The organism is Pseudarthrobacter sp. AG30, from assembly GCF_003116525.1.
GTDB lineage: Bacteria > Actinomycetota > Actinomycetes > Actinomycetales > Micrococcaceae > Arthrobacter.
Genome location: NZ_QEHL01000003.1, coordinates 113,582 through 227,315 on the forward strand (window position 1 = coordinate 113,582; position 113,734 = coordinate 227,315).

111 protein-coding genes and 1 riboswitch (1 of these 112 only partly in view) are annotated in these 113,734 nt (G+C 66.4%); of the genes, 67 read left to right on the plus strand and 44 right to left on the minus strand.

The genetic code is table 11. The annotated features are described in order from the left end of the window. Window positions 1-175: 175 nt before the first annotated feature. Window positions 176-1,021, minus strand: coding sequence for a DUF3995 domain-containing protein (locus DC347_RS22160; protein WP_368665738.1), 846 nt, complete (start codon window positions 1,019-1,021; stop codon window positions 176-178). A gap of 39 nt (window positions 1,022-1,060) precedes the next feature. Here DC347_RS22160 and DC347_RS03740 point away from each other — a divergent pair, with 39 nt between their 5' ends. Next, entirely contained in the window at window positions 1,061-1,396 is a 336-nt protein-coding gene (locus DC347_RS03740; RefSeq protein ID WP_133247071.1) for a hypothetical protein, read from the plus strand. 84 nt (window positions 1,397-1,480) lie between these two features. Here DC347_RS03740 and DC347_RS21615 read toward each other — a convergent pair whose 3' ends face one another. Then, complete coding sequence (locus tag DC347_RS21615; protein ID WP_018761527.1) at window positions 1,481-1,642, minus strand: hypothetical protein; 162 nt, start codon at window positions 1,640-1,642, stop codon at window positions 1,481-1,483. Next, entirely contained in the window at window positions 1,642-2,283 is a 642-nt protein-coding gene (locus tag DC347_RS03745; RefSeq protein WP_018761526.1) for a hypothetical protein, read from the minus strand. The genes DC347_RS21615 and DC347_RS03745 overlap by 1 nt, the downstream gene beginning before the upstream one ends. Before the next feature lie 859 nt (window positions 2,284-3,142). Between DC347_RS03745 and DC347_RS03750 the strand changes: the two genes are divergently transcribed. The 4 genes from DC347_RS03750 to DC347_RS03765 all read left to right on the plus strand — a co-directional run bounded on the left by DC347_RS03750 (window position 3,143) and on the right by DC347_RS03765 (window position 6,394). Further along, window positions 3,143-4,075 (plus strand): ABC transporter ATP-binding protein, encoded by a 933-nt coding sequence (locus DC347_RS03750; protein ID WP_165837975.1) that lies wholly within the window; start codon window positions 3,143-3,145, stop codon window positions 4,073-4,075. Beyond that, on the plus strand, window positions 4,023-5,315 hold the full coding sequence (locus DC347_RS03755) for an ABC transporter permease (RefSeq protein WP_231369859.1): 1,293 nt from the start codon (window positions 4,023-4,025) through the stop codon (window positions 5,313-5,315). Before DC347_RS03750 ends, DC347_RS03755 begins: the two co-directional genes overlap by 53 nt. A 28-nt stretch (window positions 5,316-5,343) precedes the next feature. Continuing rightward, a complete protein-coding gene (locus DC347_RS03760; RefSeq protein WP_018761522.1) occupies window positions 5,344-5,766 on the plus strand; it encodes a hypothetical protein in 423 nt (140 codons plus the stop codon). A gap of 196 nt (window positions 5,767-5,962) precedes the next feature. Next, window positions 5,963-6,394, plus strand: coding sequence for a hypothetical protein (locus tag DC347_RS03765; protein WP_133247072.1), 432 nt, complete (start codon window positions 5,963-5,965; stop codon window positions 6,392-6,394). A gap of 23 nt (window positions 6,395-6,417) precedes the next feature. Here the strand turns inward: DC347_RS03765 and DC347_RS03770 are convergent, their stop codons facing one another. The 6 genes from DC347_RS03770 to DC347_RS03795 form a co-directional block, all read right to left on the minus strand. Next, window positions 6,418-6,975, minus strand: coding sequence for a hypothetical protein (locus DC347_RS03770; RefSeq protein ID WP_109044491.1), 558 nt, complete (start codon window positions 6,973-6,975; stop codon window positions 6,418-6,420). Window positions 6,976-7,267: 292 nt separating this feature from the next. Beyond that, a complete protein-coding gene (locus DC347_RS03775) occupies window positions 7,268-8,452 on the minus strand; it encodes a hypothetical protein (RefSeq protein WP_109044492.1) in 1,185 nt (394 codons plus the stop codon). After that, window positions 8,446-9,735 (minus strand): glucarate dehydratase family protein, encoded by a 1,290-nt coding sequence (locus DC347_RS03780; protein WP_109044493.1) that lies wholly within the window; start codon window positions 9,733-9,735, stop codon window positions 8,446-8,448. Before DC347_RS03780 ends, DC347_RS03775 begins: the two co-directional genes overlap by 7 nt. A gap of 46 nt (window positions 9,736-9,781) precedes the next feature. Further along, entirely contained in the window at window positions 9,782-10,693 is a 912-nt protein-coding gene (locus tag DC347_RS03785) for a carbohydrate ABC transporter permease (RefSeq protein WP_018761517.1), read from the minus strand. Then, window positions 10,690-11,640 carry a carbohydrate ABC transporter permease gene (locus DC347_RS03790; protein WP_018761516.1) on the minus strand — a complete coding sequence of 317 codons (951 nt, stop codon included), beginning with the start codon at window positions 11,638-11,640 and terminating at the stop codon, window positions 10,690-10,692. The genes DC347_RS03785 and DC347_RS03790 overlap by 4 nt, the downstream gene beginning before the upstream one ends. Next, entirely contained in the window at window positions 11,637-12,962 is a 1,326-nt protein-coding gene (locus DC347_RS03795; RefSeq protein WP_109044494.1) for an ABC transporter substrate-binding protein, read from the minus strand. Before DC347_RS03795 ends, DC347_RS03790 begins: the two co-directional genes overlap by 4 nt. A 101-nt stretch (window positions 12,963-13,063) precedes the next feature. Between DC347_RS03795 and DC347_RS03800 the strand changes: the two genes are divergently transcribed. Further along, complete coding sequence (locus DC347_RS03800; RefSeq protein WP_240617685.1) at window positions 13,064-13,897, plus strand: NAD(P)-dependent oxidoreductase; 834 nt, start codon at window positions 13,064-13,066, stop codon at window positions 13,895-13,897. Between the two features lie 40 nt (window positions 13,898-13,937). Continuing rightward, a complete protein-coding gene (locus DC347_RS03805; protein WP_109044495.1) occupies window positions 13,938-14,750 on the plus strand; it encodes an IclR family transcriptional regulator in 813 nt (270 codons plus the stop codon). Window positions 14,751-14,804: 54 nt separating this feature from the next. On the opposite strand, the gene DC347_RS03810 is transcribed toward DC347_RS03805, so the two are convergent. Genes DC347_RS03810 through DC347_RS03825 form a run of 4 tightly spaced genes read right to left on the minus strand, consistent with a single transcriptional unit; the run spans window position 14,805 to window position 17,223 of the window. Beyond that, entirely contained in the window at window positions 14,805-15,752 is a 948-nt protein-coding gene (locus DC347_RS03810) for an alpha/beta fold hydrolase (protein ID WP_206073877.1), read from the minus strand. Between the two features lie 24 nt (window positions 15,753-15,776). Then, window positions 15,777-16,643 (minus strand): restriction endonuclease, encoded by an 867-nt coding sequence (locus DC347_RS03815; RefSeq protein WP_240617686.1) that lies wholly within the window; start codon window positions 16,641-16,643, stop codon window positions 15,777-15,779. A 50-nt stretch (window positions 16,644-16,693) separates the two neighbouring features. Then, window positions 16,694-16,888, minus strand: coding sequence for a hypothetical protein (locus DC347_RS03820; protein WP_109044496.1), 195 nt, complete (start codon window positions 16,886-16,888; stop codon window positions 16,694-16,696). After that, window positions 16,885-17,223, minus strand: a complete 339-nt coding sequence (locus DC347_RS03825) for a hypothetical protein (protein WP_240617687.1) — start codon at window positions 17,221-17,223, stop codon at window positions 16,885-16,887. The genes DC347_RS03820 and DC347_RS03825 overlap by 4 nt, the downstream gene beginning before the upstream one ends. 28 nt (window positions 17,224-17,251) lie before the next feature. On the opposite strand from DC347_RS03825, the gene DC347_RS03830 reads away from it, so the two are divergent. Beyond that, on the plus strand, window positions 17,252-18,709 hold the full coding sequence (locus DC347_RS03830) for a DUF5129 domain-containing protein (protein ID WP_109044497.1): 1,458 nt from the start codon (window positions 17,252-17,254) through the stop codon (window positions 18,707-18,709). 23 nt (window positions 18,710-18,732) lie between these two features. On the opposite strand, the gene DC347_RS03835 is transcribed toward DC347_RS03830, so the two are convergent. Beyond that, window positions 18,733-19,011 (minus strand): YegP family protein, encoded by a 279-nt coding sequence (locus DC347_RS03835; protein WP_255414768.1) that lies wholly within the window; start codon window positions 19,009-19,011, stop codon window positions 18,733-18,735. A gap of 291 nt (window positions 19,012-19,302) precedes the next feature. Here DC347_RS03835 and DC347_RS03840 point away from each other — a divergent pair, with 291 nt between their 5' ends. Beyond that, a complete protein-coding gene (locus tag DC347_RS03840; RefSeq protein WP_109044499.1) occupies window positions 19,303-19,662 on the plus strand; it encodes a hypothetical protein in 360 nt (119 codons plus the stop codon). Window positions 19,663-19,700: 38 nt separating this feature from the next. On the opposite strand, the gene DC347_RS03845 is transcribed toward DC347_RS03840, so the two are convergent. Next, window positions 19,701-20,171, minus strand: coding sequence for a GyrI-like domain-containing protein (locus DC347_RS03845; protein WP_109044500.1), 471 nt, complete (start codon window positions 20,169-20,171; stop codon window positions 19,701-19,703). Between the two features lie 170 nt (window positions 20,172-20,341). On the opposite strand from DC347_RS03845, the gene DC347_RS03850 reads away from it, so the two are divergent. The 4 genes from DC347_RS03850 (at window position 20,342) to ppsA (ending at window position 27,898) form a co-directional block, all read left to right on the plus strand. Continuing rightward, on the plus strand, window positions 20,342-22,327 hold the full coding sequence (locus DC347_RS03850) for a heavy metal translocating P-type ATPase (protein WP_109044501.1): 1,986 nt from the start codon (window positions 20,342-20,344) through the stop codon (window positions 22,325-22,327). Window positions 22,328-22,372: 45 nt separating this feature from the next. Continuing rightward, window positions 22,373-22,834, plus strand: coding sequence for a universal stress protein (locus DC347_RS03855; protein WP_018761504.1), 462 nt, complete (start codon window positions 22,373-22,375; stop codon window positions 22,832-22,834). Continuing rightward, window positions 22,831-25,404: a cation-transporting P-type ATPase gene (locus DC347_RS03860; protein ID WP_109044502.1), complete on the plus strand. Its 2,574-nt coding sequence runs from the start codon at window positions 22,831-22,833 to the stop codon at window positions 25,402-25,404. Before DC347_RS03855 ends, DC347_RS03860 begins: the two co-directional genes overlap by 4 nt. A 76-nt stretch (window positions 25,405-25,480) precedes the next feature. Further along, a complete protein-coding gene (gene ppsA, locus DC347_RS03865; RefSeq protein WP_109044503.1) occupies window positions 25,481-27,898 on the plus strand; it encodes a phosphoenolpyruvate synthase in 2,418 nt (805 codons plus the stop codon). A gap of 69 nt (window positions 27,899-27,967) precedes the next feature. Here the strand turns inward: ppsA and DC347_RS03870 are convergent, their stop codons facing one another. The 4 genes from DC347_RS03870 to DC347_RS03885 form a co-directional block, all read right to left on the minus strand. Beyond that, the gene (locus tag DC347_RS03870) at window positions 27,968-28,390 is read right to left on the minus strand and encodes an Hsp20/alpha crystallin family protein (protein WP_018761501.1); all 423 of its coding nucleotides are present in this window, start codon (window positions 28,388-28,390) and stop codon (window positions 27,968-27,970) included. 104 nt (window positions 28,391-28,494) lie between these two features. Continuing rightward, on the minus strand, window positions 28,495-30,927 hold the full coding sequence (locus tag DC347_RS03875) for an HAD-IC family P-type ATPase (protein ID WP_109044688.1): 2,433 nt from the start codon (window positions 30,925-30,927) through the stop codon (window positions 28,495-28,497). A 25-nt stretch (window positions 30,928-30,952) separates the two neighbouring features. Then, window positions 30,953-31,819 (minus strand): universal stress protein, encoded by an 867-nt coding sequence (locus tag DC347_RS03880; protein WP_109044689.1) that lies wholly within the window; start codon window positions 31,817-31,819, stop codon window positions 30,953-30,955. 74 nt (window positions 31,820-31,893) lie between these two features. After that, complete coding sequence (locus DC347_RS03885) at window positions 31,894-32,349, minus strand: pyridoxamine 5'-phosphate oxidase family protein (protein WP_109044504.1); 456 nt, start codon at window positions 32,347-32,349, stop codon at window positions 31,894-31,896. 241 nt (window positions 32,350-32,590) lie between these two features. On the opposite strand from DC347_RS03885, the gene DC347_RS03890 reads away from it, so the two are divergent. Beyond that, window positions 32,591-34,243 (plus strand): GAF domain-containing protein, encoded by a 1,653-nt coding sequence (locus DC347_RS03890; protein WP_109044505.1) that lies wholly within the window; start codon window positions 32,591-32,593, stop codon window positions 34,241-34,243. Between the two features lie 45 nt (window positions 34,244-34,288). Here DC347_RS03890 and DC347_RS03895 read toward each other — a convergent pair whose 3' ends face one another. Next, window positions 34,289-34,963, minus strand: a complete 675-nt coding sequence (locus DC347_RS03895) for a response regulator transcription factor (RefSeq protein WP_109044690.1) — start codon at window positions 34,961-34,963, stop codon at window positions 34,289-34,291. Window positions 34,964-35,210: 247 nt separating this feature from the next. Between DC347_RS03895 and DC347_RS03900 the strand changes: the two genes are divergently transcribed. After that, window positions 35,211-35,711, plus strand: a complete 501-nt coding sequence (locus DC347_RS03900; protein ID WP_018761495.1) for a universal stress protein — start codon at window positions 35,211-35,213, stop codon at window positions 35,709-35,711. Between the two features lie 108 nt (window positions 35,712-35,819). Here the strand turns inward: DC347_RS03900 and DC347_RS03905 are convergent, their stop codons facing one another. The 8 genes from DC347_RS03905 to DC347_RS03940 form a co-directional block, all read right to left on the minus strand. Continuing rightward, window positions 35,820-36,140, minus strand: a complete 321-nt coding sequence (locus DC347_RS03905; protein WP_018761494.1) for a DUF3040 domain-containing protein — start codon at window positions 36,138-36,140, stop codon at window positions 35,820-35,822. 37 nt (window positions 36,141-36,177) lie between these two features. Continuing rightward, window positions 36,178-36,435 (minus strand): SHOCT domain-containing protein, encoded by a 258-nt coding sequence (locus tag DC347_RS03910; RefSeq protein WP_206073878.1) that lies wholly within the window; start codon window positions 36,433-36,435, stop codon window positions 36,178-36,180. A gap of 165 nt (window positions 36,436-36,600) precedes the next feature. Further along, window positions 36,601-39,372 carry an HAD-IC family P-type ATPase gene (locus DC347_RS03915; RefSeq protein ID WP_109044507.1) on the minus strand — a complete coding sequence of 924 codons (2,772 nt, stop codon included), beginning with the start codon at window positions 39,370-39,372 and terminating at the stop codon, window positions 36,601-36,603. Between the two features lie 20 nt (window positions 39,373-39,392). Then, window positions 39,393-40,388: a polysaccharide deacetylase family protein gene (locus tag DC347_RS03920; RefSeq protein ID WP_109044508.1), complete on the minus strand. Its 996-nt coding sequence runs from the start codon at window positions 40,386-40,388 to the stop codon at window positions 39,393-39,395. A gap of 52 nt (window positions 40,389-40,440) precedes the next feature. Continuing rightward, window positions 40,441-40,908 (minus strand): universal stress protein, encoded by a 468-nt coding sequence (locus tag DC347_RS03925; RefSeq protein WP_018761490.1) that lies wholly within the window; start codon window positions 40,906-40,908, stop codon window positions 40,441-40,443. A gap of 75 nt (window positions 40,909-40,983) precedes the next feature. Further along, window positions 40,984-42,582 (minus strand): DUF4389 domain-containing protein, encoded by a 1,599-nt coding sequence (locus DC347_RS03930; RefSeq protein WP_109044509.1) that lies wholly within the window; start codon window positions 42,580-42,582, stop codon window positions 40,984-40,986. A 62-nt stretch (window positions 42,583-42,644) separates the two neighbouring features. Then, window positions 42,645-43,511, minus strand: coding sequence for a universal stress protein (locus tag DC347_RS03935; protein WP_018761488.1), 867 nt, complete (start codon window positions 43,509-43,511; stop codon window positions 42,645-42,647). A gap of 111 nt (window positions 43,512-43,622) precedes the next feature. Beyond that, window positions 43,623-44,774, minus strand: coding sequence for an AI-2E family transporter (locus DC347_RS03940; RefSeq protein ID WP_240617688.1), 1,152 nt, complete (start codon window positions 44,772-44,774; stop codon window positions 43,623-43,625). Window positions 44,775-44,961: 187 nt separating this feature from the next. On the opposite strand from DC347_RS03940, the gene DC347_RS03945 reads away from it, so the two are divergent. Together DC347_RS03945 and DC347_RS03950 are read left to right on the plus strand one after the other, a co-directional pair. Next, window positions 44,962-45,486 carry a DinB family protein gene (locus DC347_RS03945; protein ID WP_018761486.1) on the plus strand — a complete coding sequence of 175 codons (525 nt, stop codon included), beginning with the start codon at window positions 44,962-44,964 and terminating at the stop codon, window positions 45,484-45,486. A gap of 50 nt (window positions 45,487-45,536) precedes the next feature. After that, on the plus strand, window positions 45,537-47,003 hold the full coding sequence (locus tag DC347_RS03950) for a YdiU family protein (RefSeq protein ID WP_109044510.1): 1,467 nt from the start codon (window positions 45,537-45,539) through the stop codon (window positions 47,001-47,003). Between the two features lie 78 nt (window positions 47,004-47,081). Here the strand turns inward: DC347_RS03950 and DC347_RS03955 are convergent, their stop codons facing one another. Beyond that, entirely contained in the window at window positions 47,082-47,918 is an 837-nt protein-coding gene (locus tag DC347_RS03955) for a LysM peptidoglycan-binding domain-containing protein (RefSeq protein ID WP_109044511.1), read from the minus strand. Between the two features lie 3 nt (window positions 47,919-47,921). Next, window positions 47,922-48,094: riboswitch (cyclic di-AMP (ydaO/yuaA leader) on the minus strand. Between the two features lie 253 nt (window positions 48,095-48,347). Here DC347_RS03955 and DC347_RS03960 point away from each other — a divergent pair. The 4 genes from DC347_RS03960 to DC347_RS03975 are packed head-to-tail and all read left to right on the plus strand — an operon-like array spanning window position 48,348 to window position 51,037. After that, window positions 48,348-49,661, plus strand: a complete 1,314-nt coding sequence (locus tag DC347_RS03960; protein ID WP_109044512.1) for a transglycosylase — start codon at window positions 48,348-48,350, stop codon at window positions 49,659-49,661. A gap of 21 nt (window positions 49,662-49,682) precedes the next feature. Further along, window positions 49,683-50,042 (plus strand): TraR/DksA C4-type zinc finger protein, encoded by a 360-nt coding sequence (locus DC347_RS03965; RefSeq protein ID WP_018761482.1) that lies wholly within the window; start codon window positions 49,683-49,685, stop codon window positions 50,040-50,042. Further along, window positions 50,039-50,566, plus strand: coding sequence for a DNA alkylation repair protein (locus DC347_RS03970; RefSeq protein WP_109044513.1), 528 nt, complete (start codon window positions 50,039-50,041; stop codon window positions 50,564-50,566). The genes DC347_RS03965 and DC347_RS03970 overlap by 4 nt, the downstream gene beginning before the upstream one ends. 24 nt (window positions 50,567-50,590) lie before the next feature. Continuing rightward, the gene (locus DC347_RS03975) at window positions 50,591-51,037 is read left to right on the plus strand and encodes a DUF1810 domain-containing protein (protein ID WP_109044514.1); all 447 of its coding nucleotides are present in this window, start codon (window positions 50,591-50,593) and stop codon (window positions 51,035-51,037) included. 33 nt (window positions 51,038-51,070) lie between these two features. On the opposite strand, the gene DC347_RS03980 is transcribed toward DC347_RS03975, so the two are convergent. Both DC347_RS03980 and DC347_RS03985 read right to left on the minus strand, forming a co-directional pair. Further along, window positions 51,071-51,964 (minus strand): glucose 1-dehydrogenase, encoded by an 894-nt coding sequence (locus tag DC347_RS03980; RefSeq protein WP_018761479.1) that lies wholly within the window; start codon window positions 51,962-51,964, stop codon window positions 51,071-51,073. A 143-nt stretch (window positions 51,965-52,107) separates the two neighbouring features. After that, window positions 52,108-52,611 (minus strand): metallophosphoesterase, encoded by a 504-nt coding sequence (locus DC347_RS03985; protein WP_109044515.1) that lies wholly within the window; start codon window positions 52,609-52,611, stop codon window positions 52,108-52,110. A gap of 74 nt (window positions 52,612-52,685) precedes the next feature. On the opposite strand from DC347_RS03985, the gene DC347_RS03990 reads away from it, so the two are divergent. Both DC347_RS03990 and DC347_RS03995 read left to right on the plus strand, forming a co-directional pair. After that, window positions 52,686-52,877, plus strand: coding sequence for a DUF1918 domain-containing protein (locus DC347_RS03990; RefSeq protein ID WP_018761476.1), 192 nt, complete (start codon window positions 52,686-52,688; stop codon window positions 52,875-52,877). 32 nt (window positions 52,878-52,909) lie between these two features. Then, the gene (locus DC347_RS03995) at window positions 52,910-53,425 is read left to right on the plus strand and encodes an NUDIX domain-containing protein (RefSeq protein ID WP_109044516.1); all 516 of its coding nucleotides are present in this window, start codon (window positions 52,910-52,912) and stop codon (window positions 53,423-53,425) included. A 21-nt stretch (window positions 53,426-53,446) separates the two neighbouring features. Here the strand turns inward: DC347_RS03995 and DC347_RS04000 are convergent, their stop codons facing one another. Beyond that, a complete protein-coding gene (locus DC347_RS04000) occupies window positions 53,447-54,124 on the minus strand; it encodes an endonuclease/exonuclease/phosphatase family protein (RefSeq protein WP_018761474.1) in 678 nt (225 codons plus the stop codon). Between the two features lie 157 nt (window positions 54,125-54,281). Here DC347_RS04000 and DC347_RS04005 point away from each other — a divergent pair, with 157 nt between their 5' ends. The 4 genes from DC347_RS04005 to DC347_RS04020 all read left to right on the plus strand — a co-directional run bounded on the left by DC347_RS04005 (window position 54,282) and on the right by DC347_RS04020 (window position 58,279). Next, window positions 54,282-55,085: a thioesterase family protein gene (locus DC347_RS04005; RefSeq protein ID WP_109044517.1), complete on the plus strand. Its 804-nt coding sequence runs from the start codon at window positions 54,282-54,284 to the stop codon at window positions 55,083-55,085. A 106-nt stretch (window positions 55,086-55,191) separates the two neighbouring features. Further along, window positions 55,192-55,734 (plus strand): PadR family transcriptional regulator, encoded by a 543-nt coding sequence (locus DC347_RS04010; protein ID WP_018761472.1) that lies wholly within the window; start codon window positions 55,192-55,194, stop codon window positions 55,732-55,734. A gap of 47 nt (window positions 55,735-55,781) precedes the next feature. Continuing rightward, complete coding sequence (locus DC347_RS04015) at window positions 55,782-57,452, plus strand: AarF/ABC1/UbiB kinase family protein (protein ID WP_109044693.1); 1,671 nt, start codon at window positions 55,782-55,784, stop codon at window positions 57,450-57,452. Between the two features lie 77 nt (window positions 57,453-57,529). Continuing rightward, window positions 57,530-58,279, plus strand: a complete 750-nt coding sequence (locus DC347_RS04020; RefSeq protein ID WP_109044518.1) for a lipoate--protein ligase — start codon at window positions 57,530-57,532, stop codon at window positions 58,277-58,279. Window positions 58,280-58,323: 44 nt separating this feature from the next. Here the strand turns inward: DC347_RS04020 and DC347_RS04025 are convergent, their stop codons facing one another. Beyond that, a complete protein-coding gene (locus DC347_RS04025; RefSeq protein WP_018761469.1) occupies window positions 58,324-58,581 on the minus strand; it encodes a mycoredoxin in 258 nt (85 codons plus the stop codon). A 131-nt stretch (window positions 58,582-58,712) separates the two neighbouring features. Between DC347_RS04025 and DC347_RS04030 the strand changes: the two genes are divergently transcribed. Then, the gene (locus DC347_RS04030) at window positions 58,713-59,474 is read left to right on the plus strand and encodes an SOS response-associated peptidase (protein ID WP_109044519.1); all 762 of its coding nucleotides are present in this window, start codon (window positions 58,713-58,715) and stop codon (window positions 59,472-59,474) included. Between the two features lie 27 nt (window positions 59,475-59,501). Here DC347_RS04030 and DC347_RS04035 read toward each other — a convergent pair whose 3' ends face one another. After that, the gene (locus tag DC347_RS04035) at window positions 59,502-59,924 is read right to left on the minus strand and encodes a VOC family protein (protein WP_109044520.1); all 423 of its coding nucleotides are present in this window, start codon (window positions 59,922-59,924) and stop codon (window positions 59,502-59,504) included. 16 nt (window positions 59,925-59,940) lie between these two features. Between DC347_RS04035 and DC347_RS04040 the strand changes: the two genes are divergently transcribed. Beyond that, the gene (locus DC347_RS04040; RefSeq protein WP_109044521.1) at window positions 59,941-60,264 is read left to right on the plus strand and encodes a chorismate mutase; all 324 of its coding nucleotides are present in this window, start codon (window positions 59,941-59,943) and stop codon (window positions 60,262-60,264) included. Window positions 60,265-60,272: 8 nt separating this feature from the next. On the opposite strand, the gene DC347_RS04045 is transcribed toward DC347_RS04040, so the two are convergent. After that, on the minus strand, window positions 60,273-60,662 hold the full coding sequence (locus DC347_RS04045) for a hypothetical protein (protein WP_109044522.1): 390 nt from the start codon (window positions 60,660-60,662) through the stop codon (window positions 60,273-60,275). Window positions 60,663-60,794: 132 nt separating this feature from the next. On the opposite strand from DC347_RS04045, the gene DC347_RS04050 reads away from it, so the two are divergent. The 6 genes from DC347_RS04050 (at window position 60,795) to pdxS (ending at window position 69,025) form a co-directional block, all read left to right on the plus strand. Next, window positions 60,795-61,118 carry a DUF6504 family protein gene (locus DC347_RS04050; protein ID WP_109044523.1) on the plus strand — a complete coding sequence of 108 codons (324 nt, stop codon included), beginning with the start codon at window positions 60,795-60,797 and terminating at the stop codon, window positions 61,116-61,118. Continuing rightward, the gene (locus DC347_RS04055) at window positions 61,115-64,606 is read left to right on the plus strand and encodes a DNA polymerase III subunit alpha (RefSeq protein ID WP_109044524.1); all 3,492 of its coding nucleotides are present in this window, start codon (window positions 61,115-61,117) and stop codon (window positions 64,604-64,606) included. The genes DC347_RS04050 and DC347_RS04055 overlap by 4 nt, the downstream gene beginning before the upstream one ends. A 126-nt stretch (window positions 64,607-64,732) precedes the next feature. Next, window positions 64,733-66,742, plus strand: a complete 2,010-nt coding sequence (gene thrS / locus DC347_RS04060; RefSeq protein WP_109044525.1) for a threonine--tRNA ligase — start codon at window positions 64,733-64,735, stop codon at window positions 66,740-66,742. Between the two features lie 18 nt (window positions 66,743-66,760). Further along, a complete protein-coding gene (locus DC347_RS04065; RefSeq protein WP_109044526.1) occupies window positions 66,761-67,348 on the plus strand; it encodes an HIT domain-containing protein in 588 nt (195 codons plus the stop codon). Beyond that, complete coding sequence (gene pgsA / locus DC347_RS04070; protein WP_018761461.1) at window positions 67,338-67,961, plus strand: phosphatidylinositol phosphate synthase; 624 nt, start codon at window positions 67,338-67,340, stop codon at window positions 67,959-67,961. Before DC347_RS04065 ends, pgsA begins: the two co-directional genes overlap by 11 nt. A 137-nt stretch (window positions 67,962-68,098) precedes the next feature. Next, a complete protein-coding gene (gene pdxS, locus DC347_RS04075; protein ID WP_026264497.1) occupies window positions 68,099-69,025 on the plus strand; it encodes a pyridoxal 5'-phosphate synthase lyase subunit PdxS in 927 nt (308 codons plus the stop codon). 262 nt (window positions 69,026-69,287) lie between these two features. On the opposite strand, the gene DC347_RS04080 is transcribed toward pdxS, so the two are convergent. Further along, the gene (locus DC347_RS04080; RefSeq protein WP_109044527.1) at window positions 69,288-71,300 is read right to left on the minus strand and encodes a M3 family metallopeptidase; all 2,013 of its coding nucleotides are present in this window, start codon (window positions 71,298-71,300) and stop codon (window positions 69,288-69,290) included. A gap of 163 nt (window positions 71,301-71,463) precedes the next feature. Between DC347_RS04080 and DC347_RS04085 the strand changes: the two genes are divergently transcribed. After that, window positions 71,464-72,825, plus strand: a complete 1,362-nt coding sequence (locus tag DC347_RS04085) for a hypothetical protein (RefSeq protein ID WP_109044528.1) — start codon at window positions 71,464-71,466, stop codon at window positions 72,823-72,825. Window positions 72,826-72,853: 28 nt separating this feature from the next. Here DC347_RS04085 and DC347_RS04090 read toward each other — a convergent pair whose 3' ends face one another. Together DC347_RS04090 and DC347_RS04095 are read right to left on the minus strand one after the other, a co-directional pair. Beyond that, window positions 72,854-73,609 (minus strand): type 1 glutamine amidotransferase, encoded by a 756-nt coding sequence (locus DC347_RS04090; RefSeq protein WP_109044529.1) that lies wholly within the window; start codon window positions 73,607-73,609, stop codon window positions 72,854-72,856. Beyond that, on the minus strand, window positions 73,606-74,898 hold the full coding sequence (locus DC347_RS04095) for a Mur ligase family protein (RefSeq protein ID WP_206073879.1): 1,293 nt from the start codon (window positions 74,896-74,898) through the stop codon (window positions 73,606-73,608). The genes DC347_RS04090 and DC347_RS04095 overlap by 4 nt, the downstream gene beginning before the upstream one ends. 90 nt (window positions 74,899-74,988) lie before the next feature. Here DC347_RS04095 and pdxT point away from each other — a divergent pair, with 90 nt between their 5' ends. From pdxT to DC347_RS04140, 9 genes are all read left to right on the plus strand, one after another. Beyond that, on the plus strand, window positions 74,989-75,699 hold the full coding sequence (pdxT, locus tag DC347_RS04100) for a pyridoxal 5'-phosphate synthase glutaminase subunit PdxT (protein ID WP_109044531.1): 711 nt from the start codon (window positions 74,989-74,991) through the stop codon (window positions 75,697-75,699). 3 nt (window positions 75,700-75,702) lie between these two features. Continuing rightward, on the plus strand, window positions 75,703-76,458 hold the full coding sequence (locus DC347_RS04105) for a YebC/PmpR family DNA-binding transcriptional regulator (RefSeq protein WP_018761454.1): 756 nt from the start codon (window positions 75,703-75,705) through the stop codon (window positions 76,456-76,458). Window positions 76,459-76,493: 35 nt separating this feature from the next. Then, window positions 76,494-77,072, plus strand: a complete 579-nt coding sequence (ruvC, locus tag DC347_RS04110) for a crossover junction endodeoxyribonuclease RuvC (protein WP_018761453.1) — start codon at window positions 76,494-76,496, stop codon at window positions 77,070-77,072. An 89-nt stretch (window positions 77,073-77,161) separates the two neighbouring features. Further along, on the plus strand, window positions 77,162-77,806 hold the full coding sequence (gene ruvA, locus DC347_RS04115; protein ID WP_109044532.1) for a Holliday junction branch migration protein RuvA: 645 nt from the start codon (window positions 77,162-77,164) through the stop codon (window positions 77,804-77,806). Further along, entirely contained in the window at window positions 77,799-78,884 is a 1,086-nt protein-coding gene (ruvB, locus tag DC347_RS04120; protein ID WP_018761451.1) for a Holliday junction branch migration DNA helicase RuvB, read from the plus strand. Before ruvA ends, ruvB begins: the two co-directional genes overlap by 8 nt. 209 nt (window positions 78,885-79,093) lie before the next feature. Continuing rightward, complete coding sequence (gene yajC / locus DC347_RS04125) at window positions 79,094-79,489, plus strand: preprotein translocase subunit YajC (protein WP_109044533.1); 396 nt, start codon at window positions 79,094-79,096, stop codon at window positions 79,487-79,489. 100 nt (window positions 79,490-79,589) lie between these two features. Beyond that, a complete protein-coding gene (secD, locus tag DC347_RS04130; protein WP_109044534.1) occupies window positions 79,590-81,347 on the plus strand; it encodes a protein translocase subunit SecD in 1,758 nt (585 codons plus the stop codon). After that, on the plus strand, window positions 81,347-82,363 hold the full coding sequence (gene secF / locus DC347_RS04135) for a protein translocase subunit SecF (RefSeq protein WP_109044535.1): 1,017 nt from the start codon (window positions 81,347-81,349) through the stop codon (window positions 82,361-82,363). Before secD ends, secF begins: the two co-directional genes overlap by 1 nt. Before the next feature lie 147 nt (window positions 82,364-82,510). Then, window positions 82,511-84,901, plus strand: coding sequence for a bifunctional (p)ppGpp synthetase/guanosine-3',5'-bis(diphosphate) 3'-pyrophosphohydrolase (locus DC347_RS04140; protein WP_109044694.1), 2,391 nt, complete (start codon window positions 82,511-82,513; stop codon window positions 84,899-84,901). Here DC347_RS04140 and DC347_RS04145 read toward each other — a convergent pair. The 3 genes from DC347_RS04145 to DC347_RS04155 form a co-directional block, all read right to left on the minus strand. Further along, a complete protein-coding gene (locus tag DC347_RS04145; RefSeq protein WP_231369858.1) occupies window positions 84,782-85,555 on the minus strand; it encodes a type IV toxin-antitoxin system AbiEi family antitoxin in 774 nt (257 codons plus the stop codon). The two genes, DC347_RS04140 and DC347_RS04145, sit on opposite strands and share 120 nt — an antisense overlap. A 93-nt stretch (window positions 85,556-85,648) precedes the next feature. Beyond that, the gene (locus DC347_RS04150; protein ID WP_109044536.1) at window positions 85,649-87,166 is read right to left on the minus strand and encodes a DUF349 domain-containing protein; all 1,518 of its coding nucleotides are present in this window, start codon (window positions 87,164-87,166) and stop codon (window positions 85,649-85,651) included. Between the two features lie 67 nt (window positions 87,167-87,233). Continuing rightward, window positions 87,234-88,052, minus strand: coding sequence for a peptidylprolyl isomerase (locus DC347_RS04155; protein WP_018761445.1), 819 nt, complete (start codon window positions 88,050-88,052; stop codon window positions 87,234-87,236). 226 nt (window positions 88,053-88,278) lie between these two features. Here DC347_RS04155 and hisS point away from each other — a divergent pair, with 226 nt between their 5' ends. Beyond that, on the plus strand, window positions 88,279-89,649 hold the full coding sequence (gene hisS, locus DC347_RS04160; RefSeq protein WP_109044537.1) for a histidine--tRNA ligase: 1,371 nt from the start codon (window positions 88,279-88,281) through the stop codon (window positions 89,647-89,649). On the opposite strand, the gene DC347_RS04165 is transcribed toward hisS, so the two are convergent. Then, complete coding sequence (locus DC347_RS04165) at window positions 89,646-90,911, minus strand: APC family permease (RefSeq protein WP_109044538.1); 1,266 nt, start codon at window positions 90,909-90,911, stop codon at window positions 89,646-89,648. The genes hisS and DC347_RS04165 overlap by 4 nt on opposite strands. Before the next feature lie 97 nt (window positions 90,912-91,008). On the opposite strand from DC347_RS04165, the gene aspS reads away from it, so the two are divergent. Both aspS and DC347_RS04175 read left to right on the plus strand, forming a co-directional pair. After that, complete coding sequence (aspS, locus tag DC347_RS04170; protein ID WP_109044539.1) at window positions 91,009-92,790, plus strand: aspartate--tRNA ligase; 1,782 nt, start codon at window positions 91,009-91,011, stop codon at window positions 92,788-92,790. Between the two features lie 83 nt (window positions 92,791-92,873). Further along, window positions 92,874-93,695, plus strand: coding sequence for a GNAT family N-acetyltransferase (locus DC347_RS04175; protein WP_109044540.1), 822 nt, complete (start codon window positions 92,874-92,876; stop codon window positions 93,693-93,695). A gap of 17 nt (window positions 93,696-93,712) precedes the next feature. On the opposite strand, the gene DC347_RS04180 is transcribed toward DC347_RS04175, so the two are convergent. Next, on the minus strand, window positions 93,713-94,381 hold the full coding sequence (locus tag DC347_RS04180) for an acVLRF1 family peptidyl-tRNA hydrolase (RefSeq protein WP_018761440.1): 669 nt from the start codon (window positions 94,379-94,381) through the stop codon (window positions 93,713-93,715). A gap of 64 nt (window positions 94,382-94,445) precedes the next feature. Between DC347_RS04180 and DC347_RS04185 the strand changes: the two genes are divergently transcribed. The 14 genes from DC347_RS04185 (at window position 94,446) to nusB (ending at window position 108,030) form a co-directional block, all read left to right on the plus strand. Continuing rightward, window positions 94,446-95,909 (plus strand): replication-associated recombination protein A, encoded by a 1,464-nt coding sequence (locus DC347_RS04185; protein WP_109044541.1) that lies wholly within the window; start codon window positions 94,446-94,448, stop codon window positions 95,907-95,909. A 171-nt stretch (window positions 95,910-96,080) separates the two neighbouring features. Further along, window positions 96,081-96,707 carry a 30S ribosomal protein S4 gene (gene rpsD / locus DC347_RS04190; protein ID WP_009357431.1) on the plus strand — a complete coding sequence of 209 codons (627 nt, stop codon included), beginning with the start codon at window positions 96,081-96,083 and terminating at the stop codon, window positions 96,705-96,707. A 145-nt stretch (window positions 96,708-96,852) separates the two neighbouring features. Continuing rightward, window positions 96,853-97,227 carry a DUF948 domain-containing protein gene (locus tag DC347_RS04195; RefSeq protein ID WP_018761438.1) on the plus strand — a complete coding sequence of 125 codons (375 nt, stop codon included), beginning with the start codon at window positions 96,853-96,855 and terminating at the stop codon, window positions 97,225-97,227. Between the two features lie 35 nt (window positions 97,228-97,262). Further along, complete coding sequence (locus DC347_RS04200) at window positions 97,263-97,475, plus strand: hypothetical protein (protein WP_018761437.1); 213 nt, start codon at window positions 97,263-97,265, stop codon at window positions 97,473-97,475. A 122-nt stretch (window positions 97,476-97,597) separates the two neighbouring features. Further along, window positions 97,598-100,276, plus strand: a complete 2,679-nt coding sequence (gene alaS / locus DC347_RS04205; RefSeq protein ID WP_109044542.1) for an alanine--tRNA ligase — start codon at window positions 97,598-97,600, stop codon at window positions 100,274-100,276. Between the two features lie 7 nt (window positions 100,277-100,283). After that, the gene (ruvX, locus tag DC347_RS04210) at window positions 100,284-100,883 is read left to right on the plus strand and encodes a Holliday junction resolvase RuvX (protein ID WP_018761435.1); all 600 of its coding nucleotides are present in this window, start codon (window positions 100,284-100,286) and stop codon (window positions 100,881-100,883) included. Next, window positions 100,880-102,628 (plus strand): endolytic transglycosylase MltG, encoded by a 1,749-nt coding sequence (gene mltG / locus DC347_RS04215; RefSeq protein ID WP_109044543.1) that lies wholly within the window; start codon window positions 100,880-100,882, stop codon window positions 102,626-102,628. Before ruvX ends, mltG begins: the two co-directional genes overlap by 4 nt. Further along, entirely contained in the window at window positions 102,625-103,485 is an 861-nt protein-coding gene (locus tag DC347_RS04220) for a shikimate dehydrogenase (RefSeq protein ID WP_109044544.1), read from the plus strand. The genes mltG and DC347_RS04220 overlap by 4 nt, the downstream gene beginning before the upstream one ends. Before the next feature lie 23 nt (window positions 103,486-103,508). Continuing rightward, window positions 103,509-104,708, plus strand: a complete 1,200-nt coding sequence (aroC, locus tag DC347_RS04225) for a chorismate synthase (RefSeq protein WP_109044695.1) — start codon at window positions 103,509-103,511, stop codon at window positions 104,706-104,708. Further along, the gene (locus DC347_RS04230) at window positions 104,708-105,277 is read left to right on the plus strand and encodes a shikimate kinase (RefSeq protein ID WP_109044545.1); all 570 of its coding nucleotides are present in this window, start codon (window positions 104,708-104,710) and stop codon (window positions 105,275-105,277) included. Before aroC ends, DC347_RS04230 begins: the two co-directional genes overlap by 1 nt. After that, window positions 105,274-106,365 carry a 3-dehydroquinate synthase gene (gene aroB, locus DC347_RS04235; protein ID WP_018761430.1) on the plus strand — a complete coding sequence of 364 codons (1,092 nt, stop codon included), beginning with the start codon at window positions 105,274-105,276 and terminating at the stop codon, window positions 106,363-106,365. The genes DC347_RS04230 and aroB overlap by 4 nt, the downstream gene beginning before the upstream one ends. Beyond that, window positions 106,365-106,883 (plus strand): tetratricopeptide repeat protein, encoded by a 519-nt coding sequence (locus DC347_RS04240; protein ID WP_109044546.1) that lies wholly within the window; start codon window positions 106,365-106,367, stop codon window positions 106,881-106,883. The genes aroB and DC347_RS04240 overlap by 1 nt, the downstream gene beginning before the upstream one ends. Window positions 106,884-107,056: 173 nt before the next feature. Beyond that, window positions 107,057-107,620, plus strand: a complete 564-nt coding sequence (efp, locus tag DC347_RS04245; RefSeq protein WP_018761428.1) for an elongation factor P — start codon at window positions 107,057-107,059, stop codon at window positions 107,618-107,620. After that, entirely contained in the window at window positions 107,620-108,030 is a 411-nt protein-coding gene (gene nusB, locus DC347_RS04250) for a transcription antitermination factor NusB (protein ID WP_018761427.1), read from the plus strand. Before efp ends, nusB begins: the two co-directional genes overlap by 1 nt. 75 nt (window positions 108,031-108,105) lie before the next feature. Here the strand turns inward: nusB and DC347_RS04255 are convergent, their stop codons facing one another. Then, window positions 108,106-109,380, minus strand: a complete 1,275-nt coding sequence (locus DC347_RS04255) for a PrsW family intramembrane metalloprotease (RefSeq protein WP_018761426.1) — start codon at window positions 109,378-109,380, stop codon at window positions 108,106-108,108. 177 nt (window positions 109,381-109,557) lie between these two features. On the opposite strand from DC347_RS04255, the gene pyrR reads away from it, so the two are divergent. The 5 genes in view from pyrR to carA are tightly spaced (at most 19 nt apart) and all read left to right on the plus strand, a layout consistent with a single transcriptional unit that may run on beyond the window. Beyond that, window positions 109,558-110,145, plus strand: coding sequence for a bifunctional pyr operon transcriptional regulator/uracil phosphoribosyltransferase PyrR (pyrR, locus tag DC347_RS04260; protein WP_018761425.1), 588 nt, complete (start codon window positions 109,558-109,560; stop codon window positions 110,143-110,145). Further along, window positions 110,142-111,167 (plus strand): aspartate carbamoyltransferase catalytic subunit, encoded by a 1,026-nt coding sequence (locus DC347_RS04265; RefSeq protein ID WP_109044547.1) that lies wholly within the window; start codon window positions 110,142-110,144, stop codon window positions 111,165-111,167. The genes pyrR and DC347_RS04265 overlap by 4 nt, the downstream gene beginning before the upstream one ends. Further along, window positions 111,167-112,507 carry a dihydroorotase gene (locus tag DC347_RS04270; RefSeq protein ID WP_109044548.1) on the plus strand — a complete coding sequence of 447 codons (1,341 nt, stop codon included), beginning with the start codon at window positions 111,167-111,169 and terminating at the stop codon, window positions 112,505-112,507. Before DC347_RS04265 ends, DC347_RS04270 begins: the two co-directional genes overlap by 1 nt. Next, window positions 112,507-113,025, plus strand: coding sequence for a hypothetical protein (locus DC347_RS04275; protein WP_109044549.1), 519 nt, complete (start codon window positions 112,507-112,509; stop codon window positions 113,023-113,025). The genes DC347_RS04270 and DC347_RS04275 overlap by 1 nt, the downstream gene beginning before the upstream one ends. 19 nt (window positions 113,026-113,044) lie before the next feature. After that, on the plus strand, window positions 113,045-113,734 hold the 5' portion of the coding sequence (gene carA / locus DC347_RS04280; protein WP_240617690.1) for a glutamine-hydrolyzing carbamoyl-phosphate synthase small subunit. The gene runs 525 nt beyond the window's last position; 690 of the gene's 1,215 nt are visible here — the first part of the coding sequence; its start codon is at window positions 113,045-113,047; its stop codon lies beyond the right edge, outside the window.

Genomic DNA, 113,734 nt, shown 5'->3' on the forward strand with positions numbered 1-113,734 from the left:
GGCGGAAGTGGTGCCGTCCGCCCGTGTGGTCGGGGGCCAGCTGATGGGCGGAGCTCTTCGTCCGGATAATGGTCTGCCTATCGCGTTTCGAGTGGGTCGGAATTGGACATGGGGAGCCCGGAGGGAGGCGTGTGCTGCAGCCGGCACACCAGCTTCCGGCCCACCTTGATTGGACTTACGCAATCACTGGTGAGCTCCTTCGCGAGGTCCAGAGCGAGATAACCAGGGCTGTACCCCAAAGCAAGAACAGGGGATCCCACAACCATGCGTGTCCAATCATCGCGTTGAGGTCATAGCCACCTGAAGGATGGATCAACCCTCCTAGGACGGCACTGCTGACGACGGTGTTCACGCCCCCGTAGCTGACCAGGAGCAGGCCTCCGGCCCAGCTCACCGCACGCCAGAATCTTCGCCAGGGCATACGGTCATAGGCGACGACGACGGGGATCGTCGCTGCCAGCAACTTTCCTATCCCAACGAGGCCAAGCACTAGCCCTGCCTCAATCGGGGCCTCCACGGACAGCTGGACCGCCCATTGGCCCACCGTGGCTACAAGCCATCGCCCACCCAGAGCCCAGTACAAGCTGAATCCGGCATGGACGATACCGGCTATGCATGCCAACCAAGCCAACGATCGGCTGAAGGACATGTTTCTCTCAAGCGTCACCTGGATCACTGTAGCTAATTGCTGAAGATCGGCGTCGGCTTGGAGGGCGCCGAGACGAACTGCGGCGCGCCGACAGCGGAGTCTCGAAGCTGGGCACCGACCAACGTGGTGGACGATTCTGGCATGCCCATGCGTGCCGCTGGGGGAAAAATGGGGCGCCAAGCCCGGACCATTCTTCGTCGCTCTCGTCCTGCGGGCGCGGCGGGGTGGCTCCGGGACGTGCAGGTCCTGGAAAAAGCCACGGTCGTCCTTGGTCCACGGGCGGCGACCAACCAGCGGAACGACGGCGTGAGCCGCCCTGGATCCCCTCATCCGTCCGGGACGGATGGGTAGCATTTCAGCCTCTATGCTCATGGCAGGACGACGACTCGCTTTGCGAACTTGGGGGATCTGATGAAACCTAAACTTGGGATGCCGTGGCCGTTGATGTTATCTGGCGGGTTACTCTTTCTCTCCGTCGCGGCCATGGTCCTGCTTGGCCAAATGGGGCGGCCCTACTTTGTTTATGCGGGGGGTGTGGCGGCGGGCGCCGCTGTACTGTTGGGAACCTGCCTTCTTGCCGACGTCCGCGGATCGGCGCAATGGCTGGGGCAGGTCGCTCAGAACAATGCCTCGCTGTATGCAAAGGGGTCGGCTCCCGACAGCGGTGTCTACCGGATAGTGGGCGCAGGGATTGCTGTGCTGGGGGTTGCCATCGGCGTGGTCCTCCTGCTGAATCTGCCGTGGTGACTCGATCGGGACCGCCAACCTGCGACGAAGACTAGGACAAGCGCATGCAGGGTGGGCTGGTGTTCCTCTATTAGCCTGTGGCGCCTACATTTCATGTCCGCCGCCGCCCACCGTTTGACGGGCTTTCTGTCGCCGTTCGTCGGCTTGGAGGATGCCGTCACGGACGGCAGCGCGGATGATGCCGTAGAGGATGTAGAAGAACACTGCCACGAAGACGACGGACAGGACCAAGCTGTCGAGTGCCATTACTCTCCGTCACCTTCCGGCCAGTACTGCCGGGCGCCGGCCGCGGCATCGCGGAGTTGGGTTCCGTCAAGGTCAATGGAGGTTTCGGGCATGCCCATGTCGGTCCATTGGGTGACCAGGCGCATGGCTCCCGCCGGCGGCAAGGGCCACAGCCAGAGGGTTCCGCTGGCCGCCATCTCGTCGTCCCCGCCGCTGCCGCCTTGGCCTTGAAAGAGAACCACCGGCGGCTCCGGCTGGGGTGCGTCGGGTGCAGGGTGGGGTCTGTTCAGCATCGCCCCGGTGGAGGCTTTGGAGCCGTCAGCAAACTCCACTCCGCAGAGAAGGGCCGCGAGAGGCATGTTGGCCTTGGCCCACCGGGCGTGCGGCTGGCTGAAGAAGGAAGCGTTGAGCTCAGCCCATTCTTCGTCGTTCTCGTCATGCCGACGCAACTTCCACGACAGATCAAAAAGGCAACCCGTGGAATACACCTTGACGGCTTCAACAGCCATGACGAACGTTGGCGACATATGAAGGAAACGGCCAACCCCCACCACCGCGGGCAGCTCATGCCGCGGGGCGCCCGCCCATACGGGCGGTACGTAACGGATGGTACGGCCCCGGGGTGGTAATTCGGGTACGGGCAGGTCCTGGAAGAAGGTCAAGGCGGTTCCTTGGGGTGCTGGCGTCGACTGACCAGCGGAACAGCAGTGCGAGCCCGCCGTGGATCCCCCAATCCGTCCTTACGCGGCCCAGTCTACCGGCCGGTCTTGCCGGATCCACCGCGAGGACCTCGCGTCTTGACTGTCGGCTGGCGGCGCTTCGGTACGAAGGGACCGCTACGTCCGTGCTGCAGCCATATCAGATGTTCGCGACTCCAGGTCCGGGGCGCGTGATGTCTTCGCGCAACTCCGGACCGTGAGAACACGAAAAGGGTGCGCCCCGTTCGCTGAGCGCACCCTTTCGATCCTCCACAACCCGGATCCCCATCCGTTACCCCTATCATAAGCATGCTGATAGTTAGCTGGTCAAGACATGGCAAACTTGTAGCGTTGGCAAAGACTGCCCGAGAACGTAGCTGACTTGGTCACGGCCCACGGCCCACGGCCCACGGCGCAGAGATCACGGCCGATGATGTAGAGGCCGTTCAGCGCGTGCCGGGGCAGGACTCCGAGCGCGCCGAATTATGGGACGATGCCGACGAACCGGAATGGCGCGAATCGCTTGACGATTTGGTGGAGCGGCTCCGCGCAGCCCTGCGCTATCGTCGGCTGCAGGCCGGGAAGCGGGCGTGGCGAGGAGTCCGCCGCCGGAAGGATGCGGATAAGGGGTGCGCCCGTTCACCGAGCGCACCCCCTTTATCCCCTCACAGCCGTCTCCCGTCGGCTGCATCTATCATAAGCATGCTTAGCTTTGTTCGCGCAATACCCATTGTCTCTGAATGGCGACATCGACAAAAGAGCTTGGCCCTTGACGTGAAACGCGGGGGAGGAGGCCGGGTTCGCCAAACGATACGCTGGGATCATGACAATGGGGGAAACGGCGCAGGAGCCGCTGGTACACATTCAAGACTTCAGGATGGACTTCGGGGACACCACGGTCATCCGGGACCTGTCCTTTGATGTCCACGCCGGAGAGACCTTCGGGTTCCTTGGCAGCAACGGTTCCGGGAAGACCACCACCCTGCGGGCGCTCCTGGGTATTTACCGGCCCACGGCAGGGACGTTGCACATCGGCGGGAAGGTCTTCGAGCCCAAGGACGGGGCCAGCCTCGGATACCTGCCCGAGGAGCGCGGCCTGTACAAAAAGGAACACGTCCTGGACGTGATGGTGTACTTCGGCCGGCTCAAAGGATTGTCAAAGGCCTCGGCCCGGTCCTGGTCCGAGGCCTACCTGGAACGGGTCGGACTGGCGGGCAAAGCCAAGACCCGGCTCGACAAACTCTCCAGCGGCCAGCAGCAGAAAGTCCAGCTCGGGGTTACCATCATGAACAACCCGGGACTGCTGATCCTGGACGAGCCCACCAAGGGCTTCGATCCGGTCAACCGGCGGCTGCTGATGGACATCATCGAAGAGCACAAGCGGGCCGGGGCGACCGTCATCATGGTCACCCACCAAATGGAGGAAGTCGAGCGGCTCTGCGACCGCGTCATCCTGCTCAAGGACGGCGTCTCCCGCGCCTACGGAACAGTGGAAGAGGTACAGGAAGAATTCGGCGGCACCGTCTACCGGGTCACCCACGACGGTCCGCTGCCTGCGTCGGCCCTGTTCGACGTCGTATCGGAGGAGAACGGCCGGGCTGAACTCTCGCCGCGGCCCGGGGCAACGGAGGAATCCGTTCTCCGCGCGCTCGTGGACGCCGGCGCCGGGATCCGGTCCTTTACCCCGGCAAGGATTTCCCTGGATGAAATCTTCATCCAGGTTTACGGCGAACAGCATGAACTGGCGGAAGGCTGAGATGGCAATGGGACAGCACAACCTCGGCACCGTCATCTCCTTCGAGTTCTTCAGGACCATCAAGAAGCGCGGATTCGTGATCGCCACCCTGGCGCTCCCGGTCATCCTCGTGCTCATCTTCGCGCTGGTGTACGCGTCCAACGCCAGCACCAAGGACACCGCGGCCGCGCAGAAGAGCGCAAGGTTCGCGTTCACCTACACCGACGCGTCCGGAATCATCGTGCCCGCTGCTGCCAAACTGGCCGGCGGGACGGTAGCCGGCGACCCGGCGGCTGCCATCGCAGCTGTGAAAGACGGCACCTCGGAGGCATACTTCGCCTACCCGGCCGACCCTGCGAAGGAATCGGTGAAGGTTTACGGGGCTGACAAAGGCATGTTCGAGAATGATAAATACCAAGCAGTGGCCAAAGAGCTTCTGGCGGTCTCAGCCCAGAACCAGGTGGGCTCACCCGAGCTGACCGCTGCCCTGACCGGAGCCGTTAAGTTTGACTCGCAAACGTTCAAGGACGGCAGCGTCGCACCAGGCGTCGGCGGAATCATCCCGCCTTTGTTGTTCCTGGTCGTCTTCTACATTTCGATGATCCTTCTTTCGAACCAGATGCTGAACTCCACCCTGGAGGAGAAAGAAAACCGTGTCACCGAGATGATCCTGACCACGCTGAACCCAACCACACTCATTACCGGCAAGATCATCTCGCTGTTCGCCGTCGGGCTGGTCCAGATCCTGGTGTTCCTGGCGCCAGTGGGACTGGCTTACCTGTTCTTCCGGGACCGCCTGGCCTTGCCGGAGGTTGACTTGTCCTCCTTGGTCTTCGAACCCGGCCCCATGATCACTGGTGCGCTGCTCACGCTGGGCGGGTTCACGGTCTTCACCGGGGTCCTCGTAGCCATCGGGGCGATCATGCCAACCGCCAAGGAAGCCGGAACCGTCTTCGGTCCCCTCGTGGCGATGATGTTCATCCCCTTCTACACATTCAGCCTGATCATCTCCAATCCGGGTGCACTGATCGTCCAGATCTTCACCTACTTCCCGCTGACCGCTCCCGTCACCGCCTTGCTTCGCAACGGGTTCGGAACCCTCAACCCTGTTGAAGCGACCATCGTCGTCGTCGAACTCTTCGTCGTCGGGACCCTGATCCTTCGACTGGCCGTCCATCTGTTCAGGTACGGATCCATTGAATACGGCCGCAAACTCTCCATTGCCGGAACGTTCCGTCGCAACGAGCTGGCCGCCAAATGACCCTGGTCCTGGCTCGGGGAAAGGTGTCATGACACCCGGTGCCGCCGGCGACGTCCTGATCAGGAGCGGCGTGATCCTGACAGGCCGGGCGCTCTTCAAGGGCTGGGCCATCACCACGACATTGTGGCTCGTCGGCCTGTATATCGTGCTGGCCGCCACCTCGCAGGGGTTCCTGCTCGACCTTGCCCTGATGGTCCTGATGTACGGGTATGGCATCGCGCTGGTGACGGGAGTCCCGCTGGCATGGATCCTTGGCCGCCTGCTCCGACCCATCCGCAACCAGTGGATCCATGTTGCCGCGTTCTTCATCGTGCCGACACTGGGCTTCTGGGCCCTGGGATCCGTGCTCGGCTTCGGTTGGTCCGTCGGTGCCCTCGGCCTGTGGGCAACCGTTGGTTTCGCCGCTGCCCTGGGTCGACTGGCCGTCTGGCGGGATGTGGCCGTCAGATGACCGCCGGCCGGCCCGCCGCCCGGGAAGTGAGGCATTGAGGAGCCGCTCAAGCTGGGGTGTCATCCTTTTCATCGGTGCAGCCCTGTCGGTAACGGGTTTCTGCATACTTGACGATGCATATTGGGCCGCCAGGCGCGAGCACCAACTGTTGTTTGTCGGCGCCCCCTTGAACTCCCTGGCCGCTTGGCTTCTCGTCGTGGCGGTTCCCATCGGCGCCGCAGGCCTGCTGCTCCTTCTTCCGGTGCTGATCGGCCGTATTCGCAGGAGAGCGGTGCGACGGCTCGCCGGATGGACCACCGTAGGAGGGGTCGCAGCGGCTGCGACCTGTTTTGGGGTGGTTGCCGTTTTCGCCCTCCTAGAGGCCACGGGGATCGGGGATACGGTCAGGCTGGAAGCCGTGGACGGACGGTCGGTGCTCGTTACCCAGGACGGATTCGACGGAGACGTGGTGGACATTTATACGGAGAACGGCAGCTTCTACTACAAATGGGCCCGCAGCGCCCCCGAGTTGTCCGGGTGGCCGCGGGTAAAGGACCGGGAGTGCAGGCTCGACGCGGGTGAGGCGGTGCTGCGGCTGGTGTGCGGGGAGAAAACGGTGGAAATCGACGTCGAAGAACCGGCCAGGTGAAACCGGGGGGCCAGGCGCTGCCTCTAAGACACACGCCAGCCGGTTACCCGCACTCCAGCCACCGCCCCCGTCCAGGGTGTGGCGCCGGGTGCAGGCAGGGAAAGGTGCGCCGAAACATAGCCCTGTTGCAGTGTGATGACCTGTGACGTGGATCCCGGGCAGTCAACGGTGATTTCGACAGGCCAGAGTGTGACTTTGGGATTCTCCTGGCGGATGTAGATCGTAGCGTTTGGGGCGCCGATGCAGGCAGCCGTGACGGTGTATTCTCCAGCCGTGATGACCTGTTCAGTGGTGCCAAAACCGCTGGCGGGCCCGTCCAAGGGCCCTTCTTGAAACAGCAGGGCGTCCCCCGGGACAGCCTTGAGGAGTCCGTCCAAATCCCGATAGTTCCCCACCTCGCGCTCAAGGACCTGGGGGTCGGGGCTTGCGACGGATTGCGCCGTCACGGCTGTGGCCGTGCCCTCAGTTTCGGTGCCGGGGCCGTGCGCCGGATCCGGGTAGTCGTAGGAACACCCGGCCGTTCCGGCCGCCGGCACCAGAAAGCAGAGGCTCATAGCCAGCCGGCGCCGGAAGCCTGTCATTCGCACGCTTCCATGGTGGGCGCGGCCACCGGTGAACGCAACCAACACCGGCGGACAAGGTGGGGCTGGACCGGCGGCGTTTGGGGGGCGGCACCCATGGTCTCGTGGATGCTCCGGCCGCCGGTCCTGTCCCTGGTGCCAAGATCCTGCCCTCGCCGGCAGGATCTTGTTTTCAACGGTAGGACTGGAACCCCAACGGCCGCCCATGATCCCCGCAAATTTGGCTCAAGATTCGGACCGGGGCGCCGGCGACCAGGGCGGCAGCGCGCCGGTGCCCGCCCGGACCAAGCCCTCAGCGCAGCCCGGCGAGTGCCGCAGAAATTGCCGAAAGCCGCCTGGTCGAGGCAAGTCCCAGATGATACACGTGCAGTTCGTCGGCGCCGGCCGCATGAAGTGCGCCCCACTCGCCGGCCAGCCCGCCGCCGTCGGGCGCCTTTGGCGGCAGCGCCAGGACGTACGCGCCGGTGCGCACACCGTTGGCTGACATGGCTTGGACCGTCAGCGCACCGTCGTCCGGGTTGCCCCAGCAAGGCACGACGGCGGTCACGTCACCACGCTGCCTCCACAGCCGGCTCCTGCGCAGCGCCTCCACCGGCAGGAACGGTCCCGTGTTCCAGGGATCCGGGGACGCGTGCAAGGAGATTTGGGGATTGGAGCCGGAGGCTGCAACGGCCGTCAGGCACTGATCGAGAAGCGCTGCGGCGGCGTCCCACCTGACCTCCAGCAGCGGAAGGAAGTCCTGCGCCCCGGCCGCTGTGGCTGCGGTGAGCCCGGGATCCTCTGATTCCATAACTGCTGCACGCACCCGGTCCTGCTCCACGTCAGCCGGCAGGCCGCGAGCCTCATAGGAAGCCTTGCATGCCTCGCAGAAACACAGCGACAGCAGAGCCTGCACCCATGGTGAGTACTCCGCGCCCTCCGTCTTTTCATGCCTGTTCTGGTGGCTGAATCCCAGCGGCCCCACAGCTTCCAGGATGAGGCCGTCGGGCTGCCCGTGGGCCAGGACCTGGGCCACGATGCCGGCGGCGTAACCGCGGACCTCCGGGTGCGAGGGGCACAGGGCATAGCTGTAGACCTCGCCGAAGGCGTTGCGCACGCACATGCCGGGGTTGTTGCCCCCGGCTGCGCTTGAGTGGGTCAGGACCGTCCATGCGTCCACCGGGATGTTGGCGGCACGGAGTACCGAAGCGGCCTCACCGAACGCGTTGTCCGTGCCCGTCCATTCGCTCGCACTGCCCGGGACGATGGGGTTGGCTGCGAACGCATCCGCGGCGGGAACATAGAGTGCCGCGGATTGGGCGTCCACCACGCGGCGGCCGGGGTGCCTTGGCGTGCCGGCCCGCACCGAATGGTAAGCCGCCGCAAGCGCCACGCGATCCACGCCGCTGGCCTTGATCCAGTGAACGGCTCCGGGGTCACCCAGCACGTCCCAGGGATAGAGGTAGCCGGTGGCCCGCGGCGCCTGCGTGCCTACCACCGGGGGAGGTCCGCCGTGAAGTCGGGAACGAAGCGCTGCATGTAGCCGGTGTCATCGCGGGCCGTCATCCGGGCGTCCAGGTACTGCTGGTGCAGTTCGGCCAGTTTGTCCCGATCCAGTTCCACGCCCAAACCCGTGCCTGTGGGAACCCGGACGCTGCCGTCCTCGAAGCGCAGGGCGCCGGGCTTGACCACATCGTTGTGCCCGTTCCAGGGATAGTGGGTGTCACAGGCGTACGTCAGGGCCGGGGTGGCCGCGGCCACGTGCACCATGGCGGCGAGGCTGATGCCCAGGTGGGAGTTGGAGTGCATGGACAATCCTATTCCGAACGTCTCACAGATGGCTCCGAGCTCCCGGGTGTGGCGCAGGCCGCCCCAGTAGTGGTGGTCGCCGAGGATGACCTGGACTGAGTCCAGTTCGACGCTCCGCTTGATGTGCTCGAACGCAACGACGCACATGTTGGTGGCCAGGGGCATGGTGGCTACGGCGGCCACCTGCCCCATTCCCTCAAGGCCCGGCGTCGGATCCTCCAGGTACTCCAGCAAACCCTCGGTTTCCCGGGCAACCCACTGGGACGTTTCCACTGTCCATGCGGTGTTGGGGTCGAGCCGCAGCGGCATGTCCGGAAACGCTTCGCGAAGGGCCCTGATGGCTTCGATTTCCTCCGCCGGCGGGAAGACTCCGCCCTTGAGTTTGATGGACTTGAACCCGTAATCGGCAATCATCTTTTGTGCCTGCCTGACGATGCCCGCGGGGTCCAGCGCCTCACCCCACTCGTCGCCGATGGCAGGTTTGCCGTCCATGGCCGGATGCTCCTTCCACTTGTAGAAGAGGTAGGCGCTGAAGGGAACTTCGTTGCGGACGGTGCCGCCCAGCAGTTCACTGACAGTCCGGCCCGTGGCGTGTCCCTGGATGTCCAGCGCGGCAACCTCGAAGGCGGAGAAGACGGCTGCCCGTTCGAACGCGGACAGGGCGGGGTCGAGGGCCTGGTTGATCAGCTGTTCCATCCGGGTGGTCTCGAAGACATTCACGCCTTTGATGGCGTTGGCCCCTACAGCAAGGTTGTCCAGCCGGCTGCGGCCGCCGGCGCATTCGCCCAGCCCCAGCAGGCCGTTGGCTGTCCGGACCTCAATGACCACCCGGTGGACCAAGGGTTCGTGCACTCCGACGGCGTTCAGCAGCGGAGGGTCTGAGAACGCAATGGGTGTGATGGTGATATCCGTGATGATGAGGTCCGCCGCTACGGGTGTGGACGCTGCGTGGATGGTGGTGCTGGTTTTCATAAGGTTTCTTTCGTGGAATGGGCGGCGGGGGAGTGAAGGGTATGCCCTACCCCTTGGTGGCGCCCGAAGTGATGCCGCGGATCATGGAGCGTTGCAGGAAGAGGTACACCAGGAGGCTGGGAATCATGGCCATCAGGGCGCCGGCCAGCAGTACGCCGGGGCCCACCGTGGTGTCATTGCGCAGCACCGAGAGCGCGACGGTCAGGGTGTAGTCGCTGGGGTCATTGGCGGCGATGAGGGGCAGCAGGTACTGGTCCCAGACCATCATGAAGCCGAAGATTCCGATGACGCCGAGGGCGGGTTTGCAGAGCGGCAGGATGATGGTGAACAGCATCCGGAATTCGCCCACTCCGTCCAGCCGGGCGGCTTCCTCGATCTCGCCCGGGATCTCCTTCATGAATTCACTCATGATGAAGATGGAGAAACCCCAGATGCCCACCGGGAGGATGACGGCCAGGACGGAACCGCGCAGGCTGATCCCCAGCAGCGGCAAATCTCCAAGGACCAAGGACAGCGGGATGCCGATGATCTCTTCCGGCAGCATCATGGTCATCAGGACCAGGAGCAGCACCAGCGCCTGTCCCCGGAACTTCCTCCGGCTCAGGCTGTAGGCGGCGAACACCGATACGGTCATCTGCAGCAGGAGTCCGCCGCCGGCCACCACCAGGGAGTTCAGCAGGTAACCCCACAGCCCTTGTTGCGTGGCCGCCTCAAAATTCCGCAGCGTGAAGCTCTTGGGCAGCAGCGATATGTCCGTGGGGCTGGAATTCCGGTCAAAGGCACCGGAAATGATGGCCACGAAGGGCAGCGCAAAGATGCAGAAGACCAGCACGCAGAGCAGGACGCGGAGGACCATGTTCGGCCCCAGCCGGGGAGACCAGCCCAATGCGGTGTCGAATCGCGCGCCGGCGGAAGGCTTGGCTGGGCGCGCCTTGGGGCGGGAAACGGTATGGGTCATCGTACGGCCTTCCTTTTGCCAACAAGCTGTGTCCCCACCGTGAGCAGCAGGGTGACCACCAGCAGTAGGACGGCGGCCGCAGACGCGACCCCGATGTCATTGCGTTGGAATCCGAGAGAGTACATGCGCGTCATCCAGACTTCGGTGGACCCGGCGGGACCGCCGCCGGTGAGTACGTAGACCTCGGTGAAACTTCGAAGGCTCCGGATGGCGGCCAGGGTCAGGACAATCACCAGCGATGGGCGCAGGGCCGGCAAAGTGATATAGCGCAGACGCTGCCAGACGCTGGCTCCGTCCACCCCCGCCGATTCGTAGAGGGAACGGTCCACGCCGGTGAGGCCGGCGAGAATGATCACCATGTTGTAGGGTGCGCCGCTCCAGATGCCGACGACGGCGATGGACCACAGTGCCGTGTCCGTACCGTTGAGGAACTGCAGCGGACCGAGTCCCAGCCAGCCCAGGATATTGTTCAGCGGTCCGTCAGCGGTGGGAAAGTACAGGATCCGCCAGATCTCGCCTACGACGGCCAGGGCCGTCACAACAGGCAGGAAGATGGTGGTGCGCAGGATCCACAGCGACCGGGCCTGGCCTTCAAGGAGGAGGGCCAACGCGAACCCGACCACGAGGGCGCCCAGCGTCTGGGTTACGCCGAGTACCACCGTGTGGCCCAGGGCTTCCATGAACCGGGCGTCCGTCAGGACGCTGATGTAGTTGTCCATGCCGACAAACACGTCCCCCAGGAACGGCTGGACCTTGAAGAAGCTCAGCCGGATGCCCTCGACCATGGGGATGAACTTGAAATAGAGGCCCAGCACGGCCGCCGGCACCAGGAAGAGCCAGATGGCCAGGAGTTGCTTGCCGTTGCTGCGCTTCCTGCGCACCGGCACCTGCCCCGTGTCCGGAGCTCCGGTCAGCGACCGTGCTGGTTTGGTTGGGGCTGTGGTCATGACTTCGCGTTCTGGCTTGTCAGTTCGTTGTTGATGGCGGTGTCAAGGTCCTTGAGGCCGGACGACACGTTGTCTGCAGCGCAGTCGGAGGCGATCTTGTTCAGTGCTTCCGCGGCGGCCTGCTTGATCGGGACGAAGTTGATGGCGGACGGGAAGGCCTTCGAAGAGTTCTTCAACGCATCCTGGACCACGGCCCAGCGCGGATCGTTGTAGACGGCGGCGGCATCGACGCCCGAATTCACGGGAACCCGGACGATCGGCTGCTTGCCGGCGGTCATGCCCGCCTTCTGCCCCTCTGCCGAGACGAGGTAGTCGATGACCTGCTTGGTCTGGTCCTTCTTGCCATTGGTGGCAGTGACGTAGATGTTCTCGCCTTCTGCCAGGACGGTGTTGTCCTTGCTGCCCTTCGGGGTCTCGATGACCTCGTACTTGTCCTTGCCGAGCGAGGCATCGAACGAGGAGAAGTTGTAGGGGCCGGTCAGGATGATGCCTGTTTTGCCGGTCTGGAAGAATGGGGTCGCGGCGCTCGTGGCCGCGGTGAGGGCGCCCGGCTGGGTGTTGCCCGGGGTGCAGAACTGCTGCTTGATCCACGTGACGCCCGCTTGGGCGCCGGAGGCGGAGGCCGAGTACTTGCCGTTGCCGTCGTCCTTGAGGTAGGCCCCGCCGTCCTGCCAGAGGTAGGAGGAGGCCCACCAGCCGAAGTAGCCGCGCTCTGTGGAGCCGGGAACAGTCATGCCATAGGTGTCGGCCTGGCCGTTGCCGTCGGGGTCCTGCGTGGCGAAAGCGGTTGCGAGCTTTGCCAGGTCCTCCTGCGTCTTGGGGATGGGCAGGCCCAGCTTTTCACGCCAGTCTTCGCGGATCATCGTCACCATGGTCTGGCGGGAAAACGGTACGCCGTAGGTGGAGCCGTCCAGGCCTTGTGTTTCCTTCCACAGGGAGTCCGGGATCGTGTCATTTCCTGCGACGGAGGACTTGTCAATCTTCTGCAGGTAGCCCTGGGATGTGTAGTTGCCCAACGCAGCTGAGTCGTTGATGACGATGTCGGGCAGTTTCTTGGACGCCGCCCTGGTCTGAAGCTGCTGGTCCAGGTCCGGGACACCCTGGAAGTTGACCTGCACACCCGTCTTGGCGGTGAACTCCTTGAACAGTGCGGAGTAAGTGGTGGCGGCATCGGTTCCGGCTCGCGCCCACACCTCGATGGGTTGTCCATCATCCTTCGCCGCCGGTGCCGAGGATCCGCTGCCGCAACCGGTCAGCAAGGCAGCCGAAGCTATGGACAGCGCCAGCGCCGCCCGGGAGCGGGACTTGAATTTCGAATCCACTCTGATTCTCCTTTTTACATATATAAATGACTGTTACTATGTGAAACGTACTTCATGAGAGTGTGATCATGGTCACAGGCTGTCAACCACTGGAGGAAATCTTGGCCGCACGATCGAAGCCCGTCACTGTTGCCGTCACCGGAGGGGCGGGAATGATGGCCACGCTGCTGCGGCCTTATCTGGCAGAGGCCGGATATGCCGTCCGCCTGCTGGACCTGGCAGAGGCTGCCGACCCCCGTGCGCACGAGTCGGTATACGTGGGATCGGTAACGGACCCCGACTTCATGAACGCCGCCCTGGCCGGAGTCACCGGGGTTGTGCATTGGGGCGGCCTGCACCGCGAGATGACGTGGGAGGAAATTGTGTCCACCAACATCACGGGCACCCAGGTGACGCTTGAAGCGGCCCGTCGCAACGGCGTCGACCGTGTCCTCCTGGCCAGCTCCACGCACGCCGTGGGATTCCATCCCACGCACGCGGCGGCAGAGGATGCTGTCCTGGCGCCGCGCCCGGACACCTACTACGGCGTCAGCAAAGCCGCCGTGGAGGCGCTGGGCAGCCTGTACGCCGACAAGTTCGGCATGAAGGTGGTCAGTGCGCGCATCGGCACCGGCGGTGCGCGGCCGGACAACCTGCGGACCCTTGGTTCGTGGCTCTCCCCGGCGGATTCCTTCCGCCTGGTGGAGGCGGCACTCAGCGATGCGGGCGCGCCCGGCCACCATGTGGTGTGGGCGGTATCCGCCAACAGCCGGGGATGGGCGAACCTGGAAGCCGGCCGTGCCATCGGATTTGAGCCGCGGGACAATGCGGAAGAATTCGCCGGCGACGTTGACACCACGACTCCCGATGAATGGGCTGCACTCCTTGGCGGCGCCTGGGCGGGCAGTGACCATAAGGTGGGAATAGACAACTACCCGCACCTGGCCGTCAAATGAGTTGCGGCGAGCCGGGGCTGTGGCGACAGGGGGAGCACTGATGGCATCACTCGAGGTCCAGGAGAGTCCGCGCGGGGAGGCGCCGGGCGGCGACGTGAAACTGGTAAAGTCCGCCGAGCGCACCATCGCGATCCTCGAGCTGGTCGCTGCGGCCCCGCAGCCGCTGACAACCGCCGAGATCTTCAAACTGACCGGCTATCCGCGCTCCAGCCTGCACTGGCTGCTGCTGACTTTGCTTGAGCTGAACTGGATCGAGCAGACGCCGGAGGGCGCCTACCGGATCGGGACGCATGCACTCCTGTGCGGCACCGCGTACCTTGACCGTGATCCTGTGATGGAACATGTCTCCGGCATCCTGGAAAAAGTCCGCAACGCGACCACTTTCACCACCCACTACGCCCGCCTGGACCGTTCCGACGTCATCTACCTGGCCACCCGGCAGGCAGTGGACCGCCGCCGGCTTTCCTCCCGGGTGGGCCGCAAGCTGCCGGCCCAGGTGACTGCGCTGGGAAAGGCCATCCTGTCCGAATACACCGACGAGGAAGTAAGGCAACGGCTTGGTCCGGGACCCTACGCCCCGCTGACCCCCAACACGGTGCCTGACTTCGGGGCGCTGCAGGCAGAGCTGGCCGAATTCCGGAAAACCGGGCACGCCGTGGAGTGGGAACAGAACACGGTTGGGCTGTGCTGCGTCAGTGTGGTGGTCCCGTACCGCATCCCCGGCACGGACGCCATGAGCTGCTCCATGCCGATTGAGCTGGCCACCGATGACGTCATCGAAAAGACCGTGGAGACCCTGCACTCAGCGGCCGGCGAACTGGCCCGCACTTTGCGCGCCGCAGGCATCCGCTAGGCCTTCCCTCAGGGCCTGGCTGCCGATCCACCGGCCCCTGGCGGCAGCAGGGCGCTACGCCTCCCCGGCCCCGGCGTACAGGGCCAGCAAATCCCGGCTGAACTCGTGGGGCGAGGTTTCGCAGGGGCTGTGGCCACCCCGGTACACCCCGATCCGCGCCTTGATGGCCTGGGCAAACTGCCGGTGCAGGCTCAGCGGCCACAGGTCGTGGTCACCGACCGCTACGAATTTGGGCAGGGATGCCCCGGCCAGCTCCTGCCGGACATCCGGAACATGCTGCATGAGGGTGTAGATGTCCCGGATTGAGGCCCGCCGGGTGAAACGGAATCGATAGTTCACGAACCGCTGCCTGCCCCGCGGGACCCTCGCCACCCGGCCGCTGCGGATGCCCCAGATGAGCAGGGCGGCCCCTGCCCGGCCGTTCACCCACGTGCTGAACCGGCCGATCCTGCCCACTCCCTTGAAGCCATGTCCCGGTTCGGGCGGGCAGGCCAGCAGCGTCAAGGACCGGAAAAGCCCGGGCCGCTCCACATAGGCGAGCTGGGCGATGATGGCGGCGAACGAGTACCCAACCACATGGACCGGCGTTGCCGTCGTCTCCAGGACGGCCACAAAGTCATCCACGAACAGCCGGTAGTCGTAATGGTTGCGTGGCGGAACCAGATTCTCCGGGCCGGCCCCGGCTGACTGGTGTTGGCCTGCAAGGTCGTAAGCGAGAACAAAGTAACCCGCCGCGGCGAGGTCCGGCATCATCAGGGAAAAATCCTCTTTCGACCCCGTGGCGCCGGGGACCAGCACGACGCAGGGATCATCCGGATCGCCCAACGCGACAGCCGCAAGCTTGCCGCTCGGCACGTCGATGGTGAAGTCCACCGAGCCTGGCGGCGGGACTGCCCAGTCGACGTCGCCGAGCCCCGCATCCAGCTGTGCGGCCGCGTCCACCCGGGCACGACCGAGGTCCCCCGGGTCTTCCCCGTTTCCGCTCCGGCCAGGCTTTGCCATGGTCCCAACATAGTCCGGTAAGCCCTACGCCGGGCCGCCTCCGAGAATCCGGCGTGCATCGGCCTGCGCTTGGAGTTGGGCCGTGCTGACCACGTCACCCGCCACGTTGCCGCCGGTGGAGGCCATGGTGCGCAGTTCCGCAACCGTCCGGGGCGGGTTCTCGCTGTGCGCGACCACGTGGCAGTTCCGGCACAGCGGGACGAGATCGGCTACGGGGTCAAGCTGATAGCTGTTCCCCAGCATCTCTGCCGGAACCAGGTGGTGAACGGCAACCATGGCGGCACCGGCCACTCCGTAGGTGGCTTCAAAGGAAAAGCCGCAGGCCGCGCAGGACGTGCCATGGAACGCCAAACACAACCTGCGCGCATCCGGGTCCCGCTCGTAACGGTTCAGTTGGACGTGGCGGACGGCAGACGGGGGAAAGGTTCCACCGGGGATTTCATCAGGATCCGTCATCGCAGGACCTTGGCCACGCCACAGCCTGTGAAGAGCCGGCTCGGACTCCGGCGGGACTTCCACCAAGGACTGCGCGGACTCACCGGCGGGGAAGCCACCCGGAAACGCGGACTCAATGATTTCAAGGCCGGTCTGTTCACCCACGGGCAGCAGCGAGTCGAAGACCACCGTGATGAACCAGCCAGTGTCTGAGGCATGGTCGGCTGCGGGGACCTGGTAAGGCTCGGACTCCACCAGCCCGTGGCCGATCAGGCCATTGCCCTGCCCGCCGCCGCGCAGCAGCAGCCAGGCGTCCGTTCCCGGGACTGCTTCCGGCCGGGAATCGAGTTTCCACCGGTCCACGAACCTGCCGGATTCCATGACCTGTTCGACGGCGGCACGGTAGTCCCGGCGATGCAGGTCATCGGCGTCCACGGCCAGTATTACTGCAGCCACCGTTCACCTTGCCTTGGCGCGCGGGGCCGGCCCCCACCGTGCAGCGGGATTTAGATCGGTTCCTTGGCCAGCGCCTTGGTCTTGGCGGGTGTTTCGCGTCCCAGCCTTTCATCAAGCGTGACCCGGAGCCTGGCCGCAGCGACCTGGACCCGGCGCTCGGCGGGGCGTGCCTTCTTTGTGGCCGAGGGGGCAGCGGCTTTCCGTGCGGGGTGGACATAACGGTGCTCAGGCGACGTTGCGCTCATGGTCCAACCTCCTCGGCATTTTCTTCGTCTTTCGTTTCATTCTCGCCCAAGATGGCGCGGCCGTCCACGCCGGCCGCCTCCTCCCATGGGCCCGTGTCCGTCTCAGTGTCCTCTCCGTTCTCTTCCCCGGAGACGCTCTTCCAGGCAATATCGAACAGCTCGAGCTCCTCGGTGCGCGCGAGCCCGCTCCGTGCCAGCACCTCCAGGGTGGCCAGCCCCAGCGCTTTGGTTCCTTCGCCCGGGTCCAGGGCCCTGTCCAAGGCCCACTGGGTCCGCCGCCACCACTCGGCCCGGCGGGACTTTTGGCCCTTTGTCCGGCTTGGTCCTGGTTCCATCCTGATTCCACGCAGTAAGGAGAGGGACATGGGTACTCTGGCCAGCCGGATTGGTGTGATCGTGCTTGCGCTGGGTGTCCTCCTGGTGGCGGTGCCGGCGGCGAGCGCCGCGGGTGCGCCCGTGGCCATCGTTGTGGAGGACACCGCAGGGGTGCTGGACCAGAACACGCTGGTCCCCGCCGTCGAAAGTATCCAGTTCTACGAACCCACCCGTATCGCAGTCTTCACCTACAACGGAACCGCCGCGGACAACCTTAACGAAAAGGTCCTCGCGTTTGCCCGGTCCCGGCATCCGGAATGGATCAGTGCGGATGGGCAGAAATGGGCGGACGGGTTGTTCATTTTCGCGCTCGATCCTGTGGGCCGCCACGTGGGGACATACATGGGTGAGGACCGGAAAGTGTCCTTGGAGCAGCGTGGCGACATCCAGGACGCGTCGAAGGAACTCTTCCGTGACGCCCAGTGGACCGACGGCACCGTGGCCGGCATCCGCCGGGCCGCCGAGCTCATCAACCAGCCATGGTACCGCTCTGCCGGGTTCCTCATCACAGTGTGGGTAACGGGCGGGCTGGCGGCGCTGGGCGCAGCCGCATGGCTTACAGTCCGCGGCGTGACACGGGCCAGGTGCCGCAGGCAGATTGATCGGGGGGACCGCAGCTATTCCAACGTCAGCATGGACCTGGAGGTCACGGAGCTGAACGCGGGCACCATCCCCGAATCGTCGCGCTATGGCAGCCAGGTCCTGGAGAAGCACCGCACTTTCCTGAGCCGGTACGCAGCCACCACGGACTTGTCCAACCAGGTGCATGCGCTCCCGCGGCGAGCGCTGAGCCGGCGGAAAAGCCTCAATCTTGCCCGCGAATTCGCCGACAACGCAGCCCGGCTGGATGCCCTGGATGACGTCATCGCGGACAGCAACGCCCTGCTGAACCGCGCCGCCACCTGGCCCACGGCCTGGGACCGGCAGCTTGCACCGTTCCGCGAGGACTTAGCCGGGCTGGAGCAGCTCCTGAGCAAGAGGCACGGGCAGGGCGAGTCCGCCAGCGCGGCGGCCCTGCGGTCCTTCAGAGACGAAAGCCTGCGGGAGATCGAGCGCTGGACGGCTGACCTGGCCGACGGAACAATCACGCCGGAGCAGGCACTGGACCGGCTCTACGATGCCCGTTCCCGGCTGTCGGAGCTGTTGGAGCAGCACGCCGAAACGGTCATCCAGGGGTTCGCCAGGAATGAGGACGAGGCGCGCTTGATGCGGGAGAAAATGGACGCCGCCCATGAAGGGCCCACCCACCACGGGCAGCGCAGGTACGAACCCAGCATCCTTGGCACGTGCTATCCCACATACCAGTTCTTCTCCGTTGCCACCTTCAACTCCGGGTTCACCACCGGCATCGGCAGTGTCAACTCGGCCAGGGGCGGCGGCAGCACCACCGGGTACGGCAGCACCGGCGGGAGCTTTTCCGGGTCGGGCAGTTCGTCAAGCTTCTAGTTCCGGTGGCGGTATTCGGGGGCCTACGCGACGCCGAGCGCACCCAACCGGCCGATTCCGCGCCGGATGCTGTACCGGGTGGGTGCTGCGGGAGCGAGGACGAGTCCCGCTGGTGGCACCACGTCACGGATCAGTCCGGTCCCGGCACATTCCCGGACTTCTTCTATGGCCGCGGCCGCCGACCGCTTGTCCGTGAACGGGCCGGAGACAGCCAGAACGTGGCCGTCCGGCATCACAAGCCGGAACCGGATCCTGGCGGATGTACAACCACAGCGGTGTTCCGGCCCAGACCACCATCCCAGAGGGCACGGCCCGCGTTTAGGGCCCAAAGTCCCGGTTGGCCGGTTCCGGCTGCCGGGCAGGGCCCACGGCAGGGCGCCGAATACCAAGGCCACCAGCGGCAGGCTCCCGTCAAAGAGCAACACGCCCAGGCCTCTTCATGCCTGGGCTCCGCCATATGGGGCGCCGGCGTAGACAGCACCATTCGGCCCGGCTGTCAGGCGGTTCCGTTGGTTCACCCAAAGAGGTACCAAGTGCCCTGTTCTGTGGCGCCGGTCCTTGCAAGACTGCAGGCCTGAGTGGAGGGAAAACCGATGGCCGGCGTGAATGAGGACGACGTGGACGAGAAGCCCGCCAATACCGAACAGCTCCGGGTGGAGCTGGAGGACGCTGCATCCCGCAAGTGGTGGGCCCGTATCCTCTACACACTCGGCTCACAGTACGGGAGCACACAGTTCCGGTTCGTAGGAAAAGCCGACGACGGCCGTCGGCTCTACGTCAGCGACACGTTTCCCGGGCCGCCGCTGAACCAGACTCCTCCTGAGGAACAGTGGGCCCCGGGCCTGCAGGCCAGCCTCCGCCAACTGCGCCGGGACATAGCCCGTGACGGGTGGCAAATATCTGCCCGCGGCACACAGCCTTGGGATCTGACCTTCAGCCGTGCCAGGAGTTGACCGACGGCGTCTGCCCTGCCTTAGGCAACGGGCCTGCCTTAGGCAACGGGCCAAACCACCTTGGTCTGCCACGTGGCCGGATCCGGCTGCTTTTCCAGATCGCTCAAGTAGTATTCCCACACCACCCCGCCCGGGGTGGCGCCGTCTTCCTCCATGCGCTGCCGGATGGCATCGTAGGTGGTGCCCAACGTGTCATACGGGCCGCTGTGGATGGCCTCATACGCATCGGTGTCGGGAAGCGTCCCGCTGGCCACCTCGTCTGTTCCGTGAAAGCGTCCCGCGACGGGGAAACCCGCTTCGACGTCCACTGATTCGCCAGGCATACCGTGGTACAGCGCGAACGGCGGGCCTGCAGGGCTGGCGCCCTGCATCTGGACAGCCGCCATGACGGCACCGAAGGCCCTGCCAAAAAAGCCTGTCAGTGCGTCCATCGGGACGCGTTCGCGGACCACTGCCACAGCCTGCTCCGCAACGTGGGTCTTCCGCGGTTCCTGCCCATTTCCGTTCATGCCACCAGCATTGCCGCGAGGCCGGTTACATGACAGGGCCAAAGGTCACACCGCCACAGGGAGCGACGAGCTCGGTGCCGGGTCCAAATGCCCTACCCCAGGCAGTGCCGGACCGGTACGTTCGGCTCTATGCGTGAACACCATCGGTACACAGCTTTGAAGTGTCCTGAATGAGGAAGCCGGCCGCCCCGCCCACGGCGTCGGGCGGGCGCCTCGATGGAGTTGACCCCGAAGGGCCCGCAAAGTCCCCCGCGGAGAAGGCGTGGCGTTTCACCAAGCAGTATCCCGTCGTCGCGCTGACGTGCCTGGTGCTGGCGGCCACGCTGGTGCTGATGCAATCCGGCCTGGAACTGCAGGTCCGGATCCTGGCCTCTGCCTATGCCGCTGTGATCGTGGTACTGCGTTCCGCCGGGATGGTCCGCGCCCTGCGGGAAGGGCGCTGGGGGATCGACCTCCTGGCGCTCATGGCGATCGGCAGCACCGTGGCAGTGGGCGAATACCTGGCCGCCCTGGTGGTCATCCTCATGTTGACCGGCGGGGAAGCGCTCGAAAACTTCGCCCAGGGACGTGCCGCCCGGGAGCTGCGGTCCCTGCTGGACCGGGCACCCCGCTTCGCGCACCGCGAGCGAGCCGGGACCGTGCTCGAAGATATCCCGATCGGCGAGGTGGTGCCGGGGGACGTGCTGATGGTACGCCCCTCCGAGCTGGTGCCGGTGGACGGCACGCTGCTGTCTGAAACGGCCAGCCTTGACGAATCTTCGCTGACGGGCGAGAGCCTTCCCGTGGAACACGCAAGGGGGCAGGTGCTGCTCAGCGGATCGGTGAACGGTGTGGCAGCAATCCGCATGCGGGCATCGGCCACCGCGGCCGACTCCCAGTACAGCCGCATCATCGCCCTGGTGGAGGAAGCATCAACCAGCCGGGCCCCGGTGGTGAGGCTCGCTGACCGGTACGCCGTCCCCTTCACCCTCCTGGCACTGGCCATGGCCGCCACGGCCTGGATCCTGTCAGGTGAAGCGCTCCGCTTTGCACAGGTCCTGGTGGTGGCTACGCCCTGCCCGCTCCTGATCGCGGCGCCGGTGGCTTTCCTGGCCGGCACCAGCCAGGCCGCGCACAAGGGCATCATCATCAAGAACACCCGGACCCTCGAGCAACTTGCGAAGGCGCAGACAGCGGTTTTCGACAAGACCGGAACCCTCACCTCCGGGCGTCCCGTCCTTGACGAGGTCCGGGTGGCCCCGGGCAAGGGCGGGTCCCTGGGCAGCCACCGGATCCTGCAGCTGGCTGCCTCGGCTGAACAATACTCCTCGCACGTCCTGGCAGGCTCGGTGATCGAGGCGGCACAGTTGGCCAACCTGGAGCTCCTGCCGGTACAGCAGGCGGCCGAAACTGCCACGCACGGGGTGGAAGCTGTCTGCGGCGGCCGGCGCGTGGTGGTGGGCAAAGCAGCTTTGGTCAGCAATGTCTCGACCGGGTTCCGTGAAACACCGGTCCACAGCGGCCAGCTGGCCATCCACGTGGCCGTGGACGGCGAGTACGCCGGTGCGCTGGTCATGAAGGATCCGTTACGCCGCAACGCCGTGGATACCCTGGCACAGTTGAACTCCCTGGGAGTGCGGAACACCATGCTGCTGACCGGGGACGCCCAAGCCACCGCGGCGCACATTGCCGAGGAAGCGGGAATCGGCCGCGTGCAGGCGGAATGTCTGCCGGAGGACAAAGTCAACACCGTGGCCGCCATCCGGGAACGCCCGGTCATCATGGTGGGCGACGGCGTCAACGACGCGCCCGTCCTGGCCGCCGCCGAGGTAGGAATAGCCATGGGCGCCAAAGGCGCAACGGCCGCCAGCGAATCGGCCGACGTGGTAATCATGCTCGATGACCTGTCCAAGGTGGCCCAGGCCGTCGCCATCGGCAAACGGACGGTAGCCGTGGCCCTGGTGAGCATCTGGACCGGGATAGGGCTCAGCCTGGTCCTGATGGCCATCGCCATGACTGGGTACATTCCCGCCGTCGCCGGTGCCCTCCTGCAGGAGCTGGTGGACCTGGCCACCATCCTGAACGGCCTGCGCGCTCTCCACGGTGCCGACCCGACGCGGATGGCAGGCTCCAGGCGCCCTTCGCCTGCTGCCGGCGTTGTCCGCCCGTCAGCATGACTTTCGGCCCTTCCGCCCAAATGCACCAGCGGCCAACGTGGTGGTATGAACGCAGAAACAGTGGCCAAGCCCGTCATCGTTGGCGTGGACGGTTCCGAATATTCCTCCGCCGCCCTGCGGTATGCCGGCAAGCTGGCCGCCCGCCTGGGGACCCGCCTTGAGGTCATCACATGCGTCGGGATGCCCGACTACCTGGTGACCTCACGCCTCGAGGGGGCAGACCGGCAGTTCACCGCGAGGCTGGAGGACGCCGCCGAACGGCTCGTGGAGGACGCCCTGGGCCGGGCCTTCCCGGGCGAGCGGCCGGCGAACGTCGATGTGGACGTCAAATTCGGGCCACCGGCGAAGGTGCTGGTGGACGAAAGCCGCCGGGCGCAGATGCTGGTGGTGGGCAGGCATGGAGAGGGCGGCCTCCTTAAGCAGTCCATGGGGTCCGTCACCAAGGCGTGCGCAGCGCACTCCGCCTGCCCGGTGCTCCTGGTGGGCCAGGAGGCGGACGCTGTGTGAGGACCGCGGAGGGCCTGACATCTGCAAGGGCCGCGCAACTCCTGGAACAGGCCGGCCCCAACCAGCTGCCCACTGAAAAACCCGTCCCGCAATGGCGGAAGCTCTGGGCCGAGATGACGCACTTCTTCGCCCTCATGCTCTGGTGTGCCGCCGGGTTGGCCTTCATTGCCGACATGCCCCAGCTGGCGGTGGCGATCGTCGTCGTCGTGATCGTCAACGGCGTGTTTGCCCACATCCAGCAAGAACGCGCCCAGCACGCCGCAGCCAAGCTGCGCGCCCTGCTGCCGGCCGACGTCATGGTCCGCCGGGACGGGAAGGTGCAGACCGTCCACGCCAGCGCACTGGTGGTGGGCGACGTGGTCCTGCTCGCTGCCGGAGACCGGCTCCCCGCCGACATGGCCCTCATGCTGGCCTCGGCATGCGCGGTGGATGAATCGATGCTGACCGGCGAAAGCGAATCGGTCTCCAAAGCGGCGGGAGACCGGGTCTGGGGCGGCACCTTCATGGTCAACGGTTACGGGGAAGCGACCGTCACGGCGACCGGCGCCAACACCAGGCTGGCCGGAATCGCCGACCTCACCAGCAAAGCGGTTTCGCCCCCCACACCACTGTCCCTGGAACTGCGCCGGATCGTCCGGGTCACCGCGGCGATGGCGCTGGGAATCGCGGCCGTCTTCTTCATGGCCTCATTGCTGGTGGGTTTCCAATGGCGCGATTCGTTCCTCTTCGCCATTGGCGTTGCCGTGGCGCTGGTACCGGAGGGGCTCCTTCCCACCGTGACTCTCTCCCTTGCCATGGGCGCACAGCGGATGGCTGCACGCAACGGACTGGTGCGCAACCTCGAAGCAGTCGAAACGCTCGGGTCCACAACATTCATCTGCACCGACAAAACCGGCACCCTGACCCAGAACCGGATGAACGCCGTCGAAGTCTTCACCGCGGACGGATCCGTCCACGTGACCGGCGACGGGTATGGCCCCGACGCCGACGTGCAGGGACACGGAATGGACAAGGCGGCCGCCGCCGCACTCGCAGCACGGGCGGCGTCGCAGGGCCGGGCCGAGCTGCACGGCGGGCAGTGGCGCGCGCAAGGAGATCCGATGGAAGCAGCCCTGGACGTCCTGGCCCGCAGGCTGACTGGAACCGGACCCGGGGCAGCCCCTGCGCGGCGGTTGCCTTTTGACCCGGTGCGGCGCCGGGAATCTGCCCTTGTGGGAGCGGACCTGTTCTGCAAGGGCGCCCCCGAAACTGTGCTCCCGGTGTGCGGCTCGGTGCCGCCGCACGTCAAGGAACATGTTGAAGTGATGGCATCACGTGGCTTGCGCGTCATCGCCGTCGCGCGGCGGAGACTCGGGGGAGTGCCGGCAACATGGCAGACCGGCACGCCGGCCGACCTCGAAACCGGGCTGGAATTCCTCGGCCTGATTGGCCTCCAGGATCCGCCTCGCCCCGATGTGGGCGACGTGATTGGGATTGCGCGCCGGGCCGGCCTGAAGATCGCCATGATTACCGGTGACCACCCGGGGACCGCGGCAGCGATTGCCCGCCAAATCGGCCTGACGGGATCACCCGAATGTGTCCTTGAAGGTTCGGACCTTCCCGCGGACGACCAGGTTCTGGGGGCCCTTTTGGACCGGGACGGGGTAGTAGTCAGCAGGGTATCGCCCGAGCAGAAGCTCCGCGTCGCCAGGGCCCTGCAGGCCCGTGGGCATGTGGTGGCCATGACCGGCGACGGCGTCAACGACGGCCCTGCCCTCCGCGAAGCCGATATCGGCGTGGCCATGGGGCTCAGCGGGACCGACGTGGCGCGGGAGGCGTCGGACCTGGTGCTCCTTGACGACCACTTCGGCACCATCGTCGCAGCCATCGAGCAGGGCCGTGCCACCTACGCCAACATCCACCGCTTCCTCACCTACCACCTCACTGACAATGTGGCGGAACTGACCCCCTTCGTCATTTGGGCACTTTCCGGCGGGCAGTTTCCGCTGGCGTTGGGGGTGCTCCAGATCCTTGCCCTGGACATTGGCACCGACCTGCTGCCGGCCCTGGCGCTCGGGGCGGAGGCGCCGGGCAAACGTGTCCTGTCCCGTCCGCCCGAACGCCGGCACCTCATGGACAGGCGGCTGATCATCAGGGTTTTCTGCATCCTGGGGCCGGTGGAGGCCATGACGGAAATGGCGGTGTTCGCCGCTGTCCTCGCCGCGGGCGGCTGGACCCGGGGGCAACCACCGGCTCCCGGCCTCCTGGCGGCCGCATCCGGCGCCGCCTTCATGGCGGTGGTCCTGGGGCAGCTCGCCAACGCCTTCGCGTGCCGGAGCGCCACCGTGCCGCCGTGGAAGCTGGGATGGGGGACCAACAGGCTGCTGGTGTGGGCCGTGCTGGCTGAAGTGGCCATCCTGGCAGCATGCCTCTACGTGCCCTATCTTGCGGCAGTGCTGGGCCAGGCCCCGCCTACCCCCATGGGCATGGCCCTCGCCCTCCTCGCCGCCCCCGCCGTCCTGGCAGCCGACTGGATCCACAAAGCTGTCCGGAACCGCCTGCGGCCGGCCCAGGGGTCCGCCGTGGCGTAAGTACTGGTGCCGCCAGGGGGCGGCACCGGGACCAAAGACTCTGCCTGCCCTGCCCGGCGGCCGCCAGAATCGAGCCATGAGTGCCCCCGCAGAAGCCGTCCTGGCCAACGTCAATGTCACCTGGATCGAAGACACCGGGCTCGCGGACATACCTTCGGTTGGCGGCAAGAACGCATCCCTGGGTGAGCTGAGCCGGTCCCTCCAATCCACGGGAGTGCGGGTTCCCGAAGCATTCGCCACGACTGCCGCCGCCTACCGGACCTTCCTGGCAGCCAACGGCCTGGAACCGGGGATCCGGCAGCACATGGATGACCACCGCGCCGGCCGGGCAACGCTGCGCCAGGCGGGCGCAGCCATCCGGGAACTGTTCCTGCAAGCGAGTTTTCCCGACGCCATCGCCACAGACATCCAGGAACACTACCGTGACCTGTGCCGCCGGACGGGGCAGGCCCAGGTGCCCGTGGCCGTGCGCAGCAGCGCCACGGCAGAGGACCTGCCCGATGCCAGCTTCGCCGGGCAGCAGGAGACCTTCCTGAACGTGGCGGGCGAGCGCGGCGTCCTTGATGCCTGCAGGCGCTGCTACGCATCGTTGTTCACCGACCGCGCCATCAGCTACCGGGAGATGAAGGGCTATGACCACCTGGACGTCGCCCTTTCCGTGGGGGTCCAAAGAATGGTCCGGTCCGACGTCGGCGCTTCCGGGGTGATGTTCTCGATTGACACCGAATCAGGCTTTCCCGACGTTGTGGTGATCAGCGCCGCCTGGGGGCTGGGGGAGACCGTGGTCCAGGGCACCATCAACCCGGACAAATACCAGGTGTTCAAGCCGCTGCTGGCCGACCCGCGGTTCAGTCCCGTCATCGAACGGGCCGTGGGCGCCAAGGAGCGCAAGATGGTGTACAGCCAGGGCGGTGATGCACGGACCCGGACCGTTGACACCAGTGAACGCGAGCGGCGCTCGCTGGTGCTGAGCGACCCGGAAATTGTCCTCCTGGCCCGGTGGGCCGCCGCCGTCGAACAGCATTACGGGCGGCCGATGGACATGGAGTGGGCAAAGGACGGCCTGACCGGTGACCTTTTCATGGTGCAGGCGCGGCCGGAAACTGTCCAGGCGCGCAGAAGCGCCTCCACCTTCCGGACCTACCACCTCCTGCACCCCGGCCCGGTCCTGGCAACCGGGGCGGCGATTGGCGATGCCATCGCCAAGGGCGCGGCGTGCGTGATCCGCGATGCGAAGGACATCGAGTCTTTCGTTCACGGTTCCGTGCTGGTCACCCGGATGACCGACCCCGACTGGGTGCCGGTCATGAAGCGCGCCGCCGGCATCGTCACCGATCACGGCGGGACCACGAGCCATGCCGCGATCGTCAGCCGTGAGCTTGGCGTGCCGGCCGTCGTCGGAACGCGCAACGCAACGGAGATACTGTCCGACGGCGCCCCGGTCACCTTGTCCTGCGCGGAAGGGGAGGAGGGGCGCGTCTATGAAGGACTGTTGGAGTACTCAGTGGAGGATGTGGACATGGCGGGTCTTCCCGCCACCCGAACGGATGTGATGGTCAACATCGCCAGCCCGGCCGCGGCGTTCAAATGGTGGCGGCTGCCTGCAGCCGGGGTGGGACTGGCCCGGATGGAGTTCATCATCAACAGCCTGATCCGCGTCCACCCCATGGCCTTGGTCCATCCGGAAAAAGTGACTGATCCGCAGGAAGCAGACCTCATCAGGCGGCTCACCAGCGGCTACGACGACCCGCAGGAGTACTTCGTGGACATGCTGGCGACGGGAATCGCCAAGATCGCCGCTCCCTTCCATCCGAAACCGGTGATCGTCCGGCTCAGCGACTTCAAGAGCAACGAATACAGCCACCTGGTGGGCGGCAGGTTCTTCGAACGTCCCGAGGAGAACCCCATGATTGGCTTCCGCGGCGCCTCCCGCTACTACAGCAACCACTACCGGGAAGGGTTCGCCCTGGAGTGCAGGGCCCTCAAACGGGTCCGGGAGCAGGCAGGATTCCGCAATGTCATCGTCATGGTCCCCTTCTGCCGCACAGTCGGCGAAGCGGACCAGGTCATCGAGGCGATGGCGGAGCACGGCCTGGTCCGTGGCGCTGACGGCCTGCAGCTCTACATGATGTGCGAGATCCCATCCAACGTGGTCCTGGCCGAGGAATTCGCCAAGCGCTTTGACGGCTTCTCCATCGGGTCCAACGACCTTACCCAGCTGGTCCTGGGAGTGGACCGCGACTCCGAGGAGCTTGCCGGCCTCTTCGATGAACGCGACCCCGCCGTGACGGCGCTCATTGCCGAGGCCATCCGCAAAGCCCACGCGGCCGGCATCAAGATCGGAATCTGCGGGCAGGGGCCCAGCAACCATCCGGACCTTGCCGAATTCCTGGTCGGCCAGGGCATCGACTCCGTTTCGTTGAACCCGGACACCTACGTCAAAACAGTTCCGGTCATCGCCGCAGCTGAAGCTGCGGCCGGCAAGGCGTCCTAAGCCAGCTGGACATAGAAAGTGCCTGGTCCCCGTGGGGGCCAGGCACCGGCGTCGTCCGCCCGGCGCTGCTCAGCCCCTGGTGATGGGGATCTTCGACGCGCTGGCTTCGACCGCCTGGTCAGGCATCGGGGCACGGACCTCCAGGACGCCGTCCTTGTAGGCGGCGGTGACGTCCGCCTGTTGGACGCCACCGGGAAGCGGAATACGCCGGACGAAGGACCCGTACCGGAACTCGGAGCGGTAACTGCCTTTGTCCTTGTGTTCCTTCTTTTCCTCCCGCTGCGCCTTGATGGACAGCACGCCGTCGGAAACGGTGACGTCAACATCCTTTTCGGGGTCGATGCCGGGCAGCTCAGCCCGTACTACGAGGGTATTGCCGTCCACCATCTCCTCCACCCGGATGGCGGAAGTTCCCACGTCACCTTCAAAAAGCCGTTCGATGACGTCCAAGGGTGAGCGCCGTGAATCGAACCATTTCATCAGGTCAGTCATTACTGCCTCCTGCTCAAGTGGAAGCCGGACCATCGGATCGCCCGGCATTTCCACCATCCCCTCTTGGCAGGACAGCAGCCAGAGTCCAAGGTCCCAGCATCGGTTCACCCGGCACGGGCGCGCCTGTGCCGGGTAAACCGGCCCACCCCTTCGATGGCCGCGCAGCCTGCCAGGCCAACCCCGACCGCGAGGGCCAGCAGGCCCGGGGGAGGCCAATCCACCCGGAAGAAATGCCGGGTCAGGGGCACACTGAACAGGAGGACCAGGCCCGCGTACATACCGGCCAGGATCAGGACCTTGGTGCCGTTGAGCGGCCGGGACGCCATCACCAGGATCCACGCAGCCAACAGACCCAAGGTTACGGTGGCTGCGGACTGCGCGTTCTCCCGGGTGTGCCCGCCGAAGCCTGTGGCGAGTGCACTGACGGCCAAAACGCACACGGCGGTGCAGAGTCCCGCCGGCACGGCAAAGGCCAGGGAACGGCGGAGGAACCCGGGGGCATAGCGCTCGCCTCCCGGCTGCAGGGCCAGGAAGAAGGCCGGCAGGCCGATGGTCAAGCCGTCGAGTGCGGACAACTGCCGTGGCAGGAACGGGAAGGCCAGCAGCAGGATGCCGCACACCACGGAGATGACCGTGGCGTAAACGGTCTTGCTGAGGAATACCAAGGAAACCCGCTCGATATTGCTGATCGCCCGGCGCCCCTCATCCACCACCGCGGGCAGCCTTTCGAAGCGGCCGTCAAGGAGAACCAGCCGGGCCACCGCCTTGGTGGCCGGCGAGGCCGAGTCCATGGCGATGCCCAGGTCCGCCTCTTTCAGTGCCAGGACGTCGTTTACGCCGTCGCCGGTCATGGCCACCGTGTGCCCGCGCCGCTTCAGGGCCCTGACCAGATCCCGCTTTTGGGACGGCGTGACGCTGCCAAAGAGGCTCTGCGAGTCCACTATGTCCTCCAGTTGGGCCGGATCCCCGGGAAGGAGGCGTGCGTCGTACGCGGCCCCGTTGCCGAAGCCAACTCCCCGTGCCAGGGCCGCCACCGTCCGGGGGTCGTCACCGGAGATGATCTTCACGGTGACGCCTTGCCGTCGGAAGTAGTCCAGTGTCGCGGCGGCGTCCGCCCGGATTCTTTCGTGGAAAGTTATCAGCAGCACCGGCTCCAGTGTCGTGGGGAGACCCGTCTCGCCCGCATCCGGCGGCAGGATGCCCGGAAGGTAGGCCAAGGCCAGCGTCCGAAGGCCGGTGGAGGCCAGGGCGGCGGCCTCCCTGTGTGCCGCCGCGCAACCAGGGGAGCCTCCGAGGACGGCGTCCGGCGCCCCGAGGATCCACGTGCCGGCCGCGCCGGATTCCGGCCCCACAGTGACAGAACTCCATTTCCGGGCGGACGAGAAGGGGATGGCGGACAGTTCCGCCAGCGGCGGGGCCGCGGGAAAAGCCGCACCAATGGCCGCTGCAGTGCTGCCGCCTTCCGATTGGGCCCCGAACCACTCCAGCACCGGCTGCCAGCGTGCTGCCCGGAAGGCCCCCTGAGCGTGGACGGCGTCGAACACCATGGAGCCTGAGGACAGCGTGCCCGTCTTGTCGAGGCACAGGACATCCACCCTCGCCAGCACTTCCACGGCCGCCAGCTCCTGGATCAGGACCTTTTGGCGTGCCAGCCGGAGGCCTCCAACGGCGAATGCCACGCTGGTCATCAGCAGCAGGCCGAGGGGGATCATCGCCATGATCCCGGCCACAGCCCCCACCACGGCGGGGATCCACCGCCCCGAGCCGAAGGCACCCGTCCACCCGCCCCGGTCCTGCATCTGCGCGTTTACCAGCAGCAACGCAGTGGGCAGCAGCAACCATGTGATGACGACGAAGACCTTCCCCAGGCCCCTGCGGATCTCCGACGTGACCAGCGAGAACCGGCGTGCCTCCGCCGCGAGGCGGTACGCGAACGTATCCGGCCCCACCCTGAGCACGGTGGCCCGGCCGCTGCCCGCCAGGATCAGCGACCCGGAGAGCAGCACGGCGCCGCCCATCTTGGGAACCGGCTCGGATTCGCCGGTCAACAAGGATTCGTCCACCTCCAGTGAGGCTCCGCCCAGCAGCAGGAGGTCAGCCGTGACCTGGTCGCCGCCGGCCAGGACAACGGTGTCGTCGGGGACCAGCCCCGCCGACGGGATCCGTTCCCGTGCGCCGTTTCTTATCACCGTGTTCGTCGCCGCCTGCGTGATGGCCAACCGGTCGAGCGAACGCTTGGCCCGGTACTCCTGGACTATCCCGATCAACGAGTTGCTGATGGCCGACAACCCAAAGAGGGCGTCACGCCACTGGCCCAGGACGAACAGCAGGATGAAACAGCCGCCCACAACGGCGTTGAAAAGCGTCAACACGTTCGCCTGGATGATCGCCCGGACCGTTCGGCTGGTGGCCGTGGGCACGCTGTTGATCCGGCCGGCAGCGGTCCGCTCCTGGACTTCACCGGTGGTCAGCCCCTCACGGGCACGGCGGGCCTCCACATCGGGGGCGGAGGCCCCGGCTTTCCCGGCGGCCGGCATGGCATGCTCCACCAAGCGGGCGCGCTCAATCGCCGTGCTGCGGTACGTGCATCCGCGTGATGATGGTGGGGCATGGCGGCTGTGCCAGCACCGCGTGCACCGTGGAGCCCAGCAACAGCCGCTCGAAGCCGCCCTTGCCGCGGCTGCCCAGCACCAGCAGGCGCGCCCCGGAGGCGGCCCGGACCAGGGCAGCCGCGGGCTCCACGACGGTTTCCATCACCGTGTGCACGGTGAGGTCAGGGTAGTCCTGCCGCAGGCCTGCCTCCGTTTCGGCCAGGACAATCTGCTCCTCCTCGAGCACATGGGTGGCAAAACTGCTTGAGGGCAGTCCCGCCGCGATCCAACGGTTGGGCCCGGTGAACGCGTAGAGGACCGTCAGCTCCTCGCCCAGCATGTCGGCCTCGGCGGCAGCGTAGGCCACCGCCTGCGTTGACTCCTCGGAACCGTCCACCCCCACGAACACGCCGCGGCCGGCCTCTTGCCCCCCGCCGATGACCGCAACCGGACATTCGGCCGTTGCAGCAGCCTGGAGGGCACGGTCTGTCAGTGCGCCACGTGAGTGGCCGCTGGTACCCAGGACAAGCATTGCGGCCTCTTTCGAGTATGCGCCCAGCGCCGAGCCCACCCCTCCTTCGAGGAGTTTCAGCGAAAGGCTCAGCCCCGGGTAGGCGGCACTGACCTTCTCGCCGGCCTCCTTGAGCAGGCCCAGGCCTGATTCACGCAACACCTCAAAGTAGGGCAGTACTTCGGAGGCCATCCACCGGTCATCGACCACGGTGACGACGGCGAGGGGAGCCTTGAGCCTGTCGGCCCGTGCGGCGGCCCACATCAGGGCGGCGTCGGACGCCGGTGTGTTGGTGATGCCGACGGCGATTGGCTTGGCAGGTGCCATGGGGGCCATCCTTTGGAGTGTTGTGGCGTTGGATGGGGCGAGGTCGAAAGTCGGGTTCCTGGCCGCTGCGAGCTTCAGTCCGCTGCCGGCTCCCGGGGCGGCCACCAGTGCGTAGGTGCCGCGATGACGAACCTCCGGCCGCTGATGTCGTGGGGCGTAACCCGGATCAGGGTGTTCTTCTGGCCCGGTTGCCACGGTGAGAGTCCGGCATCCATGGCGTCCTGGGTCTCCTCGGCATCGGAAACCACTGTGGCGTGCCCCTTGAGGATGACACTCCACGCGATGGTTCCGTACTGGTTCATGCCGTCCGCCTCAACAGCCACGGCCTTGCCGTCGAAGGAGGAGAGTTTTGTTGCCCCACCCGTCCGCATCAGCAGGGTTCCGTTGGTGGTGACAAAGTTCATGGGAAAGTTCTCGACCGAGTCGCCGTCCGTGAACGCGATCCTGCAAACGGATGTGGAATGAAGGAGTTTCCAACAATCGTGGACACCGAGTTCCTTGATTTCCGGATCTTCCCCTGCTGTGTTCATGGCCGTAGCCTAGGTCCGCGATCATTCGGCCGGTAGGGGAAAAGGTCCCGCCGGTACAGGGGGCTGGCGGCGGTGAGCCGGACTCAGCGTCACCGGCAGGGACTGCCTGCCGTTGACGCGGCCCCTAGACTACTCCCAGAGGATGTCTTCGAACACTTGATTCGCGCTACGGGCCTGCTGCCTTGCGGGCTTTTGCCGCCGGAGGTGGGACGTGAGCACTGAGCAGCCGTGGCGCTCCCCAATGCGGGACCAGATGGAAGACCTGCTGCGGGATTTCACAGCCAGGGGCGATGAGCTGCTGGATACCCGCGAGCGGATCAACGGCCTCTTGGCGGCCGTCATAGCCGTCGCGGAAGACCTGAGCCTTGAAGCGGTCCTGGACCGGCTGGTGCGGTCTGCCTGCGCCCTGGTGGGTGCCGGCTACGGGGCGCTTGGTGTCATTGGCGAGGACCGTCGGCTCAGCCACTTCATCACGGTGGGAATTGATGAGGCGGGCATCCGTTCCATCGGAGACCTGCCCACCGGGCACGGTGTCCTCGGGCTCCTGATCCGCGAACCCAAGCCGCTGCGCCTTCATGACCTCGGCCAGCACCCCATAGCGTCGGGTTTTCCACCCAACCATCCGCCGATGAGGACATTCCTTGGTGTGCCGGTCCGCGTCCGGGACGAGGTATTCGGAAACCTGTACCTGACCGAAAAGCAGGGCGGCGTTGATTTCACGCAGGAAGACGAAGACCTCGCAGTGGCCTTGGCGGCCGCAGCCGGGGTCGCGATCCAGAACGCCCGCCTCTTTGAAGACAGCAGCCGCCGCCAGAAATGGCTGGAGGCCGGCATGGAACTGAGCAGCCGACTGATCATGGAGCCCCATGCAGGGGATGCGGAAAGCCTGGATATCGTGGCCGGGACCGCCCTCAAGGCAGCCGACGCCTCGGTGGCCTTCATCGGAGTTCCGGCCGGCGACGGCGTGATCCGGTGCCGGTCGTGCCTTGGCGTGCAAAGCATCAAGGCAGGGCAGGAACTGGTGGTTTCCAGTGCAGTAACCGGAGTCTTCGCAACCGGCGAATCTTTCGTGGCTCCGGAGCCACGCCAGCTCTTTGAGCACGCGATTGTCGAAACGCTGGGGCCTGTCCTTGTCTGCCAACTGGGGCACGGCAACAGCGGCAACGGGGTGCTTGTCCTGGCCCGTGCCCACGGAGCTGCCGCTTTTACCCAGGCTGACGCCGAATCCAGTTCGATCTTTGGGAGCAGGATCGGCTTGGCCCTGGACCTGGCACGCGTGAGTGCCCTGCGCGAGCAGGACCTGCTCCTGACGGATCGGGAACGGATTGCCCGCGACCTGCACGACCTTGTCATCCAGCGGTTGTTTGCTGCCGGCCTGAGCATCCAAAGCCTGCGACGCTTCACTACAGACCCCGTGGCCCATGACCGAATTGCTGCGGTCACCAAGGAACTTGATGACACCATCCGCAAGCTGCGGGACACCATTTACTCGCTTCGCACGGCAGATGTGGAACGGGAACCCCTCACCGGCCGGATCCTCCGGGTTGTCCGGGAAAGCTCGCGCAGCTACGGGCTGATTCCCAAGGTGTCGCTCGACGGTCCGGTGGATTCGGTCAGGGAAGATTTGGCTGCCCAACTGCTGCCCGTGCTCTCCGAAGCGCTCAGTAACGCGTTGCGGCACTCCGGTGCCGAGGAGATCCAGGTCAGCCTCACCGTTTCCGGCGATGACGTCCAGCTGTGCATTAAGGACAACGGCCATGGATTCAGCGGACCCGCCACGGAAAGCGGGCTTGCCAACATGCGCTACCGCGCCGGGCTTCTTGGCGGCCGCTGCGACATCGACAGCATCCCCGGCGAGGGCACGTCAGTGAAATGGGTTGCCCGCCTGTCCTGAGTGCGCGTCGGCCGGCGGCGCGGCACCTCTGTTGGGGGTACCCGGTCAGGCGCCGTCCGCACTGTTCCGGGTGACGTAGACGGCGGCCTGCGTCCGCCGTTCAAAACCGAGCTTGGCCAGGATGGACGAGACGTAGTTCTTGACCGTCTTTTCCGCCAGGAACAGTTCATCGCCAATCTGCCTGTTGGTCAGGCCTTGGCCGATCAGGGCGAGCACTTTCTTTTCCTGGGTGCTCAGCCCGTCCAGGCGGGGGTCCGTGGGGGCTGTGGAAAGGCCCGCGATGATCCGTTGCTCAACGCCCGGTTCAAACAGGGACTCGCCCGCCGCCGCCCTCCGGATGCCGGCCAAGAGGTCATCGCTCCTGATCTGCTTCAGGATGTACCCGGATGCGCCGGCGAGGACGGCGCCGCGAAGGGCCTGCTCGTCGTCGTAACTTGTGAGGATCAGGCAACGCAGGCGTGGATCAAGGGACCTGACATCACGGCACACCTCAATTCCGGTCCCGTCGGGAAGGCGCCCGTCAAGGACGGCAATGTCGGGGTGCAGGGCCGGGATACGGCGGGTGGCCTCGGCCGCCGAGCCGCTTTCGCCAACCACCACGAAACCCTCGCCCTCAAGGAGGTCCTTCAGGCCCTGCCGGACTAGTTCATGATCGTCAAGGATGAACACCCGGACCGGCCCGGAGGACCCGGTGGCTTCACTGCCGGCAGTTCCATGCATGTGCACCCACGCTCCCAAACGCTTGCAGGACCAAACCGCACCTGTGCGGGCAGCTCCCCGGAGCGGCCACACCCCATTCTTACCCGCAACCGGCCCCGCCGGAAGGGACCAAAGTCCGCCGCGCCGGTGCTGCCGCTGCGGGGTGCACCGTCCGGACCGTGGAGCTGCTGTATGCCGCATGACTTTTGGCCCTGGTCCGGCGACCGGCTCCGGTCCACGCTTGGTCCGAAGGGCAACGGGAGGAAATGTGGCAACAGCAGGGAACCAAGGGCCGTCCGCGGCACCTGAACGGCGCCCCAGGATCATCGTCGCAGTTGATGGTTCCGACGCGTCCGTCGCGGCGCTGCGCGTGGCGCGGGCGGTGGCTGAACCCCTGGGGGCTCCGGTTGAAGCATGGGCGTGCTGGGATGTCCCGGCCGGTTACGGGATTTACCTGGCCGTAGGCATTGAGGGTTTCAAGTATGCCGCCGAGCAGGTGCTGGGCCAGGCGATCCGGGACGCATTCGGACAGGCGCCGCCCTTTGTGCACCCCCGGGTGGTCCGCGGGAAGCCCGGCCCCGTTCTCCTGGACGCGAGCCGCACCGCATCGCTCCTGATCGTGGGACGGCGGGGCCACGGCAGCTTTGTCCTTGGCTCGGTCAGTTCAACCCTTGTCAGCCATGCCCACTGCCCGGTACTCGTGGTCCACGCCGCGGAAACCGGTGCCGCGGAAGAAGTTGCGCTGACCGACGCGACGGCACAGCCCTGAAGCGCTCCTGAAGCCCTGCACCGCCGACCCGCTTGAACGTCGACCCGCCTGGTCCGATGCCGCCCGGGACGCTTGGCCCCGCACAGCCGGGACGCCGGCGTCGTCCTGCTATTCGCTGGTGGTGCCTTCCATCCGGGTGGCGTGCGGGGCTGCCTTCCGCGGCGACCAATGCAGATCTTTGATGGCCCAGTACCCGGCACCGTTCATCACCGTGAAGCCGGCAATACCAACGACAGGGGCGTGGGCCACCAGGCCAAGCAGGAGGATGCAGACCCCGGCCGCGAAGAGCACCACTGCGCGCCGGAAGCTTGTCCGGCGGGACAAGGCGAAGGCGTCGTGGTTCAGCAGTACGGCGAGCCTGGGGTCGTCTTGCTCCAGGCCGTGCCCGATCAGTTCGAGTTCCCTTTTCTCGAATTCGGAAAGAGGCATCGTGGGCTCTCCGTGTCCGTTTCCTGCGGACCTTGGCTCAGGTGCCCGGGTGGCCGCGCAGGACGGCCAGCCTGTTCTGGTACTCCGCAACGTCGATCTCCCCGCGGGCGAAACGCTCCGCCAGCAGGTCTTCCGCCATCCGCGGAGACGGAGGCTGTGGATTGTGCGGGGAGGGGGCCCGCAATGATCGGGCCAGCAGCACAATGCCGGTGATGATCGCTCCCCAGACCACCAGCATGCTGATGCTCATCAGGGCATAGCCCCACAGGCCCATGCCGTCGTTCCAGCCGTACACTTCCCCGACCTCCGATTCACAGAAGGCCGCCGCCAACCGGCTGCCTTCCCTTCCAGTATTGGATTGCGGGGTGGGCGCAGGCAGAGCCATTAGTCCCGTTCCGGCCGGCACCGGAGCCCTGCGCCGGCAGATCCGCCGCCGCTCGTGAGCCAGCGGGAAAACGATCTAGAAACCCTGCCGGCGCAGGCGCTTGTCGACGGCGACCGCCAAGGATGCGAGCATGGCCAGGCCGAGGATCCGCAGCCAGGCATCCAGTCCGATGGGGGCGGTATGGAAGAGTTCGTTCATGAGGGGAACGTAGGTGAGGGCCACCTGTCCGGCGGACTGGAGGCCCACCCCGAGGAGGAGCCAGCGGTTGCCGAATGGCCTGATCCGCCAGGCCGGCCGGGTAAGGGACCGGCAGCTGAAGAGGTAGGAGACCTCAACGGCCACGAAGAGATTCACGGCGGACGTCCGGGCCTGGGCAACGGATGCGCCGACGGTGAGCTCGTGGCCAAAGAGCCACCAGGTGCCCGCGACCAGGAGCGCTGAGACGAGCATGACGCGCACGGTGAGGGCCCAGGTCAGGAGCGGACGGTCCGGTGCCCTCGGCGGCCGGGTCATCAGTCCGGGCTCTTTCGGTTCGAAGGCGAGCATCAGCCCAAGGGCAACGGCCGTGGTCATGTTTATCCAGAGGATCTGGGTAGGGAGGATGGGGAGCGTCCCGCCCGCCAGGATGGCCGCCAGGATCACCAGCCCCTCTGCCATGTTGGTTGGCAGGGTCCAGACCATGAACTTGACCAGGTTGTCGAAAACGTTCCGTCCTTCTTCAACGGCAGCCTCAATGGTGGCAAAGTCGTCATCCGTCAGGACAATGTCCGAGGCTTCCTTGGCCACCTCGGTTCCGGTGCGCCCCATGGATATGCCAACATTGGCCTGCCGGAGGGCGGGCGCATCGTTGACGCCGTCCCCGGTCATGGCCGCCACATGGCCCCGGGACTGGAGGGCCTGAATAAGGCGGAGCTTCTGTTCCGGGGAAACCCGGGCGAACACCGTGGCGCGTTCCACCGCATCCGGCAGCCGGTCGGCTGGAATGGTGTCCAGCTCCGCGCCGGTGAGCGCTGCTCCGGGTTCTGGACCGTTGGTCAGCCCTACCGCCGCGGCGACAGTCAGGGCGGTCCGGACGTGGTCGCCGGTGATCATCTTGACGGCCACCCCGGCGCGTCGGCACGCCAGGACTGACGATGCCGCCGCTTCACGCGGCGGATCGTGCATTGCCTGGAGCCCGGTCAGGGTCATGCGTCCTTCCAACTTCGTGCCGTCAAGGGCTCCGGTAGCCGCGGGGAGGCGCATCATGGCCGTTGCCAGCACACGCAGTCCACCGTCGGCGAGCGCATGTGCAGCATTGACCACGGCCTGCCTGCGGAGCGGCCTGGCGCCGCCTTGTGCGTCCATCTCGCCACCGCAGAGTTCAAGGACACGTTCCACGGCACCTTTGACAAACACGAACCCGGTACCGTCCGGATGGGCGGAGCGATGCATCGTGGCCATGAACTGACGCTCAGGAGTAAAGGCCAGTTCGGCGTGCCGCGGCCAGCCGGCGAGGAACTCCGCAAGCGAGATGCCTCCCTTCCCGGCGGCCACCAGCATCGCGGCCTCGGTGGGATCTCCGCGCACCTGCCAGGTTGCTCCCTCGCGGCGGACACCGGCGTCATTGCAGGCTGCCCCGGCCAGGAGGCACCACCGCAGTGCCTCGTCCCGGATCCCGTCGCGCCCCAGGGACACCGGCGGCTGCGCTGTGCCGCCGGTGTGGATGGTGCTTGGGGGAATGATGTGTCCCTCCGGGCTGTAGCCGGTGCCTGTCACGCCATACCTGCCGGCAGGGGTCCAGAGGACTCGGACGGTCATCTGGTTTTCGGTGAAGGTTCCTGTTTTGTCCGAACAGATCACGGTGACACTGCCGATCGTCTCCACAACCGGAAGCCGGCGGACCACGGCACGGCGCCTCGCCATCCGGCGAACGCCGATGGCAAGGGTCACCGTGACAGCGGCTGGCAGGCCTTCGGGGATGGCCCCAACGGCAAGGGCGACCGCTGCGGTGAACATTTCTTCGGGCGGTTCACCGCGCGCCACGCCGGCAAGGAAAGCCACGCCCGCCAGTGCAAGGATGGCCGCGGTAAGCGTTGTGCTGAACCGTGCCAGCTTGCGCGTAAGGGGCGTGGCCTCGGGCCGGATGTCGCCGATGAGCCGGTGGATTTCGCCGAGTTCGGTTTCGCCGCCGATAGCGACGACGATCCCTGCCCCGGTTCCGGCAGTCACCAACGTGCCGCTGTACAGCATGTTCCGCCGGTCTGCCACGGGTGTGGACCGGGGGAGCACCACCTGGTCCTTGGCAACCGGTTCGGATTCGCCGCTCAGGGCGGATTCATCCACCCGCATCGCTGAAAGGCGGACCAGGCGCAGGTCGGCGGGGACCCTGTCACCCGCTTCCAGCAGCACCAGGTCTCCGGGCACCAGGTCTTCGGAGGGAACGCTCAACCTTTCGCCGCGCCGCACGACTGCCGCATTGGTGCGAACCATGGAGTGGAGGGCATCGAGGGCCGCGTCGGCCCGAACCTCCTGGATGAAACCGATGAGCGTATTGACCAGAACCACGGCGAGGATCACCCCGGCGTCCAGGAACCCGCGAAGGAACGCGGTCACCGCGGCGGACGCCAGCAGGACGTAAACCAGCGGGTTGTTGAACTGGCGCCCGAGTTTGCCGGCAATACCCCCGCGCCGTGGCCGGGGAAGCATGTTCGCGCCGAACTGCGCCCGCCGGCGGACCACCTCGGCCGGGTCCAGGCCTATGGCGGTGTCCGTGCCAAACAGCAGCACCACTTCGTGGACGGGCAGTCCATGGTGGGCCGGGCCCGGGGTGCCTGCCGGGGTGGTCCCTGCCGGCGTCTTGTTGCCCATGATGGTGGTGCGGCCGGAGGCTAGCGCGCCAGCAGGGCATCGAGAGTGACAAAACCGTAGCCAGCGGCCCTGATGCGGTCGATGACCCGGGGGAGGGCGTCCGCGTCGAGCGTGGTGCCGTCGTCGGGATTTGAACCGATGTGCATCAGGACGATCTCCCCGGGCTGCAGCCCGGCCTGGACACGGTCGGCCACCGACTGGACGCTGGCGCCGCCACTGGTTCCTTTCCACCCCAAAGTGTCCACCGTCCATCGAACAGCCACATATCCCAGGGCGTTGACGGCCGCGATGGTCCGCGCATCACGGTCCCCGTAGGGGAACCGGAACAGGGGCCTGGGGTCGGCGCCCGCGGCCAGGATGGCCTGTTCTGCACTTCGCACCTCGTTGACGATGGCGTCCCCTGCCAGCCCGGTGAACCCTGGATGCGTCATGGAATGGTTTGCCACCCGGTGCCCGGCTGCGGCAATCTGTGCCACTCCCTGCGGGTTGCTGGCAGCCCAGTTTCCGGTCAGGAAGAAAGTGCCGGCAACGCCCTTGGCCGCGAGGGTGGACAGGATTCCAGCCAGCCCTGCCGCGTTGGCTCCGGCATCGAAGGTGAGTGCGACGTTGGGGCCTGCCCCGGGAACGACTGTGAGGTCCTGGCCGCGGAGGGCTTCGGGAAACTCCGGGAGCGGGGGAGCCGGGGGTGCCGGGGGTGCCGGGGGTGCCACCGGTTCATCCGGTACCTCGGAGGGCCCGGCCGGCGGGATCGTGGCTGGAGGTTCCACCGGTGTCCCGCCCGCTTCGGGCGTGTCCGTTTCTGCCGGCGGCGCAGTGCCGGGGGCAGCATCCGCGCTGGCGGATGCGGACCGGATGGGTTGGGTTGCGGTCGGGGCGTCAGACGGCCCCGACGGGGTGGGCAGGGGCGGGCCGGCCGCCGGTGCCGGGCGAAACAGGGCCAGGGCGACGGCGAGGACCACCAACGCGCCGGCGATCGCCAGGGCGAGCGTCCGTCGTCGTACGTCATCCGCCGGCACTTGCCTCACCCGCCCGGCACGCCGGTGGCTGTTGGCGTCGTCGCCGTCGCCGTCAGGAGGCCTTGGAATCGGCGGTGCTGGCCTCCGGGGTGTGAACCACCAGGACCGGGCAGTGGGCATGGGCGACGACGGCGGAGCTCACCGAGCCCAGGAGCAGGCCGCCGAACCCGCCGTGCCCGCGGCGCCCCACCACGACCATGTCAGCCTCGCGGCTGGCGTCGATCAGCGCCTCCCGCGGATGGCTCCGGACCAGCGTGGCGGTGACGTTCGACGGCGTGTCGGCGCCGAAGGCCTGCGTCACGGCGCCGTCGAGGACTGCTTTAGCGCCTTCCTCGAAGCCTTCCACGCCCATCATCACGTAGCCGGTATACACCTGGGGGTAGTCCCAGCAGGCTACCGCCTGGACTTTGGCGCCCAACGGGACGGCCATCCGCTGGGCCTGGCGGAGGGCTTCAACGGACGCCTCCGATCCGTCGACGCCCACCACGATGTTGGTTATCGGTGCCCCGGCAACGCTCATGTCTGCTCCTCAATCGGACCCGGCTGGTCACGCCCATCATCGTTCGCCCCGGCGGCCGGGAGGTAGGGGCGAAGGTCACTGCGCCGGCCCCACGCTTTGGGGCCCGGCCGCCGGAGGCGGCCCGGCCGCGGCGGGTGGAAGGCCCGCCGGGGGAGCGGCCGGGGCCAAGCCGGGCTCACCGGCACCTTGGTCCAGCCGGAAGGGCGGGTACTCGTCACGCATCAGTGAGGTGTACACCAGGACCCTGTAGATCCAGCGGTCCACGCCGAGGATGAAATCGAACAATGGACGCTGGTAGCGGCCGGTGAACAACAGGATGACCGCCGCAATCAGCACCAGCAGGCCCAGGAGGGACAGGCCCGATCCGCGTTCATACGTGCCACCGATGATGTCGTTCCCTGCCTCCCACCGCCATACGGCGCCCGTGGTGCCCGCGATTGCGGCCACGAGGAGAAGATGCGGGATGGCCAGGAGCCACCATTTCACCAGGACCAGGCCGCGGGAGAGCCGCTCAGGGTAGTCCACGTCGAAGTCGGCAGGATAGTTGGTGCGCCTCAGCGTGAAAGGCGGGTAGAGATCGGTGCCGACGGCGGCGTAGGCGTAGAAGGCCACCCGCCAGTTCCAGCGCATCACGCCGACGTTGAAGTCGAACAGTGCCCGCGGGTAGTGGCCGGTGAACAGGATGGCGAATCCTGCCACGATCGTGGTGATGACAAAGGCGAACCAGAGGAAGAACAGAAGGATGAAGTGTGGAATGGCCAGGAACCACTTGACCAGCCACAACCAGCGGGAGAGGCCTGGATCCAGTTCGCCGACCAGCCTCGCCGGGTAGCCCGTGGGGGGAACAGGTACCGGAGCGAAGGCTTGTGGTTCATGGAATGCCCCGTACGGCGCCGGAGTGCCGGGTACTGCTGGTCCGGCGGCCTGGCCTGGCCCGGCCATGGCCATCGCCGGGCCTGCGGTTGCCGGTGCTCCCACCGGCGGGCCGCCCCTTGGGGGTCCTGCGTGCCGCCCCAGCCCAGCCGCGCCGACAATGATCAGGGGTATCCCGATCAGCAGGGCAATAATCCCGGCCACCAGCAGGGCCGTGGCCGCCGGACGGAAGAGGTCTGAGTGGAAGCCCGCCTGCAGTTGGACGTCCACGCCGGAGGAGGCGTCAGCGTTCATCACCACGATTTCCCAGGCCCCCGGTGCCAGGTTCCAGGTGAGTTCCTGCTGGCCGAAGCCGGAAACCGAGGCGCTCCAGATGCCTTGGTCCGCCGGCGGTGTGGCAGGACTGGTCCCGGGAACATCACGGTAATCGGCCCGGAACGGCCGCTGGGAGACGTTGAGCAGTTCGGAGTGGTGCACGCCGGCCAGGTACTTTTCGACGTCGGCCTGCGGTGCGATGCCAATGAAGACCGCCTTGCCCGCCGTCTCGGATTCTGCCCGCAGCCGCAGGGTACCAATGTCAAAGGGAAGCCGGCCGGGCACTTCCTGCCCCATGGTGTCGCCGCGTGGGGAAGTCAGGGCGAAGGAGTTCACCGAGAACCGTGACGTACCGGACGTGAGGAATCCGTCTCCCTGGATCGACCCCACTGCGGAAGCCACGGCGCCTCCCGCCAGTGCTGCAAGGCCCGGGAGTGCCAGCAGGATCCCAAGGATCAGCATGATGATTGCGGCGGGTTTTTTCATGGCGCCGGACCTTCCGGGTGGGGTCATGGACAGGTGGGGAAGAGGACCTGCAGGCTCTGCGGCTAGATGGTGTCCTTCATGGCCTGGGTCCGGGTAATGATGGTGGGGCAAGGAAGGTGCTTCAGCACGCCATGGGCGGTGGAACCAAGGAGCAGGCGCTTGAAGGCGCCCCGTCCGCGGCTGCCCACCACCAGGAGGCGGGCCCCTGCGGCGGCGTCGACCAGGGCGTCCACCGGGCCCTTGTCCGATACAAGGCGCTGGTGCACCGTCAGGTCGGGGTAGTCTTCCTTGAGCCCCGCGACGGTTTCGGAGAGGACAACGCGTTCCTCATCGACGATCAGGTCAGCGAGGGCGCCGGGTGTCAGGCCCGCATCGACGACCGGATTCGGGATGTTAACGGCGTAGACGACCGTGAGTTCGTCGCCATTGCGGTCTGCTTCGGCAGCGGCGAACGCGACAGCCTGGGTCGATTCCGCGGACCCATCCACGCCCACCACGACGCCCGTCCTGCCCTCAAGGTCCTGGGTTCCGATAACGGCGACCGGGACTTTCGCCGCGGTGGCAACCTGGAGCGCCCGGTCGGCCAGGGTGCCGCCGAGGTGTCCGCTCCCGGAGCCGATGACCATCATGGAGGCCTTCTTGGAGTATTTGGCCAACGACCCGCCCACGCTCCCGGTGAGCATTTCCGTGGCGGGCGTGATCGGGACGGATCCTTCAAGGCGCGCGGCGGCGGTCTTCAGGAGTTCCTCGCCAGCGTGCTGCAGGGTCCCGAACCAGGGGTAGGGCTCGGCGATCCACCGGTCATCGACGACGTGGAGGATCACCAGGGGCAGCTTGGCGTCGTGTGCACGGCGGGCAGCCCACAAGACTGCGGCCTGGCTTTGTGCTGAATCGTTGGTGCCCACGGCGATGGGTTTCTGGGATGACATGGCCGCACTTCCTGCTTGTCGTGAAAGGGTCTTCCTGCCCTTCAAGACTGGCCCCCGCCCCACCGGCACTCTAGGGCCTAAAGTCACCGAAGCAGGCGTGCAGGAGGGCCGCTAGGCCGAAGGTGCCGGCGGCGGTGCCGGTGGATCGCCGGCCGTTGCTTCGCGTCCGGACAGCGTCCTGTAGATGGTCCATCCGACGGCGGCCAGCGGGACTGCGAGCAGCGCCCCGACCACCCCGGCCAAGGTGGCCCCGGCCGTCAGCGCCAGGATGATGACCAGCCCGTGGATCCGCAGGACCCGGCCCATGAAGACAGGCTGCAGGATGTGGTGTTCGAACTGGTTGGCAGCCACCAGGATGATCAGCACGATGAGCGCCGGTACCGGCCCGTTTTCCACCAGGGCTACCAGTACGGCGAGGCTGCCGGCGCTGGTTGCCCCGATGATCGGAATGAACCCGCCCAGGAAGACCACGGCGGCCAGCGGCACGGCCAGGGGGACCCGAAGGATGAGCAGCCCCACCAGCACCAGGATCGCATCGATCGCGGCAATGATGAGGGTGCCCCGGACGTAGCCGCCGAGCACCAGGAGGCTGCGTTCCGCGGCCAACTGTGCTTTTCCTTGATGGTTGCCGGGAAGGAACCCGATCAGGAACGACCGGATCCTCTCGCCGTCCTTGAGGAAGAAGAAAAGGATGACGGCCGTCAGGACCGTGCCGGCAGCTATCTCCCCTGCGGTCCTGAGTCCGGTCAGCGCATCGGCTCCCAGGGTTCCGCCGGCAAGGAACTTCTGGAATTCGTTGCGGGCCGCGTCGATTTGCGCGCCGGTCAGTGCGACGGGTCCCGTGGTGATGAATTGCTGCAGTTGGCCAATCCCTGCTTCCGCCCGTGCTGCCAGAACCGGGGCCTGCTGGCGGACCAGTGCAACGATGCCGCCCACCACTCCGGCCGCGACGGCGATGATCACCAGGAAGGATGACAGCACGGCCAGCGACCGGGGGAACCCGCGGGCGGCGAGCCACCGCACGGCGGGAGCCATTGCCGACGCCAGGATCAGGGCGACCAGAACGGGTACGGTCACCAGCGGAACCCGGGTGGCGGCCACCACGGCCACCCAGGCGAGCGCCAGCAGCGAGAGCGCCTGGACGGCCCTGATGCTGGCCCTGCCCAAACCATCCGCCCAGAGCGCTGACATCCTTGCCGCGGGGGACTGGGCCCGGGACGGTTCTGCCCCGTGACTGTCCGGGGATACATTGCTGCGTTCCATCGGTTCTCCTTGCTTGCGGTCAACGCCCGGCCCACGACATGATGCACCTTGGTTACCTTGTACCCCGCGTCCCCCTCAAAGTCGAAACAAGCGCACGTGTTGACTGGGGCCGCCTGTTCACAGGCATTACTTTTACTCAGTAACCTTATTGTTCCCCCGACCGGGCAACCCGAAAGGCGCCAGATCCATGGATTCCAAAGAATTGCTCCTCGAGTCCTTTGGCCGCCTCCCGGGCCTGGTCCGGCAGGTGCTCGACGGGCTCGACGAGGAACAGCTCCAGCACCGCCCCTCCGGCCGCGGCAACTCCATCGCCTGGCTGGTGTGGCACCTGGGGAGGGTGGAGGATGCGCAGGTCGCCTCCGCCTCGGAGTTGGAACAGGTCTGGACGTCGGAAGGCTTCGTGTCGCGTTTTGGCCTCCCGTTGGCGGAAGGCGACACGGGCTATGGCCACTCCAGCGGCCAGGTGGATGCTGTCCGGGCATCCGGTGAGCTCCTGCTTGAGTACTGTGAAGCAGTCCACCGGCAGACCACGAAGGTCCTCGAAAGCCTGGAAGAACAGGACCTGGACCGCGTGGTGGACAGGCGCTGGGATCCGCCGGTGACCCTTGGGGTGCGGCTTGTCAGCATTCTGGGGGACTGCCTCCAGCATGCCGGCCAGGCGGCCTATGCCAAGGGGCTGGATGATGCAGGGGCCAGCGGCGGCAGGGCCTGAAACTCTCCGTGCAGGAGGGGCGGGCGGCACCACGGCGATAGGGTTAACCCATGACGGCAGCAGCTGAATCCACGGTCACCTTCGACGGCCGCTTCGCCCGTGAACTGGCGGAACTTGCGGTTCCCTGGCAGGCCGAGGAAGCTCCGGACCCCGAACTCCTGGTCCTGAATGAAAAGCTTGCAGCAGGCCTGGGCCTTGACCCGCGATACCTCCGCAGTCCCGAAGGGGTGCGCCTCCTCGTGGGCAACCACGTTCCCGCCGGTGCCACCCCGGTGGCGCAGGCTTACGCGGGCCACCAGTTCGGCGGCTACTCCCCATTGCTCGGCGACGGACGCGCGCTCCTGCTGGGGGAAGTCACGGACCGCGCCGGCCGCCTGCTGGACATCCACCTCAAAGGCTCGGGGCGCACCCCGTTCGCCCGCGCCGGGGACGGCCGGGCCGTCGTCGGGCCAATGTTGCGCGAGTACGTTGTCAGTGAGGCCATGCACGCCCTGGGTATTCCCACTACGCGCTCCCTCGCTGTCGTGGCGACGGGGCGGCAGGTCCGGCGCGAGGGCATGCTGCCCGGTGCTGTCCTGGCACGGGTGGCCAGCAGCCACTTGAGGGTTGGGAGTTTCCAGTACGCCCGGGCCACGGAGAACATGGACCTGCTCAAGCGGCTGGCTGACCACGCCATCAGCAGGCACTATCCGGACGCTGCCGTCGCCCCAAACCCCTATCTGGCACTGTTTGCGTCCGTCTGTTCCGCCCAGGCCGGGCTGGTGGCCCGGTGGATGCTGGCGGGATTCGTGCACGGGGTCATGAATACGGACAACATGACCATCTCAGGGGAAACCATTGATTACGGCCCGTGTGCGTTTCTGGATGCCTTCGATCCCGCCGCCGTCTTCAGTTCCATCGATGTCAGTGGCCGTTACGCCTACGCCAACCAGCCAGTCCTTGCCGAATGGAACCTTGCCCGCCTTGCCGAGGCAATGCTGCCGCTCGTTGACGAAGACGAGGACAAGGCCGTTGCCGCAGCGGTTGAGGTGCTCGGTGGATTCCGTGGACAGTACAGCACGGCGTGGACGGGCGGCATGAAAACCAAACTGGGTCTTGCCGCTGGAAACGCCAGCGACGACGCCGCGTCCAGCCTTATTGACGATGTGGTGGCCATTCTCAAGGACGGCCCGGTGGATTACACCCTGTTCTTCCGTAACCTAGGCAGGGCGGCCCGCGGCGACCTGCGCCCGGTGCGCGGGATGGTGATGGATTTGGCCGGCTTCGACGCCTGGTCGGAGCGGTGGTTGGCGCTGCAACCCGACGCAGGGCTGATGGACAGCGTCAACCCGGCGTACATTCCACGGAACCATCTGGTGGAGGAAGCCCTCGCCGCCGGCACGGAGGGAGACACTGCCCCGTTGCACCGCCTGCTTCAGGCCGTGACCGATCCTTTCACCGAGCGGGCCGGGCTGGAACGCTACATGGACGGTGCCCCGGCGGAATTCGGGACCTATACGACCTTTTGCGGGACCTGATCCGACGACAACAGGAGGGTGGCAACCGGAGACCCGGCTGCCACCCTCCTGTTGGGAGCAGGCTTTACTGCGCGAAGACTAGGCGACGCGGACCACTGAGTAGCCGCTGAGCCAGCTGATGGAGTGCAGCTGCGTGGTGTAGCCGTTGACGCCGCCACTCACAACCTGGCCGTTGCCGGCGTAAACGCCCACGTGGCCCGAGGTGATGATGAGGTCGCCGGGTGCCGGGCTCCCGACCACGCTGCCGTACTGGAAGAACTGCGTGGGAGCCAGGTCGCCGACGCTCTTGCCGACGGAGCGCAGGGCCTTTTCAACCATGGCGGTGCAGTCCTGGCTCACGCCGACCTGGCCGTAGGCGGAGGCCAGGATGGCAGCACCGGTCCCGCTGCCGGTGGTGGACGCCACCGGCGTTGCTGATGCGTAGGACATGTTCATGCCGGTGTTCGCCGGTGCGGTGGCGGCTGCTGCCTGGACGGGGGCCGCTGCCGGCGCGGGGGCAGGTGCTGCCACGTAGCCGGCGCCGGGGATCTGGATCTGGTCACCGGGGTAGATGATGGACGACAATCCCAGGCCGTTGGCAGCCAGGACGTCATTGAGGCTGACTCCGTACGCGGCCGAAATCGCGCCGAGGGTGTCCCCGGAAACGACGGTGTGGACGGTTGCTGCCGCGGCTGCCGGAGCAGTTGCAGGAGCTGCGGCGGCCTGGACGCTGGCCTGCTCAGTGGTGTCCGCGCCCGTCACGCCCGCATGGGCCGGGGCGCCGACGCCGAACGCGATGCCGGACGCGGCGGCAACAGCGAGGGCCGGACGGCCAAACGAACGGGCCTGTGATTTGGCCGTCACGGCGAGTCCCTCGAGCGCAATGGAGCGGGCCGGGGTCGCGCGGTGGCGGGCAGTGCTGAGATTCTTTGACACGATTGATCGCCTCTCCCATGCCTGCGGGGTGAGCTGTCGGGTTCGGGTTGGAGATACCCGGCCGAACATATCTCCGCGGTGGGCGGAGGAGCTGTCCGACTTAACCCCAAGACCTGAAAGGTCGTGGAAACTTGGTTCCCCCGTCCCTGCCAGCATGAATGCGGTTGAATCCCGGTATCAGCGGCAGGGCTCGGCAAACTGATGGGAGTGTCCCGTTTGGGGAGGGACACCAGAAGACCATAACCCGCCGACCCTCCCATTGTCACGTTTAGATAACATGCGAGGTTCTTCTCTCGTATTCAACCAGCGATTGGATGGGTCCGATCCACCCTCGCCGGGCTCCCGCCGGTCCGGCACCGGACCAAACGGGTAACAAAGCAGGCACGGCCGCCTTTCCGCTCCGGCGTGCCGCCGGTATGCTTCGGGACTATGCCCCTGTTCGTGACCATGCCCACGTCCCCGCTGGTGGGGGGACTGCTCGCCATCGCAGTGGCAGCGGCCACGGTCCTGCCTGCCACGGCAGACGAGCCTGCACCTCCCGGTGGGTATCCGTCCTGGGCTGACGTGCAGCAGGCGCAGTCTTCCGAGGCAGCGAAAGTGGCAGAGATCACCACCATCAACGGGCTCCTGGACGGCCTCCAGACCCAGGCTGAAGCCGCCGGTAACACGGCGGTCCGGGCAGCGGCCGACTACGCCGCAGCCGACGCCGGGCTGCAAGCGGCATCGGTCAGGCTGGATTCATTGTCCACCCAGGCTGCCCGCGCCAACGACGAACTGGCCCGTCATCGCAAGGAAATCGGAGCGCTTGCCGTCCAGGCGTACAAGACGGGCGGGACCAATACCGGATTCTTCGTGGCCCTTGATGCCCTGCGGAACAACAGCGTCCAAGGGCTCAACCTCGTCCAGCTGGTGGGCGACAAGACTGCTGCTCTGGTGGAGAAAGCTGCGGCTGCCGGAAAAGTTGCCGCATCCCTGGCAGAGCAGGAAAAAGTGGCCCGCACTGAGCGGGAACGACTGTCCGGGGAAGCAAAAGCCAAACTGGACGCAGCCCGCTCCGCCCAGGACGCGCTTGCCCGGCAGGTAAATGACGAACAGCAGCACAGCACCGAACTGACCGCCCAGCTGGCCTCGCTGAAGGGAACGACGGCGGCACTTGAGGGGGAGTATCGCCAGGGCCAGGCGGCGCTGGCTGCCTATGAAGCGGCCCAGGAGGCCAAGCGCGCCGCTGCGGCGGAGCAGGCCCGCCGGCAGGCCGAAGCCGCGGCGCAGGCTGCCGCGGCCGCAGCCCGGCAGCCCAAACCCGCGGCTGCGGCTCCGGCCGGCAACGCGGCGGTACCGGCCCCGCCGGCCGACCCGGTTCCCGGCAGTCCGCCGCAGCCAGCCGTGCCCGGCCCGCCGCCCGTCGTCGTTCCCTCCGTCCCGGGCGGTGCCGTCAATGATCCTGCCGGCGCCAAGGCCTATGCCTCAGGACGCCTGGGTGCCCTCGGCTGGGGCGCCGACCAGTTCCAGTGCCTGTCCCAGCTGTGGACCAAGGAATCCGGCTGGCTGACCACGGCCACGAATGCCTCATCCGGGGCCTATGGCATAGCCCAGGCCCTGCCGCCGGGAAAGTACGCCAGCGCCGGAAGCGACTGGCTGACGAGTTACCGGACGCAGATTGACTGGGGGCTCGGCTACATCCGCGACCGCTACGGGTCCCCGTGCGGCGCCTGGAGCCATTCCGTCGCCCTGAACTGGTACTGACTGGCGCGCTAGGCTTTCCGCATGCCAGATTTCGAACGGTTCAGGGTGCTGCTCGAAGAGGAACGGGCCCGGAGGTTGGCCCTGTTGCCGGCGCTGCGGGCTGATATCGACGCGGCCAACGCGGCCCGGCAGGACTCCAACGTCGATGACGAACACGATCCCGAGGGCGCCACGATCGCCTTCGAACTGTCGCAGGCGTCGGCATTGTTGAAGCAGAGTTCAGCCGGGCTGGACCAGGTGGAGGCAGCCCTGGAGCGGCTGGCCAACGGCACCTATGGAACCTGTGCGGTCTGCGGCGAGCCCATCGCGGCCGGCAGGCTCGAGGCGCGGCCCTGGACCCCATTCTGTATCCTTCATGCCTCTGCGGGGCGGGGGCGGTGACCGAGGTGCCCGACGTCGCGGCTGCTGCTGAATTTATCGACCGGACCCTTCAGAACGAGGGTGCCTGGTACCGGGCCGACGAGGTGGGCTACCGGCTGGGCGGAGCCCTGGCCTCCTACGGGTCTTCGATCGGCGCAGTCCGCGGCACAGTCCGGGACGCCCTTCGGAAGTTCAAGGACATGGGCCATGACACCACGGTCATGCTGGCCTCCGCCCTGTGGGGCCAGCCGAAACCAGGCTCGCAGCCGGTCTTCGAACGCCGGCTGGCCGCCGTTGTCCTGCTGCAAACAAAGGTGCAGGTGCTGCGGCATTCGGACCTCACCCGGCTGGAGGGCTTTCTCCGCTCGGCCCAGGCGGCAGAGCTGGCCGGGCCTTTGGTTTCCGACGTCCTGGTGCCCTTGCTGGCCGGCTTGGACCACCGAGACCGCCAGCGGGCCGCGGCTGTCCTGGCGCGCTGGCGCGAAGACCCTGAATCCCAACTCCAAACGGCAGCACGCCTCGTGGAGAAAGAGTTGACACAATGACCTGCAAGCCACAGAGGAGAGCCCATGAGTGAAGCGTTTGACCTGGAACGATTCGTCGCCGCCCAAGACAGTGGGGGAACCTACCGAAGCGCGCTTGGCGAATTGCAGCTCGGCAACAAGACCGGGCACTGGATGTGGTTCATTTTCCCCCAAGTTGCCGGGCTGGGGCAGAGCGCCACCTCGCGGGCTTACGCCATCTCGTCCCTGGCAGAGGCACGGGCCTACCTGGACCACCCCGTCCTGGGCCCGCGCCTTCTTGAGTGTGCCTTGGCTCTCACCACGCATTCCGGCCGTTCGGCGTCGGACATCCTTGGCGGAATCGATACGCAGAAGCTCCGTTCGTCCATGACACTGTTTCTCCGGGCCGCGCCCGGAGAAACAGTGTTCAAGACGGTCCTGGCCCAATTTTTTGATGGCGAGCCGGATCCTGCCACGGATGAGCTCCTGGCCGGCCAGGAGGCCGCCGACTAACCGGAGGGCCCGCCGTGTTGGGCGGCCGGGAGCTTAGGGCGTGGGGCTGCCGCCGTTGACATTCAGTGTCTCGCCGACCACGTAGCTGGACTCGGGTGAGGCCAGGAAGACGTAGGCGGGGGCCAGTTCAGCGGGCTGGCCGGCACGGCCCAGGGGAGTGGATTGGCCGAACTCGGGCAATTCTTCCTTGGGCTGGCCGCTGCTGACCTGCAGCGGAGTCCAGATGGGCCCGGGCGCCACCGCGTTGACCCGGATTCCCTTGGGCGCAAGCTGTTGAGCCAGGCCCTTGGTGAAGTTGTTGATGCTGGCCTTGGTGGTGGCATAGTCCACCAGGGTCGGCGACGGGTTGTAGGCCTGGATGGACGTGGTGTTGATGATGGTGGAGCCGGCGGGCATGTGCGGCACGGCAGCCTTCGTGACCCAGAACATGGCGTAGACGTTGGTCTTGAGCGTGTGGTCGAACTGCTCATCCGAAATGTCCTGCAGATCCTCCTGTGCAACCTGCTTTCCGGCGTTGTTGACCAAGACGTCAACCCCGCCCAGCACTGCCACGGCAGTATCCACCAGTTCGCGGCACGCTGCGGAATCCTTCAGGTCGCCCGGCACCTTGACCGCCTTCCGGCCTGCGGCCTCAATGATCCCGGCGATGCGCGCGGCGTCTTCCTCTTCCTGCGGCAAGTAGGAAAGGACGACGTCGGCGCCTTCCCTGGCGAAGGCGATGGCCGTCGCGGCGCCGATCCCGGAGTCCGCGCCGGTAACGATGGCCCGGCGGCCTTCCAGCCGGCCGGTGCCGCGGTAGGTTTCCTCACCCAGGTCGGCCTTGGGCTCCAGGTCGGCGTCCAGGCCCGGTTCGGGCTGGTGCTGCTTGGGCGGGGAGATCTTTTCGTAGGCGGTCACGGGATTGCGGAAGGTGTACTGGTCAGTCATGGTGGTCCTCCTGTTCGGGTGGGACGCGGGCCCATTGGCGGCCCGGGACATGAAGCAGCCGGCAATTGCGGAAAGGGTAGCCAACAAAAACTAAGCTTGCTTACTGTTCCAGCCTAGGCAATTCCGGCCGCCGTGCCAAGCGCTCACCGCGGGACCTCCACCACCCGGACCCCGGCAAGGGCGCCATCGTCGAGTACCGCCTCCATATAGGTGCAAACCGGCTGGCGCCGGCGGTCCGTAGGCGACCCGGGGTTCAGCAGCCGAAGCCCGCGCGGTGACACCGTGTCCCAGGGGATGTGGCTGTGGCCGAAGACCAGCACATCGGCGTCCGGGTACAGCGCTTCGCACCGGAGCTCGCGTCCTGTGGCCGGCCCGGTCTCATGGACCATGGCAAAGCGGACCCCATCCAGGGTGGCAGTTGCCGTTTCCGGCAGGCGCCGGCGCAGTTCGGGACCGTCGTTGTTGCCGTAGACGGCCAGCAGCCGCTTGCTCCGGCGTTCGAATTCGTCCAGCAGGGCTGCCTCCACCCAGTCGCCGGCGTGGAAAACCACATCGGCATTTTCGACGGCGGACCACACCTGCTCCGGCAGGTCCCTGGCGCGTTTTGGTACATGGGTGTCGGCGAGCAGGACGAGGTTCAGCGGCATACCGGAAATCCTGCCATGCGGCACTGTTCCGGTGCGCCCGCGGGTCGTACCCTTGGGCCGTGGAGGTGATTGCCATGGAGGCAGCCCAAGGCGACCGGATCGTGGTGCGCGGCAGGAACGTGGGGTCCGCGGACCGGCACGGGGTGATCCTGGAGGTGCGCGGCCAAGGCGGCGGCCCGCCCTACCTGGTCCGGTTCGACGACGGCCACGAAACAGTCATGTACCCGGGCGGTGATTTCGCCGTCGACCACGGGCAGGGCACCTGACGTCCCGCCGCTTCACCTGTCAAACTGGGGCAATGGACCATTACCCGCCCTCCAGCCTGTCCTCCACTCCGCCGCCGCGGACCGGCCCCCGCGATCCGGGCGACGCCTGGGTGGAAGGTGACCGCGGCCGGTTCTGGGGCAGGTTCGGAGCGGCCGGGGTCCTGGCCTGGGATCCCGCCAGGGGAGTCCTGCTGCAGCACCGCGCGGTATGGAGTCACAACGGCGGAACCTGGGGCCTGCCCGGCGGGGCCCTGCACCAGGGCGAAGAACCGGTCGACGGCGCCCTCCGGGAGGCCTACGAGGAAGCGTCGGTTCCGCCCGGCAACGTCGACGTTCTCTTTACCTCCGTGCTGGACCATGGCTACTGGTCCTACACCACCGTGGTGGTCCGTGTGCGGGAGTCCTTTGAACCGGTCATCAGCGATCCGGAGAGCATTGCCCTGCTCTGGGTTCCGGTGGCTGAAGTCCACGGCATGGAACTCCACCCCGGCTTCGCAGCAGCCTGGCCGGGCCTGATGGCACAACTGGACGCCGGGGAATCCTGGTAAACGGCGGCGTTGCAGCCGGGCCTAGTAGCCTTCGCCGTACTCGGCTGTCACCAGGATGGGCAGGTGGTCTGAATTGCCGCGCGGAAGGGTTTCCACGCTGGCGATATCCAGCCCCAGGGAGGTGGCGAAGTCGAAATGGCCCTTGAAAACCTTGTACCGGGTGTAGGTGCGCCGGTTGCTCAAGGAGAGGGCATAGCCGGAGTTCTTCATGTGCATATCCAGGTTCTTGGTGAAGAACGGATAATTGAAGTCGCCCACCATCAGCGTCATCAGGCCTTTACCCATGCTGAGCAGTTCCGCGTGGGCCGCGTGGATCTGCTTTCGCCGCAATGAGTTCGACGCCGTCAGGGGTGCTGCGTGGAACGAGCCGATCACCAGTTCGTGTTCGGTCTGGTTGTCCATGACCCGCGTGCCGATCAGCCGCTCATGGGCCGGAGCAAGGACCCTGTCGTGCATCGATTTCTTCAGGGCAAAGGACTGCGTGTCCAGGGCAGTGAACCTGCTGGTCCGGTAGTAGATGGCCAGGCCCAGCCTGTTGCCCTTGGTGGCATCCGCCAGATGGAGGGGGCCCAGGGTCTCCGGGAGGTCGCTGGAATCCACCTCCTGGAGGCACAGCGCATCGACGTCGTGATTCCGTGCCAGGGCGAGAAGTTCGCCGCTTGCGGCATGCTTGCGGAGGTTGTAGCTGATGACGCGCATGAAACACCTCTTTTGAGGGTTGCTGACAGGACCAGTTCCTGAGTGTAGTCCGCTTGGCTGTGGTACCCGCCAACATTTCGTTGCCTGCCGCGTCGCGGCGCACTCACTGGCGATAGGGTTAGTGGCAATTCACTGAACTTTGCTTAAGGGGCCAGCTTTGACTGCAGACCTGCCTGAACTCGCCGAGGGCAACTTTTATTACCAGGAACTGGGCGGGGGCCGGTTCCGGTCAACCATCCATGCCCAGGGTGCCTGGAACACCCACGAGCAGCACATGGCGCCGGCCTCGGGCCTGATGGCTGACCTCCTGGAACGGCACCAGCCGCGCGACGACATGCGGATGGCCCGGATCAGCTACGAGATCCTGGGACTGATCCCCGGTGGCGACTTCCGGATCGAGACCACCACGCTGCGGCCCGGCAGGACCATTGAACTTGTGCAGGCCGAACTGGTGGCCGGCGGCCGGACCGCCATCCGTGCCACGGCGTGGCGCATGCTGACCAGCGACACCAGCCCCATAGCGGAGGTCGAAGACCCGGCCATTCCGGGCCCGGACGAATGCAAGCCGTATGACGGCTCGGCTGTGTGGCCGGGAGGCTACATCCGTTCCCTGGAAATGCGGGTGGCTGAGGGGCACCGCCCCGGCGCCGGGAAAGTGTGGCTCCGCACCGGGTACCCGCTGACCGACCGGGCCGACAGTGGCGACCTGGCGCGGCTGATGGGAATGGCGGACACGGCCAACGGAATCGCCGCCAGGGTCCCGCCCGGCAAGGACAGCTATGCCTTCCCCAACCTGGACCTGCAGATCCACATGTACCGCCGGCCGCAAGGGGAGTGGCTGGGGCTGGACAACGCCGTTTCCTTCGGCTCCGACGGAATTGGGCTCACGTCCACGGTGCTGCACGACCGGCAGGGACCTTTCGGCCGGGCGGAGCAAATCCTCACCCTGCGCAGGACCTGACGCCGCCGGGGCCTTTCCGGCCCCGGAATCCGGCCTCCGGCTATGGTGCCGGAATGTATCGCTGAGTATCGTTGTGTATCGTTCGCGATTGACGAAGGAGTGCATCATGCGTGGTTCAAACCCTGCAGGCGGGTTCGGCGGGAACAACCTGGACGGAATGTGGCAAGCGGTCGAAGAGTTTCGCTCCAGGTTCGAGAAACGGGCTGGAACCCGGGCCGGGAAAGGCGAGGTCCGTGCGGCGATTCTGGCGCTGCTCGCTGAGCAGCCCATGCACGGTTACCAGGTCATCCACGAGATTGAGGAGCGCAGCGGCGGCAGCTGGAAGCCGAGCGCAGGGTCCGTCTACCCCACCTTGCAGCTCCTGGCAGACGAAGGGTCCATCAGGGCCGAGGAATCCAACGGCAGGAAGATCTACTCGCTGACCGATGCCGGCCGCGAAGAGGCGGCTGACTTGCACGGGTCCGCGCCCTGGGATCCCGCGGCCGCCACCTTCGGAACCGGCGGCGCCTCCCTTCCGAAGGCCGGGATTGAGCTGGCCCAGGCCGCGGCGCAGGTGGGCAGGACCGGTTCACCGGACCAGGTGCAACAGGCGGTGGCGGTGCTCGACGAGGCCCGCCGGCGGCTGTACGCCATCCTCGCGCAGGACTGACCCGGGTGGCGCTGACCGTCCGGGACCGGGCCGACCCGGCGTCGCCCATGCGGGAACACCGCGGCCGGTACCGGCGGATCCTCCGGTTTGCCGCCTGGCATCTTGCCACCACGTGGTGGTTCGAACTGCTGCTGCCCAGGGTGGGGCTGGGCAGCATCTCCGGGCGGACACGGTCCCGCCGGATGCAGAACTTTGCACGCCGGTTCCACGACCTGGCCATCGACCTCGGCGGCCTGATGATCAAGGTGGGGCAATTCCTGTCCTCCCGGCTCGACGTCCTCCCGCCCGAAATCACCAAAGAACTCGAAGGGCTTCAGGACGAGGTGCCGCCCGTGGCCTTCCCGCTGATCGCCGCCCTGGCAGAGCGTGAACTGGGTGCCCCCGTGGGCCGGGTCTACGCCAGCGTGGACGAATCCGCGATTGCGGCCGCCTCCCTGGGCCAGGCCCACCGCGCCCGCCTGAATATCCTGGACGCCGAAGATACGGGCCTGGACGCCGTCGTCATGAAGGTACAGCGTCCGGGCATCGGCGCGATCGTCGACGTCGACCTCGCCGCCCTTCGGAAGGTGGCCGGCTGGCTCAGCCATGTCCGCCTCGTCTCCCGCCGCGCGGACATGCCGGCGCTGGTGGAGGAATTCGCCCAGATCAGCCTGCAGGAGATTGACTACCTGCACGAGGCCGTCAACGCTGAACGCTTCGCCGCAGACTTTGCCGGCGACGCCAGGGTGGCAGTGCCGGAAGTCGTCTGGGAGCGCACCACCCGCCGCGTACTCACGCTCGAGGACGTCACGGCCATCAAAATCACTGATGCGGGAGCGCTCCGGACTGCCGGCATCGATCCCGCCGCGGTGGCCCCCGTTTTCGCGTCCATCATGTTCGACCAGCTCTTCACCAACGGGTTCTTCCATGCCGACCCGCATCCGGGCAACATCTTCGTCACGCCTGTCCCTGCGGGGACGGGGGGACCTGGCTGGAAGCTGACGTTCATCGACTTCGGCATGATGGGGGAGGTCACGGCTTCCACGCGCAGCGGCCTGCGGAAGCTCCTGATCGCTGCGGCCGCGCGCGACGGCAAGGGACTCGTGGCGGCGATCAACGACGTCGGCGTGCTGATGCCGTCGGCGGACAGCGCAGGACTGGAACGGGCCATGACCCAGCTTTTCGCCCGCTTCGGGGGCATGGGCTTTGCCGAACTCCGCGAGGTGGACCCCCGCGAGTTCCGCGACTTCGCGGTGGAATTCGGTGACGTGGTCCGCTCGCTGCCGTTCCAGCTGCCGGAGAACTTCCTCTTGATCATCCGCGCCATGTCCCTGACGTCAGGGGTATGCAGCGCCCTGGATGAGCGCTTCAACCTCTGGGACTCCGTGGAACCCTACGCCGCGCAGCTGCTGCGGAACGAACGCGGCAACGTGGTCCAGGACGTGGCCCGGCAGGCCCTCGATGCCGCCGCTACCGCCTTCCGCCTGCCCGGCAGGCTGGACGCCCTGGCCGGCCGGCTCGAGGAAGGATCGCTTGAGGTCGCAGTCCCGCGGCTGGAGCGGCAGGCTGCCCGGCTGGAAAGGGCGGCGCGGCGCTCCGGTTCTGCCCTGGTGTTCGGTGCGCTGCTGGTGGCGGGCGCCATCGTCCGCTCTGACGACCTGGTATTCGGGAACGTCCTGATGGCCGTTTCTGCGGTTCCCCTGCTGCACGCACTGTGGGCAGGGCGCCGGGGCCGTTAAAGCCCGTGCCGTCGTCGGGCGTAACCTAGGGGAGGCCTGTCCGCCGGCGGCCATCGACCCCAGGGAGTTCAGCAACAATGCACCACACCGGTACCGACGCCCGCCCGCTGACTGTGGTGCGGCAGGACGTGTCCCTCGGCGCGGGACGTGACCTCGAATTCGGGCTGGAGCTGCTGGCCAGGGCCAGGTCAGGCAGCCTCGGTCCCACCCTGCGCCTGTACCGGCCCGCTCCCACCGTCGCCTTCGGGCAACGGGACACCCGGTTGCCCGGATTTGATGCGGCCGCACGGGCCTGCCTGGCCAACGGATTTGAGCCCTTGGTCCGCAGGGCCGGGGGACGGGCCGCCGCCTACCACCAAGGGACCTTGGTGGTGGACCACATCGAACCGGACGCCGACGCAGTAGCCGGGTCCAAAGCCCGGTTCGCCTATTTCGGTGAGCTCTTTGCCCAGGCCCTGCGAAGCGTCGGGGTCCAGGCCGCGGTAGGGGAAATTCCCGGCGAATACTGCCCCGGCGAGTTCAGTGTGCACGGAACCGATGCGGCAGACAGCTCCCGCCGCGTGAAGCTCGTCGGCACCGCCCAACGGGTGGTTTCCGGTGGCTGGCTGTTCAGCTCGGTGATTGTGGTGGAGGATTCAGGCACGATCCGGAAGGTGCTCACGGACAGCTACGCCGCCCTCGGCCTGGACTGGGACCCGTCCACGGCCGGCGCCGCCGACGACCTGGTACCCGGGCTGGATGTGGCGGCCGTGGAACATGCCCTCCTGGAAACGTATGCGGGCCACGCCACCCTGGAAACTGCTTCCTTCAGCAGCCTGGGGGCGTGACCCGCATCGGTTTCTTCGGCGCGAAGCCGGCTGTCTCCTGCCGCTTAGGCAGCGAGCCTGCTCTGGACCTCAGCAGCTGACGGGTTGGTGGCAGCGGAGCCGTCCGGGAACAGGACGGTGGGAACGGTGCGGTTGCCGCCATTCAGCTTCTCCACGAGTTCGGCGGTGCCGTCCACCTCTTCGATGTTGATTTCCGTGTAGCCGATGCCCTTTGCGTCCAGCTGCTTCTTCAGCCGGTTGCAGTAGCCGCACCAAGTAGTGGAAAACATGGTGATGGTGCCGGATTCGGGAGTGAAGTCCACGCGGATCTCCTAAACGTCGCTTGAAAGGTTTCCTTACGGTCAACGGTAGCGTGGCCGCCGGTATTCCCGGACTTTCCGGGGCGGCGGGGCGGCAGCATGACAGTATGTGGCGACGGTGGCATGCTGGTCCCATGTGTGGACGCTACGTAATGGCACGCGCCGTGGGGGACCTGCTGGCCGAGTTCGACGCCGAGTTGGAGGAGGAGGTCAGCATCCCGCCGTCGTGGAACGTAGCGCCAACGGACGCCGTCCCCATCGTCCTGGAGCGGTTGGTGGAGGATGCTGCAGGGGCCCGGCAGGTACGGCAGTTGCATGTGGCCCGCTGGGGCCTGGTCCCGTCCTGGGCCAAGGATCCCGGGATCGGGCCGCGCATGATCAACGCCCGCAGCGAATCGGTGCTGGAGAAGCCTGCGTTCAGGAAGGCCGTGAAGTCACGCCGCTGCGCCGTCCCCGCCGACGGGTACTACGAATGGAAGCAAGGGCCCGGGAAGTCCAAGCAGCCCTATTATGTGCACCCCGGTGAGGACCACGGGCTGGTATTCGCCGGCCTTTACGAGTGGTGGAAGGACCCGTCCATTCCGGAAGGGGAACCAGGGCGCTGGCTGCTGTCCACTTCCATCCTCACGGCGGACACCCCACCGCCCGGGACTGAATCCACCATCTTCGGGAAGCTGACGGAACTGCACGACCGCGTGCCCCTGCCCATGGACAAGGCCACCACGCAGGCTTGGCTGGACCCGCAGGCTGACGACGCAGCCGCCCTTGTGGACCTGGTGCGGGCCGGGGTCAAGGAAGCTGCCGCCGACTGGCACGTGGAGTCCGTGGGCAAGGACGTGGGGAACGTCCGCAACAACGGACCGGACCTGATCCGCCCTGTGGAGGCACTGTTCTAGCAGCCACTGCCCAGGGTGCGGACCTCGTCAGACGGTGACCTTGCCGGCGTCGTCCACGGTCCACGTGGGGTTGTAGGCGACTTCCCAGCGGAAGCCGTCAGGATCCGCGAAGTACCCCGTGTAGCCGCCCCAGGGCTGGGTGACGGGTTCGGCGATGATGGCTGCCCCCGCCGCTGCGGCCTCTTCCATGACCCTGTCCACGTCCCCGGCGCTGGCCAGGTTATGGCTGAGGGTGATGCAGGGAACCCCGTCCGGCGGGCTGACGCCTGCCTCTGCCTGCATCTGCCGGGCGTCCCAGAGGGAGAGCACCAGTCCGTGGTTCACCTGGATGAACAGCACCTCCCCGGCAACCTCGCGGTGGACCGGCCAGCCGAGGCCGTCGATGTAGAAGGCCCGCGACCGGTCAACGCTGCGGACGCCGAGGGAGATAAAGTCGACTCTTGGCTCCATGCTTCGATACTGTCAGATGATGGCGACAATTCAAGGAAACGATCGGGATGCCCAGGCCGACAAGGAACAGCTCGCAGCTGTCCGGGTTGCCGTCGATGAGGTGGATGACCAGATTGTCACCCTCATTGCCCGCCGCGAGCGGCTGATCCGGATCGCCGGCACCCTGAAAGGCGACGACGCCGAGGTGCGGGCCCCCGGCCGGGTGGAGCGGATCATCGAGCACGTCCGGGCCGCGGCAGAGAAAAAAGACATTGACCCGGACATCGTCGAGTCAACCTACCGGGCCATGATCTCCGCGTTCATTGAACTCGAACTGAAGATCCATAAGGAAAACAGCTAAGGAAACCCCTACAGGGCTTCCTCCACCGGAACCCCATGCTGGAATTCCCGCCCGTCCGCCTCGCTGAAGGCTGACAGGACGTGTCCTTTCCCGAGCCCGTTCAAGGCCGTGGCGGGAAAGCTCCCGGTAATGGTGTTTTCCGAGTGGGATACGCCGGACAGGTCGTAATCTTCTTCGATTCCCTGGTCCCGGTTGAACGCGTAGCAGGCAATGGCCTCCCCGTTCATGAATTCAATGCACAGCCGCCGCTGCGTTGAATAGTCCGGCGTGGCTCCCATCAAGCCCACCACGTAGGCGCCGGATTCCGGAATGGCGCCATCGATATCGAACGTGGCCACCAGGGTGGAGTCCTGGGTCTTGATGCTTGCCTGCTTCAGGAGTGCGTCATCGGTACTCATGCCATCATCCTGCTCCCTGCCGCACGGTCCGTCCACCCCCGCCTATGTTTTGCCGGCTCCCCGGCGTAGACTTGATTCATTCGAACACATATTCGAATGAAGCATTTGGGAAGAACCGTCCGGGAGGCGCGCATGGGCATGTTCAGCGAGTCCATAGACGTGGCATGTTCCCCCTCCGGGCAGCCTGAATCGTTAACGTGGGCAGGCAGGGACTATCTCGTCTGCGCCGAGCCCGTCCGGTGGTATGAACGCCGCCAGTGGTGGGCTGAAGACGCCAGGGCTCCCCTGGGGAGCGGCCCTGGCGTGGTGGACCACGAAATCTGGCGAATCCAGGTGCTTCCCGCTGCTGGGAGCAATGCTTTAGAACCCCTGACCCTCGACCTCACCCGGCATGTTGGCAGCGGCCGGTGGCGGCTGCTGCGGATCCATGACGCCCTTCGCCCCAGAACAGCATGAGCTTCACCCACCTTCACGTTTCCACAGCATTCAGCGCCCATTACGGCGTCTCCTGGCCGGAGGAACTTGCACAGGCCGCCGCTAGCGACGGCGCCACTGCCCTGGCCTGCACCGACCGGGACGGCCTGTATGGCACCATCAAGCACCTCAAAGCCTGCATGGCTGCAGGCATCGACCCCATCGTGGGGGTGGACCTGGCGGTCTTCGACGACGACGGGGACCACCGCACGCAGGTAGCCGGGCGGGTGGTGGTGCTCGCCCGTGGGCACAACAATGGCGCGGGTTACCGTGCTCTATGCCGGCTGGTTTCCGATGCCCACGCCCGGACCTCCGGGAAGGCCGGGGGAACAGTGCCGGTAGCGGTCACCCGCGCCGAATTGGCCTCCCGGACCCTCGACCCGGCAACGCTCAAACCGGTGCTGACCGTGCTGATTGGACCGGATTCCGACGTCGGCAAGGCCATGGGAGGCAGGCGTTACCTCCGTCCCCGAACCCTTTTCAAACAATGGCTGGATGCCATGCCCGCGGGAACCGTCGTTGCAGAAATCGTCTCCCAGCTCAGCGCGCCCGGCTTCCCCCTCAGCACTGCCCATGCAGTCCGCATGCTCCGGCTCGCCGAAGAACACCACGTCCCCGCCATCCTCAGCAACGCGGTGCGGTATTGCGCTGCGGACGGGGCGCCAACCGCGGATGTCCTTGACTCTGCCCGGACGTTGAAGTCCCTGCCGGAGCTGGCAGGGGAACCGCTGCTCCAGCCCACAGGCCAGGGGTGGCTGAAAACCGCGGAACAGATGCTCGGCCTGGGCAAGGAAATCATTACCGCAGCAGGGTATGGGGCCGCTGACCTCAAGCAACTGATGGCCCAAACCGAGGCGCTCGCCGACCTCTGCCGGATGGACCCCACCTCGGACATGGGATGGAAGCAGCCCGTGGTGCCGGAGGCATCAGTCATTGGCATTACCCGGGATCCGCATATGGAACTCATCCAGCGGTGCCATGCCGGAATTGGCAGGCGGTTCCCGGGGATCGGCGGACACGACGAAAAAACGATGCTGGCACGGCTTGAGCATGAGCTGGGGATCATCCGGAACCTGGGGTTCTCGTCCTACTTCCTGACTGTGGCAGAGGTATCCCGGATGATCCAGGACATGGGAGTCAGGGCGGCAGCCCGTGGGTCCGGGGCGTCCAGCCTGGTCAATTATTTGATCGAGGTAAGCCACGTAAATCCGCTGCAGCACGATCTTATCTTTGAACGGTTCCTCTCCAACGACCGTGCCACCCTGCCGGACATCGACATCGACGTTGAAAGCGCTGAACGCCACAACGTCTACCGCCAAATCTTCGAACGCTTCGGCTCAGAGCGCGTCACCCTGATGAGCATGCAAAACGGCTACCGGGCCCGCGGGGCAGTGCGCGACGCCGGGATGGCGTTGGGGATGGACGACGACGAGGTGGGGGAGATTGCCAAGCAGTTGTGGCGGTTCTCGGCCAGGAAATTCCGCGAAGCGCTGCAGGAAAAACCCGAACTCAAGGAGTTCGCCGGCCGGGTGGAGCACAAAGACGCCGACGGAAACCAGCAGCTGGACCTTCTGGTCGACCTGACGGAGCGGCTGGACCGGCTGCCCCGGCATATCTCGATGCACCCCTGCGGCGTCATCCTGGGAGACGCCACGCTCCTGGACCGCACCCCTGTCCAGCCCAGCGGCCTGGGCCTGCCCATGAGCCAGTTCGATAAACACGACATGGACCCCATGGGAATGCTCAAACTCGATGTCCTCGGCGTCAGGATGCAGAGCGCCATGGCCTTCGCGGTCCGGGAAGTGATCCGCCTGCACCCTTCCAAGGCCGAGGTGGTGGCTGCTGGCCGCCACCCGGCAGGTCCGGATGGCAGGGGACCTGACTACATCGCCGCTGACGGCCGGATCGACCTCAACGCCGTCCCCCTCGATGACGAACCGACCTATGAGCTGATCCGCAGCACCCACACCCTCGGGTGTTTCCAGATCGAATCCCCGGGCCAGCGGGAACTGATTGGAAAGCTGGCACCCCGGGAGTTCAACGACCTCATTATCGACATCTCCTTGTTCCGGCCGGGACCCATGAAATCGGACATGGTCCGTCCCTTCCTGGAACACCGCCATGGGTTCGCCCCGGAGGTGTATCCGCACCCGGACCTCAAGCCCGTTCTCCAGGAAACCCATGGAGTGACGGTCTTCCATGAGCAGATTCTCAAGACCTTCAATGTCATGACCGGTTGTGGGCTGGCCCGCGCGGACGAATTCAGGCGCGCCTTGGGCAACGAAGCGCTGGAGACTGCGGTGGAGGAATTCTTTCGCCGCGAAGCCCGTGCCCGCAATTACGCTCCTGACGTGGTGGACAAGGTCTGGGGAACCCTCAAGGCCTTTGGCAGCTTTGGTTTCTGCAAGGCCCACGGTGCCGCTTTTGCCGTGCCCACCTACCAGTCTGCCTGGCTCAAGGCCCACCATCCGGAAGCGTTCCTCGCCGGGCTCTGGGAGCATGACCCGGGAATGTATCCCAAGCGGCTGCTGGTAGCCGAAGCCCGGCGTCTTGGCATCCCCATCCTGCCCCTGGACATCAACCGCAGCCAGGCGGAGTACCGGGTGGAACGGGTGGAGGAAGGCAAGGACCAGGGAAAATTGGGTATCCGATTGAGCCTGAACGGTATTTACGGGCTCTCAGCGACGGAATTGAAGCGGATTGTCGCCGGACAGCCCTACGACTCTTTGGCGGACCTCAGGGCGCGCTCGCGGCTCAGCAAGCCCAGCATCAGGCGCCTGGCGCAGCTGGGCGCCTTCGATTCACTGCACCGTGAAGCGGGAGGCCACGCAAACCGGGCCGATCTTGTGCAACACCTCCAACAACTCCAAGCAGGCAAAGGGGCACGGAAGGGAGTTGAAGTCCTTGAAGGGCAACTTTCCCTGCCCTTGGGGGATGTTGAACTGCGAAATATCAAACCCGGACTCCCGGCACCCACCCTGGTGGAGAATGTCAGGGCCGAACTCGATCTCATGGCCGTCGATGTCAGCAGCCACCTGATGGACAGCCACCGGCCGTTACTGGACAAGCTTGGCGTCACCACTGCTGACTCACTCCTCAGCCTGCGCAACGGCACCGAGGTCCTGGTGGCCGGTGTGCGGGTGGCCACCCAGACCCCTCCCATGCGCGGCGGAAGGCGGGTTGTGTTCATCAGCATCGACGACGGCACAGGCTGCGTGGACTCAGTCTTCTTCCATGAAGCCCAGGAGAGTGCAGGGCCCCTCCTTTTTGGCACCCGTTTGCTGTTGATCCGGGGCACCACCAGAAGGACCGGACCCCGGGGCATCAGCCTGAGCGCGAGCATGGCCTGGGACCTGGCCAGGACCGCGACTTTGCCTTTCCCGGAATCAACACCGCATCCGGACTCTGACGGTCCACATCCCCTTGACGGCATCAGCAGGGCACTGGCCATCACCGGTTTCAGCGGCTGAACCAAGCCCCGGGCACCACCTGCCGCGTTGGTCGGCCCCAGTCGGAACCTATAGCATTGACGATGGCTGGCTGTGGTCCCCGTATGCCACAAGCTATGAAGCCTGAACTTTGAATAGGAGACACCCGTGTCAGATGCCCAGCAGATCACCCTTCTCGTCGATGGCGAAGAGACCAAGGTGACTACCGGGACAACCGGTGCGGAACTCTTCTTTGAGCGCCGTGACGTTGTTGTAGCCCGCGTCAACGGCGAATTGAAGGACCTTGACCAGGAACTTCCCGAGGGCGCCGAAGTGGAGGGCGTCACCATGGATTCCCCCGACGGCCTGAACGTCCTGCGCCACTCCACTGCCCACGTGATGGCGCAGGCAGTGCAGCAGCTGCGTCCCGACGCCAAGCTTGGCATCGGCCCCTACATCACCGACGGTTTCTACTTCGATTTCGCCGTGGCCGAGCCTTTCACCCCTGAGGACCTCAAGACCCTCGAAAAGATGATGCTCAAAATCGTCAACCAGAACCAGAAATTCGTCCGCCGCGTGGTCAGCGAGGACGAGGCCCGCGAGGCCATGAAGGACGAGCCCTACAAGCTTGAACTGCTGGGCAAGAAGGACGGCGCTGCCGAGGCCGGCGAGGGCGTTAACGTCGAGGTCGGCGCCGGTGACATCACCATTTACGACAACGTGGAGCGCAAGGAAGGCACCACTGTCTGGTGCGACCTCTGCCGTGGCCCGCACCTGCCCAACACCAAGCTCATCTCCAACGCCTTCGCGCTGACCCGGTCCTCGTCTGCCTACTGGCTGGGCAACCAGAAGAACCAGCAGCTGCAGCGCATCTATGGAACCGCATGGCCCACCAAGGACGCGCTGAAGGCCTACCAGGAGCGCATTGCCGAGGCCGAACGCCGCGACCACCGCAAGCTCGGCTCCGAACTTGACCTCTTCTCCTTCCCGGACGAGCTTGGCTCCGGCCTGCCGGTGTTCCACCCCAAGGGCGGCATTATCCGCAAGGAGATGGAGGATTACTCCCGCCAGCGCCACGTCGAGGCCGGCTACGAGTTCGTCTACACCCCGCACATCACCAAGGGCCACCTGTACGAAGTCTCCGGGCACCTGGACTGGTACAAGGACGGCATGTTCCCCGCCATGCACGTGGACGCCGAACTCAATGAGGACGGCACCGTGCGCAAGCCCGGCCAGGATTACTACCTGAAGCCGATGAACTGCCCCATGCACAACCTCATCTTCCGCGCCCGCGGCCGGTCCTACCGCGAACTGCCCCTTCGACTGTTCGAATTCGGTTCGGTGTACCGGTACGAGAAGTCCGGCGTGGTGCATGGCCTGACCCGCGTCCGCGGCATGACACAGGACGACGCCCACATCTATTGCACCCGCGAGCAGATGAAGGACGAGCTCACCAAGACCCTGACCTTCGTCCTGGACCTGCTCAAGGACTACGGACTGAACGACTTCTACCTGGAACTGTCCACCAAGGACCCGGAGAAGTACGTGGGCGACGACGCCACCTGGGAGGAAGCCACCAGGACCCTCGCCGAGGTGGCACAGGAGTCCGGGCTGGAACTGGTGCCGGACCCGGGCGGAGCCGCGTTCTACGGACCCAAGATCTCCGTGCAGGCCAAGGACGCGCTCGGCCGGACCTGGCAGATGTCCACCATCCAGTTGGACTTCAACCTGCCCGAACGGTTCGAACTCGAGTTCCAGGCCGCGGACGGAACCCGCCAGCGCCCCGTGATGATCCACCGTGCGCTGTTTGGATCCGTGGAGCGCTTCATGGGCGTCCTGACCGAGCACTACGCCGGCGCGTTCCCCGCCTGGCTGGCCCCGGTCCAAGTGGTGGGCATCCCCGTGGCGGAGGCCTTCAACGAGTACATGTTCGACGTCGTCGACGAGCTTAAAGCGGCGGGAATCCGCGCCGAGGTGGACACCTCCTCGGACCGGTTCCCCAAGAAGATCCGCACTGCCAGCAAGGACAAGATTCCATTCGTGCTCATCGCCGGCGGCGACGACGCGGAGGCAGGAGCCGTGTCCTTCCGCTTCCGCGACGGCAGCCAGGACAACGGCGTGCCCGTGGCCGAAGCGGTCAAGCGGATCACCGAAGCCGTCCGCAACCGGACCAGCTAGCCGAACGGAAGCAGCAGAGTGCAGGAGAACACAGGCGCAGGGTATCCAGGTGATGCCGGCGTTACCGACGATTTCGACCTCGCCGGTGTCCCGGACGCCTTCCAGCGCCTGTGGACTCCGCACCGCATGGCCTACATCAAGGGCGGCCAGCACCAGTTCAAGAACGAAGACGATTGCCCGTTCTGCACAGGGCCCGCCCGCACAGACGAAGAAGCGCTGATCGTCTACCGGGGCAGGACCTGTTACGTGGTGCTGAACCTGTTTCCCTACAACCCCGGCCACCTTCTGGTGTGCCCCTACCGGCATATCCCGGACTACACGGACCTGACCCGTGAGGAAACGGCCGAATTCGCCGAGCTCACCCAGACGGCCATGCGGGTCCTGCGCAAAGTATCCAATCCAGGGGGCTTCAACCTTGGCATGAACCAGGGCGTTGTCGGCGGAGCAGGCATTTCCGCCCACCTGCACCAGCACATCGTTCCGCGCTGGGGCGGGGACGGCAACTTCTTCCCGATCATTGCCCAGACCAAGGCCATCACCCAGACCCTCGACGAGGTCCGTCAACAAGTGGCCCAGGCCTGGCCCGGGGAGTCGGATGCTGAATAGGCACGCCCGCGGATTCTTCACCGCACTGTTCACCCCGCTGGCCCGTTGGCTGCTTCGGATGGGCGTGTCCCCGGACGCGGTCACCATTGCGGGAACCCTCGGCGTGGCCGTGGGGGCTTTGGTGTTCTACCCGCTGGGCCAGCTCTTCTGGGGAACGCTTTTTATCACGGCCTTCATCTTTTCCGACGTCCTGGACGGCATCATGGCCCGGATGCAGGACGTGAAGAGCCGCTGGGGCAACTTCCTTGACTCCACCCTGGACCGCGTCGCCGATGGCGCGCTCTTTGCCGGGGTAGCCGTCTGGTTCTACACCGGCGGCAACAATGTCATCATCGCCACGGCAGCTTTGGTCTGCCTTGTCCTGGGCATGGTTGTCTCGTACGCCCGGGCCAAGGCCGAGTCGTTGGGGTTCACTGCCAATGTGGGGATCGCGGAGCGGGCCGAACGCTTGGTGTCCGTCCTGGTGGTGACCGGCCTCACGGGGCTGGGCCTCCCCGCGGTGGTGCTCCTGGCAACACTGGTCCTCCTCGCGGCGGCAAGCCTTGTGACGGTGGTCCAGCGCATCACCTCCGTGCGCCGGCAGGCCTTGGCGGAGCCCACACCCGCGGATTAGACATGATTAAGCCTGCCGTGCGGCGGGGGACTAGTATATAAGTGCCCGGTCAAGCGACCCGGCAATCCGTGCGTGCACCTCCGGCAGCTGCCGCCGCATGCCCGGCGAAGATCATCTGTCTACCCATAGGGGTTTTTGTGTCTACACCTGATGTAAGCAACGAGGCCGGTTCGTCCGCGAACAGCGTCACGGGCAGCAGCCGCGTGAAGCGTGGCATGGCCGAGATGCTCAAGGGCGGCGTCATCATGGACGTCGTCAACGTCGAGCAGGCCCGCATCGCCGAAGACGCCGGTGCCGTGGCAGTCATGGCGCTGGAGCGTGTTCCGGCCGATATCCGCGCCCAGGGCGGCGTGTCCCGCATGTCCGATCCCGACATGATCGACCAGATCATTGACGCCGTGTCCATCCCGGTCATGGCCAAGGCCCGCATCGGCCACTTCGTCGAGGCCCAGGTCCTGCAGTCCCTCGGTGTGGACTACATCGACGAGTCCGAGGTCCTGACCCCGGCCGACTACGTCAACCACATCGACAAGTGGAACTTCAAGGTTCCCTTCGTCTGCGGTGCCACCAACCTCGGTGAGGCCCTGCGCCGCATCAACGAGGGCGCGGCCATGATCCGCTCCAAGGGCGAGGCCGGCACCGGCGACGTCTCCAACGCCACCGGCCACATGCGCAAGATCCGCTCCGAGATCGCCAAGCTCGCAGCCCTCCCCGAAGACGAGCTCTACGTCGCGGCCAAGGAACTGCAGGCACCGTACGAACTGGTCAAGGAAGTTGCCGCTGCCGGCAAGCTGCCCGTCGTGCTGTTCACCGCCGGCGGCATCGCCACCCCGGCCGACGCCGCCATGATGATGCAGCTCGGCGCCGACGGCGTGTTCGTCGGCTCCGGCATCTTCAAGTCCGGCAACCCGGCCCAGCGCGCCGCCGCCGTCGTCAAGGCCACCACCTTCTTCGATGACCCCGACGTCATCGCCAAGGCCTCCCGCGGCCTGGGCGAAGCCATGGTGGGCATCAACGTCGACGAGATCCCGCAGCCGCACCGCCTCGCCGAGCGCGGCTGGTAAGTCGCTTCCGCGCCCGGTGGGCGCTGATCCTCGGCGTGCTATTCCCCGCCTTCCGCTGCCGCCATTTTTGGTGGTGGCTGGGGGCGGGGCCCCTTTTACGCACGCTGCCGGATCAGCACCCACCGTCGTGCTTTTCTTTATAGTACGACGCCGGTTCCTCACCTCTCTTGGTGGGGGACCGGCGTCGTTCTTTTGCATCGATTGCTCCGTACTTGTCGTTTTGGGGGCTCTAAACGACGCTTACTGGGCAATCGATGCGGCGTTACTCCAGGCCGCGGCGCTTGAGCAGCGGATCCAGCCGGGCGTCCCGGCCGCGGAAGGCCCGGAAGGACTCCAGCGGGTCGCGGCTGTTGCCGCGGGAGAGCAGCTCCTGCCGGAAGCGTTCGCCGTTCGTCCTGGTAAGGCCTCCGTTCTCCTTGAACCAGTCAACGGTTTCGGCGTCCAGAACCTCGCTCCAAATGTAGGAGTAATAACCTGCCGCGTAGCCCGCCCCCGCGAAGATGTGCTGGAAGTACCCGGTCCGGTACCGCGGCGGAATCAGGCGGTGTCCGACTCCGGCCACTGCAAGGGCCTTCGCCTCAAAGGCCAGTGCGTCATCAGGGATATCTCCCGGCTCCAGCACGTGCCAGGCGAGGTCGAGAAGTGCCGCGCCGAGGTACTCCGTGGTGGCGAAACCTTCTCCCCACAACCGCGATTCGTCCAGCCGCTCCACGACGGCCTGGGGCAACGGCTCCCCGGTGACGTGATGGCGGGCGTAGTTGGACAGCACGTCGGGCCACATGATCCACATTTCGTTGACCTGCGAGGGGTATTCGACGAAGTCGCGCGGCACCGAGGTTCCGGAGAACCGCGGGTAGGTCACGGCGGAGAAGAGCCCGTGCAGGGCGTGGCCGAACTCGTGGAAGGTTGTACGCAGCTCGTCCAGGGTCAGTAGCGTCGGTTCGCCGGCCGCCGGCTTGGAGATGTTCAGGTTGTTGATCACCACGGGACGGGTCCCCAGCAGGTCCGACTGCTCCAACAGGGAGTTCATCCACGCCCCGCCCCGCTTCGACTGGCGGGTGTAGTAGTCGCCCAGGAAGAGGCCGAGGCCCGTGCCGTCGGCGTCCTTGACCTCCCAGACCCGGACATCGGGGTGGTAGCCGGCCAGGTCGGTCCGCTCGTGGAACGTGATGCCGTACAGCGCCGTGGCGGCGAAGAACACACCGTCCGTCAGCACCCTGTCCAGCTCGAAGTAGGGCCGTAGTGCCTGCTCGTCCACGGAGTACCGCTCGCGCTTCACCTGGGCCGAGTAGTAGGCCCAGTCCCAGGCCTCCAGCGGGTGCCCGGCGACCTTGGCCAAGGCGTCCGCCTCGGCGTCGGCGTTCCGGACCGCCGCCGGTGCCAGCCGGTTCATCATGGCCTTGACGGCTTCGAAGTCGGGGGCGGTCTGCTGGTCCACACTGAGTTCGGCGAAGTTGGCGAAGCCGAGCAGGGCGGCCTTTTCGGCGCGGAGCCGGACCATGCCCTTGACGAGGTCCAGCACATCGAGGCTGCCCCCGGCGCTACCGCGGCCGATCGAAGCTTCGAACAGCCTGCGGCGCACCTTCTGGTTCTCCAGTGCGGCCAGGGCCGGCTGGTTGCTGGGTTGGATCAGGGTCAGCAGGAACTTCCCCTCGTGCCCAGCGGTGCGGGCGGCCTCGGCGGCGCTGGCGACATCGTCCGCCGGCAGGCCCGCCAGGTCGCTGGCATCATCGAGCAACAGGGCGGCCGATTTCATCCCTTCCTTCACCCGCTGCCCGAATTCGGTGCCCAGCCGGGCCAGCTCGGCGTTGATGGCCCGCAGGCGTTCCTGGCCGGCGTCGTCCAGCTGGATGCCGGACTGGCGGAACTCCTTGAGGTATTCCTCCACCAGCCGGCCTGATTCGGCGTCGAGGCGGTCGGTGTCGATCGCGGAAAACCTGTCGAACAAGGCCCGATTGAGATATATCTCGTCCTGGTGGGCTGACAGGACCGGCGACAGTTCCGTTTCCAGTTCCCTAATCCGCGGAGAGGCGTCGGCGGAAACCAGCGTGAAGAAGGCAGCTGCCGCCCGGTTCAGCAGTTGCCCCGAGCGCTCCATGGCAAGTGCAGTATTTTCGAAGGTCGGGGCCTCTTCAGAGTCTGTGATGGCGTTGATCTCGCGCACGTGTTCCGCCAACCCTGCCCTGACGGCCTCTCCGTAGTGCTCAGCGGTGAGGAGTGCAAAGGGCGGCAGGCCATACGGCAAGGGACTCGGGGTCAGCAGCGGGTTCGTCATGGGGTAAACCTTTCACAGCAGGCCACGCTTCTCAATTATCCGAAAAGTCGGCTGCGGCGCGTGGCCCTCCCTAGAATTGCGAGTGCGTGCCACGAACGGCCCGCACTTTGCGTGTCCTTTGCCTGGATCCGCAGCAGGTTGCCACCACGAAGGGATCCGGCCAATGACCAAGCCTGCCAAGAGGCCACGGGCCGCCATCCTGGGAATGCCCCTCCGCTGGATGGGTCCCGGGGCGGTGCTGGTGTTGGCAGTGGCGTACGCCTTGTTCTGGTACGCGGTGCGTCCGGCGGGGGAACCTGTCCTTGGCTACGTGGGTCAGTTTTTCGGCGGGGAGTCGGTCCTGCTGTACTCGATCGCCCTGGTCCTGGTCAGCACGCTCCCGCACGTCGAACCGATTTTTGGCGGAATTGACCACGCGGCCATCTGGCACCGGAGGGCGGCCATCACGGCAACTGTCCTGTTGCTGCCGCACATTGAATTTGCGGCCAGCCCCGAGGCCACGAGCCTGGGCAAAACGCTGGCCGTGGTGGCCATCTGCGGCCTTATTGCGCTGGTGGTGTGGGCTGTCCTCCCGCGGTGGCGGACCATGCTTCCGGCGGCCGCCCGCCGCGTCGTCATCGCCTCGCTGCAAACCCGGGCCTTCCAACTGGCAGGCCGCGTGCTCGGTGGCTATGAACGCTGGCGCGGTTTCCACCGGCTGACCGGACTGTTCGTGGCTGCCGGATTCCTGCACGGCCTGCTGGATGCCAGCGCCTTCGAGGCGGCCCCCGTGTTGCGGTGGAGTTACGTGGCCATCGGTGCGACGGGTCTGGCGTTCTATGCCTATCGGGAGCTGCTTTCCCGCCACTTCCTGCCGCACCACGACTACCAGGTATCGGGCGTCCGGACGGTCGCTGCGGACCTGGTGGAGGTGGCCCTCCGTCCCCTGGGCCGCCCCCTGGGTTTCAAACCCGGGCAGTTTGCCATGATCTACCTGGAAACGGCAGAAGGCTGGCAGCGGCATCCATTTTCCATTTCCGGGCCCGCGGGCGAGGGCGGCATCAGCATCACGGTGAAGGCTCTGGGGGACCACACCACCAGGCTTCCGGACGTCATCCAGCCGGGGATGCCGGCGGTGGTCGGCGGCCCCTACGGACGTTTCGACCGGCACCGCGGCACATTTGACCAGGTCTGGATCGCCGGCGGCGTGGGCATCACGCCGTTCCTCAGCTGGCTCCGGTCACTCGACGGGGAACTGCATGAAAACGTCCATTTCTTCGTCACGTCGGCGGGACCCTCCCCGTTCGCCGACGAGATCGCCGCCGTCGCCAGGAACCATCCGCGGCTTATGGTCCACATGGTGGACACCGCGGCGGACGGCCGCCTGACCCCTGAGTCGGTCCTGGAAGCCGTGGGCACCGAACCGCGCAGGCTGTCGGTGTTCATGGGCGGCCCGGACACCATGCTGCGCCAGTTCCGGAAGGCCTTCCGGGCAGCCGGAGTCCGCCGGGCCAACATCCACCGCGAGTATTTCCAATGGCGCTAGGCGGCGGCGCATGCGTGCGGCAGTGACTTTAGCGGGGCCTGCGGGCTGCGTGCTCCCGCGCCAGGACAGCGTAGGCATCGTCCGGTGTTCCGGGGGAGAAGCTGCCGAACTTTCGTTCTGCCGCGGTCCGGATCAGGAAGTCTGCAATGGCCGGGTTCTTCGGCAGCAGGGAACCGTGCAGGTAGCTGGCCACAATATTGCGGTACCGGGCACCTTCGTGGCCGTCAGTGCTGTTGTTTCCTGTGCCCTTGGGAACCGTGCCCAGGGGCCTGACCCCGCTGCCCAGGGTGGTTTGCCCGCTGTGGTTTTCGTAGCCAAGGACTTCGCCGAACTCGCTGGTTGACACCTTGACATTACCGATCAGGCGCTCGTCCGTGCCGTGGGTTTCGACGTCAAGGATGCCGATACCCGGAATCACTGCACCGGTGCGGGTCTTGAAGAAGCGGCCAAAAAGCTGGTAGAGGCCGCAAATGACCAGCATGGGCGCCCCTTCTTCGGCCAGTTCCCGCAATTCGCCGGCCCGGGCCTGCAGATCGTCCTGGATCACCAGCTGCCCGCTGTCCTGGCCGCCACCACCGACGATGATGTCCACATTGTCGGGAAAAGGATCGCCCACGTTGTATTCAAGGACATCGGGCGTGTAGCCGTGCCAGGCGATCCTGCGTTGCAGGACCAGGGCGTTGCCCCAGTCGCCGTAAATGTTCATGTCCCGCGGGTAGAGCTGCACCACGCGGAGCGTGCCCTTGGACGGAGCGGCAGCGGTCGAGGCTTCGGCTGGGTTCACGAGACAACCTCCACGGTGGTGATTTTGGCCAGCTCACGGCGGATGGCCAGCATGGCGGTGTATGTGCAGAAGATCCGCTTGGGCTTCCCGCGTCCTTCCCTGATGAAAGCCGCCAGTGCGGGGGCGATCTCGGGCTGGACAGCGCCGATACGGACGTCGTCGTACTGCAGCCGGAGGGCCATGTCATAGGCCCTGGAACCGGTCAGCTGGTCAACACCTTCGGCCCGGAGCGAATCGAATTCCACATCCCACAGCCAGGACATGTCCCGGCCGTCGGCGTAGTTGTCATTGATCGCGATCATGGTGGCATACCCGCCGGCCGGGAAGGACTTGAGCCCCAGCCGGAATCCGCTCGGGTTCTTCACCAGGACAAGGTCGAGTGGCAGTCCATCGACGGTCAGGCTTTCGCCGCGTCCAAACGCGGGCGCCACCCGGGAGAGCGCCTCCAACAACGTGGCGTGGTTGGCGATGGCGGCGCCGCCGCCGCAAATGCTGCGGGCCAGCGTCAATGCCGCCGCGGCGTTGAAGATGTTGTATACGCCCCGCAGCTTCATCGCCGTGGTGACCGTTCCGCCGTCGTACGCAAACTCGGCGCTGTCCGCGCCCACCTTCAGCAGTACGACGTCGGCCGGCGGCTTTGCGGGCAGGGCCGCCGGAGCAGGGCTGCCGGGGGCTGCGCGCATGTCGTCGTCGTTGGGAAAGGTTCCCAGCAACGATTCGTCCAGGCCGAAGTACTTGACCTCCTGGCCGGTGAGGGTGTCCGCGATGCGTGCCACCCGCGGGTCCTCACGGTTCAGGACAACGGTTCCGGTGGTCTTGGCGGCGATGTGCTGGAGCAGCTGGGCGGTCTTGTCGATCTCGCCAAAGCGGTCCAGCTGGTCGCGCAGCACATTCAGCAGCAGGCAGTAGCGGGGCGGGACGCTGTTCACGAAGTGCACCGCGTGGGCTTCGTCGAGTTCCAGGACCGCGACGTCGGCGTCCAGCCGGCCACGCCAGTCCACTTCGCCCAGGAGCGCCGCCGCCACGCCGCGGGTGAAGTTGCTGCCGGTGCGGTTGGTGAAAACCTTCAGACCCTGGCTTTCGAGCAGTTCAACCACCATTTTCGTGGTGGTGGTCTTGCCGTTGGTGCCGCTGACGACGGCCACGCCGTGGGGGAGGGTGCTGAGCGTCCGCCGCATGAACCCGGGATCGATTTTCTCGACCACCAGGCCCGGCAGGGCCGAGCCGCCGCCCCGAAGCCGGGATACCCGGCGGACCAGCTTGCCGAGCGGAACACTGAAGAAGACCATGTTTTGAATATATCCCAGCAACGGCATGCAACCGCTGCCGGAAAGGTGCTGCCGGACCGCGGGCCGCGGGCCTGGCCGTATGCTGGAGGGATGACAAATCCCCCTTCAGCGGCTCCTGCGCGCGCGGGAGCAGGCCTGCGGATCGGTGTCCTGGCCCTGCAAGGCGATTTCCGCGAGCATCTCCACGCGGCCGAGGCCACCGGCGCCCGCGGCGTGCCGGTGCGGCGCCCCCGGGAGCTGGACGGCCTGGACGGCCTCATCATCCCCGGCGGAGAATCGACCACCATCGACAAGCTCGCCCGGGCCTTCGAGCTCGCCGATCCGCTCCGGAAGTACATCGCCGAAGGGCTCCCCGTCTACGGCTCGTGCGCCGGGATGATCCTGCTCGCCTCGGACATCGCGGATCCCGCAACCGATCTCTCCGGCGCCCCGCAGCAGACATTCGGAGGACTGGACATCACCGTCCGCCGCAACGCGTTCGGGCGCCAGCGGGAGTCCTTCGAAACCGACCTGGACTTCAAGGGGCTGGACTTCAGCGCCACCGAATCCGGGGTGGCCCCTGTGCACGCCGTCTTCATCCGTGGCCCGTGGGTGGAGCGGGTGGGCCCGGGAGTGGAAGTCCTCGCCCAGGTTGAGCCGGCGGACCCGGAGCACGCCTCCCACGCCGTCCCGCTGCCCGGGGCGGCTAGAATTGTGGCAGTGCGTTCCGGCCAGCTGCTGGCCACCTCCTTCCACCCGGAAGTGACTGGCGAAAAACGCGTACACGAACTTTTTATCCGCATGATCAGAGGAGAAGCGTAAAGCATGTCAGGCCACTCCAAATGGGCGACGACCAAGCACAAAAAGGCGATCATTGACAGCCGCCGCGCAAAGTCGTTCGCCAAGCTGATCAAGAACATCGAAGTAGCCGCCCGGATGGGCGGCCCGGACCTCGCGGGCAACCCGGGCCTGGAACTGGCGGTAACCAAGGCCAAGAAGACCTCGGTCCCCAACGACAACATCGATCGCGCCATCAAGCGCGGCGCCGGCCTCACCGGCGAAGTGGTGGACTACACCGAGATCATGTACGAGGCCCGTGGCCCCCAGGGCTCGGCGCTGCTGATCGAGTGCCTCACGGACAACAAGAACCGCGCGGCCTCCGAGGTCCGCCTGGCCATCTCCCGCAACGGCGGCACCATTGCCGATCCCGGGTCGGTCAGCTACCTTTTCACGCGCAAGGGCGTGGTTAACCTGCCCAAGAACGGCCTGAGCGAGGACGACGTCCTGATGGCCGTGCTGGACGCAGGCGCCGAGGAAGTGAAGGACAACGGCGAGACCTTCGAGATCCACTCGGAACCGGGTGACCTGCAGGCCATCCGCGAGGCGCTGACGGAAGCCGGCATCGAATACGACACCGACGAGGTGGAGTTCGTCCCGTCGATGCAGGTGGAACTCGACGTCGACGGCGCCCGGAAGTTCCTGAAGCTGGCAGACGCCCTCGAAGACCTCGACGACGTCCAGAACGTCTACAGCAACGCCGACCTCAGCGACGAAGTCCAGGCTGCCCTGGAATCAGAGTGACGTCCCGCCTTGCCAACTAAGACCCGGCACCGGCGTTGACGCTCCGCGTCCTGGGCGTCGACCCCGGCCTGACCCGTTGCGGGATCGGCGTGGTGGACGTCGAGCGGAACCGCAGGGCCACCATGGTGGCCGTCGGTGTGGTGGGCACCTCGCCCGAGGAATCGCTGGACCGGCGGCTGCTGGTGATCGCCACCGCCATCGACGAGTGGCTGGACCGGTACGAACCCGAGGTCCTCGCTGTCGAACGCGTCTTTTCGCAGCTGAACGTCAGCACCGTCATGGGCGTGGCGCAGGCGTCCGGCGTCGTCATCGCGGCGGCCGCCCGCCGCGGCATCCCGGTGGCCCTCCATACGCCGTCGGAAGTGAAGGCGGCGGTCACCGGGAGCGGTTCGTCCAACAAGGACGCCGTGACCAAGCTGGTCACCAAGATCCTCCGCCTCGAGGCGCCGCCGCGGCCGGCTGATGCCGCCGACGCGCTGGCTCTGGCCATCACCCACGCGTGGCGGGCCGGGAGCGGTGCGGCCGTGGCGACCACCGGGCCGGGCAGTTCGTCCTTGACGCCGGCCCAGCGGGCGTGGGCCGAAGCTGAGGCCAAGGCGCGCCGCGCACGCTGAATGTCCCTGCCGCTTGCTAGGGTATTCGTAGATATGTTCGGATAGCCGGGTGCTCACTGCGAGGCCGGCGATACAACGGGAGCCCGGCCTTGATCAGTTTCCTCCGCGGAACCGTAGCGCACGTCGGCCTGTCCACGGCCGTCATCGACCTCAATGGCGCAGGCATGAGCGTGAACGCGACGCCGCAGACCCTCAGCCGGCTGCAGGTGGGTGAACAGGGGCAGCTCTTCACGTCACTGATCGTACGGGAGGATTCACTGACGCTTTTCGGCTTCGCCTCCGACGACGAACGCGAGGTTTTCGACGTCCTGCTCAGTGTCAGCGGCGTCGGACCCAGGCTTGCCCTTGCCGTGCTGGCGGTCCATGAGCCGGAGGCTATCCGCGTCGCCGCGCACACGGGGGACAGCAAGACGTTCACCAAGGTTCCGGGGATCGGTCCCAAGGTGGCGGGCCGGATCGTGCTGGAGCTGGCCGGCAAGCTTGTTCCGCACGGGACCGCTCCCTCGGCCGGTGCCGCCACACCCGCCGAGGCCGCCTGGAAGCCGCAGGTAATCGCGGCAATGACCAGCCTTGGCTGGTCCGAAAAAGACGCGTCGGGCAGCATCGACAAAGCCTTGGCCGACGAACCGGAGGTCTCCTTCCGGGGCAACGTTCCGGAGATCCTGCGCACCACGCTCCGCTGGCTGGGCCAGGACGGCGCCCGGGCAGGCAACCGCGTAGGCAGCCGTGGCTGAACCTTCCCTGGTTGCGGCGGGGGAGGAGCCGGAAGAACGGGCCATCGAGGCGGCGCTGCGGCCTAAGAACCTCGACGACTTCGTCGGGCAGCACCGCGTCCGCAAGCAGCTGTCCCTGGTGTTGCAGGCCTCCCGGATGCGCGGGCGGACGGCGGACCACGTGCTGTTTTCCGGGCCTCCCGGCCTCGGCAAGACCACGCTGGCCATGATCGTTGCCGCGGAGATGAACGCACCCTTGCGGCTCAGCAGCGGCCCCGCCATCCAGCATGCCGGCGACCTCGCTGCGATCCTGTCCTCCCTGTCGGAGGGCGAGGTGCTGTTCCTGGACGAAATTCACCGCATGTCCCGGCCCGCAGAAGAAATGCTGTACATGGCCATGGAAGACTTCCGCGTGGACATCGTGGTGGGGAAGGGAGCCGGCGCAACCGCCATTCCGTTGGAGCTCCCGCCGTTCACCCTGGTGGGCGCCACCACCCGGGCCGGGCTGCTCCCGGGCCCGCTCCGGGACCGGTTCGGCTTTACCGGCCACCTCGAGTTCTACTCCGTTCCCGAACTTGAGCTGGTCCTGCGGCGCTCCGCCGGCCTGCTGGACCTGAAAGTGAACTCCGCGGGTTTCGCCGAAATCGCAGGCCGTTCCCGTGGCACCCCCCGCATTGCCAACCGGCTCCTGCGCCGGGTCCGGGACTGGGCGCTGGTGCACGGCATCGAGCAGATCGACTCACGGGCAGCTTCAGCCGCCCTGGACATGTACGAAGTGGACAAGAAGGGCCTTGACCGGCTGGACCGGGCCGTCCTTGAGGCCCTGATCACCAAGTTCGGCGGCGGCCCCGTAGGCCTGTCCACGCTCGCCATCGCCGTCGGTGAAGAAACCGAAACCGTGGAGACGGTGGCGGAACCCTTCCTGGTCCGCGAGGGCCTGCTGGGGCGGACCCCCCGCGGCCGGATCGCCATGGCGCCCGCCTGGACGCACCTGGGCTACGCCATCCCGTCGGGAGTCTTCGCGCAGGAACAGCTGGACCTTTTCGATTCCGGGGAAGAAGCCGCCGGCGCCGGCGAATGGGCCCCGGAAGGCCAATAGCAGGCTCCCTTCAGCTTTTCCCTTTAGACTGGTATGACGCCCGGCACGTTCGGCGCTTTGTTTCGCCGGTGGCCCTGACGCCTCCGTCGCTTGGGGAAGGAACCGTCAGGCTTTGCCTGCGTCTACATCCCGCCCCGGCTGAAGCGAGGCCGACGTCGCTGGAAAACCTGCAACACCCCCGCAAAAGAACGGAATTCCCCTTGGATCCAATGTCAATTCTCCTGTTCGTCATGCTCGGCGTCTTCATTTTCATGATGTTCCGCCGCAACAAGAAGACGCAGCAGCAGCAGGCAGAGCTCCAGTCGAAGTTTGCCCCGGGAGTGGAGGTCATGACCAGCTTCGGCCTTTTCGGCCGGATCGTGGACATCGACGAAGCAGAGAACAAGGTCACCCTTGAACTGTCCCCCGGAAACCTTGCCACCGTGCACCGCCAGGCAGTGACCAAGGTGGTCGAGCCTGCAGCTGAGCTGGCCGCCGCCTCGCCTGCCGTCCCCGACGATGCTTCCTCGCTCACCACCCCGGAGACGGGCAGCCCAGTGACGGGCACCGAGACTCCCGAGGAAACCCTGAAGCGCCTCAACGACGAGGGCAAGAAGGACAGCTAGGCCCGCTGGCTCCTTTCCTCCCTCTACCGCTGCGGATTGCCGCCGGCGCAGGCTGCAGCCCGCGCCGGCGGTTCTTCCGCGAATAAGAGAAAGATCGACAATGGCACGAACTGGCCGCAAGAAACCAGGGCTGCGCGTCCTGGTCTGGCTTGGCGTACTCCTGGCAGCACTGACCGCCGTCCTGGCGGGCGGCACCATCGCCGGACAAGCCAGCTGGGCACCCAAACTGGCCCTGGACCTCGAAGGCGGCACCCAGATGATCCTGGCGCCGAAGGTTGAGGGTGGTTCGGACATTAACGAACAGCAACTCAACCAGGCCGTGGCGATCATCCGCCAGCGCGTGGACGGCTCCGGCGTCTCCGAAGCGGAAATCAGCACCCAGTCCGGCCGCAACGTGGTGGTCAGCCTTCCCGGCACGCCGTCGGCTGAAACCCGGAACCTGATCCAGGCATCCGCCGACATGAACTTCCGCCCCGTCATCCTCAACGGTGACGGAGCAGCAGTGCCGCCGGAATCACAGACCCCGGACGACCAGCTGCCCAAGCCGACCGCTGCGCCGGCCAACAGCAGCGACACCAACTGGATCACGCCGGAAATCTACAAGCAGTTCGAAGCGCTGGACTGCAACAGCGCCGCAGCCGAGAAATCGCAGCGGTCCGATCCCACCAAGCCATTGGTAACCTGCGAACCCGCCACCGCCAAGACCCCTGCCATCAAGTACATCCTGGGGCCGGTGGAGGTCAAGGGAACGAACATCGTCACCTCGTCCTTCCAGCTGCAGCAGGGCGCGCAGGGCGCGGTCACCAATGACTGGGCCGTGAACATCCAGTTCGACGCCGAAGGCACGGCCAAGTTCAAGGACGTCACCGAGCGCCTGAACCAGTTCTACGTCGCCGCTGGGGGCGAGTCTGGCACCGATCCCAAGTCCCAGTTCGCCATTGTGCTTGACGATCAGGTCATCTCCGCTCCCCGCTCGCTGGCCGTCATCACTGACGGACGCCCGCAGATCACGGGCGGCTTCACCGAGCAAACCGCCAAGGCGTTGTCCGACCAGCTGCGCTTTGGGGCTCTGCCCATCAGCTTCGACATCCAAAGCGAGCAGCAGATTTCGGCCACCCTCGGTGGTGAACAGCTGCGTATGGGCCTTTTGGCCGGCTTGATCGGCCTCCTCCTTGTGGTGGTCTACTCGCTGTTCCAGTACCGGGCGCTCGGATTTGTCACCATCGCATCCCTGGTGGTGGCCGGAGCCCTGACCTACCTGGCCATCGCGATCCTCGGCTGGACCGAGAACTACCGGCTGTCCTTGGCGGGCGTCGCGGGCATTATCGTCGCCATCGGCCAGACGGCGGACTCGTTCATTGTTTACTTTGAACGCATCCGTGACGAACTGCGTGAGGGCCGCGGCCTGGTGTCCGCCGTCGAAAACGGCTGGAAGCGCGCCAAGCGCACCGTCCTGGCCTCCAAGGCGGTCAACCTCCTCGCTGCGCTGGTCCTGTATTTCGTCGCTGTGGGCAACGTGCGGGGGTTCGCTTTCACCCTTGGCCTGACAGCCATCGCCGACCTCATCGTGGTGTTCATGTTCACGCACCCCACGCTGCAGCTCCTGGCGCGCACCAAGTTCTTCGGTGAGGGCCATAAGTTCTCCGGCCTGGATCCGGAGCGGCTCGGAGCGGTGCCCCTGTACCGCGGTGCCGGTCGCATCCGGACCCCGGAGGACCGGCCCATGGCGGTGCGCGGCAAGAATGCCGGTGCCGCAGCCGAGGCCGAACGACGCATGACCATCGCCGAACGGCGCCTGGCAGAGAAGCAGGAACAGCTCGCCGGCTCGTCGAAAACCTCCGCGAAGGAGAACAAGTAATGTCAGGCTTCGCCAGTTTTGGTAACGAGCTCTACACCGGAAAGCGCTCCTACGACTTTGTGGGCGCCAAGAAGATCTGGTTCCTCATCGCTGCCGTGGCAGTGGCCCTGTCCATCCTCATCCCGGTGGCCAAGGGCGGCTTCAACCTCGGCATCGAATTCCGGGGCGGCTCTGAATTCACGGTCTCCAATGTTAAGACGACCGACGCCACCGTGGGTGAGCGCGCCGTCACCGATGTGGTGGCCGGCAGTGTCCCCCGCGTGGCGAACGTCGCGGGCAACACCATGCGGATCCAGACCGACAAGCTGACCGATGACGAAACCCTTAAGATCAAGCAAGGCCTGACCACGGCCTACGGAGTCACCGACAACGAAGTGACATCCACGTTCGTCGGTCCCACCTGGGGTGCTGACGTGACCAAGCAGGCGTTGATCGGCCTGGCGGTCTTCGTGCTCCTCGCGGCGTTGCTGATGGCCCTCTACTTCCGCACCTGGAAGATGTCGCTGTCGGCTCTTGCCGGCATGGCGGTGACGATGTTCATCACCGCCGGGGTCTACGCCCTCAGCGACTTTGAGGTCACGCCGTCGGCCATCATCGGCTTCCTCACGGTTCTCAGCTACTCGCTGTATGACACCGTGGTGGTCTTCGACAAGATCCGGGAAAACACCTCCGGCATTGATGCCTCCACCCGCCGGACCTTCGGCGAGGAGGTCAATCTTGCCGTCAACCAAACCCTGGTCCGTTCCATCAACACCATGATGGTGGCCATCCTCCCCGTCGGAGCCATCCTCTTCATCGGGGCCGGGCTCCTGGGTGCGGGAACCCTGCGCGACCTGTCGCTGGCCTTGTTCGTCGGCATCCTCATCGGCACCGCCGCGACCATCTTCGTGGCCGCTCCGATGTACGCGTGGCTCCGCCAGGGCGAACCGGACCTCGTCAAGCAGGCGCGGCGCGTGGAACAACGGCGGGCGGGTGCGGCGGAACGGCCAGTTCCGGCCTCGCCGGCCCAGGCCTGATCCGCCGCCGACGGCACCCGTTACTCCCGAAAGACCGGGCAACGCATCCTCTGCGTTGCCCGGTCTTCGCATATGCGGGGCCGGTTATAAAAGTCACTGCCTTGGGGAATAGACTGGGGTAATTAAATGGTGGTGAGGGGTGCTTCATTGGAAGAACGATCGGCGTCGGCGCCTACGGCAGAGGATGATAAGAATCCTGCCGGTGTACAGGCCGGTATGGCATCTTCGGCGCGCCCCGGATCGTTGGTTCCCGTGGACAATTCAGGCTCGCGCGCGACGTTTCCCGGCCGCCGTGAGCGCACCAGGTCCCGGCTTGCCCGCCTGACCGGACGGGGGACGGCCACATACTCGCCCATCCTCGAACCACTGCTGCGGACGGTCCGGGCCAACAATCCCAAAGAGGACTTCGACCTCATCCAGCGCGCGTTCGACGTCGCCGAGCGAAGCCACCGCGGGCAAAAACGCAAGAGTGGCGACCCCTACATCACCCACCCAGTGGCCGTCGCCACCATCCTGGCAGAACTAGGGCTCAGCGGCACCACCTTGGCAGCGGCCCTGCTGCATGACACCGTGGAGGACACCCCCTACACCCTGGCGGACCTGAAGCGGGACTTCGGGCCCGAAGTGGCCATGCTGGTGGACGGCGTGACCAAACTGGACAAGGTCAGTTTCGGCGAAGCCGCCCAGTCCGAGACGGTCCGCAAGATGGTCGTCGCCATGGCCAAGGACATCCGGGTGCTGATGATCAAGCTGGCGGACCGGCTGCACAATGCGCGCACCTGGCGGTTCGTGTCCGCTGAGTCGTCAGCCCGCAAGGCGCGGGAGACCCTGGAGATTTTCGCTCCGCTCGCGCACCGCCTGGGCATGAACACCATCAAATGGGAGCTGGAGGACCTGTCCTTCGCGGCGCTCTATCCCAAGGTGTACGAAGAGATTGTCCGGATGGTGGGGGACCGGACCCCCGAGCGGGAAAAGAGCCTGGGCGTCATCCGCGACCAGATCACCGAGGACCTGCGTGCCGCCCGCATCAAGGCCACCATCACCGGCCGGCCCAAGCACTATTACTCGATCTACCAAAAGATGATTGTCCGCGACAAGGACTTTGACGACATCAATGACCTCATGGGTGTCCGTGTCCTGGTGGACTCCGTCCGGGACTGTTATGCAGCCCTGGGCACCATGCATTCGCGCTGGAACCCGCTGCCTGGCAGGTTCAAGGATTACATCGCGATGCCCAAATTCAACATGTACCAGTCCCTGCACACCACCGTGATCGGCCCCGGCGGCAAGCCGGTGGAAATCCAGATCCGCACGCACGAAATGCACCGCCGGGCCGAATACGGCGTGGCCGCACACTGGAAATACAAAGACCAGCCGAACCGCACCGCCGTCGGCCCCGGGAGCCCGCGCGACGGCGACATGGGCTGGCTGCGCTCCCTGGTGGACTGGCAGCAGGAAACGTCCGATCCGGGAGAGTTCCTGGACTCGCTCCGCTTTGAAATCAACGCCCGCGAAGTGTTCGTCTTCACCCCCAAGGGCGAGGTCATGGCGTTGCCGGCGGGATCGACACCCGTTGACTTCGCCTACGCCGTGCACACCGAGGTGGGGCACCGAACCATCGGCGCCCGGGTCAACGGGAAGCTGGTTCCGCTCAACAGCGAACTGAACCACGGCGACTGGGTGGAGATCTTCACCTCGAAAGCCGAGGGCGCCGGCCCCAGCCAGGACTGGCAGCACTTCGTTAAAAGCGCGCGGGCCCGCAACAAGATCCGGCAATGGTTCAGCAAGGAACGCCGCGAAGAGGCGATCGACCGCGGCAAGGAACTGCTGACCCGCGCCATGCGGAAGCAGAACCTTCCGCTGCAGCGGCTGATGACACACGAGGCCCTGGCCGCCGTGGCCGAGGAGTTCAAGTACACCGACATCTCCGGCCTCTACGCTGGCGTGGGTGACGGCCACACGTCGGCCCAGTCCGTCATGGAGAAGCTCATCGAGAGCCTGGGCGGCAACGAAAGCGCCGATGATGACGTCGAAGAGGTCAGCATCCCCACCCAGGTCACCAAGGCCCGCTTCTCCGATTCCGGCGTGGTGGTCCGCGGCGTGGGCGACGTCTGGGTGAAGCTGGCCCGGTGCTGTACCCCCGTGCCGCCGGATCCCATCCTCGGGTTCGTGACCAGGGGTTCGGGCGTTTCCGTGCACCGCACCGACTGCACCAACATCTCGGACCTCAAGGACCAGCCCGACCGGATCGTGGACGTTGACTGGGCGCCCACCCAGTCAAGCGTGTTCCTGGTGGAAATCCAGGTAGAGGCGCTCGACCGCAAATCGCTGCTCTCCGATGTCACCCGCGTCTTGTCGGAGAACCACGTGAACATCCTGGCGGCCAGTGTCCACACGTCCACCGACCGGGTGGCCATCTCAAAGTTCGCTTTTGAAATGGGCGACCCCAAGTACCTCAGCCACGTGTTGAGCGCGGTCCGACGGATCGACGGCGTGTTCGATGTCTACCGCACCACCGGGAACAAGCGCCGGAGCTAGCAGCGCCAGTTTTTCCAGCGCTGCCCGCTTGTGGGGAACCCGGGGTGTGGCTTCGATGGCACGGACAAGCAGCCGGAGTCCCACGTCCTGCTGCGGCCTGGCCAGTAAGGCCGTGAGGGCAGGCAGGGCTCGTTCCGCTTCCACGTGGAGGGCAATATCCAGCGCCGTCCGCAGCGGGGTGGAGACCATCAGCCCGCCCAGGCTGATGACATCGAGCGGACCAAGCTTCACTTCGTGAAGGGTGCAGCCGCGCGTGTTCCGCAGGCTCGATACCCTCCGTTTCGTATCCACCAGCAGTGCAAGCCGGTCAGGTTCCGCGGCACAACCGAAGATCCAGGCAGCGGTCATCCGGCCGGCCACCACACGTTGCCGTACCGCCGCGGGGACCACTGCGGCGGCCGCCCGGGCCCGGAGCTTCGGCGAGGCGGGCATCCCGGGCAGGGTGTAGCCGTGTTGGTGGAACCGGGCCAGCAGACCGTCGGCGGCGAGTGACTGCAGTTCGGGCGCAGCAAAGGGAGCCCCGGGGGCGTAGAGCTCCGGAAAACGGGGCGCTGAGGCGGCGTCTGTGCCCTGGAGTTGGCTGCCTGCACCGGGAGTGCCCGCAACGGAAGTGCTGGGTTGCCCGGGAGCCGGAGGAACTGGTGCTGTGGCCATGTCCCTATCCTGCCCGGATGGCCGTTAACGAGCACAGGCCCGGTCCGGGTTATGTGGATAACCGGACCGGGCCCGCGTCAGTCAGGGGAAGCGTCAGGACAGCTCGCTGGCCGAGCGCTGGATCTGGTCCAGCCATGCCTGGCGGGCTTCGAGGGCTTCCTGGGCGGCCTTGATCTTGCGCTGGTCGCCGCTCTTCTCTGCCTTTGCGAGGTCCTCCTGGAGCCCTGCAATGGCGGACTCCAGCTGTGACAGGGCGCTGTTGGTGCGGGCCTTGCGCTCCGGGTTGGACCGCTGCCACTGCTCTTCCTCGGCGTGGCGGACGGCGTCCTCCACCTTCCGCAGGCCTGCTTCAATCCGGCCCATGTCTGCCCGGGGCACCTTGCCTGCTTCTTCCCAACGGTCACGGACGGACTGCAGTGCCTTCTTTGCGGCCGCGAGGTCATTCACCGGGAGGATCGCGTTGGCCTCAGCCAGCAGCTCCTCCTTGACGGCGAGGTTGGCCGTGTACTCCTGGTCAATCTCGTCGTTGGCAGCCTGGCGGGAGGTGAAGAACACGTCCTGGGCGGCGCGGAACCGGGCCCACAGTGCGTCGTCGTCCTTCCGGCTGGCGCGCGGCGATGCCTTCCACTGGTCCATTAGCCGGCGGTACTCTCCGGCGGCGAAGCCCCAGTCCGTCGAGGTGGACAGCGCCTCAGCCTCGGCGATCAGCTTCTCCTTGGCGGCCTTGGCCGCCGAGTTGTTGCTGTCCAGCTGCGAGAAATACGCCCTGCGGTGGCGGTCGAAGACGGTACGTGCAGCCCTGAACCGCTTCCACAGTGCATCCTCGTTGCTGCGGCCCAGCCGGACACCGCTCTTCTGCGCGGCCTTCCAGTTCTCGAACAACTCGTTCATCCGGGCACTGGAAGTCTTCCACTGCGTCTGCGCGGGATCCTGGCCGGAGATCTCCTCCGCTTCAGCCACGATGGCTTCCCTGGCCGCGAGTTCGGCGGCGCGGACGGCGTCGTGCTCGGCCTTTTCGGCTTTCTCGAGTTCCGTGATCTGGCCGGCCAGCTTTTCCAGCCTGGCCTCGGCGGCGCGGAGGTCGCCCACCATGTTCCGCTCGGCGAGCTGCTCGTGCAGGTGGGTCACGGTCTTCTGCATGTCAGTGCTGGGAGCCTTGGAGCTGACCCGCTGTTCCAGGAGCACGATCTGTGCCACGACGTCGTCGTACTTCCGGGCGAAGTAGATCAGGGCTTCCTCGCCGCTGACGCCGGGGTACTGCCCAACCGGGTGCTCACCGCCGTCGATCGTCAGGTAAACGTGGCCGTCCCCTTCCACCCGGCCCCACTTGGAGGCCTCGGCGACGGACGTGCTGGGAGCGGCAGGAACGGGTGCGGCGGCAGGAGCGGCTGCAGCAGGCTTCGGGCGCGACGCAAACGCGGCAGGAGAAGGCGCGGAAGGCCGGGGGCCCGCAGCAGGTGCTGTGGAGGGCGTTTCCTCGGGAGCGGCCTCTTCCGGGGCTGCGGATGCCGGTGGGTTGGTTGCTTCGGTGCCGGCGCCTTCGCTGGTGTCCGAGGCCGCCGCCACGGTCAGGTCTGTTGCTGTTTCGTCGGATTTCTGACTGTCTGTCACCGCTAAAAGTCTTTCGCTTGGAGGGAAATACTCACGTACTGCACCGTGTCCGCTTGGGCCCGGCGTCCTACTTCAGAGAAAACGAGTCTATCGTGACTGGTTGGATCGGTGCGCCGTCTGTGTCACTGGCCCCGGGCTTAATACCTGCGGCGGCAATCTTGGTCACTGCGTCCAGCCCGGAGGTCACTTTGCCCACCACCGTGTAGCCGCCGGCAGAGTCAGGATTGATGACAGTGTCCTTGTAGACAATGAAGAACTGCGTGCCGTTTCCGTAGGCGTTGTTGCCGCTCCGCGCCACGGCGATGGTTCCTGCGGGATATTTGTTGTCGGCAGGAGCATTTTCCAAGGGGCCCCAGGTGTAGTTCGGGTCACCCTGGCCGTCACCGTTGGCGGAGCCGCATTGCAGGACACCGAACTGGTCCGCTGTGGTCAAGCGGTGGCAGGTCTTGCCGTTGAAAAAGCCTTGGTCGCTGAGTGACTTGAACACTGCGGCCGCTTGGGGCGCCTTGGTGCCGTCCACTTCCACGCCAAGGGGGCTGCCGTTCAGCGACAGCTCACCGGAGAATGTCTTGCCGGCGGCGGTCTCGGCTGCGGGAATGTTCGCCCCGTTGGATACTTGCGGAGACGGGGTGGCGGAGGCGCTTGCGGACGCCGACGGGTCGGTCAGCCCGGCCTGCGCGGCAGCGTATTCGTCCTCGGTGGGATTTCCGGCGAAGGCGGTGAGTTGAAGCACGACGGCGAGCGCGACGGCGGCGGCTCCCGCGCCGGCGGCCACGAGGTTGTCGCGTTTGCGCCGCTTCTCCTGGCTGCGCCGCAGCTCGCGCTTGGCCTCCATTTGCTGGATGCGCCGTTTTGTTTCGCGGGCACTGCGTGAACTGGCCGCCAAGGGTCCTCCTCGTCGTCGGGCTGCTGATGCCCGGCGGATGGCCGCCGGGCGCAGGTGGGGCCGCCATCAGCGCCGGTCCGCTGCATTAGAGATGCACACGGATGGCGCATAAACTGGCTGCCGCACATAGTTTATGCATGGCTGGCTGTGCTGCCGCCGAACGTCGCCTTGGAGCGGCGCGCGGGCAGCCCCCGGCGCACCTTTCACCGTAAGGAGAACTTTCCCCATGGCACGCACCGCCTCCCTGTCCGGATTCCCCGAGTGGCTTCCCGAGGAGCGGCTGGTGGAGCTGCACGTGCTCGATACCCTGCGCCGGGTCTTTGAACTGCACGGGTTTGCCTCGATCGAAACCCGCGCCGTGGAAACGGTGGGCCAGTTGTTGCGCAAGGGAGAGATCGACAAGGAAGTGTACGGACTCAGCAGGCTGCAGGAGGACGAGGGCGACAACCCCGTCAAGGGCGGCAAGGCCGATCCACACGCCCTTGCCCTGCATTTTGACCTGACGGTCCCGTTTGCCCGGTACGTCGTGGAAAACGCCGGGTACCTGGCGTTCCCGTTCCGCCGGTACCAGATCCAGAAGGTGTGGCGCGGCGAGCGGCCCCAGGAAGGCCGGGCCCGGGAGTTCACCCAAGCGGACATCGATGTTGTGGGCGACGGTGAGTTGCCGTTCCGCTACGACGTGGAGATTGCCCTGGTGATCGCTGAGGCGCTCAGCGCGCTTCCCATCCCGGACTTCCGCCTCCGGATCAACAACCGCAAGCTGGCTGAAGGCTTCTACCGGGGGATCGGGCTCGATGACACCGCGGGCGTGCTGCGCAGCATCGACAAGCTAGAAAAAATCGGTCCCGCCAAGGTGGCGGAGCTGCTGAAGACAGAGCTCGGTGCCACCGACGAGCAGGCAGCCAAGGCGCTGCAGCTGGCGGCCATCCGCACAGAAGACACCTCGTTCGTGGCGAAGGTCCGCGCCCTGGGCGTCAGCGACGAGCTCCTGGACGAGGGCCTGGATGAACTGGAGCAGGTGATCGATGCCGCCGTGCAGCGCGCCCCCGGCAAGGTGTTGGCGGACCTGAGCATCGCCCGCGGCCTGGACTACTACACTGGCACTGTCGTGGAGACCGTCCTGGTAGGCCATGAACAGCTGGGATCGATCTGCTCCGGCGGCCGCTACGATGCACTGGCGTCCAAGGGCAACCGGAAGTTCCCCGGGGTGGGCCTGTCCATCGGCGTCACCCGCCTTGTGTCCCGGATCCTCAGCCAGGACCTGGCCAGGGCCTCCCGTTCCGTGCCCACCGCCGTGCTGGTGGCCCTGAGCCACGACGACAGCTGGGGCGCAGCGCAGGACGTTGCTGCTTTGCTTCGCAGCAGGGGCATCCCCACGGAGGTCGCGGCGAAAGCGGAGAAATTCGGCAAGCAGATCAAGTTCGCCGACCGGCGCGGAATCCCGTTCGTATGGTTCACGGACGACGACGGCACGCACCAGGTCAAGGACATCCGGACCGGTGAACAGGTGGTGGCAGCCCCGGAGACCTGGGCCCCGCCGCTGGAGGACCTCACCGTCCAGGTGAGCACCACGGCCACCGCACCGGCGTCGGCCTAGCGGCCGCGCGGCCGGCCGTGCTGGCGCTGCCTGAAGCGCAGCACCAGCCAACGGCCGGCCATACCCGCGGCCAGGACCGCTGCCATGGTCAGCAGGGGAGCCGGCGGCAGCGTGAAGGCCAGCACCACGCACCCCAGGAAGCCCGCCGCGTTCAGCCAGCGCGGCGCGTAGCCCGGATGCGAAGCAAGGGTGTAGGCGGAGGCGTTGGCAACGGCGTAATACACCAGCACCCCGAAGCTTGAGAAGCCCACCACGGTCATTACGTCCGTGGTCAGCAGGAGCAGGATCACGACGGCGGCCACGGCCAGTTCCGCGACGAACGGAACGGTGTGCGCCCCGCCCACCCTGGCCAGGGTGCGGGGAAGGTCACCTTCCCGCGCCATGGCCAGCGTCGTGCGTCCGACGCCGGTGATCAGCGCGAGCAGGGCGCCCAGGCATGCGGCGGCGGCGCCCACCTGCACCAGTGGTGCACCCGCCGCCAGCTGCGATGCCAATACCGCGTCCAGGAGGGGAGTCCTGGCAGCAGCGAGCCGGTCTCCCAGGTGGGCCTGCAAAAGTAGGGCCAGCAGCAGGTAGATGGTGAAGGCGGAGGCCAGCGCGGCCAGAATGGCCCGCGGAATGGTGCGGGAGGGATCTTTGACTTCTTCGCCCAGTGTGGCGATCCGCGCGTACCCGGCGAAGGCGAAAAACATCAGCCCGGCTGCCGGCAGGACCCCCGCCGGGCCACCGGAACCCGGACCGGCCGCGTCCGCCGCGGGATGCGGGCCAAGGACTGCGGCAACTCCGACGAACACCAGGGACGCCACGACCACGCACAACAAGATCCGCGTGAGCTGGGCAGTGCGGGTAATCCCCAAGAGGTTGATGCCGGTCAGGGCAACCACGGCAGCGACGGCCACCGGCACGGCATAGCCCGGTGCGACGTAACTGCCGAAAGTCAAGGCCATGGCCGCGCAGGACGCGGTCTTCCCCGTGACGAATCCCCATCCGGCGACAAAGCCGGGCCACTCACCCAGTTGCTTCCGGCCGTAGACATAGGTGCCGCCGCTGGTGGGGTACCGCGCGGCAAGCGCCGCGGAGGCAACAGCGTTGCAGTATGCCACGACACCGGCGAGGACCACGGACCAGGCCAGCAGGTTGCCGGCCAGGGCTGCGGCGGGGGCGAACACCACGAACACGCCGGCGCCCAGCATGGAGCCAAGGCCCATGGCGGTGGCATCGAAGGCGCCGAGCCGGCGTTGGAGCTGCTGGGGTTGGGCCATGAGGCGGCAGTACCTTTCCAGCGGGTAAACTCGGACGGGATCGTTCCCGGAACGATCATATTGAACTTCCCACTGTTTTCCCGCAGAAAGGCGTGCTGTGCTGCGCACACATGACCTCGGATCCCTCCGTTCCGAGCACATTGGACAAACCGTAACCCTGGCCGGCTGGGTGGGCCGCCGTCGTGACCACGGTGGTGTGGCCTTCGTGGACCTGCGCGATGCTTCCGGCGTCTCGCAGGTGGTGGTGCGTGAAGAAGAGGTCTTCCATGGCCTGCGCAACGAGTACGTCCTGCAGGTCAAGGGCACTGTTTCCCGCCGCCCCGAGGGCAACGAGAACCCGGCGCTGGCCACGGGCGAGATCGAGGTCATCGCCGAGGACGTCACCATCCTCAACACGTCGGACCCGCTGCCCTTCCAGATTGACGAGCACGTCGAGGTGGGCGAGGAAGCGCGCCTCAAGCACCGCTACCTCGACCTCCGCCGTCCGGGCCCCAGCCGGAACCTGCGCCTGCGCTCCGAGGCCAACCGCGTGGCCCGTGAATTGCTCCACGACGAGGGCTTCGTGGAGATCGAGACCCCGACGCTGACCCGCTCCACGCCGGAAGGTGCCCGCGACTTCCTGGTTCCGGCCCGCCTGGCGCCGGGTTCCTGGTACGCCCTCCCACAGTCCCCGCAGCTGTTCAAGCAGCTGCTGCAGGTGGGCGGCTTTGAGAAGTACTACCAGATCGCCCGCTGCTACCGGGACGAGGACTTCCGCGCGGACCGCCAGCCGGAATTCACGCAACTGGACATCGAGGCCAGCTTCGTGGACCAGGACGACATCATCCGGCTGGGCGAGAACATCGTCAAGGCCGTATGGCAGCTCATCGGTGCCGACATCCCCACCCCCATCGAGCGCATCACCTATGCGGACGCCATGGCGCGCTTCGGTTCCGATAAGCCTGACCTTCGCTTCGGGCAGGAACTGACCGAGCTCACCGAATTCTTCAAGGACACCAACTTCGGCGTCTTCAAGGCCCCCTACGTCGGCGCAGTCGTGATGCCCGGCGGCGCTTCGCAGGCACGCCGCGCCCTGGATGCCTGGCAGGAATGGGCCAAGCAGCGCGGCGCCAAAGGCCTGGCCTACGTCCTCTACAAGGAAGACGGCGAACTCGCGGGCCCCGTGGCCAAGAACCTCACCGACACCGAACGCGCCGGCCTGGCCGACGCCGTCGGCGCCAAGCCCGGCGACTGCATCTTCTTCGCCGCCGGCGAGAAGACGCCATCGCGTGCCCTGCTGGGCGCCGCGCGCGTGGAAATCGGCCACCGCACCGGCCTGATCGACCCCACCGCATGGGCTTTCTGCTGGGTCGTGGACGCACCCATGTTCGAGCCTGCCGCCGCCGCCATCGCCTCCGGTGACGTCGCCGTCGGTGCCGGCAAGTGGACCGCCGTCCACCACGCCTTCACCTCACCGAAGCCCGAGTTCCTGGACACCTTTGACAAGGACCCGGAATCGGCGCTGTCCTACGCTTACGACATCGTGTGCAACGGCAACGAAATCGGCGGTGGCTCCATCCGTATCCACCAGCGTGAGGTCCAGGAACGGGTCTTTGAGCTCATGGGCCTGGACAAGGAAGACGCGCAGACCAAATTCGGCTTCCTGCTGGAGGGCTTCAAGTACGGCGCACCCCCGCACGGCGGCATCGCCTTCGGCTGGGACCGCGTTGTTTCGCTGCTCGCCGGCGTGGAGTCCATCCGCGACGTCATCGCCTTCCCGAAGTCCGGCGGCGGCCACGACCCCTTGACCGAGGCTCCGGCGCCCATTACGCCGCAGCAGCGCAAAGAGGCCGGCGTGGACTTCAAGCCGGAGGCTAAGAAGCCGGAAGAAAAGAAGTAGACGAAGGACGGCAGCCGCAGGGCGCCGTCCGTCACCGAAGGTTCCCCGGGGAAACCGGGGGACCTTCGGCCTTTAAGGAAGGAATGCCGGTGGCGAGCCCGGACGATGTGAAACCCAGTGCCCTGGAACTCGAATCTGCCATGGACGCAGCGTGGCCGGCCCGGGAACGGCAGGAGGCCGGAAACTGGGTGCTCCGGGCGGCGGATGGCGTCACGCAACGGGCCAACTCCATCTGGCCGCGTGTCCTGGAGGACGGCCACCCCGACGGCGACCTGGCCGCCTTGCTCGCCGAAGCAAGGGCCTGGTACCGCCTCCGCAGGCTGCCCGTCATCTTCCAACTGTTCGACCACCCCGCCACGGCAGCACTCCACGACCTGCTCGACGCCGAGGGGTTCACGCGCCAGTCCGAGACCGTGGTCATGACACGCAGCGCGGCCGCGGGCGGTACCCCTGAAGGCGGCCATAACGGCGCGGCGGTTGAACTGGCACCGATGCCGTCCGAGGACTGGCTGCGGGTCTGGTGGGAGGTGGACGGCCGGGGCGGCAAGGATGCCTTGGGTACCGCACGGGCAATCCTCGAAGGTTGTCCGTCGCTCTACGCCCTGGCGCGGGACAGCGACGGCCGCGCCGCCGCCGTCGGACGCCTTGCCATGCCTGCCGGCAGCACCCTCGGTGGGGTGTACGGCATGGCCACACGGACTGACGCGCGCCGCAAGGGGTTTGCGGCAGCCATTCTCCATGCGCTGCTGCATGCCGGCGTCGACCACGGTATGACGGACTTCTGGCTGCTGGTGACGGCGCAGAACCATGGTGCCCGGGAGCTCTATTCAAGGGCGGGCTTCAGTGAGTACGGGCGCTACCTGTACCGCCAGGAGCGGCCCCGCCGGCCGCTGACGGGCTGCTGACCAGGCGGCGGCCCACGTTAGCCTGACGGGTCGGTTACCTGGACCCGGACGGAGCAGGCGTCCGCCGCGGCCTTCTTCAGCACGGCCGCCCGCGGCTCAATGACGTCGAGATATGCGAGGCGGGGCAGCGGGAGATAGGGCCGCAACGGCGGTTGCTGCAGGACAAGGTCAGCCAGGGCCCGGTCACCGCCCGGCACCACGTACTCGAACGGCGCACCACCGAATACCCCAGCCGCTTGTTCCGCCACGGAGGCCACCAAGGCATCCGCCTGGTTGGAACGGCGCCGGGCAAACCGCTGCTGGGACTGGCCGCCCGCCGCGGTACGCGACTGAACGTACCGGGTCCCGGCCTTGGACGCCAGCAGCATGCCTTCGCATGCCACCCCGACGCCGTAGCCGCCCCGACGCACCAGGAGCAGTCCCAGCCGGCGCGGCTGGGACGCAAGGGCGGCCAGCCGATCCACCGGGCCGTTGCCGCGTCCTGGACGGCCGTCAGCCGGCCACGGCGCCTGCAGGAGCGCCTCAGTGCCGTCAGCGGCCAAAAGCCGGAGACCGTCGTCGTCATCCCGCAACCGGAAGCCGCCGTGGGAGGAGCCGAAGCGTTCCACCCAGCCGGCCAGCCGGGCGCCGGCCACGAATGCCGTCCGGACCGATGGCGGGCCGCCGGCGGAAGCGGTGGCGGGCATAAGTGTTCCTTCGCTGTGGTGGGGGCGGGAAAATGCAGGAGGGGACTGGAAGTAGCCTATCTATGTGGATGATCTCTTCGGGCACGGCCCAGAAAACGACGACGACGACGATGCCGTCGCCGAGGCAGGCGCCGGTACCGGAGGACAAGGCGCGCGAGGACAGGGTGCACGCGGACAGGGATCGCCGCGGAGCCCGCTGGCGGTGCGCATGCGGCCGCGCAGCGTGGATGAGGTGGTGGGCCAGCAGCACCTGCTCGGCCAGGGTTCACCCCTGCGGCAGCTGGCGGCGGGCGCCGACGCCGCGGGCCCGGCGGGTCCCAGCTCGCTGATCCTGTGGGGACCCCCGGGCACCGGAAAGACCACCCTTGCGCATGTCATTGCCCGCGGGCCCGGACGAAAATTCGTTGAATTGTCCGCCATCACGGCAGGGGTCAAGGACGTCCGGCGCGTCATGGACGACGCCCTGACGGCCCGCGACCTCTACAAGACCACCACCGTGCTCTTCCTGGACGAGATCCACCGGTTCAACAAGGCCCAGCAGGATGCGTTGCTGCCAGGGGTCGAAAACCGCTGGGTGGTCCTGGTGGCGGCCACTACCGAGAACCCGTCCTTTTCCGTGGTCTCCCCGCTGCTGTCACGGTCCCTGCTCCTGACGCTCAAGCCACTCACGGACGCCGATGTAGAGGGCCTGCTGGTGCGGGCCGTGGAAGACCCCCGCGGTCTCGGCGGCAAGGTCAGGCTTGGCGACGAGGCCCTTGACCACCTGGTCCGGCTCTCCGGGGGTGACGCCCGCCGGGCGTTGACGGCGCTGGAGGCCGCGGCGGGGGTTGCCTTCGGTGACGCGGACGACGTCGAACGTTCCGTCCCGGAGGGCAGCGGCACCACCGAGCCGGTCACGGTGGAGTTGCGCCACACCGAGCGTGCCCTGGACGCTGCCGCGGTGCGGTACGACCGGGCCGGCGACCAGCACTATGACGTGGCCAGCGCCTTCATCAAGTCCATCCGGGGCTCCGACGTGGATGCCGCACTGCATTACCTCGCGCGGATGCTCGAAGCGGGGGAGGACCCCCGGTTCGTCGCCCGGCGGATCGTCATTTCCGCGGCAGAGGATGTGGGCATGGCGGATCCCACCGCGCTCCAGACGGCGGTGGCCGCAGCACAGGCAGTGCAGCTCATCGGGATGCCGGAAGGGCGGATCATCCTGGCCGAGGCAGTGGTCCACCTGGCCACCGCGCCGAAGTCCAACGCCGCCTATATGGGCATCAACAAGGCGATCGCCGATGTGCGGGCCGGCCTCGGGGTCGGAATCCCCGCCCACCTGCGCGATGCACACTATCCGGGCTCCAAGCAGCTGGGCCATGGTGTGGGCTACAAGTACGCCCACGATGCTCCGCACGGGGTGGCCAGCCAGCAGTATCCGCCGGATGACCTGGTGGGGCGGGACTACTACCAGCCAACGGGCAATGGAGCCGAACGGGACATCGCCGTGCGGCTGGAGCGGCTGCGGAAGATTGTGAGGGGCACGTAGCTGCCGTGGTAGGCTATATGTTTGTCTGGCAAGGCCCGGCGCACAATCTCCCCAATTTTACCGTTGAGAAGGTTATGCCCTGTGCCCAGTAGCAAAAGGCAGCGGTTGGCCGATGCTCTCCATCGTGGAGGCCAGTAACACTGACACACCGCAGATATTGGAAGGACACAAGTGGCTAACAACACTCGTGCTCGCCGTCAGGCCCGCCTCTCGCGGTCCCTCGGCATCGCTCTGACCCCCAAGGCCGCCAAGTACATGGAGCGCCGCCCGTACGGCCCCGGTGAGCATGGCCGCGCCCGCAAGAAGCAGGACTCCGACTACGCCGTACGTCTGCGCGAAAAGCAGCGCCTGCGCGCCCAGTACGGCATCCGCGAAGCACAGATGACCCGTGCCTTCGAAGAAGCCCGCCGCACCAAGGGCCTGACCGGTGAGAACCTCATCGAACTGCTCGAAATGCGCCTTGACGCCCTGGTCCTGCGTGCCGGCTTCGCCCGCACCATCGCCCAGGCCCGCCAGCTGGTTGTGCACCGCCACATCATGGTTGACGGCGTCCGCGTTGACCGTCCGTCGTTCCGCGTCGGCGAGGGCCAGCTGGTCCACGTCCACAGCCGCAGCGAGACCATGGTTCCGCTCCAGGTTGCCGCCGCCGGTGCCCACCGCGACGTCCTGCCTGCCGTTCCGGCCTACCTGGACGTCAAGCTGGAAGCCCTGCAGGCCCGCCTGGTCCGCCGCCCCAAGCGTTCGGAAATCCCGGTGACCTGCGAAGAGCAGCTCGTCGTCGAATTCTACGCACGCTAAATCCCAGCAGCGTATCCAAAGAAGCCCGTGGCAAGCGCCACGGGCTTCTTTGTATGTAAGGTACTTGGGGGACATCTGCGCATCGGGCCTTCCGGGCCCGGCCAGGATGGAACCCGACCACGGAATTTCGAGGAGATGAACGTCTATGTCTGGTGGCGATATTGCCGGCCTGATCGCTGCCGGGGTGTTCGCGCTCCTGGTGCTGCTGCTCGCGGTACCCATCCTGAAGCTGGGAAGTGTGTTCGACGAGGTGCGCACCGCCATCAAGTCCATCAGTGACGGCGCCACGCCCCTGATGGACGAGGTCACCGCCACCGTTTCGACCACCAACCAGCAGTTGAAGAAGGTCGACGGCATCTCGTCCAACGTCTCGGATGCATCCGCCAACATTTCCGCCCTGTCTTCGCTGGTCGCCGCCACGGTGGGTTCGCCGCTGATCAAGGTGGCCGCGTTCAGCTACGGCGTGCGCAGCGCCTTCGCGAACCGCAGGAAGCCCGCAGCCGGCCGCCGCAGCCGCTAGATTCGAAAAGAACGAACATGAAAAGAATTGTTTGGATGGGAATTGGCGTAGCCATCGGCGTCATCGCGTTCCGTAAAGTCACCGAGGCGCAGGCCAACCTCGGACCCGAAGGCCTCAACCGTGCTGTTGGGCGCCTGGCAGACGGCGTCTACGACTTCGCTGATGCCGTCCGGGCCGGAATGCGCGAGCGTGAGACCGACCTCCGCGCCGCACTGGGCGTCGACTCCGCGGAACTGGTGCGCCGCTGAGCCCCGGGGCAAGCAACGGCAGCCAACGAAAACCGGCAGGAACCAATCCCGGATCCCGCCACCTGAATTAACTTTCCGCGCCCGGCAGGAGCCGCGGACCACGAAGGGTAAGAAAACAGCTCATGAAGTCGCAGGAGATCACTAAGCGCTGGGTGGACTTTTTTGTCAGCAAGGGCCACACGGCGGTTCCCTCCGCATCGCTGGTCTCCAGCGACCCCTCGCTGCTGTTCACGGTGGCCGGCATGGTCCCGTTCATCCCCTACCTCACAGCCCGTGAGGAACCGCCCTACTCCCGTGCCACCAGCGTGCAAAAGTGCATCCGCACCGGTGACATCGAAGAAGTGGGCAAGACGGCCCGGCACGGCACCTTCTTCCAGATGTGCGGCAACTTCTCGTTCGGCGACTACTTCAAGGAAGACGCCATCAAGTTCGCGTGGGAGCTGCTCACCACGAGCGTTGACGACGGCGGCTACGGCCTTCAGCCCGAGCGGCTGTGGGTGACCGTCTACGAAGAGGACGACGAAGCCGAGGAACTGTGGCTCAAGAACACCGGCGTCCCCGCTGAACGCATCCAGCGGATGGGCAAGTCGGACAACTACTGGTCCACCGGCCAGCCGGGTCCGGCCGGGCCCTGCTCGGAGATCTACTACGACCGCGGACCGGCCTACGGCATCGAAGGCGGCCCGCTGGCTGACGAGACCCGCTACATCGAGATCTGGAACCTCGTGTTCATGCAGTATCAGATCGAGAACGTGCGCTCCAAGGTGGACTTCGACATCGTGGGCGAGCTGCCCAAGAAGAACATCGACACGGGCCTGGGCATGGAACGCCTCGCCATGATCCTGCAGGGTGTCGAGAACATGTACGAGACCGACCAGGTCCGGCCGGTCATCGACAAGGCCGCGGAACTCTCCGGCAAGGAGTACACCTCCGCTGAGACTCCCGAGGACCCCCACCACACGGACGACGTCCGGATGCGGGTTGTGGCCGACCACATCCGCTCGGCCCTGATGCTGATCTCCGACGGCGTCACCCCGTCCAACGAGGGCCGCGGCTACGTCCTGCGCCGCCTGATCCGGCGTGCCGTGCGCTCCATGCGCCTGCTGGGCGTCGAACAGGCCTGCCTGCCGGAGCTGCTGCCGGCGTCGCGGGATGCCATGAAGGGCGTGTACCCCGTCGTTGACACCGACTTCGCCCGGATCAGCCGCATCGCCTACGCCGAGGAGAAAGCGTTCCTGCGCACCATTGCGTCCGGGACTGCGCGGCTTGAGGACGCCGTGAAGGAATCCAAGGCAGCCAACAAGCCGCTGTCCGGCGAGGACGCCTTTACCCTCCATGACACCTACGGCTTCCCCTTCGACCTCACGCTCGAGATGGCCGAAGAGGCGGGCTTGAAGGTTGACGAGGCTGCCTTCCGCAGCCTGATGCAGGAACAGCGCCAGCGCGCCCAGGCAGATGCCAAGGGCAAGAAGGGCGGCCACGCCGACGTCACCGTGTTCCAGGAGCTCCTGGGCCAGGGTGAGACGGTCTTCACCGGCTACGCCGAACTCGAAGGCGAGTCCCGTGTCCGCGGCCTCCTGAGCGCCGGACGCAAGGTCCAGCAGGCTGCCACCGGCGACGAAATCGAACTCGTGCTCGCCGAAACCCCGTTCTACGCCGAGGCCGGCGGCCAGGCTGCCGACACCGGCCTCATCACCGGTGACGGGTTCGTCGTCGAGGTCCTTGACGTCCAGCGCCCCATCAAGGGCCTGAGCGTACACAAGGCGATTGTCCGCGAAGGCGAGATCGGCGCGGACTCGCTGGTGCGCGCCGCCGTCGACCGTGAACGCCGGCACGCCGCCGAGCAGGCCCACACGGGCACGCACATCGTGCATGCCGCCCTGCACCAGATCCTCGGGCCGGAGGCCACCCAGCGCGGCTCCTTCAACAAGGCCGGCTACCTGCGCTTCGACTTTGCCTGGGGCGAAGGCCTGAGCACGGCGACGCGTTCGGAAATCGAAGAGGTGTCCAACCTTGCCATCCGCAACAACTACGCGGTGGAAACGAAGATCATGGGCCTGGCCGAGGCGAAGGCCATGGGTGCCATGGCCCTCTTCGGCGAGAACTACGGCAGCGAAGTACGCGTGGTGGAAATCGACGGCGCGTGGTCGCGCGAGCTTTGCGGCGGCACCCACGTTGCCAACACCTCGCTGATCGGCAGCCTGTCCCTCCTGGGCGAACAGTCCGTCGGTTCAGGCAACCGGCGCGTGGAAGCCTTCGTGGGCATGGAAGCTTTCCGCCACCTTGCCGCCGAGCGGGCCCTGGTGACCGAACTGACCGACCTGCTGAAAGTCCCGTCCGGCCAGCTCGCCGACAGGATTTCTGCCACGCTGGCCAAGCTGAAGGCCACCGAGAAGGAACTGGACCGGCTCCGCAAGGAACAGTTGGCCGCCTCTGCCGCGCGGCTGGTGGACACGGCCAAGGACGCCGGGGGAGTGAAGGTGCTGGCCCACGACGCCGGCACCGTCAGTGGAGCCGACGACCTCCGCGGCCTGGCCCTGGACCTGCGCAACCGGCTTGGCTCGGCGGCCTCCGCGGTTGCCGTCGCCGGTGTCGCCAACGACCGTCCGCTGATCCTGGTGGCCACCAACGAGGCAGCCAGGGAGGCCGGCGTCAAAGCCGGTGCGCTGGTCCGGATCGCCGCCGGCGTTCTCGGCGGTGGCGGTGGCGGCAAGGACGATGTTGCCCAGGGTGGAGGGACCGACGCCGGAAAGGTTGGCGCCGCGCTGGCCGCCGTCGTTGACGCCATTTCCGCGCGCTAATCCTGTCATGACCAATCCTGCAGCTGCCGGCGGCTACCCCCAGGGCGTCAAACTGGGGGTGGACGTGGGCACCGTCCGGGTAGGGGTGGCCCTGTGCGACCGCGACGGGATCCTGGCCACGCCCTACAAGACCCTTGACCGGAACGCCAAGAAGAACTCGGACGTGCGGGTCATCGCCAAACTGGCGGAGGAACAGGGAGCCGTCCAGGTTTTCGTGGGACTGCCGCGCACCATGAAGGGCGAAGAACACGCGTCCGCCAGGATGGCCACGGACTACGCCCTGCTGCTGGTTGAAGAGCTTTCCGCCCGCGGTTTGGCGGTCCCGGTGAACCTCGTGGACGAGCGGCTGAGCAGCGTTACGGCGCACCGGAACCTGCACGAAGCTGGCATGAGCAGCAGGAACCACCGTAAAGTAGTTGATCAGGTCGCGGCGGTGGGTATCCTTCAGCACGCCATCGACATGCAGAAAGCCAGGGGAGCGGATGTCGGCTCACGCGTGACAGCGCCATCCCCGACCGTGGACCTGGGGGCCGGTGGGGTGGACGAACCAGTCCGCGCCATCTCCGCAGACACGGCCCGATTTTCAGATAATGGAAGGCAACAGTGAGCCCTGCCAACATTGACGACACTTCCGGCCCGCAGGACGCCGGGGCCGCGAGGCCGTTGACCCGCAAGGAACTGCGCGCACGCGAAAAGAGCCTCAATACCGGCGGCCACGACGCCGTCCCCGAGCAGGCCTATGAGACGGGCGAGGTCCCCCCGCCTCCCGTCACGCCGCCGGCAACCGCACCCTCGGCCGGAGAACCAACCTTTGCTCCGCTGCCTGGCGCCGAGGACGTGCCGGCTGCGCCCGATGCGCCGCCATCCATCCAGGACGGACCGCACCCCGGTGACTCCCGCCCCGCTGGATCCTGGAGTAACGGGCCTTCCGCCGGAACCCACCACGACGCCGTTGCGCCGCCGCATGACAACGTGCAGGTTGGCGACGACGTACACCAGCACGAGGAGCTGGCGCACGTCCCGGATACGGAGCACCCCGGGGACGCGTACGCCTACGCGGACGTTGCACACCACCAGGACGTACAGCACCACGACGACGTGGCCCACCACCCGGACCACGCCCCCTTCGCCGACGGCCACCATGACGCCGACGGGCACCATTACGGGGAAATCCCCGACGACCATTCATACGACGCCGGATACCACGACGATGCGCATCCGGATGCTGCCCACCCGGATGCCGCCCATGAGCTGCTTCCCGTGTCCTCGGCAGCCCAGTCAGTGCCCCGGCCCTCGAAGAAGGTCCGGCGCCGGCGCAGGTTGCTGGCGCTGTTCCTGACGCTCGCTGTGTTCGTGACGGCCGTGGCCGTGGGTGCCCAATTCCTCAAGCCCCTCCTTGGCAGCGGCAAGCCATCGGACTTCCCCGGACCGGGGACGGGCGAGGTCCACGTGACCGTGGCAAGCGGCGAGGGCACCCGGTCCGTAGCTGTCGACCTTGAGAACCAGCGGGTCGTCGCCAATGCCGACACCTTCATGCAGGCGTTCCATGCCTCCGGCGCAACGCTGTCGCCGGGCGACTACGTCTTCAAGACCGAAATGAAGAACGCCGACGCCGTTGATGTCCTGGCCGGCAAAGACAAGTCCAAGGTCATCTACTTCGCCCTGAGCGCAGGTCTGCGGATCGGTGAGTCGCTGCAGGCAATTTCCGAGGGTTCGGGCGTTTCCATCCAGCAGCTGCAGGCCCTGAGCAACCAGCCTGCCCAGTTTGGCTTGCCGGCAAACGCGAAGAACCTCGAAGGTTACCTCGCCCCCGGAGAATACCGCTTCCCGCTCGGAACCCCGGCCAAGGACATCCTGCAGGCCCTCGTGAAAGCCACCACCGATGAGCTGGTGTCTCAGGGAATCACCGACCCCGCCAAGCAGTACGAGGCCGTCATTGTGGCCAGCATTGTCCAGGCCGAGGGTGGCCAGGCCGATTACGGCGACGTGGCCGGTGCGATCTATAACCGGCTCAAGCCGAACGACCAGACCGGCGGTTTCCTCCAGGTGGATTCGGCGGTGACTTACGGCTTGGGCACCAAGAGCCTGAACTTCACGGATGACCAGCGCAAGGACAAGTCCAACCCGTACAACACCTATGCCAACCCCGGACTCCCGCCGGGCCCCATTGGTTCGCCCGGCAAGACTGCCATCGACGCGGCAGCACGGCCCAAGTCCAATGACTACCTGTACTGGGTGACCGTCAACCTGGACACCAACGAAACGAAGTTCGCGAAGACGCTCGCCGAACATAACGTCAACGTTGAGCAATACAACGCGTGGTGCAAGGCCAACGCGGGCCGCTGCACATGAGCCTGCGGGCTGCCGTCCTGGGCCACCCGATCAGCCACTCAAAGTCTCCCGCGCTGCACCTTTCGGCGTATGAGCGGCTGGGCGCGGCCATCAGCTATACGGCCATCGACGTCACCGAGCAGTTGCTGCCGTCGTTCATGCGCCAGATCCGGAACCAGCCCGGCTGGCGCGGGCTCTCGGTGACCATGCCGCTGAAGACCGCCATGCTTGATGAAGTGGACGAAGTCCGCGGAGTGGCGCAGACCCTGGGGGTCGTGAACACAGTCACCTTCGAGGAATCCGGCGGCGCAGTGAAGACGGTAGGTTCCAACACCGACGTCCCGGGGATCGTGAATGCCCTGCGCCACGCCGGGACGGCTGCGGCGCCGTCCGCCGTCATCCTCGGCGGCGGCGGCACGGCGGCGTCGGCTGTTGCGGCCCTCAAGGAACTTGGCACCACCACGGTCCAGGTGTACGTCCGTGATTCGTCGCGGACGTCGGACGTCCGCGCCGCTGCCGACAGCCTGGGGGTCGCGCTGGAGGTCCGTCCCCTCACGGCCGCCGCGCGCCCGACGTCGGAAGCCGACGTCGTCATCTCCACCTTGCCGCCACGCGCGGCCGACGGGCTCGCCGCCGAAATCGCCGCCTTGAAGACGACGACGCCGGGAGTCCTCCTGGACGTCGCCTACGATCCCTGGCCCAGCCTGGTGGCCTCTGTGTGGCAGGCCGGAGGCGGGCGCGTGGTGCCCGGCCTGGAGATGCTGTTGTACCAGGCGGTGGAGCAGGTGCGGCTTTTCACCCGGCGCGGGGAAGACGTTAACGCAGCTGTCATAGATGTGATGTGTGACGCAGTCGGCCTTGCCCGACGGGCGTTCTGACCGCCCTACGTGGCAGGATGGAAATTATGCGTTGGTTGACTGCCGGTGAATCCCATGGCCCGGCTTTGATGGGAATTATTGAGGGCGTCCCGGCTGGTGTGGAAATCACCAGCGGGGACATCGCAGACTCCCTGGCCCGCCGCCGGCTCGGCTACGGCCGCGGCGCACGGATGAAATTCGAGCAGGACGTGGTCACCATCCTTGGCGGTGTACGGCACGGCCGCACCCAGGGCGGTCCCGTCGCCATCCAGGTGGGCAACACCGAATGGCCCAAATGGGAGCAGATCATGTCTGCCGACCCCGTTGACGCTGAACTCCTCGCCGACCAGGCCCGCAACGCACCGCTGACGCGGCCCCGTCCGGGCCACGCCGACTTCACCGGCATGCAGAAATACGGGTTTGATGAAGCGCGTCCTGTCCTGGAACGCGCCAGCGCCCGCGAAACGGCAACCCGGGTTGCCCTCGGCACCGTGGCAGCCCGGTTCCTCCGGCACCTCGGCATCGAACTGGTCAGCCACACTGTCTCCATCGCCAGCGTCACCGTGCCCGAAGGCCGGCCGCTGCCGTTGCCCGGCGATGTCATCGCGTTGGACACGGATCCGCTGCGCTGCTTCGACCGCGAAACCTCCGACGCGATGGTTGCGGAGGTCGACGCCGCCCACAAAGAAGGCGAAACGCTGGGAGGCGTGGTCGAGGTCCTCGCCTACGGGCTTCCGCCGGGACTTGGCAGCTACGTGCACTGGGACCGGCGGCTCGATGCCCGGCTGGCCGCGGCGCTCATGGGGATCCAGGCCATCAAGGGCGTGGAGGTCGGCGACGGTTTCCTGACCGCTGCACGCCGGGGTTCAGCCGCCCACGACGAAATTGTCCGTGACGGCATGGGCCGGATCGGCCGTGCCAGCAACCGGGCCGGCGGTATCGAGGGCGGCATGAGCATCGGCGACGTCCTCCGGGTCCGCGCCGCCATGAAACCGATCGCCACCGTGCCGCGCGCCCTGCGCACCATCGACGTCAGCACCGGCGAACCGGCCAAGGCCCACCACCAGCGCTCCGACGTCTGTGCCGTCCCGGCTGCGGGCGTCGTGGCTGAGGCCATGGTGGCACTGGTCCTGGCCGAAGCCGTCATGGAGAAGTTCGGTGGTGACTCCGTGCCGGAAACCGCCCGCAACATCAAGGGTTACCTGGACAACATCCCGGCTTCCCTGGACTCGATCGGCCAGTAGTGCTCCATCACAGCAGTACCGGCCCCGCAGGCGGCCGGCCGATCGTGCTCATCGGCCCCATGGCCGTCGGCAAATCGGCCATCGGCCAGCAACTGGCGCAACAGCTGGGCGTCCGCTTCATTGACACCGACGCCGTCATCGTTGCCGGCCACGGTTCCATCGCCGATATCTTCGCGGGCCGCGGGGAGCACGCGTTCCGCGAAATCGAAGCCCGGACCGTCGCCGACGCCGTTGAGGACGCGGCCGGGACCACCACGGTGATTTCCCTGGGCGGCGGGGCCGTACTGGACTCCGGGACCCAGCAGCTCATGGGCCGCTGCACCGTGGTCTACCTCGAATGCGACGCTGATACGGTGGCAGGCAGGATCGCCCGGAACTCGGGCCGGCCACTCCTCGCCGGCGACGCCATGGGCCGCTGGACAGCAATGTTTGCCACCCGCAGGCCGGTCTACGAGAGGCTGGCCGACATCACCCTGGACGTCCGCCACGGCTCCATACCCGAGCTCGGCGCACGGCTGGAAGCAGCACTGCGGCACCACGCAGCTGCCAAACAGGAAGTTGAGAAGTGAACACTCAATCAACAGTCATCAACGTCACCGGCGAAGGTGCTGGAAACAACTACGGCGTCGTCGTGGGGCGCGGCCTGCTTGGAGAACTTCCCGCCCTGTTGGGTGAACGCGTCCGCCGGGTGCTGGTGATCCACCCCCGCGCACTGCGCCTCACCGGAGACACCGTCCGCGACGAGCTGGCCGAGGCCGGCTTCACCTCGCTTACGGCGGAAATCCCGGACGCCGAGGAAGGCAAGCACATCCAGGTCGCGGCATTCTGCTGGCAGGTCCTGGGCCAGAACGACTTCACCCGCTCGGACGCCATCGTGGCTGTGGGCGGGGGAGCAGTCACCGACCTCGCCGGCTTCGTTGCCGCTACCTGGCTGCGCGGCGTCAAGGTCATCCACATGCCCACCAGCCTGCTGGGCATGGTGGACGCCTCGGTAGGCGGCAAAACCGGCATCAACACCGCGGAAGGAAAGAACCTCGTGGGGGCGTTCCACCCGCCCGCGGCCGTCCTGGCCGACCTGGACACGCTGGAAACGCTGCCGAAGAACGAGATCATTTCCGGGCTTGCCGAGGTCATCAAGTGCGGCTTCATTGCCGACCCCGCCATCCTCGATCTCGTGGAGAAAGACCCGGCCGCAGTGGTGGACCCCCGCTCCGACGCGCTGCGCGAGCTGATTGAACGCGCCATCGCCGTCAAGGCGAAGGTGGTTTCCGAGGACCTCAAAGAATCCGGGCTCCGGGAAATCCTGAATTACGGACACACCCTGGGCCACGCCATCGAGCTGGTGGAACGCTACTCGTGGCGGCACGGCGCAGCCGTGTCCGTGGGCATGATGTTTGCGGCCGAACTTGCCCGCAGCGTGGGCAGGCTCAGCGATGCCGACGCCGACCGGCACCGAAGCATCCTGGACGGCCTTGGGCTGCCGGTCACCTATCGCCGGGACCGCTGGCAGGGTCTGCTGGATGGGATGCGCCGCGACAAGAAGTCCCGCGGCGACCTGCTGCGTTTCGTGGTGCTGGACGGAATCGCCAAGCCGGGCATCCTTGATGTGCCGGACACCTCGCTGCTGTTCGCCGCGTACCAGGAAATTGCGTCCTGATGCAGGGCGACATGAAAGGCACCGCCGACTGGCCCCAGGCCGGATTTCCCGGCATCCGCATAAACCCGGATACCCTGATGCCCCAGATCGTCAACGAGGACGCTGTCCGGGAAGCCCTGTCGGCCTCCACCGACCCCGCGGACCACATTTTCGTCCTGCTGGTCGAGGGCCATGCCTCCGAAGCGGCTGAACTGCTGGCCGAAGCACGGTTCAAGGACCCGGAATCGTTCCGGCTGCGCGTCTTCGAAGCCGAGGTACTGAGCGTCACCCACCGGATGGACCGCGCCATAGAGCTGTTCCGGCAACTCCTGGCCGAGGTGCACGGCACGCCCCGCGAAGCGCTGGCACTGCAATTCCTGGGCAAGACCCAGTACGCAGCCGGCCAGACCTCGGCCGCCGTTGAGTCGTTCTCCAAGGCGCTGGACCTGCGGGTGGCGCAGTCCGCGGATGCTGCCCAAATCTATTCCTCCACCGTGGCGCTCCAGCGTGCACGGGACATCCTGGAATTGGCCTGCTGAGGAGGCAGGCGGCGGCAGCGGACAAGCTGCCCGGTATTTACCGGTAGAATGGTTGTGGAATTTTTGCATCCAGGCGATTTTTGACAAACACGTGCAGGCGGGCCGCTTTGGTTTGCCCGCCCGGCATACAGCACCTGGCCCACACGGCCGGATAAAGGAACCAGAGGAAACCAGTGGCAACCACTAACGACATTAAGAACGGAACGGTCCTGAAGCTTGAGGGCCAGTTGTGGAACATCATCGAGTTCCAGCACGTCAAGCCCGGCAAGGGCGGCGCCTTTGTCCGCACCAAGATGCGCAACGTGATGTCCGGCAAGGTTGTCGACAAGACCTTCAACGCCGGCCTCAAGATTGAGACGGCCACCGTCGACCGCCGCGACTACCAGTACCTGTACCAGGACGGCGCGGACTTCGTGTTCATGGACACCTCCGACTACGATCAGATCACCGTTTCCGGGGCCACGGTGGGGGACGCCACCAACTTCATGCTTGAGAACCAGATGGTGAACATCGCCATCCACGACGGCAACCCGCTTTACATCGAACTGCCGCCGAGCGTCGTCCTCGAAATCACCTACACCGAGCCGGGCCTGCAGGGCGACCGCTCGTCCGCCGGCACCAAGCCTGCCACCCTGGAAACGGGCTACGAGATCCAGGTGCCGCTGTTCATCGAGAACAACACCAAGGTCAAGGTGGACACCCGCGACGGCAGCTACCTGGGCCGGGTCACCGAGTAGTGAGCGCCCGCGGTAAAGCCCGCAACAGGGCACTGGATGTTCTTTTCGAGGCGGAGCAACGCTCTGTTTCGGCATTTGACGTGCTCCGCGCACGCCGGGAAAAGACCGACCAGGTGGTCAACCCCTACACCTTGGAAATCGTTGAGGGCGTAGTGTCCCAGCAGGCAGCCATTGATGAGTTCCTGGAGACCTACTCGCAGGGCTGGAGCCTGGAACGGATGCCGTCAGTGGACCGCATCATCCTCCGCATCGGTACCTGGGAGCTCCTGTACAACGACGACGTCCCCGACGGAGTGGCGGTCAGCGAAGCCGTTGCACTGGCCAAGACGCTGTCCACGGATGAGTCTCCGCAGTTCATCAACGGCCTGCTCGGGCGCTTGCAACAGCTGAAGCCTTCGCTGCTCGCCTAGCGAAGAGCCCAGGTTTGCGGCGTCAGCCGAACGCCAAGGGGCCCGCCGGACATCCGGCGGGCCCCTTCTGCGTTCTCAACGGGCGATGGCCGCCCGGAGCTCCAGGATCCTTTGGAGCTGGTGCCGCTCCTCGGCCTGGTGAAGAGGCACGTCCCGCCCGCTCAGGATCCGCTGGCGGATATTCGCGAGCTGTGTGGCCGCCTTCAGGAACTGCTTCATCTGCGGTTTCCGGCCCGCGGTGGCGGCCCAGGACAACGCCGTGCGCCTTCCGGCGGGGGTCGCCAGGAGCTGCACCTCGTCCGGCGTGAACCAGCCCGCGGCCGAATACTCCAGCAGCCGCTGCCGGGTCAGGCGCTTCTCGGCAACCCGAAGGAAGATGATGCCTGCCACCGCCAGCAGGAAGATCGGAACCTGGACCATGATGTAGTCCAGCAGGAAGCCCCTGCCCATGCTGTTCCACCTGTTGTGCAGGAACATGGCCGGCAGCAGCCCTGCCAGGAAGGCTCCCACGGACGCTCCGGTATGCCACTTCCGCGCGGCGAACCCCATCACCAGTCCCGTGGTTCCGGTGAAGATCGCGTGCGCGAAGGGCGACATCACGCCGCGGAGGAAGAAGATCTGGGCGAGGTCGCTGGCTGGGGAAGCCGATTCGGCCACGGCCCTGCCGAAGTAGAGGATGTTCTCGGTGAAGGCGAACCCGCCGGCGATGGTGAAGGCAAAAACGACGCCGTCAACGGGCCCGTCGAATTGCCGTCGCGCTGCCAGCAGGATGATCAGCAGGCCCAGGGACTTGGCAAATTCCTCGACCACCGGCGCCTGCACGGTGGCCATATACGTCTGCAGGTCCGCCTGGTCCGTGAACTGGAACGCGATCACAAAGAACGGCTGGATGAGCAGGGTCACCGCAACGGATACCGCAGCACCCCACACGAAGGCGAACAACAGCAGCCGCTTCGGCTCCGGTTCCCACCTGTCGATAATGTGGACCGCCGCCAGGACCACGGACAAAGGAACCAGGGACGCGAGGAACCCGATCAGGAATCCGCCGGCGCCGGTATTGGACAGCAGGAACGGGACCACCAGGAACAGGCTCAGGAACGCGAGCACACCGCCTGCGATGGACAGTCCCGCCAGTCCGGTCCGTGCCCGGGATACCCGCAGCGCAGTCCCCGGGAGGTGCGGACCGACCGTGGCCAGGGGCTGGCCGCCGTGCCCCGGTGCCGGGCGGTAGTGTCCTGGATGGACCTGGCCCATCCAGCTGGGGTTGGCCTGCCGGGGGACCGGCCCGGGTGCTTCGCGGTAGGGGTCCTCGGGGAGCCCTGGTGTTGGTTGCTGCGGATACGTCGGCATAACGGAAAGCCTAGGCGGGGGGCTCCGGAGCGCCAAGGAACCACGAATCCGCGCCAGCCGATGTGACCAGCAACGCGTCTCCCGGGCACAGGCACGGCGAGGCGATGTGGTAATTTTGAACAGCAAATGTTCCTTTTTTAATTCCGTCCTGTGAGGCGGGGAAAGGGGAGACGAGCGTTGACTTCTGTCACCAGCGCACCGGTTCCAGCCAGGGTTGTCCTCAGCCAGGCGGACATCGACCGGGCACTCACTCGTATCGCCCACGAGATCCTCGAAGCCAACAAGGGATCCCGGGACTTGGTCCTGCTGGGCATTCCCCGCCGCGGATACCCGCTGGCTGTCCGGCTGGCCGAAAAAATCGCGGCTGCCGACGCCACCGTGGACGCCGCCGCCATCGTGGGCCAGCTTGACGTCACCATGTTCCGCGACGATCTTTCCCACCAGGGGACCCGGCCGCCGTACCCCACCAAACTGCCCCGGACGGGGATCGACAACAAGGTAGTGGTGCTGATTGACGACGTCCTGTACTCGGGACGCACCATCCGCGCCGCCCTGGACGCCCTCGTTGACCTCGGCCGCCCGCGCATCGTCCGGCTGGCCGTCCTGATCGACCGGGGCCACCGCGAACTTCCCATCCGTGCTGACCATGTGGGCAAAAACCTGCCCACCTCCTCCGCCGAAAAGGTACGGGTCCGGCTCGAGGAGACCGACACACCCCAAGGCGGATCACCGGTCAACGAAGTCGTGATCGAGGGCGGCGCATGAAACACCTCCTGTCCACCCAGGATCTCAGCCATGAAAATGCCATCCGCATCCTGGACACCGCCGAGGAAATGTCTGCCGTGGGCGAGCGGGAGGTCAAGAAACTCCCGGCCCTGCGCGGACGCACGGTGGTCAACCTTTTCTTCGAGGACTCCACCCGGACCCGGATCTCCTTTGAAGCCGCAGCCAAGCGGCTCTCTGCCGATGTGATCAACTTCGCCGCGAAGGGGTCCTCGGTATCCAAGGGAGAATCCCTCAAGGACACCGCCCAGACGCTGTCCGCCATGGGGGCCGACGCCGTCGTCATCCGCCACTGGGCTTCCGGCGCGCCGCACCGGCTCGCCGCAACGGACTGGATCGACGCCGGCGTCATCAACGCCGGTGACGGCACCCACGAACACCCCACCCAGGCCCTCCTGGACGCCTTCACCATGCGCCGGCACTGGGCGCGGCTGGCCGGAACGGCGTCGGAGGGAACAGACCTCAAAGGCCTGCGCGTCGCGATCGTCGGCGATGTCCTGCACTCACGCGTGGCACGGTCCAACGTCTGGTTGCTCCGGACCCTGGGCGCGGAGGTCACCTTGGTGGCGCCACCCACCCTGCTGCCGGTCGGCGTCGAACAATGGCCCTGCAACGTCAGCTATGACCTCGACCAAACCCTGGCAAACGGCGTGGACGCCGTCATGATGCTCCGCGTCCAGGGCGAACGCATGAACGCCTCGTTCTTCCCCAGCACCAGGGAATACTCCCGCCGCTGGGGCTTCGACGACAACCGGCTTCGCGCCCTGGACGACCTCGGCATGACAGACACCATCATCATGCACCCAGGTCCCATGAACCGGGGCCTGGAAATCAGCGCCGCCGCAGCCGACTCACCCCGGTCCACCGTCCTGGCACAGGTCCGCAACGGCGTGTCCGTTCGGATGGCCGCACTGTACCTGCTGCTCTCCGGGGATTCCCGCGAACCAGCCGCAACCCGGGCCCCGGCCTACACCACCGCCGCGCCCATCAAGGAGAGCATCTGATGACGACCACCACCGGAACCTACCTCATCAAGGGCGCCTCCATCCTGGGCGGCGAAGCCTCGGACGTGCTGATCCGTGACGGCATCATCGCCGAGATCGGCCACGGCCTGGAGGCCGGCGGAGCCACGGTGATCGACGCCGCCGGCTGCGTGGCGTTGCCCGGCATGGTGGATGTCCACACCCACCTGCGCGAACCCGGCCGCGAGGACGCCGAAACCGTCGAAACCGGAACCCGCGCAGCGGCCCTGGGTGGTTACACGGCTGTCCATGCCATGGCCAACAGCACCCCCGTCGCCGACACCGCCGGCGTCGTCGAGCAGGTCTACACCCTGGGCCGGGCCGCAGGCTGGGTGGACGTGCGTCCGGTCGGGGCCGTCACGGTCGGACTGGCGGGGGAGCAGCTGGCGGAACTTGGCGCCATGGCCGACTCCCGCGCCCGGGTCCGGATGTTCTCCGACGACGGCATCTGCGTCCACGATCCCGTCCTGATGCGCCGGGCGCTGGAATACGTCAAGGCGTTCGACGGCGTCGTGGCCCAGCACGCGCAGGAACCCCGCCTCACCGCCGGGGCACAGATGAACGAGGGCGACGTCTCCGCGGTTCTCGGCCTGACCGGCTGGCCTGCCGTCGCCGAGGAAAGCATCATCGCCCGCGACGTCCTGCTGGCCCAGCATGTTGGCTCGCGGCTGCACGTCTGCCACGTATCCACGGCAGGCTCCGTGGAAATCATCCGCTGGGCCAAGGAACGGGGCATCGACGTCACCGCCGAGGTGACCCCGCACCACCTGCTGCTGACCGATGACCTCGTGCGCAGCTACGACCCCGTCTTCAAGGTCAACCCGCCGCTGCGCACCGATGCCGACGTCCAGGCATTGCGTGCCGGGCTCGCAGACGGCACGATCGACGTTGTGGGTACCGACCATGCACCGCACCCCAGCGAGCACAAGGAATGTGAATGGGCGCAGGCCGCCATGGGCATGACCGGACTTGAAACGGCCCTCTCAGTCGTGCAGCACGCCATGATCGAAACCGGACTGATGACATGGGGGGACTTCGCCCGCGTCACCTCCACGGCCGCGGCGAAGATCGGGCGGCTGTCCGACCAGGGACGGCCCATCGAAGCCGGTGAGCCCGCCAACCTCATTTTGGTGGACCCGGCAGCCCGCTGGACCGTCGATCCGTCCACGATGGCCACCATGGGCCGCAACTCGCCGTTCAAGGGCCGGGAACTGCCGGGCAAGGTGGTGGCCACCTTCTACAAGGGACACCCCACGGTGCTCGAGGGTGCACTGAACACGCCCCACCCCGACGCCGCAGCCACCACGGCGGGCGTTGCCTGATGGACAAAATCCTCCCCGGACTTGCCATGCTGGCGGTCGTCGCCGTCGTCTTTGTCCTCCTGGGCATCGGCTGGCGCAACCGGCTCAGGCGCCAGGCCGACGTCGAACAGCTGCCCGAGGTGCCTGCGGCACCCGGTGAACCCGCCGCCGTCGCCGAAGGGCAGTACGTTGCCACCACCACCGCCGGTGACTGGCTCGACCGGATCGCCGTCCACGGCCTTGGGATCCGCACCAACGCAACCCTCGCGGTCTACCCGCACGGCGTCCTCTACGAACGGGCCGGAGCGCCGGCGCTCTACATCCCTGCCGCTTCCCTGACCGGTGTCCGGCAGGACAGCGGCATGGCCGGGAAGTTCGTCGAGAAAGACGGCCTGCTCGTGCTGGCCTGGATGCTCGGCGCGCATGAGCTTGACACCGGCTTCCGGACCCGACGCGCCGCCGACAAAGACGTGCTTTACCGGGCCCTTCAGGAATTGATTTCGTCAGCCCCAGCGGCTGGTGCCACCAGTGGAAAGTAAGACAGTGAAAGCGAATACATTGACAGCAACCACCTCCGCTCCTGTGTCAGCCCCCGCTGCGCTGGTTCTCGAAGACGGCCGCATTTTCCGAGGCACCAGCTACGGCGCCACCGGCACCGCCCTGGGCGAGGCCGTCTTCGCCACCGGCATGACCGGCTACCAGGAAACCATTACCGACCCGTCCTATGCCCGCCAACTCGTGGTACAGACGGCACCCCACATCGGCAACACCGGTGTGAACAGCGAGGACGCCGAGTCCCGGCGGATCTGGGTGGCCGGCTACATTGTCCGGGACGCTGCCCGCCGGCCCTCCAACTGGCGCTCCGAGCGCTCCCTTGACGAGGAGCTGGTGGCCCAGGGCATCGTCGGCATCCAGGGCGTGGACACCCGAGCCATCACCCGCCACCTGCGCGAGCACAAGACCATGCGCGCCGGCATCTTCTCCGGCGGGGCGGCAGAGGCCACGGACAAGGAACTGCTCGACGCCGTCCTGGCCAGTGCGCCCATGGAAGGTTCCCGCCTGGCCGAGGAGGTCAGCGTCGACGAAGCCTACGTCGTGGAACCAAAGGACCACGGCTGGGAAGGTGAACCCCGCTTCACCATCGCGGCGATCGACCTCGGCATCAAGGCCATGACCCCGGTACGGTTCGCCGAGCGGGGCGTCCGCGTCCATGTGCTGCCGGCCACCGCCACCCTTGAGGATGTCAAG

Bases quoted from the DNA above. Each gene is read 5' to 3' on its own strand.
- DC347_RS04010 (WP_018761472.1), top strand. From the start codon at position 55,192: ATGCGTGGTTCAAACCCTGCAGGCGGGTTCGGCGGGAACAACCTGGAC.
- DC347_RS03895 (WP_109044690.1), bottom strand. From the start codon at position 34,963: ATGCATGGAACTGCCGGCAGTGAAGCCACCGGGTCCTCCGGGCCGGTC.
- pgsA (WP_018761461.1), top strand. From the start codon at position 67,338: ATGCTGAATAGGCACGCCCGCGGATTCTTCACCGCACTGTTCACCCCG.
- DC347_RS03840 (WP_109044499.1), top strand. From the start codon at position 19,303: ATGGCCGGCGTGAATGAGGACGACGTGGACGAGAAGCCCGCCAATACC.
- DC347_RS04050 (WP_109044523.1), top strand. From the start codon at position 60,795: ATGGGCATGTTCAGCGAGTCCATAGACGTGGCATGTTCCCCCTCCGGG.
- DC347_RS03990 (WP_018761476.1), top strand. From the start codon at position 52,686: ATGGAGGCAGCCCAAGGCGACCGGATCGTGGTGCGCGGCAGGAACGTG.
- DC347_RS03940 (WP_240617688.1), bottom strand. From the start codon at position 44,774: ATGGAACGCAGCAATGTATCCCCGGACAGTCACGGGGCAGAACCGTCC.
- DC347_RS03755 (WP_231369859.1), top strand. From the start codon at position 4,023: ATGAAATCTTCATCCAGGTTTACGGCGAACAGCATGAACTGGCGGAAG.
- DC347_RS03820 (WP_109044496.1), bottom strand. From the start codon at position 16,888: ATGAGCGCAACGTCGCCTGAGCACCGTTATGTCCACCCCGCACGGAAA.
- DC347_RS03885 (WP_109044504.1), bottom strand. From the start codon at position 32,349: ATGAACACAGCAGGGGAAGATCCGGAAATCAAGGAACTCGGTGTCCAC.
- DC347_RS04200 (WP_018761437.1), top strand. From the start codon at position 97,263: ATGGGAATTGGCGTAGCCATCGGCGTCATCGCGTTCCGTAAAGTCACC.
- DC347_RS04020 (WP_109044518.1), top strand. From the start codon at position 57,530: ATGCACCACACCGGTACCGACGCCCGCCCGCTGACTGTGGTGCGGCAG.
- DC347_RS04085 (WP_109044528.1), top strand. From the start codon at position 71,464: ATGACCAAGCCTGCCAAGAGGCCACGGGCCGCCATCCTGGGAATGCCC.
- DC347_RS04180 (WP_018761440.1), bottom strand. From the start codon at position 94,381: ATGCCCGCCACCGCTTCCGCCGGCGGCCCGCCATCGGTCCGGACGGCA.
- DC347_RS03850 (WP_109044501.1), top strand. From the start codon at position 20,342: ATGAGGAAGCCGGCCGCCCCGCCCACGGCGTCGGGCGGGCGCCTCGAT.
- DC347_RS04015 (WP_109044693.1), top strand. From the start codon at position 55,782: ATGCGGGAACACCGCGGCCGGTACCGGCGGATCCTCCGGTTTGCCGCC.
- hisS (WP_109044537.1), top strand. From the start codon at position 88,279: ATGGCACGCACCGCCTCCCTGTCCGGATTCCCCGAGTGGCTTCCCGAG.
- DC347_RS03830 (WP_109044497.1), top strand. From the start codon at position 17,252: ATGGGTACTCTGGCCAGCCGGATTGGTGTGATCGTGCTTGCGCTGGGT.
- DC347_RS03915 (WP_109044507.1), bottom strand. From the start codon at position 39,372: ATGGGCAACAAGACGCCGGCAGGGACCACCCCGGCAGGCACCCCGGGC.
- DC347_RS03870 (WP_018761501.1), bottom strand. From the start codon at position 28,390: ATGACTGACCTGATGAAATGGTTCGATTCACGGCGCTCACCCTTGGAC.
- DC347_RS04165 (WP_109044538.1), bottom strand. From the start codon at position 90,911: ATGGCCCAACCCCAGCAGCTCCAACGCCGGCTCGGCGCCTTCGATGCC.
- DC347_RS03855 (WP_018761504.1), top strand. From the start codon at position 22,373: ATGAACGCAGAAACAGTGGCCAAGCCCGTCATCGTTGGCGTGGACGGT.
- DC347_RS04095 (WP_206073879.1), bottom strand. From the start codon at position 74,898: ATGGTCTTCTTCAGTGTTCCGCTCGGCAAGCTGGTCCGCCGGGTATCC.
- DC347_RS03975 (WP_109044514.1), top strand. From the start codon at position 50,591: ATGAGTGAAGCGTTTGACCTGGAACGATTCGTCGCCGCCCAAGACAGT.
- DC347_RS04240 (WP_109044546.1), top strand. From the start codon at position 106,365: ATGCAGGGCGACATGAAAGGCACCGCCGACTGGCCCCAGGCCGGATTT.
- DC347_RS03890 (WP_109044505.1), top strand. From the start codon at position 32,591: ATGCGGGACCAGATGGAAGACCTGCTGCGGGATTTCACAGCCAGGGGC.
- DC347_RS04275 (WP_109044549.1), top strand. From the start codon at position 112,507: ATGGACAAAATCCTCCCCGGACTTGCCATGCTGGCGGTCGTCGCCGTC.
- DC347_RS03785 (WP_018761517.1), bottom strand. From the start codon at position 10,693: ATGACCCATACCGTTTCCCGCCCCAAGGCGCGCCCAGCCAAGCCTTCC.
- DC347_RS03945 (WP_018761486.1), top strand. From the start codon at position 44,962: ATGGATTCCAAAGAATTGCTCCTCGAGTCCTTTGGCCGCCTCCCGGGC.
- secD (WP_109044534.1), top strand. From the start codon at position 79,590: ATGGCACGAACTGGCCGCAAGAAACCAGGGCTGCGCGTCCTGGTCTGG.
- DC347_RS04035 (WP_109044520.1), bottom strand. From the start codon at position 59,924: ATGGAGCCAAGAGTCGACTTTATCTCCCTCGGCGTCCGCAGCGTTGAC.
- DC347_RS04175 (WP_109044540.1), top strand. From the start codon at position 92,874: ATGCCGGTGGCGAGCCCGGACGATGTGAAACCCAGTGCCCTGGAACTC.
- DC347_RS04055 (WP_109044524.1), top strand. From the start codon at position 61,115: ATGAGCTTCACCCACCTTCACGTTTCCACAGCATTCAGCGCCCATTAC.
- alaS (WP_109044542.1), top strand. From the start codon at position 97,598: ATGAAGTCGCAGGAGATCACTAAGCGCTGGGTGGACTTTTTTGTCAGC.
- ruvX (WP_018761435.1), top strand. From the start codon at position 100,284: ATGACCAATCCTGCAGCTGCCGGCGGCTACCCCCAGGGCGTCAAACTG.
- ppsA (WP_109044503.1), top strand. From the start codon at position 25,481: ATGAGTGCCCCCGCAGAAGCCGTCCTGGCCAACGTCAATGTCACCTGG.
- DC347_RS22160 (WP_368665738.1), bottom strand. From the start codon at position 1,021: ATGAGCATAGAGGCTGAAATGCTACCCATCCGTCCCGGACGGATGAGG.
- DC347_RS04080 (WP_109044527.1), bottom strand. From the start codon at position 71,300: ATGACGAACCCGCTGCTGACCCCGAGTCCCTTGCCGTATGGCCTGCCG.
- DC347_RS03780 (WP_109044493.1), bottom strand. From the start codon at position 9,735: ATGAAAACCAGCACCACCATCCACGCAGCGTCCACACCCGTAGCGGCG.
- DC347_RS03760 (WP_018761522.1), top strand. From the start codon at position 5,344: ATGACACCCGGTGCCGCCGGCGACGTCCTGATCAGGAGCGGCGTGATC.
- DC347_RS04040 (WP_109044521.1), top strand. From the start codon at position 59,941: ATGATGGCGACAATTCAAGGAAACGATCGGGATGCCCAGGCCGACAAG.
- DC347_RS03805 (WP_109044495.1), top strand. From the start codon at position 13,938: ATGGCATCACTCGAGGTCCAGGAGAGTCCGCGCGGGGAGGCGCCGGGC.
- yajC (WP_109044533.1), top strand. From the start codon at position 79,094: ATGTCAATTCTCCTGTTCGTCATGCTCGGCGTCTTCATTTTCATGATG.
- DC347_RS03995 (WP_109044516.1), top strand. From the start codon at position 52,910: ATGGACCATTACCCGCCCTCCAGCCTGTCCTCCACTCCGCCGCCGCGG.
- DC347_RS04270 (WP_109044548.1), top strand. From the start codon at position 111,167: ATGACGACCACCACCGGAACCTACCTCATCAAGGGCGCCTCCATCCTG.
- DC347_RS03740 (WP_133247071.1), top strand. From the start codon at position 1,061: ATGAAACCTAAACTTGGGATGCCGTGGCCGTTGATGTTATCTGGCGGG.
- DC347_RS03950 (WP_109044510.1), top strand. From the start codon at position 45,537: ATGACGGCAGCAGCTGAATCCACGGTCACCTTCGACGGCCGCTTCGCC.
- DC347_RS03905 (WP_018761494.1), bottom strand. From the start codon at position 36,140: ATGCCTCTTTCCGAATTCGAGAAAAGGGAACTCGAACTGATCGGGCAC.
- DC347_RS03810 (WP_206073877.1), bottom strand. From the start codon at position 15,752: ATGGCAAAGCCTGGCCGGAGCGGAAACGGGGAAGACCCGGGGGACCTC.
- DC347_RS03770 (WP_109044491.1), bottom strand. From the start codon at position 6,975: ATGACAGGCTTCCGGCGCCGGCTGGCTATGAGCCTCTGCTTTCTGGTG.
- DC347_RS04045 (WP_109044522.1), bottom strand. From the start codon at position 60,662: ATGAGTACCGATGACGCACTCCTGAAGCAGGCAAGCATCAAGACCCAG.
- DC347_RS03825 (WP_240617687.1), bottom strand. From the start codon at position 17,223: ATGGAACCAGGACCAAGCCGGACAAAGGGCCAAAAGTCCCGCCGGGCC.
- DC347_RS04105 (WP_018761454.1), top strand. From the start codon at position 75,703: ATGTCAGGCCACTCCAAATGGGCGACGACCAAGCACAAAAAGGCGATC.
- secF (WP_109044535.1), top strand. From the start codon at position 81,347: ATGTCAGGCTTCGCCAGTTTTGGTAACGAGCTCTACACCGGAAAGCGC.
- DC347_RS04145 (WP_231369858.1), bottom strand. From the start codon at position 85,555: ATGGCCACAGCACCAGTTCCTCCGGCTCCCGGGCAACCCAGCACTTCC.
- DC347_RS04220 (WP_109044544.1), top strand. From the start codon at position 102,625: ATGAGCCTGCGGGCTGCCGTCCTGGGCCACCCGATCAGCCACTCAAAG.
- DC347_RS03790 (WP_018761516.1), bottom strand. From the start codon at position 11,640: ATGACCACAGCCCCAACCAAACCAGCACGGTCGCTGACCGGAGCTCCG.
- DC347_RS03875 (WP_109044688.1), bottom strand. From the start codon at position 30,927: ATGCCGGCCGCCGGGAAAGCCGGGGCCTCCGCCCCCGATGTGGAGGCC.
- DC347_RS03750 (WP_165837975.1), top strand. From the start codon at position 3,143: ATGACAATGGGGGAAACGGCGCAGGAGCCGCTGGTACACATTCAAGAC.
- DC347_RS04000 (WP_018761474.1), bottom strand. From the start codon at position 54,124: ATGCGCGTCATCAGCTACAACCTCCGCAAGCATGCCGCAAGCGGCGAA.
- DC347_RS04030 (WP_109044519.1), top strand. From the start codon at position 58,713: ATGTGTGGACGCTACGTAATGGCACGCGCCGTGGGGGACCTGCTGGCC.
- DC347_RS04255 (WP_018761426.1), bottom strand. From the start codon at position 109,380: ATGCCGACGTATCCGCAGCAACCAACACCAGGGCTCCCCGAGGACCCC.
- DC347_RS03965 (WP_018761482.1), top strand. From the start codon at position 49,683: ATGCCAGATTTCGAACGGTTCAGGGTGCTGCTCGAAGAGGAACGGGCC.
- DC347_RS03930 (WP_109044509.1), bottom strand. From the start codon at position 42,582: ATGAAAAAACCCGCCGCAATCATCATGCTGATCCTTGGGATCCTGCTG.
- DC347_RS21615 (WP_018761527.1), bottom strand. From the start codon at position 1,642: ATGGCACTCGACAGCTTGGTCCTGTCCGTCGTCTTCGTGGCAGTGTTC.
- DC347_RS04195 (WP_018761438.1), top strand. From the start codon at position 96,853: ATGTCTGGTGGCGATATTGCCGGCCTGATCGCTGCCGGGGTGTTCGCG.
- DC347_RS03880 (WP_109044689.1), bottom strand. From the start codon at position 31,819: ATGGCACCTGCCAAGCCAATCGCCGTCGGCATCACCAACACACCGGCG.
- DC347_RS03935 (WP_018761488.1), bottom strand. From the start codon at position 43,511: ATGTCATCCCAGAAACCCATCGCCGTGGGCACCAACGATTCAGCACAA.
- DC347_RS03960 (WP_109044512.1), top strand. From the start codon at position 48,348: ATGCCCCTGTTCGTGACCATGCCCACGTCCCCGCTGGTGGGGGGACTG.
- DC347_RS03980 (WP_018761479.1), bottom strand. From the start codon at position 51,964: ATGACTGACCAGTACACCTTCCGCAATCCCGTGACCGCCTACGAAAAG.
- DC347_RS03985 (WP_109044515.1), bottom strand. From the start codon at position 52,611: ATGCCGCTGAACCTCGTCCTGCTCGCCGACACCCATGTACCAAAACGC.
- DC347_RS03925 (WP_018761490.1), bottom strand. From the start codon at position 40,908: ATGAGCGTTGCCGGGGCACCGATAACCAACATCGTGGTGGGCGTCGAC.
- DC347_RS03845 (WP_109044500.1), bottom strand. From the start codon at position 20,171: ATGAACGGAAATGGGCAGGAACCGCGGAAGACCCACGTTGCGGAGCAG.
- pdxT (WP_109044531.1), top strand. From the start codon at position 74,989: ATGACAAATCCCCCTTCAGCGGCTCCTGCGCGCGCGGGAGCAGGCCTG.
- DC347_RS04265 (WP_109044547.1), top strand. From the start codon at position 110,142: ATGAAACACCTCCTGTCCACCCAGGATCTCAGCCATGAAAATGCCATC.